Below are 110,809 nucleotides of genomic sequence, written 5' to 3'. Positions count from 1 at the left end.
GCGTCGATGTCACCGCGTTTCCACGCGGCGATGATCGCCGGCGGCGCGAGGTTGAGCACGGTGACTTTCGACGGGTCGATGTTCCAATGCTTCAGGGCGGCCAGCAGGCTGTAGTGGCCGGTGGAAACGAACGGCACGGCGATTTTCTTGCCCACCAGGTCCTGCGGTGTCTTGATGCCTGCGCCGTCGCGGGCGACCAGCGCTTCGGCGGCGCCGATCTGGGTGGCGATGAGGAATGTCTCCACCGGCACCTTGCGGGTGACCGCCGCGGTCAGCGGGCTTGAGCCGAGGTAGCCGATCTGCACGTCGCCGGAGGCGATGGCGGCGATGATGTCGGCGCCGTTGTCAAACTTGCGCCAGCTGATGTCGGCCTTGGTGGCCTTCTCGTAGGCGCCGTCGGCCTGGGCGACTTTCGCCGGGTCGACGGTGGTCTGGTAGGCGACGGTGAGGTCGGCGGCCTGGGCCAGGAAGCTTGCGGCGGCCAGGGTGGCCACCGCCAGCAGGCGAAGCGGGACATTCAGTTTCATGGGAGAGCTCCTTGTCAGGCCACCGGTCGTCGGCGTGAAAGGAGACTAAATGATCTAAGAATCTAAAAATAAATAACTTTTTAGAATTAACTTATGAGCGGAAAAATCTAAAGGGCCGCCAGGATTCCGCCACCGCGAGCAGGTGCGGCGGCATCACCGCCGTCACCTGTGGGAGCGAGCCTGCTCGCGACAGAATCCGCAGGATCCTCGCAGGCTAGTTGCTGATCGCCAGGATGCTCGCCTGGTAGGCCCCGACGAACACGTCGAAATCGCCGACCTCGTTCTGTTCCAGCTCCGCCTGCTGCTCCAGCGACGAGTGCGCCAGCGCTTCGAACCGGGCCTGCTCCTCGGCGGCAAGGGGCTCGCTGCGGAAGAAATCGGCATGGGCCTGGCTCTGGCGCAGGGAGAACTGCGCGAAGCTTTCCTTGTGCGCGGCCATCGCCGCCAGCACCTGGGCCGACGGCGTCAGCGACGGGTCGCTGACCTTGGCTCGCTGCGCGTCCAGCGCCTTGCCGTGGGCATCGCTGCCCTGGCTGCGGTCCAGCAGGGCCGCCAGCGGCGCGATGTGCTCCAGCAGTTCGCTCGCCCATTGCTTCATGTCCACCGGCTGTCCGTCACGCTGCAGCTGCAGGCCGGGACGGCGGCCTTCCTTGACCACGCTGAGGAAGTTCGACGTGGCGTTGCCGCAGCTGGTGCTGGTCAGCAGCGGGCTGTCGTTGAGCGCGCAGTACAGCAGGAACGCGTCGAGGAAACGCGCCTCGGTGACGTCGATGCCCATCGGCAGGAACGGGTTGATGTCCAGGCAGCGCACTTCGACGTACTGGATCCCGCGGGCCATCAGCGCCTGGATCGGCCGTTCGCCGGTGTAGGTCACGCGTTTGGGGCGGATGTTGGAGTAGTACTCGTTTTCGATCTGCAGGATGTTGGTGTTCAGCTGCACCCACTCGCCGTCCTGGTGCGTGCCGATCTCGACGTACGGCGCATACGGCGTGGCGACGGCCTTGCGCAGGCTGTCGGTGTAGCTGGACAGATCGTTGTAGCACGGCGTCAGGCCGGCCTGGGCATTGCTCTGGTAACCCAGGTCGCTCATGCGCAGGCTGGTGGCGTAGGGCAGGTACAGGGTGTCCGGATCGAGCTGTTCGAGCTGGTGCGGGCGGCCGCGCAGGAAGCCTGCGTCCAGCGCAGGCGAGGCGCCGAACAGGTACATCAGCAGCCAGCTGTAGCGGCGGAAATTGCGGATCAGGGCGATGTAGGACGCGGACTGGAAGTCGCGGTCGCTGCCTTCGAAGCCCTCGGTCTGCTTGAGCAGCGGCCAGAGCCCTTCCGGCAGGGAGAAGTTGTAGTGGATCCCGGCAATGCACTGCATGGTCTTGCCGTAGCGCAGCGCCAGGCCCTGACGGTAGACGTACTTGAGCCGACCGATGTTGGAGGTGCCGTAGTACGCGATCGGGATGTCTTCTTCGGCCGGCAGCGGGCACGGCATCGACGGGCTCCACAGGTACTCGTTGCCGAGCTTGCTGTAGGCGAAGCGGTGGATGCGCTCCAGGCTGGCCAGGGTGTCGGCCGGGTCGGGCAGGGCAGGCGTGATGAACTCCAGCAGCGACTCGGAATAGTCGGTGGTGATCTGTTCGTTGGTCAGCGCGGAACCCAGGGCCTCGGGATGCGGCGTCTGCGCCAGGCGGCCCTCGCCGGTCACGCGCAGGCATTCACGTTCGATGCCGTGCAGGCACTGCTCGAGCAGGGAGAGGTTGGCGCGCTCGCCGAGCAGGGCCAGGCGGCGGTTGAGAAGTTCGCTCAATTTGGATTCCTTCACGCGTCAGTCGCCCCAATATGGGGGTGGGCAGGACGGTCTACAAGGGTGAAGTTGAAACTGGCGTTTTCGCCTGGTTTTGGAGCGGCAGGCCGTTTGCCGGTCAGTCAAGAACTGCACATTCCCTGTGGGAGCGAGCCTGCTCGCGAAGGCGGTGTGTCAGCCAGCACTTTCGTTGCTGATGCACCCTCTTCGCGAGCAGGCTCGCTCCCACAGGTTTCGTTGCGCCGAAATTAACCCAAATCGGTGACGGCTAGCTACAGGACAGCGAACGTGCCTTGCGCTTTTGCGACCAGCTTGTCGCCCTGCATCACGTCGGCCTCGACCACCAGCGTGCGCCGGCCCGGGTGGATCACCCGGGCCGTGCACAGCACCTCGCCGTCGGACACGGCGCGGATGTAGTTGATCTTGCACTCGATGGTCGCGCTCTGCTGGTCGAAGCCGTGGGTGCTGGAGCAAGCCAGCCCCATGGCGATGTCGACCAGGCTGAACAGCGCGCCGCCGTGCAGCTTGCCGCCGCGGTTGCGCAGCGGCGGCTCCAGCGCCAGGGCGACTTGCGCCACCCCGGTCTCCAGGCTGTGCAGACGGCAGCCCAACAGCTTGAAGAACGCGCTCTCGACGAGCCCGGCGGGAATGTCCATCACTTCTTCTTCAACTGCTTGGCGTTGGCGAACAGGGACGCCATGGCGTTGTTGGCCGGTGCGGCGGTGGCGGTTTCCTTGCGCGGCGCGTTGTTCGAACCCTGGCGCGGCGCCGAGCCCGGACGCGAGCCGCGGGCGCCGTCGATCTTCTCGCCCGGCGTGTCGCTCATGCGCATCGACAGGCCGACGCGTTTGCGCGGGATGTCGACTTCCATGACCTTGACCTTCACCACGTCGCCGGCCTTCACCGCCTCGCGCGGATCCTTGATGAACTTCTCCGACAGGGCCGAGATGTGCACCAGGCCGTCCTGGTGCACGCCGATGTCGACGAACGCACCGAACGCCGTGACGTTGGTCACCACGCCTTCGAGGATCATCCCCGGCTGCAGGTCCTTGAGGTCTTCGACGCCTTCCTGGAACTCGGCGGTCTTGAACTCCGGACGCGGGTCGCGGCCCGGCTTGTCCAGTTCCTGGAGGATGTCGGTGACGGTCGGCAGGCCGAAGGTCTCGTCGGTGAATTTCTTCGGGTCCAGGCGCTTGAGGAACCCGGTGTCGCCGATCAGCGAGCGGATGTCGCGGTCGGTCTCGGCGGCGATGCGCTTGACCAGCGGATAGGCTTCCGGGTGCACGGCCGATGCGTCCAGCGGGTTGTCGCCGTTCATCACGCGCAGGAAGCCGGCGGCCTGTTCGAAGGTCTTCTCGCCCAGGCGCGCGACTTTCTTCAGCGCGGCGCGGGTCTTGAACGCGCCGTGCTCGTCACGGTGGGCGACGATGTTCTGCGCCAGGGTGGCGTTGAGGCCGGAGATCCGCGCCAGCAGGGCCACGGACGCGGTGTTCACGTCCACGCCCACGGCGTTCACGCAGTCCTCGACCACGGCGTCCAGGCTGCGCGCCAGCTTCAGCTGCGACACGTCGTGCTGGTACTGGCCGACGCCGATGGATTTCGGATCGATCTTCACCAGCTCCGCCAGCGGATCCTGCAGGCGGCGGGCGATGGACACCGCGCCGCGGATCGACACGTCCAGGTCCGGGAATTCCTTCGCGGCCAGTTCCGAGGCCGAGTACACCGACGCGCCGGCCTCGGACACCATGACCTTGGTCATTTTCATGGCCGGGTATTTCTTGATCAGCTCGATGGCCAGCTTGTCGGTCTCACGGCTGGCGGTGCCGTTGCCGATGGCGATCAGGTCGACCGAGTGCTTGGCACACAGGGCCGCCAGGATGGCCAGGGTCTGGTCCCACTTGTTGTGCGGCACGTGCGGGTAGACCGTGGCGTGATCCAGCAGCTTGCCGGTGGCGTCGACCACCGCGACCTTGCAGCCGGTGCGCAGGCCCGGGTCCAGGCCCAGGGTCGCGCGCGGGCCGGCCGGGGCGGCCAGCAGCAGGTCGTGCAGGTTGTGGGCGAATACGTTGATCGCTTCGGTCTCGGCGCCGTCGCGCAGTTCGCCGAGCAGGTCGGTCTCAAGGTGAGTGTAGAGCTTGACCTTCCAGGTCCAGCGCACCACCTCGCCCAGCCATTTGTCCGCGGGGCGGTTCTGGTTCTGGATGCCGACGTGCTGGCCGATCATGCCTTCGCACGGGTGCAGGGTGCCCGGCAGTTCCTCGCCGACCTTCAGGGCCGAGCTGAGGATGCCTTCGTTGCGGCCGCGGAAGATCGCCAGGGCGCGGTGCGACGGCATGCTCTTGAGCGGCTCGTCGTGTTCGAAGTAGTCGCGGAACTTGGCGCCTTCCTCTTCCTTGCCGGCGATCACGCGGGCGCTGATCGTGGCTTCCTGCTTGAGGAAGGAGCGCAGTTTCTCCAGCAGGCCCGCGTCTTCGGCGAAGCGTTCCATGAGGATGTACTTGGCGCCCTCCAGGGCGGCCTTGGCGTCGGCCACGCCTTTGTCGGCGTCGATGAAGCGGGCGGCTTCGACTTCCGGCGCCAGCGACGGGTCGTTGAACAGGCCGTCGGCCAGTTCGCCGAGGCCGGCTTCCAGGGCGATCTGGCCCTTGGTGCGGCGCTTCTGCTTGTACGGCAGGTACAGGTCTTCGAGGCGGGTCTTGGTGTCGGCGAGCTTGATGTCGCGTTCGAGTGCGGGGGTGAGCTTGCCCTGCTCCTGGATGCTGGCGAGGATGCTGACGCGCCGTTCGTCGAGTTCGCGCAGGTAGCGCAGGCGCTCTTCCAGATGACGCAGCTGAGTGTCATCGAGGCTGCCGGTCACTTCTTTCCGGTATCGGGCGATGAAGGGAACGGTAGAGCCTTCATCGAGTAGCGCGACGGCCGCTTCGACCTGTTGCGGGCGTACGCCGAGTTCCTCGGCGATGCGGCTGTTGATGCTGTCCATAAAACCACCTGACAAATTGTGAAAGCAGGTCCGCAGGCGCGAAGGATGAAGGCCCGGAACCTGGTTGTGCGGCCTGGCGCTTGCCGCTGCCTGGGCCAAGGGAGCAGACCATTGACCCGTGAAACCGAACGATTACTGCGGTGGACATGAAAAATAGGGCTTGGCCACCAACGGTAACGATTCAGACGTTGCCTGGCACAAAAGGCCGCGCATTATAACCGGCGTTCTGTCATTCGGGGGCGTCGGGCCGTGTAGGCACAAGCCCCGGTTTTCTGGCAGTGAAGGAAAAATCTGCTAACAATGCACACGGTGCGTATAACGGCAGCTACGCCATAATGCGCGCCGAGCTAAAAGGAGCATCCAATGAGCAGCACTGCACAAACTGCTGAAGGCGAAAAAATTCTCATCGTTGACGACGATCCGGGGCTGAGCAGCCTGCTGGAGCGCTTTTTCGTCAGCAAGGGCTACCGTGCCCGTGCCGTACCGAACACCGAGCAGATGGACCGTCTGCTGTCCCGCGAAGTGTTCAACCTGGTCGTCCTCGACCTGATGCTGCCAGGCGAAGACGGCTTGACCGCATGCCGCCGCCTGCGGGCCGCGAACAATCAGATTCCGATCATCATGCTCACCGCCAAGGGCGACGAGCTGAGCCGCATCAAGGGCCTGGAACTGGGCGCCGACGATTACCTGGCCAAGCCGTTCAACCCCGACGAGCTGATGGCCCGCGTCAAGGCCGTGCTGCGCCGTCAGGCTCCGGCCGTGCCGGGCGCACCGGGCAGCGAAGACGAAAACGTCACCTTCGGCGATTACGTGCTGTCCCTGGCCACCCGCGAACTCAAGCGCGGTGACGAAGTGCACATGCTGACCACCGGCGAATTCGCGGTGCTCAAGGCACTGGTGATGAACGCCCGCCAGCCGCTGACCCGAGACAAACTGATGAACCTGGCCCGTGGCCGGGAATGGGATGCGCTGGAGCGCTCCATCGACGTGCAGATTTCCCGTCTGCGCCGGATGATCGAACCCGATCCGTCCAAACCGCGCTACATCCAGACCGTCTGGGGCGTAGGCTATGTGTTCGTGCCGGACGGCAACTCCACCAAGTGACCGGTGATCTGCAGTAGCGGGTCTGGCGGATGTTCGCCGGCAGACTCGCCCTCCGCAATGTGCGAGCATGGCTCGCTCCTGCAAGCGTGTAGCGGCTATTCATGAAGACCCCCGTCTGGTTCCCCCAAAGTTTCTTTTCCCGCACCTTGTGGCTGGTGCTCATCGTCGTGCTGTTCTCCAAGGCCCTGACCCTGGTGTACCTGCTGATGAACGAGGACGTGCTGGTGGACCGCCAATACAGCCACGGCGTCGCCCTGACGCTGCGCGCCTATTGGGCGGCCGACGAAGAGAACCGCGCGAAGATCGCCGATGCCGCGACCCTGATCCGGGTGGTGGGCGCCGGGGTGCCGGAAGGCGAGCAGCATTGGCCGTACAGCGAGATCTACCAGCGGCAGATGCAGGCCGAACTCGGCGCCGACACCGAAGTGCGTCTGCGCATGCATTCGCCGCCGGCCTTGTGGGTGCGGGCGCCGAGCCTGGGCGACGGCTGGCTGAAGGTGCCGCTGTACCCGCACCCGTTGCGCGGGCAGAAGATCTGGAACGTGCTCGGCTGGTTCCTGGCCATCGGGCTGCTGTCCACCGCGTCGGCGTGGATCTTCGTCAGCCAGCTCAACCAGCCGCTCAAGCGCCTGGTCTATGCCGCCCGGCAACTCGGCCAGGGCCGCAGCGTGCGGCTGCCGATCAGCGACACCCCCAGCGAGATGACCGAGGTGTACCGCGCCTTCAACCAGATGGCCGAAGACGTGGAGCAGGCGGGCCGCGAGCGCGAACTGATGCTGGCCGGGGTTTCCCATGACCTGCGCACGCCGCTCACCCGGTTGCGGCTGTCGCTGGAACTGATGGGCGACCGCACCGACCTCACCAACGACATGGTGCGCGACATCGAAGACATGGACGCGATCCTCGACCAGTTCCTGGCCTTCATCCGTGACGGACGGGACGAGACGGTGGAGGAGGTGGACCTGAGCGACCTGGTGCGCGAGGTGGCGGCGCCCTACAACCAGAACGAAGAAAAGGTGCGCCTGCGCCTGGAGCCGATCCAGCCGTTCCCGCTGCGCCGGGTGTCGATGAAGCGCCTGCTCAATAACCTGATCGGCAACGCGCTGAACCATGCCGGCAGCGGCGTGGAGGTGGCGGCCTACGTGTCCGGCGACACCAGCGCTCCGTATGTGGTGCTGAGCGTGATGGACCGCGGGGCGGGGATCGACCCGGCGGAGCTGGAGGCGATCTTCAACCCGTTCACCCGCGGCGACCGCGCACGGGGCGGCAAGGGCACCGGGCTGGGCCTGGCGATCGTCAAGCGGATCGCTTCGATGCACGGCGGCAACGTGGAACTGCGCAACCGCTCCGGCGGCGGGCTGGAGGCGCGGGTGCGGTTGCCGTTGGGGTTGATGCTGCCGCGGGATGCGGTCTAGCGGGCCGGATCTTCCGTGGGACTGAGGGCCTCATCGCGAGCAGGCTCGCTCCCACATTGATCTGGGGCGTTCACAGCCGTCGTGAACGGCGCGGAATCTGTGGGAGCGAGCCTGCCCGCGATGGCGGCCTTGCGGCCGCCCCTTCTGTGAAGGTCAGCCTTTGCCCTTGGTGCGGGTCATGTTCGGCCCGCCGTTCTTCTCGAGGTGTTCGATGATGATCCCGGCCACGTTCTTGCCGGTGGTGGTCTCGATCCCTTCCAGACCGGGCGAGGAGTTCACCTCCATCACCAGCGGCCCGTGATTGGAGCGCAGGATGTCCACGCCGGCCACGGTCAGCCCCATCACCTTGGCGGCCCGCAGGGCGGTCATGCGTTCCTCGGGGGTGATCTTGATCAGGCTGGCGCTGCCGCCGCGGTGCAGGTTGGAGCGGAACTCCCCCGGCTTGGCCTGGCGCTTCATCGCCGCGATCACCTTGTCGCCGACCACGAAGCAGCGGATGTCCGCGCCGCCGGCTTCCTTGATGTATTCCTGCACCATGATGTTCTGCTTCAGGCCCATGAACGCCTCGATCACGGACTCGGCGGCGGTCGCGGTTTCGCACAGCACCACGCCGATGCCCTGGGTGCCTTCCAGCACCTTGATCACCAGGGGGGCGCCGTTGACCATGTCGATCAGGTCGGGAATGTCGTCCGGCGAGTGGGCGAAGCCGGTCACCGGCAGGCCGATGCCGCGGCGCGACAGCAGCTGCAGCGAACGCAGCTTGTCCCGCGAACGGGCGATGGCCACCGATTCGTTGAGCGGAAACACCCCCATCATCTCGAACTGACGCAACACCGCGCAGCCGTAGAACGTCACCGACGCGCCGATCCGCGGGATCACCGCGTCGAAGCCTTCCAGCGGCTTGCCGCGGTAGTGGATCTGCGGCTTGTGGCTGGCGATGTTCATGTAGGCGCGCAAGGTGTCGATCACCACCATTTCATGCCCGCGTTCGGTTCCGGCTTCGACCAGACGGCGGGTGGAATACAGACGCGGGTTCCGCGACAGCACAGCGATCTTCATGCAACACCTGTGGAGGAGGTAGATACCGGGAACACCGGCTTGTCTTGTACATACTTGACGCCCGGACTGACCACCAACTGACCGTCGATCAGGGCTTTGGAACCGAGCAGCAGGCGATAGCGCATGGACTTGCGGCAGGCGAGGGTGAATTCGACCGGCCAGACCCGGTCGCCCAGGGCCAGGGTGGTGCTGATCACGTAGCGCACCTGGGCCTGGCCGTTGGAGCTCTTGATGGTCTTTCGGGTGACCAGCGGTGCTTCGCAGCGCCGGTGGCGCAGTTGCACCACCGTGCCCAGGTGCGCGGTGAAGCGCACCCACTTCTCGCCGTCGCGCTCGAACGGCTCGATGTCGGTGGCGTGGAGGCTGGAGGTGCTGGCGCCGGTGTCGATCTTCGCCCGCAGGCCCGCCACTCCCAGATCCGGGAGCGCCACCCACTCGCGCAGACCGACGACGGTCAAATGGTCAAATGTCTTCAAAAAAATGCTCAGCCGGTGAGACCGTCCGGCCCGGGGGCCGCAATGGCGGTATTCACGCAGAATAAGGGTTAAAAGGCGACAGATATCTGCGGGCCGGATTGTAATCCGGGACGGCGCCGTTCATGGCACGACAGAAACGGTAGTACAGTTCACCAATATTTCAGAATGAGGAAAATCCATGGCACAAAAAAGCGAAGAGGACGACAAGGTCCGTCTCGACAAATGGCTGTGGGCGGCGCGGTTCTACAAAACCCGTGCGTTGGCCAAGGCGGCCATCGAGAGCGGCAAGGTGCATTGTCGGGGGGAGCGTTGCAAGCCTGGCAAAGAGCCACGCATCGGCGATGAATTCGAGATCCGCACCGGCTTCGATGAACGCACGGTGGTGGTTCAGGCCTTGTCGATCGTGCGCCGCGGCGCGCCCGAGGCGCAGACGCTGTATGCCGAGACCGACGCCAGCGTCGCCAAGCGCGAAGCGGCAGCGGCGATGCGCAAGGCCGGCGCGCTGGGGGTGAGCACCGACGGCAAGCCGAGCAAGAAACAGCGGCGGGATCTGTTCAAGTTTCGTGGGAGCAGCAGCGGCGAATAGCGCCGCTGTTTCGTTGGATTCAGGGCAGGCCCGGTCGAACGCTGTTCGACCAGTGCGGGAGCGAGCCTGCCCGCAACCGAGGCAGTATCAGACGCCGCGCACCACACTCATCCGCGACACCACCGGCAACTTGCCCAGCAGGGCGAAGACCGGCGCCGTCACCTTCAGCCAGAAGTTCGCGGCATGGTGCGCGAACGGCGTGTAGTAGCCCCAGCCCAGCGCCCACACGGCCAGCAGCAGACCGCCGATGTAGTCGTCCTGGCCCCAATGCGCGCCGGCCACCAGCCGCGGCAGCATGAACAGCAGCGCCAGGCCCCAGACCGTCAGGCGCTGGCCGGCGGTGCGGCTGAACACGCCCATGAACAGCGCCCAGATCAGCAGCACCGAAGCGTGGTCACCGGGGAAGCTCTGGCTCGAACGGTCCTTCAGCTCCCAGGTCTTTTCCAGGTGCGGGAAGAAATCGCTGATGTGCACCGCCCCCTCCAGCACCATCGACGGGCTGCTGTGCTGCCAGCCCATGTGGTCGGCGAACTTGGAGAACAGGGCGCGGATGACCACCATCAGCAGCAGGATCGAGAAGAAACCGAAGAAGGCGCGGCGCACGTCGGTGGCCTTGAAGACCCAGTCGCCCTTGATCAGCAGTGTCAGGAGGATCAGGCCGACCACGATGTCGAAAGGGCGCAGACTTGCAATTGCCCAGATGTGGAGCCATATGGGGTTGCTGGCCAATGGCGCGTTGAGTGAGCGGAACAGCCACTCGTCGAAAACCGAACACAGCATCTGGCCCGTAGGCCATAACCAGAAAGCCAGCAGTGCCAACGGCACCGCGTTGCACAGAACCAGCCGGCCGAGGTTCCACCTTGATTGGAACAAACCCGGATTGTTCATAAAATGCCTCCCGTGGCAGAACAGGCGCACCAAAAAGGGTGCCAAGAAGCGCAAATTTTCATCTTTTGTAACCATTTTGTCATCTTATTCAGATACCGAGCCCATGACCGATTTCCCGGATACCGACTACACCCAACGCTTCATCTTCGATGACAGCGACACCCGCGGCGAACTGGTGGCGCTGGAGCGCAGTTACGCCGAAGTCCTCGCCAAGCACCCCTATCCGGAGCCGGTGGCGCAGCTGCTGGGCGAGCTCATGGCGGCCGCCTCGCTGCTGGTGGGCACCCTCAAATTCGACGGTCTGCTGATCCTTCAGGCCCGCTCCGAAGGCCCGGTGCCGCTGCTTATGATCGAGTGCTCCAGCGAGCGCGAGATCCGTGGCCTGGCCCGCTACCACGCCGATCAGATCGCGCCGAACGCGTCCCTGGCCGACCTGATGCCCAACGGCGTGCTGGCCCTGACCGTCGACCCGACCGCCGGCCAGCGCTACCAGGGCATCGTCGACCTCGACGGCGAGACCCTGTCCGACTGCTTCACCAACTACTTCGTCATGTCCCAGCAGGTGGGCACCCGCTTCAAGCTGTACGCCGACGGCCGTCGCGCCCGTGGCCTGCTGCTGCAGCAACTGCCGGCCGACCGCCTGAAGGACGAAGAGGAGCGCGCCGCGAGCTGGCAGCACATCACTGCGCTGGCCAGCACCCTGACCGCCGACGAACTGCTGAGCCTGGACAACGAAACCGTGCTCCATCGCCTCTACCATGAAGAGCAGGTGCGCCTGTTCGATGTGCAGAAACTGCGTTTCCGCTGCAGCTGCTCCCGGGAGCGTTCGGGCAATGCGCTGGTCAGTCTGGGTCTTGAGGATGCGCAGCAGTTGGTGGCCGAACACGGCGGCCAGGTCGAGATCGATTGCCAGTTCTGCAACGAGCGCTACCTGTTCGACGCGGCGGACATCGCTCAATTGTTCGCCGGCGCGGGTGTCGAGACACCGTCAGATACCCGGCACTAAAACGTTTCAGCGCAGGTAAATTCACTGCCCGGCGACGGATTAACGCCGTTACGACGGGAGGGCCCTACTCTTTTTGGGCTTTTCTGGCATAATCCGGCGCACTTTTTTCGCGGTAGTAGTGCACGACTTTCTACTACAAAACGTTTGGAGCACACTCGGCCACTGGCCGACGGGGAAACTCATGACGCAAGCCAATAACGCCGTGTACACCGATCTGAGTGTTGATGATCTGGTAAAAGAAGCCCTGAAACGCGGTGAGGGCGAGCTTGCCGATACCGGCGCCCTGGTTGTCCGCACCGGTCACCGCACCGGCCGTTCGCCAGTCGACCGTTTCATCGTTGAAGAGCCTTCCACCCAGGCCGCCATCGCCTGGGGCCCGATCAACCGCAAGTTCCCGGCCGACAAGTTCGACGCGCTGTGGGCCCGGGTCGAAGCCTTCAACAATGCGCAAGAGCACTTCGTTTCCCACGTGCATGTAGGTGCGGCGGCCGAGCACTACCTGGCCGTGAAGATGACCACCCAGACCGCCTGGCAGAACCTGTTCGGCCGTTGCCTGTTCATCAACCCTGCGCAATACAACCCGGCCGGCCGCGACGAGTGGCAAGTGCTCAACGTCGCCAACTTCGAGTGCGTGCCGGAGCGTGACGGCACCAACTCCGACGGTTGCGTGATCATCAACTTCGCCCAGAAGAAAGTGCTGATCGCCGGCATGCGTTACGCCGGTGAAATGAAGAAAGCCATGTTCTCCGTGCAGAACTTCCTGCTGCCGGCCGCCGACGTGCTGCCGATGCACTGCGCCGCCAACATCGGCGAAGAAGGCGACGTGACCCTGTTCTTCGGTCTGTCCGGCACCGGCAAGACCACCCTGTCCGCCGACGAAAGCCGTTACCTGATCGGTGACGACGAACACGGCTGGGGCGAAGGCGTGGTGTTCAACATCGAAGGCGGTTGCTATGCCAAGTGCATCGACCTGTCCGAGAAGAACGAGCCGGTGATCTGGAAAGCCATCAAGCACGGCGCGGTGCTGGAGAACGTCGTCATCGACGACGCCAAGCACGCCGACTACGCCGATGTCAGCCTGACCCAGAACAGCCGCGCAGCCTACCCGCTGGAGCACGTCGCCAAGCGTTCCGAGAAGAACCTGGGCGGCGAGCCGAACGCCGTGATCTTCCTGACCTGCGACCTGACCGGCGTTCTGCCGCCGGTGTCTATCCTGAACAACGAGCAGGCGGCCTACCACTTCCTGTCCGGCTACACCGCTCTGGTGGGATCGACTGAAATGGGTTCGGGCAGCGGCATCAAGTCGACCTTCTCCACCTGCTTCGGCGCACCGTTCTTCCCGCGTCCGGCAGGCGAGTACGCCGAGCTGCTGATCAAGCGCATCAAGGGCTTCAACTCCAAGGTCTACCTGGTCAACACCGGCTGGACCGGCGGTGGCTACGGCGTCGGCAAACGCTTCAACATCCCGACCACCCGTGCGGTGATCGCAGCGATCCAGAGCGGCGCGCTGATCGGTGCCGAAACCGAGCACCTGGACACCATCAACCTGGACGTGCCGCTGGCCGTGCCGGGCGTCGAAACCAACCTGCTCAACCCGCGCAACACCTGGGCTGACAAGGCTGCCTACGACGAAGCCGCCAAAGCGTTGGCCGGTCTGTTCATCGAGAACTTCAAGAAGTTCGAAGTGAGCGACGCGATCAAGGCTGCCGGGCCGAAGCTGTAAGGTCTGGTTCTGCGCATGAAGAAGCCGCCCCTTGGGGCGGCTTTTTTGTGGGCGTCTTCCTTGCCGGATCCTGCCCGCGGCTCGGCGGGCACCGCTGCCCCGCGGGCGGGAAACGACTGTCCGGTGCTATGCACATCAACGGATGTGCCGGTACGCCTCCACATCCAGCACGCTGGTCGTCAGCCCGCTGCCCGGCGCGTAGATCCCGCCCTTTACCGCCGAGAACCTGACGCCGTTGCTGCCCAGCGAGACATAGCGCTCGCCTTCGTCCAGCTCGGTGAACCAGGTGTAGGAGCATTTCTCCATGAGCTTGTACTTGGCCGCGTCGCGCACCATCGCGTCGCCGTGGCCCTTGAGGGTGGCATCGCTCAGCTTGAGGGGCTTGCTCAACGGGGTGCCCCAGCGTTGCAGGCACACTTCGGCGAAGTGGCGAACCATTAGGCCTGGTTCGGGCAAGGCCTTGGGGCCGCTGACGCCGTCGGCGGACGCGTTGCCGACCAGGGTGGCGTGGCGGCCGGGCATCGGGTAGACATGGGTGCGGGTGCCGACGGCGGTTTGCGGGATCACGCAACTGAAGCCTTTGGAGCGTTCGTCCCGGGCGTAGAACCCGACATACTCTTTCACGTTGCGGTTGAGCTTGATGCGGTGTTCCTGAAAGTTGCCGATGCCCGGCACCGGATCAATGGCGAAGATGTTCACCGGAATGTGGGCAAGTTGCGCATCGTTGTACATCGCATTGGCCAGCATATGGCAACTGATGCCTCCCCGGCTCCAGCCCACGAGATTGACCTGGGTGGGAATGACGCCGTCCTTGCGGAAGGTCTTGATGATCTGTTCCTGAAGGGCTTGTTGGGTAATGCTGCGTTCGCCGTAGTTGTACTTTCGCCAGAACCAGGATCCTTCGGTCTTCACGTCTTCGATGGGAATGCCGGCCGCCTTGAGGCGGTTGTACTCGGCCTCCGTCAGCCGCTGGCGCTGCCAGGTGCATTTGCCCTTGATGACATTGATCGCATGCTGGACGTTCTCCTCCCAGCCTTTGCCGAACAGCGTGCCGCTGAGCCCGTAGTCCTTGTTCTGCACAAACAGTTCGTCGGCCTGCAGGTTGCCGGTGCCGGGGCCGTCGATCACGATCCACTCGGCGAACTCGCGGCCGGTGTGACGGGAGGCGAGGGAGGACACCAACTCGCCGTCCCAGTAGTTGGCATGGGTCGTGTCGAGCCGGGTCGAGCCTGTGCCGCAGAAGAAAATGGTCAAAGTTGTCATGACGTTGCTCTTGTTTGATGTAAGAGCAAGCAGGCTAGTGGTCACCGTTCTGCGGTTGAAGCGATGGATTATTGCCGGGTTTGTGCCGCCTATTGAGTTAGCCGGTATGCCTTAGTTGCTGTTTTGCGACTTCAAGTAGTTCACAACCGTCTTGCGTCAACAAATAAAGGGCATTGACGATGTTAGGGATGTCTTTGACATCCGCTTGCTTGAAACACATGCAGTAAAGGGTTTCCAGCAGATCGCTGGCGGCGCGGATGCGCTGTTGCGCCGCGTCGAGCAGATCGCCGTGGCGGGCCTCGGTGTCGATGACCAGTGTCGGGCTGTCGTTGTAACTGGTCTTGAGGGGACGATAGCGGTCGGGCATCGGGTTGAACGTGTTCATGGCTCGGAGGTGTCCTGTACGAAGTCACGCTTCAGTTGCGCCGGCCACTATAGGAGTGCGGGTGAAGGTGGGACAAGACAGCCGCAATGGACAGACTTTGTAAGGGTTTTACCGGGGATTGAGGATTTGCCCTACGCGTTTTCGCGGCTTTTCAGGGCTAAACCCTTAGCGGTCAAATTTCCTACCCGATTCTCAGGCGATTCTTGTGAAACCTCTGTATGGTGCGCGCCAGAATCCGTAGGGCGTTTCCGTGCGTCCGATACACGCTTAAAGGGAATTGGGTATGCAGTGGCTAAGAATGGCCTCGATCTTGTTGTTGTGGGTGGGCGCTTGCCGCCCGGGCATCGCTTCCGATGCGGGCAATGCGCTGGTGCTGACGAATCTTGAGCGCAGCGGCTGGCCGGACGCGCTGACCAGCCAGGCGAACGTCGATACGGCCTCCCGTGCCGAAGTGCTGATGTTCGCCAAGGCCTTGCTGGCCAGCGAGGCGCTGGACGAGCAGGGGCTGAAGCGGCGCCTGGAGGTGCCGCAGGTGCGCCTGGAGTCGATCCGCCGGGTGCGCGACGGCCTGTGGGAAGGCTTGCTGGGCACCTACCGCAACGCCAGCCTGAACTGCGACGGACAAGCGTTTTGCCCGCGGGTGCGCAATGTCGCCGACCTGCGCCAGTTGGCGGCGGCGTTCACCGGCGACATCAGCCCTGCCCATGCGCTGTGGGCCAGCCGCAGCCAAGGTCTGCATGAGCAGACGGTGAACGAGCAACTGCGGGTGGCCTCGCTGCGGCCCTGACGTGCGGCGGGGTCTACGCCGTGCCGGCGGATGCGGGGCCCGCGAGCCCGGCCTGGGGCTGGAAGTCCTCGGGGATCGGTACGCAGCCGTTCAGCAGCGGCGGTGCGATGAGCAAGGCGAGGGTCAAGGTCAGTCTGTGCAGCATGAACGATTCCTTTGCGGATGACGTGCGCACATCCGCCGTCATGGCGCGATGCAGGTAAACGCAGGTCAATGGGCGGCCACCCTAGCCTCCGTCCGGCGCGTCGGCGAGCGGCAAAGTGTGTCTTTTGATGCAGGCGCCGATGCCTTCGGCGGGGCTGTATCATTCCGTATCGATTTGCTTTGCGGGCTCCCTCGACTCGCTGCGGTCGTCCGCTAGGCTGTGGTCTCGTCAGCAGTCAAGGAGCGACAGCCCATGCACGACACCCTGAAGCGGGTCTTCGGTTATCCACAGTTCCGTCCCGGCCAGGAGGCCACGGTCACCGCGGTGCTGGCCGGGCGTCCGGCGGCGGCTATCTTCCCCACAGGCTCGGGCAAGTCGCTGTGCTACCAGTTGCCGGCATTGCTGCTGCCGCACCTCACCCTGGTGATTTCTCCGTTGCTGGCGCTGATGCAGGACCAGTTGGCGTTCCTCGCGCGCCACGGCATTGCGGCCGGCAGCATCGACTCGGCGCAAAGCCGTGACGAGGCCAATGCCGTGATGGCCCGTGCCCGCTCCGGCGAGCTGAAGATCCTGATGGTTTCGGTGGAGCGCCTGAAGAACGAGCGCTTTCGCCATTTCCTCCAGCAGGTGCCGATCTCGCTGCTGGTGGTGGACGAGGCCCATTGCATCTCGGAGTGGGGCCACAACTTCCGGCCCGACTACCTCAAGCTGCCGGACTACCAACGTCAGTTCGGCATTCCACAGGCCCTGTTGCTGACCGCCACGGCGACGCCGCAGGTCATCGCCGACATGCAGGCCAGGTTCGCCATCGCCGCCGGGGATGTGGTGACCACGGGCTTCTACCGGCCCAACCTCGACCTGCGGGTGGAACCGGTTCAGGGGCAGGACAAGCGCCGCCGGCTGGTGGAATGGATGGGCGAACGTGCGGGCCGGCCGGGTATCGTCTACGTCACCCTGCAAAAGACCGCCGAGCAGATCGCCGAGCATCTGGGCCGTCACGGGATTCCCGCCGAGGCCTATCACGCCGGCTTGCCGGGGGATCGGCGGGAGGCGGTGCAGAAGCGCTTCATGGCCGGGCAGACCCACTGCATCGTCGCCACCATCGCGTTCGGCATGGGCATCGACAAGCGGGACATCCGCCACGTGGTGCATCTCGACCTGCCCAAATCCATCGAGAACTACAGCCAGGAAATCGGCCGCGCCGGGCGTGACGGGCAACGTTCGGAGTGCCTGGTGCTGGCCAACCGCGACAGCCTGAACGTGCTGGAGAACTTTGTGTACGGCGACACGCCGGAACAGGACGGCATCCGTTGCGTGCTGGACGAAGTGCTGGCGGCCGGTCACGGTCAGTGGGAGTTCCTGCAGGGCCCGCTGGCGGATCGGAGCAATATCCGTGCGCTGCCGCTCAAGACACTGTTGGTGCAACTGGAACTTAAGGGGCTGATTGCGCCGCGCTACGCCTATTACGCCGAGTACCGCTTCAAGTACCTGCTGGAGCCGGAGGCGTTGCTGGAGCGTTTCGACGGCGAGCGCCGGGCCTTCGTCGCAGCGCTCATCCAGGCCTCGCCCCGCGCGCGCACCTGGGCCACGGTGGACTTCGACGCCTTGTCCCGACACTACGGCGCCGAGCGGGGCCGGGTGGTGAAGGCGCTGGATCACTTTCAGGAAAAGGGCTGGATCGAGCTGGAAAGCAAGCAGATGACCGAGGTCTACGGCGTGCTGGACAGCGGCTTCGACAGCCAGGCCTTGAGCCGCGAGTTGCATGGACATTTCTCCCGCCACGAGCGAACCGAAGTGGCGCGGATACACGCCATGCTCGAGCTGTTCGCCTCTGAACGCTGCCTGGGGCGCCGACTGGCCGAACACTTCGGCGACCATGACGCGCCGGTGCAGTGCGGGCACTGTTCGGTATGCAACGGCCAGGTCGCAACGCTCCCCTTGCCGCCGAAGCTGCCGGCGCTTGTGGATAAGTCGTTCGCGGCATTGTGCGGGGCTTTTATCCACAGGCACGGACAGCACACGGGCAACCCACCTTCGGCGCAGCGGCTGACCCGGTTTCTCTGCGGCATCGGCGCGCCGTTGTTCACCAAGCTCAAGGCGCGGACGATCGCCGGCCATGGGGCACTGGAAGCCTATCCCTATGCCGAGGTGCGCGCCTGGGTGGAGCGGCACCTGTCCGGTGGCTCCGACGCTGCGGTGATCGCAGGCTCCGCATTCACCCATGATCCCTGTGAGAGCCATCCGGCCGGCGAAGGCTTCAGCCCAGGCGCCGCACGGCTGAGTCAAGACGGTGGCGTGGCCGCATCCATCCGCTGAATGTCGATCATCACGGGAACGGGCTTCTAAAACGGCCGTCGGTTGACTAGGGTGAAACCTGTCTTCGGGTCGCCAACAAGAGAACCGCAATGAGCCAGACATCCTTCGAAATCCGCCAGGCTGCCGTGATCGGCGCCGGCACCATGGGCCGCGGCATCGTCATGTGCCTGGCCAATGCCGGCGTGGCGGTGCAGTGGGTCGACAACAATCCGCAGATGCTGGAGCAGGCGCTGGCCGCAGTGGCCGACACCTATGCCCACAACGTGCGCCAGGGGCGCATCGGGCAGGACGAGGCCGACGCCCGTGTCGCCCGCATCACCTCGGCGGCGGACTACATCGCGATCCGCAATGTCGATCTGGTGATCGAAGCGGTGTACGAAAACCTGGAGCTCAAGCAGAAGATCTTCCGCGAGCTCGACGGCCTGCTCAAGCCCGGGGCGCTGCTGGCCAGCAACACCTCGGCGCTGGACATCGATGCGATCGCCGCCGCGACGCGGCGGCCGGCCCAGGTGCTGGGCCTGCATTTCTTCAGCCCGGCGCACATCATGAAACTGCTGGAGATCGTGCGCGGCGCGCAGACCTCGCCGGCGGTGCTGGAGGCAGCGCTGGCGCTGGGGGCGCGCATGGGCAAGGTCAGTGTGGTCTCGGGCAATTGCCACGGTTTCATCGGCAACCGCATGCTGCACCCGTATGTGCTTGAAGCCCGCAAGATGCTGCTGGAGGGCGCTTATCCACAACAGGTCGACGCCGCCTTGCAGGGCTTCGGCTTCGCCATGGGCCCGTTTCGCATGTATGACGTGGTCGGCATCGACCTGGAGTGGCGGGCCCGGGAGTTGGCCGGCAAGGGACAGGACGCCCCGGAGATCCAGGTGGACAACCGCTTGTGCGAACTCGGGCGGTTCGGCCAGAAATCCGGCAGCGGCTACTACCGCTATGAGCCGGGCAGCCGGCAGGCCGAGCATGATCCGGAGGTGGACGCGCTGGTGCTGGAGGTCAGCGAACGGCTGGGCTTCCATCGTCGCGTGATCGGGCCTGAGGAGGTTCTGGAGCGGTGCTTGCTGGCGCTGGTCAACGAGGGGGCGAAGATCCTTCAGGAAGGCATTGCCCGCTGCGCCCATGACATCGATCTGGTGTACCTGAACGGCTACGGTTTCCCGGCGGACAAGGGCGGGCCGATGGCCTGGGCGGATTCCCAGGGGCTGGCGGACATCCACCAGCGCTTGCTGGCGTTGGAGACACGGCAGGGGGATCAGTGGAAGCCGGCGCGGTTGATCGGTGAGCTGGCGGCGCAGGGCAAGGGATTCGCCGATGACTGAGTCCCCGTCGCGAGCTTGCCGGCGATTGGGAACGGCACGGATTTGACCTTAGACTCACCACCCGACTTCAGGAACTGACACCGATGTCCAATCCGATGCCGCAACGCAGCGAATACCCGCACTTCCAGCCGATCACCACCCGCTGGCACGATAACGACGCTTACGGTCACGTCAACAACGTCACCTATTACAGCTTCTTCGATACGGCGGTGAACACGTACCTGATCCAGGTGGGCGGGTTGGATATCCATGACGGGGAGGTCGTGGGGTTCGTGGTCAGCTCGTCGTGCGACTACTTCGCTTCGATCGCGTTTCCGGACCTGATCGAAGTCGGTCTGCGGGTCGGCAAGCTGGGCAACAGTTCGGTGCAGTACGAACTGGCGGTGTTCAAGGCCGGCGAAAGCGAAGCCTGCGCCGCCGGACAGTTCGTCCATGTGTTCGTCGACCGGGCCAGCAACCGGCCTGCGCCGATTCCGCCGCAACTGCGGCAGGCACTGGAAGGCCTGGTGGTGTGACAGGCAAAAAAAAACGCAGCCTTCAGGCTGCGTTTCTCGGTTCACCGGGCAACGGGGCGCTGAGGCCTCAGTCGCGGTAGTAGCGGTGATGCTTGCGGTGGCCGTAGGCGTGGCCACGGCCAGGGTGATGGTCGCGGTAGTAGCGACGGTCATCGTGACGGCGGTCGTAACGACGGTCGTCGTCATCGCTCTTGTTGCCCATGTAGTTACCCAGCGCGCCGCCGGCGCCGCCGCCTGCCGCTGCGCCGATCAGGCTGCCGGTGGTGCCGCCCATGCTGCGGCCGACCACGTTGCCGCCGGCTGCGCCCAGCGCACCGCCGATGGCGGCTTCGCCGCGGCTGCGTTTGTCTGCGCCGACCGCACTGCCGCCTGCGCCGCCCAGGGCCGCGCCGATGGTGGAGCCGGTGCTGCCGCCCAAGGACTGGCCGACGACCGAACCAAGCACCCCGCCCAATGCGCCGCCCACGCCTGCTTCAGCGGTGCCTCCGGCAGAGGCGACGCCACTGACCAGGCCAAGGGACAACAAGAGAATCGAGGAGAACTTCATAGCGGAGCCTCAAAGGGATGACGGCGCGATCCTGAGGCTGTGGAATAGGCGTGACAATCGAAATCCGACGAGTAGCACGACTTGTGCACAATTCGCTAAGTTATTGTTTTTTGGTTGGAACTTAACCGATTTTCACCGGTCTTTAGCTACTTCGAAAAGGCCGCTTTCATGCAGAAGCGGCCTTTTTTGTGGGCGTTCGAAAATGCGCCGGGGCGAGGGAGCTTGACACCGAACGGGAGTCCTTCGGACTCCAGCGGGAGCGAGCGCCCTCATCACCATTACGCAGACTTGGACATGATCAGCCCGGTTTCGCTCGCAGCCTCCAGGCGGATCGCGATGAACTTCGAAGTCGGCGTATGGCTGCCGTCGCCGACGCTTTCCAGCGGCACCAGCGGGTTCACTTCCGGGTAGTAGGCCGCCGCCTGGCCGGCGGGAATGTCGAACGCCAAGAGGGTGAAGCCCTTCACCCGACGCTCGCGGCCGTCTTCCCACAGCGACACGATGTCGGCCTTCTGGCCCGGCTTGAAGCCCAGGCGGATGATGTCGGCTTCGTTGGCGAACAGCACGTCGCGCTGGCCCTTCACGCCGCGGTAGCGGTCGTCGAGGCCATAGATGGTGGTGTTGTACTGATCGTGGGAACGCATCGACTGCAGGATCAGGTCCGGCAGTTGCCCCGTGGCGCGGGTGCGTTCGTGGATCAGATCCTTGGGCAGGGCGTTGGCCTTGAAGTTGGCCCGGCCCGAGGCGGTGTTCCACTTGCGTGCGCCGGCGGTGTTGCCGAGGTAGAAGCCGCCCGGGTGCTTGACCTTCTCGTTGAAGTCCTTGAAGGCCGGAATGGTGTCGGCGATCAGGTCGCGGATGCGCCGGTAGTCGGCCACCAGCCAGTTCCAGTCCACGGGCTTGCTGCCCAGGGTCGCGGCGGCGATGCCGGCGATGATCGACGGTTCCGAACGCATCTGGTTCGACAGCGGCTGCAACTGGCCGTTGGAGGCGTGCACCATGCTGAAGGAGTCTTCCACGGTGACCGCTTGCGGGCCTTCGCCCTGCAGGTCGATGTCGGTGCGGCCCAGGCACGGCAGGATCAGCGCGTCCTTGCCGTGGGCCAGGTGGCTGCGGTTGAGCTTGGTGCTGATCTGCACGGTCAGGTCGCAGTTGCGCAGGGCCTGGAAGGTGCGCGGGCTGTCCGGGGTGGCCTGGGCGAAGTTGCCGCCCAGGCCGATGAACACCTTGGCGCGCCCTTCGGCCATGGCATGGATCGCCTCGACCACGTTGTGGCCGTTGTGGCGTGGCACCTTGAACTGGAAGCGCCGCTCCAGGGCGTCGAGGAACGCCGCCGGCGGACGTTCGTTGATGCCCATGGTGCGGTCGCCCTGCACATTGCTGTGGCCGCGCACCGGGCACAGGCCGGCGCCGGGCCTGCCGATGTTGCCGCGCAGCAGCATCAGGTTGGCGATTTCCTGGATGGTCGGCACCGAGTGGCGGTGCTGGGTGATGCCCATCGCCCAGCACATGATCACGTTCTTGCCCTTGGCGTACATCCGCGCGGCCCGTTCGATCTCCACCAGGGTCAGGCCCGATTGCGCAACGATCTGTTCCCACGGCGTGTCGTCGACGACGGCCAGGTAATCCAGCACGTTGACGCTGTGTTCATTGAGGAAGCCGTGGTCGAACACGGCGGGGGCACCGGCCTTCTGCGCATCGCGCTCCCATTGCAGCAGGAACTTGGCCATGCCGCGCAGCACCGCCATGTCGCCGCCCAGGGCCGGACGGAAATACGCGGTGTTGGTCGGCTTGTCGCCGTTGGTCAGCATCTCCAGCGGATGCTGCGGGTGCTGGAAGCGTTCCAGGCCACGTTCCTTCAACGGGTTGATGCACACCACCTGGGCGCCGCGCTTGACCGCCTCGCGCAGCGGTTCGAGCATCCGCGGGTGGTTGGTGCCGGGGTTCTGGCCCCAGACGAAAATCGCATCGGCATGCTCGAAGTCGTCGAAGGTCACGGTGCCCTTGCCGACGCCGACACTCTGCGCCAGCGCCACGCCGCTGGCCTCATGGCACATGTTCGAGCAGTCGGGGAAGTTGTTGGTGCCGTAGGCGCGTACGAACAGCTGATAGAGGTACGCCGCTTCGTTGCTGGCCCGGCCCGAGGTGTAGAACTCGGCCTGATCCGGGCTCGACAGGGCTTGCAGGTGCCTGCCGATCAACGCGAAGGCGTCGTCCCAGGCGATGGCCTTGTAGCGGTCGGTCTCGGCGTCGTACACCATCGGCTCGGTCAGGCGGCCCTGGTACTCCAGCCAGTAGTCGCTCTGCTCCAGCAGCGAGGTGACGCTGTGCTTGGCGAAGAACTTCGCGTCCACCCGGCGCTTGGTCGCTTCCCAGTTCACGGCCTTGGCGCCGTTCTCGCAGAACTTCACCATCCCGCTTTCCGGCGAATCGCCCCAGGCGCAGCCGGGGCAGTCGAAGCCGCCGTTCTGGTTGGTCTTGAGCATCATGCGCAGGTTCTTCAGCGCGTTGTCGCTGGTCAGCCAGGCCTGGGCCACGCTGATCAGGGCGCCCCAGCCGCCGGCCGGGCCTTTGTACGGCTTGTAGCGCGGGACGGGTTTCTGGTCGGCTTGATGATGTTGGCTCACAGGTGTTTCTCCCTTTCTGGGCTGTACACCCGCGGCGCGTTCTTCTGCGGCAGGTGGATGAGATTGAGGTTGTGCCGGCGGGCCCACTGCACCGCGAGGCCGGTGGGCGCCGACAGGCTGACGAGGGTCTGGATGCCGGCCCGCAGGACTTTCTGGATCAGTTCTAGGCTGCAGCGGCTGGTGACGATCGCCGCACCGCCGGCTGTGGAAATCTTTTGCCGCACCAGGCCGCCGATCAGCTTGTCGAGGGCGTTGTGCCGGCCGATGTCTTCGCGGCCCAGCAGCAGCTCGCCATTGGCGTTCATGAACACCGCCGCATGCACGGCGCCGCAGTGCTGGCCCAGCGGCTGGAACTCGCTGATGCGCTGGCGCAGGCCGTCGAGCCACTGCGGCGGCGGCAAGGGCGCGCCGGGCAGTTCGGCGAGTTCGGGCAGCGCCTGTTCCACCGCTTCCACGCCGCACAACCCGCAGCCGCTGGTGCCGGCCAGTTGCCGACGCTGTTGCTTGAGGTTCCAGAAAGCGCGGTTGGCGATGGTCACCTGCGCGTACTGCGCCTGGCCTGAGCCGGTCAGTTGCAGGTCATAGATGTCGGCGGCGTCTTCGATGATGCCGCTGCCCAGGCTGAAGCCGACGATGAAGTCTTCCAGGTCGGTCGGGCTCACCAGCATGACGGCCTGGCTGATGCCGTTGTAGGCGATCGCCAAGGCGACTTCCTCGGCCAGGGCGGTGGCGGCCGATTCGTTTTGGGGAAGGTCGCTGTAGCTGTAGGTGCGGCTCGCGGCGGGCGCGCCCGTTTCGACAGCAGGCGCCGCGCAGGCAGGGCGCTTGGCGTTCATGGCATCACCGACGGATTGATCAACGTTAAGCCTAGGCGCGTCAAGTTGTCGCGTCTAATCGCTAGTGTCGATCTTCCGATAGATGCCGTCGATCAAGCGGCTGCCGGCGATTTCCGGTACAGCGCGAAACAGGCCTCGGCCAACGCCGAGCGGGGTGCCCCGCGCCGCATGATCAGACCCAGCGGTGCGAGGGTGCGGGCGCTTTCGATCGGTTGCAGGCGCAGGTGATCGGTGAGGTTTTCCAGGCCGCCGTCCAGCGGCATCACGGCGCAGCACAGGCCGCCGTGCACGGCTTGCAGCAATTGATGGACAGCGTCGGTCTGCAGCAAGGGCTGCGGGGTCAGGCCGCGGCTGTGGAAGTTGTGGTCGATGGACTGGCGAAAGTGCATGCCGCTGGTGAGCATGCCCAGCGGCAGTTCGATCAGCGACTCCCAGCTCAGCGGCGCCTCGCCGAAGGTGAAGCAGCGCTGATCGTAGAGCAGGCCCATGCGGGTCTCGCTCAGTTCGAGGGACTCGAAGCGCTCGCTGTCCAGGCGGTCCAGGTAGGACACGCCCAGGTCGATGCGGTTGTTGGCCAGGTGTTCGAGTACCTGCTCGGAGCTGAGCGACGACAGCTCGAAGCGCAGGTTCGGGTGCTGCCCGTGCAGCTGGCGCATCAGCGGCACGGCGTCGAAACTCGACAACGGCACGACCCCCAGCCGCAATGTGCCGATCAGGTTGCCGCGGCAGGCCGCCGCTTCGGCCTGCAAGCCGTCGTAGGCCGCCAGCACCGTGCGCGCCCAGGCCAGCACCCGCTCCCCCGGCGCCGTGAAGCCTTCGAAGCGCTGGCCGCGGTTGACCAGCGGCAGGTCCAGCTCTTCTTCGAGGCTGCGCAGGCGCATCGACAGCGTCGGCTGAGTGACGTGGCAACGGGCCGCGGCCTGGCCGAAGTGACGGGTCTCGTCGAGGGCGATGAGGAATTTCAGCTGCTTGATGTCCATCTTCGCTCCGGGGCGCGGGTTGGGGGTGGGCGATTCTAACGCCTGTGCGGGGGCAGGGTCATTGGTCGGGCCGGAACCGGCTCCGCGCGGGGTGGTCTAGGCTTTGTCGACTGACCCTTGATTCCATGGAGAGAACACGATGAGCATTTTCAGTTTTGTGAAAGAGGCGGGCGAGAAACTGATCGATCTGCTGACGCCGGGCAACGCCAACGCCGGCGATCAGCTGAAGGATCACATCAGCAAGGTCGGCCTGGGCAACCCGAACGTCCAGGCGACCGTGGACGGGGACAAGGTCACGGTCACAGGCGAAGTGGCGAGCCAGGAGGAGAAGGAAAAGATCCTGTTGGCCCTGGGCAACATCGCCGGGGTCGGCAGTGTGGACGACCAGATCACCGTGACCGGGCCGGTCGCGACGGCAGCACGTTTCGTCACGGTGAAGAAGGGCGATACCCTCAGCGCGATCTCCAAGGCCGAATACGGCGACGCCAACAAGTACAACAAGATCTTCGAGGCCAACAAGCCGATGCTGTCGCATCCGGACAAGATCTATCCGGGCCAGGTGCTGCGCATCCCCGAATGACCTTGTGGCGAGGGAGCGTGCTCCCTCGCTGGTTGGGGCCCTAGAGGCCCTCAATCAGATCCCGGTAATCCCCCACCGCCGCAAATTCTGCTGTGTCCTTCGGCCCTTTGCGGCTGTCCGGCTCCTTCACCGCCAGCAGATGCGCCACGCCGAAACCCCGGGCGCTGCGCAGGATCGGCAAGGTGTCGTCGATGAACAGGCTGCGCGCCGGATCGAAGCGCAGATCCGCCTGCAACGCGTCCCAGAACTGCGGGTTTTCCTTGGGGAAACCGTAGTCATGTGAACTGATGAGCCGCTCGAAGTACGGCGCCAGTTCGATCCGCTCCAGTTTCAGCGACAGCGAATCACGGTGTGCGTTGGTGATCATCACCACCCGCTTGCCGGCCTGCCTGATCGCCGCCAGAAAGGTGTCGGCGTCCGGACGCAGGGCGATGAGGTGGGCGGTCTCCAGCTTCAGTTCGCGCACCGGCAGCTTCAGTTCGGCGCTCCAGAAATCCAGGCAGTACCACTGCAGCCGCCCCGCGTTGCGTTCGAACAGCGGCTGCAGTTCCATCTGCGCCATGGCCAGGCTCATGCCGTGCAGTTCGGCGTAGCGCCGGGGCAGGTGCTCCAGCCAGAAATGGTTGTCGAAGTGCAGGTCCAGCAGCGTGCCGTCCATGTCCAGCAGAACGGTATCGATGTCGGACCACGGTAATGAAGGCATGGCAACGTCTCGGGGGGTAGAAAGATATCCGACGCAAACAATCGGAAAAGCCGCGTTATAGTAGCGCGTTCACCCAAGGAGCTTCGCATGCGCCAGAAACCCACCGTCCTCGCCCGCGAGATTGTCGCCACCAGCCGGCTGTTCTGCGTCGAAGAACTGAAGCTGCGTTTTGCCAACGGCGCGGAGCGCACCTACGAGCGCCTGGTCGGCAAGGGCGCCGGGTACGGTGCCGTGATGATCGTGGCGATGCTCGATGCCGAGCACGCGGTGCTGGTCGAGGAATACTGCGGCGGCACCGACGAATACGAGCTGTCGCTGCCCAAGGGCCTGATCGAGCCCGGCGAGGATGTGCTGGCGGCGGCCGAGCGTGAGCTCAAGGAAGAGGCCGGCTACGGCGCGCGGCAGCTGGAACACCTGACCGAACTGTCGCTGTCTCCGGGCTACATGAGCCAGAAGATTCAGGTGGTGCTGGCCACTGATCTGTACGAAGAGCGCCTGGAAGGCGACGAACCTGAGCCGATGCGCGTGGACAAGGTCAACCTGCGCGAGCTGTCGGCCTTGGCGCAGACTCCGAACTTTTCCGAAGGCCGCGCGCTGGCGGCCCTGTACCTGACCCGTGATCTGCTGACCCAGCGCGGGTTCTTCAAGCCATGAGTGAGAGCCCGATGAATTTTCCCCATCCGATGATGGCGCCGGTGGTTGAACTGGCCTTGCGCGCAGGCCAGGCGATCCTGCCGTTCTGGCGCGCCGGGGTGGCGGTCACCGCCAAGTCCGACGATTCGCCGGTGACCGCTGCCGATCTGGCGGCGCACCACGTGATCGCAGCCGGTCTGGCGGCGTTGGCGCCGGACATTCCGGTGCTGTCCGAAGAGGACGCCGACATCCCGCAGGCCGTGCGCGCCGGGTGGCAGCGCTGGTGGCTGGTGGATCCGCTGGACGGCACCAAGGAGTTCATCAGCGGCAGCGAGGAGTTCACCGTCAACATTGCCCTGGTCGAGAACGGTCGGGTGGTGTTCGGTGTGGTGTCGATGCCGACCAGCGGGCGCTATTACGTCGGCGGCGCCGGGCTCGGCGCCTGGCGCGGCGACACGGGCGGCTCGCCGCAGGCGATCCGGGTGCGCGATGTGCCGGGGCCGGGCGAGGCGTTCACCGTGGTCGCCAGCCGCCGTCATTCCAGCCCGGAGCAGGAGCGGCTGCTGAACGGCTTGAGCGCCAGCCTCGGCGAGCTGCAACTGGCGAACATCGGCAGTTCGCTGAAGTTCTGCCTGCTGGCCGAAGGGGCGGCGGACTGCTACCCGCGCCTGGCGCCGACCTCGCAGTGGGACACGGCGGCGGCGCAAGGCGTGCTGGAAGGCGCCGGCGGCGAGGTGCTGGACCTGAACGGCGTGGCGTTCAGCTACCCGGCCCGGGAGTCGTTGCTCAACGGGTTCTTCCTGGCGTTGCCGGCGAAGGCGGCGTGGCGCTCGAAACTGCTGGAACTGGCCCGTACCTGACGCCTTCAGCGGTGCAGGACGTATTGGCCGGTGAAGGTCACCGCGTCCTCATCGCTCCCGGCGTTGACGACCCGCGTCTGCAGCGTCAGCCGCGCGCGCCCGTAACGCCGGTACATCGCCAGGAATTTCTTCCATACCGCTGCCTCCGGTTCCGGGCAAACGGCGACGGCATCGCCGGTCACCGGCAGGGGATAGAGGATCTGCCCTTCCTGAATGACGATGTGGCCGTCGGTGATGCCTTCCTCTTTCAGGCGCAGGTGCAGCCAGCCCCAGCCGGCCAGCACCGCGCCGCAGTACAGGCTGCCGCCGAACATGGTGCTCTTGTGGTTGACGTTGGCCTCCAGCGGCAGGTGCAGGCGCAGTTGCCGTTCGTGCCAGTCGAGCACCTTGAGGCCCATGTCCCGGGTCAGCGGGATGTCGTGGTGGAGGACGGATTCCAGGTAAAGGCTGTCGCGGCTCATGTCCGATCCTCTTGCGGCAACGGGTGTGCGTAGGGGCGAATCATTCGGATTCCTCGGACTGGCCGGCGCCGTCGGCGAAGTTCAGGCCGTGCTTGCGCAGTTTGTCGTGGAGGGTCTTGCGCGGAATGCCCAGGGCTTCGGCGAGGCTGCGCACCGAGCTGTGGGAGCGCGCCAGTTCGGCGGCGATCAGCGATTTCTCGAAGTTCTCCACTTGCTCGCTGAGGCCGGCGCCGACCGTTCCGGCGGTCGCACTGCCCTGGCCGCCGCTTTCGGTGTTGTCCAGCGCCAGTTCCAACCCGAGGGCGAAGCGCTCCGCCGCGTTCTGCAGCTCGCGCACATTGCCCGGCCACGGGTGGCGCAGCAGCAGGGCGCGCTGGGCCGGTTGCAGTTCGTGGGTGGGCAGGCCATGGCGGGCGCTGGCTTCGTCGGCGTAGTGCTGGAACAGCACCAGCACGTCTTCGCCCCGTTCGCGCAGCGGCGGGATGCGCAGCGGGGCGACGTTGAGGCGGTAGTAGAGGTCGGCGCGGAAACGCCCTTGATCGGCAGCCTGGCGCAAATCCTCCTTGGTCGCCGCGATGACGCGGATGTCCAGCGGGATCAATTGATTGCCGCCCAGCCGTTCGACCACCCGCTCCTGCAGCATGCGCAGCAGCTTGACCTGCACGTCCAGGCTCATGCTTTCGATCTCGTCGAGAAACAGCGTGCCGCCGTTGGCGAACTCGAACTTGCCGATCCGGCGCTTCTGCGCGCCGGTGAAGGCGCCGGGCTCATGGCCGAACAGTTCGCTTTCCACCACCGATTCGGCCAGGGCGCCGGCGTTGATCGCCACGAACGGCCCGTTGCGCCGGCTCGACAGGTCATGCAGGGCGCGGGCGACGACTTCCTTGCCGGCGCCGGTCTCGCCAAGGATCAGCACGTCGGCCTTGGTCGCGGCCAGGGCGCCGATCTGTTCGCGCAGGCGCAGCATGGGCGCCGAATGCCCCACCAGCCGCGCGCTCAGTTCGTTGCGGTCGCTGAGCGCCAGGCGCAGGCTGCGGTTGTCCAGCACCAGCCGCCGCAAGGCCAGGGCGCGGCGCACGCTGTCGAGCAGGGCGTCGCTGGCGAAGGGTTTCTCCAGAAAGTCATAGGCGCCGGCGCGCATGGCCTGCACCGCCAGCGGCACATCGCCGTGGCCGGTGATCAGCAGCACCGGCAGTTCCGGATCCAGGGCGTGCAGTTCGGTCAGCAGTTCCAGGCCGTCCATGCCGGGCATGCGGATGTCGCTGACCACCACGCCCGGCCAGTCTCGCTCCAGTTGCCCGGCCAGGCCGGTGGCCTCTGACAGCGACAGGACTTTCAGGCCGGCCAGGTCCAGGGTCTGGCCGAGGGCCTGGCGCAGGTGCGGATCGTCGTCGATCAGCAGCACCTGGATGCGGTTGTCGATGGTCATGCGCTTCGGTCCTCGGACGGTTGCAGACTGACGCCGGGCGCTCCGGCGCGCAGCCTCAGGGTGATCAGGGCGCCGCCTTGCTTGTGGTTGGCGAACGACAGTTCGCCGCCGAAGGCGCGCATCAGGGTCTCGCAGATCGCCAGCCCCAAGCCAAGGCCCTGGGTGCGGGTCTTGGTGGTGTAGAAGGGCTCGCTGGCGCGGCCGAGGGCCTCCATGCAGAAGCCGGGGCCGTTGTCGCGGATGTACAGGTTGACGCCGTCGCCGGTGGATTCGGCACTCAGCCACAGTTTGCGCGGCGGGCCTTTCTCGGTCAGGGCGTCGAGGGCATTGGCCAGCAGGTTGCCGAGCACCTGGCGCAGGCGGGTTTCCCCGGCCTCCACCCACAAGGTGGCGGCGGGCAGGTCGCGGATCAGCTCGACGTCCATGCTCCGCCGGCGCTTGGCCAACAGCGCCAGGGCGTCGTCCAGCGCCGGTTGCAGGGCGACGCTCTCGGGAGCGTGGCGGTCGCGGCGGGCGAAGGCGCGCAGGTGGGCGATGATCGAGGCCATGCGCCCGGTCAGTTCGCTGATCAGCTTGAGGTTGCCGCGGGCGTCGTCGGTGCGCTGATGGTCGAGCAGCACCTCGGCGTTTTCGGCGTAGCTGCGGATCGCCGCCAGCGGCTGGTTGAGCTCGTGGCTGATGCTCGCCGACATGGTGCCCAGCGCCGACAGCTTGCCCGCCTGCACCAGGTCGTCTTGGGCCCGCACCAGTTCCTGCTGGGCGTGCTCGCGCTCCAGCACTTCCTGCTTCAGCCGGCGGTTGAGCCCTTCGAGGTCGCTGGTGCGCTCGGCGACCCGACCCTCCAGCTCACGCCGGGCCTTGCCTTCGAAAGCGATCCGTTCCAGGTAGTGCCGGCGCCGCTGCATCATCAGCCCGAGCAGCAGCATCACCACCAGCAGCGTGGCGCCGCCGATCGCCACCACGGTGCGCACCGGACGGTCGATCAGGGTGCGCGGGGCGAGGATGCTCACGCTCCAGCCGGTTTCGGTGATTTCCCGGGTCTGGGTCAGCCACGCCGTGGGGCTGAGGTTCAGCGGGCGCGGATCGCGGGTCGGATAGGGCTGGATTGCGGTGATCGCCGTGCGCTCGCTGTCGCTCAAGGGCCGGGTCGAGCGGAAGCGCCATTCCGGGCGCGACGTGAGGATGACCACGCCGTTGTGGTCGGTCACCAGCAGTTGTTCGGGCGTCTTGCCCCACAGGCTTTCGGTGTGGTCCAGGTCGACCTTGATCACCAGCACGCCGATGGTCTTGTCGCCCGCGCGCACGGCGGCGGCGAAGAAGTAGCCGCGCTTGGCCGAGGTGGTGCCCAGGCCGAAGAAGCGCCCGAGGTGCCCGGCCATGGCTTCGCTGAAGTAGGGCCGGAAGGAGAAATTGCGCCCGACGAAGCTGTCGTGCTTGTCCCAGTTCGACGCGGCCAGGGTCTTGCCGGAGGTGTCCATCAGGTACATGACCTCGGCGCCGGTCTGGGCGGCGATGTTCTTGAGCAGGCGGTTGGCGTTGGCCTGGGTGTCGCCGTCGTCGGGGGCCGCGAGCATGGCGCGCAGGGCCGGCAGGTCGCCGAGGATCTGCGGCAGCACTTCGTAGCGGTGCAGGGTGCCCAGCAGGTTGGCGACGTACAGGTCCAGGGTCTGGCGGTTCTGGCCGGCCAGTTCGCTGCGGTAGTAGCGCTCGGCCAGATGCTCCAGCGGCCACAGCAACGGGGCCAGGCACAGGGCCAGCAGGGCGAGGCTGCGCCAGCGGGGCCGGCGGGGTAGGGTCGGGGTCATGAGCATCGTGCGCCTGTGGGGACAGACGCATTATGCCTAGCCTTGCGGCAGCAGTCTGCGCGCCGCTCGGCGGGGCACAGCGCCGCTGAAGATTCGCACGGCGAATCAGGAAAAGACGTCGGCGTCCTTGAAGGCGGTGCCCGCCTGGTCCTTGGCGGACAACTGAGGCGCCTCGTCCAGCTGCCAGTCGATGGCAAGGTCCGGGTCGTCCCAGCGAATGGTGCGTTCCGCCGAAGGCGTGTAGTAGTCGGTGGTCTTGTAGAGGAATTCGGCGAATTCGCTCAGCACCACGAAACCGTGGGCGAAACCTTCCGGGATCCAGAGCTGGCGGTGGTTGTCGGCGGACAGGCGCACCGCGACCCATTGGCCGAAGTGCGGCGAGCTGCGGCGGATGTCCACGGCGATGTCCAGCACCTCGCCGGCCGTGACGCGCACCAGCTTGCCCTGGGTGTTCTGCAGTTGGTAATGCAGGCCGCGCAGCACGCCTTTCTGCGAGCGGGAATGGTTGTCCTGGACGAACTGCACATCGAGGCCGGTCGCCTCCAGGAACGCCTTGCCGTTGAAGCTCTCGTAAAAGAAGCCGCGCTCGTCGCCAAACACCTTGGGTTCGATGATCAGGACACCGGGCAGGTCGGTGGGGATTACATTCATGGGGATTTTCGGTGGCCAATGTGAATGGTCGGTATTCTTGCGCAAAGTGCCGGCCTGCGCGAGTGTCGAAGCGGATGCAACGGTCAATCGACCTTGCCGACATTCCATCGTTCCGCTCGATGGGGTTGGCCGTCGCTGCTCTCGCTCCGTCCTGCAAGCGGTTCAGGGGGTTGCAGATCGCCCGAAGCAGTGGCGATATAGGCGCCTGACAAAACAATAGGGGTCGCTCCATGTCGTTCGCCACGTTGATTCATCGTGTCAGCCTACCCACCCCGCAGGTCTCTGCGGAGCAGGCCCTGCACCTTCTGAAGGAGCATTACGGGCTGAGCGGCGCGCTGCACCCCTTGGGCAGTCAGCAGGATCTCAACTTCCGGGTCGACAGCGAGCGCGGCCGCTTCGTGCTCAAGGTCTGCCGCGGCGACTATTCGCTGGTGGAACTGCAGGCCCAGCACGCCGGCCTCAAATACCTGGCCGAACATTGCGCCGTGCCGGTGCCCCGGGTGATTGCGGCCCGCAACGGTGAAGACCTGCTGACGCTGACCGTCGGCGGCGAGTCCGTGCATGTGCGGCTGCTGGACTACATCGAAGGCCAGTCCCTGACGGCGCTCGACCATCTGGGCCACGAAGTGGTGGCTGGGTTCGGCCGGCTCTGCGGCGAGATGGATCTGGCCTTGGCCGGGTTCGACCATCCGGGCCTTGAACGCACGTTGCAGTGGGACGCCCGGCACGCCGAGGCCCTGACCGAACATTTATTGCCGGTGATCGCGGACGACCGCCAGCGCGCGCTGATCGCCGACGCGGCGGCCCAGGCCCAACACCGGTTGCGGCCGTTGCTGGCGCGGTTGCCGGTGCAGGCGATCCACATGGACATCACTGACGACAACGTCGTCTGGCAGCGGGACGCCGGGCGCCACTGGCAGTTGCAGGGCGTCATCGATTTCGGCGACCTGGTGCGCACCTGGCGCATCACCGACCTGTCGGTGACCTGTGCGGCGCTGCTGCACCATGCCGAGGGTGATCCGTTCGTGATCCTGCCGGCGGTGCAGGCCTACCACGCGGTCAATCCGCTGCTGCCCGAAGAACTGCAGGCCCTGTGGCCGCTGATCGTGGCCCGGGCGGCGGTGCTGGTGCTCAGCGGCGAACAGCAGGTCAGCATCGACCCCGGCAACGCCTACAGCCGCAACAACCTGGCCCATGAGTGGGAGATTTTCCGGGTCGCCACTTCGGTGCCGTTCGCCCTGATGGAGGCGGCGATCCTGACGGCGGTCGGGCAGACGTTGCCGGCCCTGGGCAGCGAAGGCTTTGCGCCGCTGCTGCCGGGCCTGGTCGGGCGCGAGTTCGCGCTGATCGACCTCGGCGTGCTGAGCCCGCATTTCGAGGCCGGCAATTGGGAGCAGGCCGGCATCGACCAGCGCCTGCTGGATGAAGCCGCCGCTGTGCACGGCTTGGCGGCCAGCCGCTACGGGCAATACCGCTTGTCGCGCACCCGGCCGGACTCTGCCGATGAGCCGGACACCTTCCCGCTGCACGTCGAACTGCGGGTGCCGGAAGGCTCGGCGCTGGAGGCACCGTTTGCCGGTGTGCTCCACCTGGCGGCGGACGGTTCGCTGCGCCTGGACGGTGTGCAGTCGAGCGTGCGCCTGTGGGGGGTGACGACCTCGCTGCACAGCGGCGCGGCGCTGGTCAAAGGCCAGGTGCTGGGAACGGCGGGCGGCGCCCTGACCGTGCAGTTGCTGCGGGACGCGCAACTGGAGGCGCCGCTGTTCTGCACGCCTTCGCGGGCGCCGGCCTGGCAGGCCTTGTGCCCGTCGCCGGCTTCGCTGCTGGGGCTGGCCTGCGACGCCGAGCCGGAGCTGGACGGGAAAACCCTGCTCCAACGCCGCGACGCCAGTTTCGCCCGCACCCAGAAGCATTATTACGTCGACCCGCCGCGCATCGAGCGCGGCTGGCGCAACCACCTGATCGACATGCAGGGCCGTTCCTACCTCGACATGCTCAACAACGTCGCCGTGCTCGGCCACGGCCATCCGCGCATGGCGGAGGCCGCCCGCCGGCAATGGTCGTTGCTCAACACCAACTCGCGGTTCAACTATGCGGCGGTCGCCGAGTTTTCCGAGCGGCTGCTGAAACTGGCGCCGGAGGGCATGGACCGGGTGTTCCTGGTGAACAGCGGCAGCGAGGCCAACGACCTGGCGATCCGTCTGGCGTGGGCCTACAGCGGCGGTCGCGACCTGATCAGCGTGCTGGAGGCCTATCACGGCTGGACGGTGGGTGCGGATTCGGTCTCGACCTCCGTCGCCGACAACCCGCGCGCCCTCGAAAGCCGCCCGGACTGGGTGCATCCGGTGACGGCGCCGAACACCTACCGCGGCGAGTTCCGCGGGCCGGATTCGGCGCCGGACTACGTGCGCAGCGTCGAGCATCAATTGGCCCGCCTCGACGAACAGAAACGGCAACTGGCCGGCTTCATCTGCGAACCGGTCTACGGCAACGCCGGGGGCATCTCGCTGCCGCCGGGCTATCTGAAGACCGTCTACGGACTGGTGCGCGCCCGGGGCGGCGTGTGCATCGCCGACGAAGTGCAGGTCGGTTACGGGCGCATGGGCCATTTCTTCTGGGGCTTCGAAGAGCAGGGCGTGGTGCCGGACATCATCACCATGGCCAAGGGCATGGGCAACGGCCAGCCGTTGGGCGCGGTGATCACCCGGCGCGAGATCGCCGAGGCGCTGGAGAATGAAGGCTATTTCTTCTCGTCCGCCGGGGGCAGCCCGGTGAGCTGTCAGATCGGCATGGCGGTGCTGGACGTCCTTGAAGAAGAGGGACTGTGGGAAAACGCCCAGGTGGTCGGCGGGCATTTCAAGGCCCGTCTGCAAGCGTTGGTCGAGAAGTACCCGCTGGCAGGCGCGGTGCACGGTTCCGGCTTCTACCTGGGGCTGGAACTGGTGCGCGACCGCGAGACCCTGGAGCCGGCCACCGAGGAAACCATGCGCCTGTGCGACCGGCTGCGGGAACTGGGGATCTTCATGCAGCCCACCGGCGACGACCTGAACATCCTCAAGATCAAGCCGCCGATGGTCACCTCGCGCCGGAGCGTGGACTTCTTCGTCGACATGCTGGCGAAGGTGTTCGACGAGGGGCTGTGAAGCCCCGCCTCCTGTAGGAGCGAGCCTGCTCGCGATAGCGGACGATCATTCAAGCGCGATGTTGATCGATCCGCCGCCATCGCGAGCAGGCTCGCTCCTACAGGGTTTCAATCCGATTAATATCGATGAAATTTCATAGCCTTAAGCTTCACAGCATTCATTTGGCTTTTAATGCCGATTTTTATCGGTTATAAAGTCGCCAATGCTCCGGCGTAGGTCCGGTGCCCGTGTTTTCTCCCGAAGGTTTCCCGGAGTCCAGACCACCATGACCACACTGAAAAGCACACCCCGCGCCGACGGTTTCCACATGCCGGCCGAATGGGCGCCGCAAACCCAGACCTGGATGATCTGGCCGGAGCGTCCGGACAACTGGCGCCTGGGCGGCAAGCCCGCGCAGGCCGCGCACGCGGCGGTGGCCAAGGCCATCGCCCGTTTCGAGCCGGTGACCGTGGCGGTGTCCGCCGGCCAGTACGAGAACGCCCGCGCCCGCCTCGACGTGCCGAACATCCGCCTGGTCGAGATGTCCAGCGATGACGCCTGGGTGCGCGACAGCGGCCCGACCTTCGTCATCAACGGCAGCGGCGAAGTGCGCGGCGTGAACTGGGACTTCAACGCCTGGGGCGGCTTCGACGGCGGCCTGTACTCGCCGTGGAACCGTGATTCCCAGGTCGGCGGCAAGATCCTCGAGATCGAGCGCAGCCCGCGCTACCGCACCGAAGGCTTCGTCCTGGAGGGCGGTTCGATCCACGTCGACGGCGAAGGCACCGTGATCACCACCGAAGAGTGCCTGCTCAACCGCAACCGCAACCCCCACCTGGGCCGCGAAGAGATCGAAGCGGTGCTCAGCGCCCACCTGTCGGTGGACAAAGTCATCTGGTTGCCGGACGGCCTGTACAACGACGAGACCGACGGCCATGTGGACAACTTCTGCTGCTACGTGCGCCCGGGCGAAGTGCTGCTGGCCTGGACCGACGATCCGCAGGACCCTAACTACCCGCGCTGCCAGGCGGCGATGAAAGTGCTGCAGAGCAGCACCGACGCCAAGGGCCGCCCGTTCACGGTGCACAAGATGCCGATTCCGGGGCCGCTGTACGCGACCGAAGAGGAATGCGCCGGCGTCGATCCGGTGGACGGCACCCAGGAGCGCAACCCGAGCGTGCGCCTGGCCGGTTCCTACGTGAACTTCCTGATCGTCAACGGCGGCATCATCGCGCCGAGCTTCGACGACCCGATGGACGGCCCGGCCAAAGAGATCCTGCAGAACCTGTTCCCGCAGCACGAAGTGGTGATGGTGCCGGGCCGCGAACTGTTACTGGGAGGCGGTAACATTCACTGCCTTACCCAGCAGCAGCCTGCCCCGCACAAAGAGTGAGTGCGGATGTAACAGCTTGAGTTGATTGGAGAATCGCTCAGGCCAAAATCCGGCCTCGTCGCCCGAAGAGAAACCCGCAGCCCGTCAGGACCGCGGGTTTCTTTATGGCCGCCGGTCGGCGATTTTCCTAATTTGGCATAGCTCTTGTATCGCTCATGGCGCACTAGGGAGGGGGGAGAACTTCAACGGTTCTGTCATAAACCTTGGATAACTTAGCCGCTCACGAACGGGGAGAGAGCGCTGAAATGAACGCCGAAGTGAACGTAATCAGCGAGCGGACGTTGCATCCCATGGCTGTAAACACTGAGTCGCTCCAGATTGTCGCGCACTGGTTGAAGTCCAATGGAACGCGTCAGATCAGGGAACCTGATCCGCGCCGGATGATGATCGAGCGTTACCCCGCTGGCCTGTTCAGCGAGGCGGAACTGGAAGCGTTGTGGGATGTGATGGAAGGATAAAGAAGAACGACTAAGGACAGGTGAAAGCGCTGCCGGGAGGGCGGCGCTTTTTTTTGCCTGCGGGAAAGGCGGGGTTCCCCGGGGTGTCTGTGCCGCCGCCATCGCCAGCAGGCTGGCTCCCACATTGTTCAGCGGTGACCATGGATTTTGCGGTCACCCCGGAACCCTGTGGGAGCCAGCCTGCTGGCGATGGCGGCGGGTCAGCCGGAAATGCCCCGAAGGGCACACCGGCGACCCGATGCTCAGAAACTGTACGTGCCGGTGACCACCAGGCTGCGCGGCGCGCCCGGCTGGATCTGGAACGCACTGGTGGCCGACGAGTAGTACTCGCGGTCGGTGATGTTGTTCAGCGCGGCGCGCACGTCCCAGTCCTTGTGGCGGTAGCCGGCCAGGGCGTCCCAGCGGCCGTAGCCCGGCAGCACCGTGGTGTTGGCGTTGTCGGCGTAGCGCTGGCCGACCAGGGTCAGGCCGGTTTCGGCGTACCAGCCCAGCTCCGGTTTCCAGGTCAGGAACAGGCTGCCGTTGCGCTTGGCGACGTTGTTCACGCGGTTGCCTTCCAGGCCGTTGTTGTCCTTCTCGATGGTCGCGTCCTGCACGCCGACGCCGCCGCGCACGTACCAGTTGCCGGTGATCTTGCCGGTGCCGGTCAGCTCGATCCCGCGCGAGCGCTGCAGGCCGCTGAGCACGGTCAGGGTCGGGTCGTTCGGGTCGGTGGTGCGGCGGTTGTAGAGCTCAAGCTCGTAGACCGCCAGGGTGGTGCTCAGGCGGTCGTCGAGCCAATCGCTCTTGACCCCGATTTCCTTCTGCTTGGTCAGCTCCGGGCTCAGGTCGTTGCCGTTGCCCGACGCGCCCGGTGTGATGCCGATCAGGCCGCCGCCGACCGGCGAGAAGGTCTTGGTCCACGAGGCGTAGAACGAGTGGTTCTGCAAAGGCGTCCAGACCACGCCGAAACGCGGGCTGGTGCTGTGGCTGTCGCGGTCTTCGGAAATGTTGCGCAGCTTGTTGGTGGACTCGATGTCGAAGGTGTCGTAGCGCAGGCCGGCCAGCAGTTGCCATTGATCGTTCAGGTGCAACTGATCCTGCACGTACACGGCGCGGCTTTCGACTTCGGTGTGGCTGCTGCTCGAGACCTGCATGCGCCCGGTGTGGCGCAGGTCGCGGTCAGGGTTGTACAGGTCCAGGCCCGGCACCGGCGAACTGCCGCGCCCGGAAGTGGCGGCGTTGTACAGCGTCGGATCGCGGCGCTGGCTGCCGGTCTCGAGCCCGGTGAGCAGGCGGTGCTCGAGGCCGAACGTCTCGAAGCCGCCTTCCAGCTCAAGGTTGTTGTAGATGTTGCGGGTGGTCAGCTCCTGCTGCCAGTGCTGGCGAGTGACCTTGTTGGTCTTCTTGTCGAAGCCGGTGAGGTAGGTGTTGTCGAAGTCGCTGTCGAGCTTGAACACGCCGAGGGTGTGGCGCAGTTGCCAGTTGTCGCTCAGTTCGTAGCTCAGGCGCGAGCGCAAGGATTGCGTCTTGTCGTCGATGAAGTCGTGGTCGTTGCCGTAGGTGGTGTCCCGGCCGACGTCCGCCGGGCGCCCGTTGATGCCGGGGATGCCGCGGTCGGGGGTGCGGTTGTAGCGACTGTATTCGTACTGCACCAGCCAGTTCAGGTCCGGCGTCAGTTGCCAGCTCATCGACGGGGCGAACAGCTGGCGGTTGCCGCTGACGCCGTCGCGGAAGCTGTTTTCGTCCATGTTGCCCATGTTCAGGCGCAGGCTGATGTTCTCGCTCGGGTCGGTGCTGAGGTCGGCGTACAGGCTGCGCAGATCCTCGCTGCCGCCCTGGGCCTCGATGGTCGAGCGGCGGCCGGCTTCCGGCGCCTTGCTCACCCGGTTGACGATCCCGCCCTGGCTGCCGCGGCCGTAGAGCACGGCGGCCGGGCCCTTGAGCACTTCGACGCGTTCGATGTTGTGCAGGTCGCGCTTGTACTGGCTGTCGTCGCGGATGCCGTCCAGGTAGAAGTCGTTGCTGGCGTCGAAGCCGCGGATGCGCAGGCTGTCGAACCGGGTGTCGCCGCCGTTGCTGACGTTGGGGATGCCGCTCAGGGCGTCGCCCAGGTCGTTGGTGCCGTAGTCGGCGACGTTGGCGGTCTTGACCGAGTCGATCGCCTGGGGCACGTAGCGCACGGGCGTGGCGGTGCGGGTGGCGGTGCTGCTGACTTTCACGCGCGGGTCGTCGACTTGCGATTCGGCGCTGATCGACGTGGCGGGCAATTCGGTCGCGCAGTAGGCGAAACCGGAGGACAGGACGGCGGAAAGCCCGAGGGTGACGGGCGTGAGACGGAACGGGGCAGGCATTGAAAAGCGCATCCGAAAGGGTGGAGGAATCTGAGCGCGTGAATGGTAATGCTTTGCATTTGCCTCCGTTAATGATTCGTTAATAAGTTCCTTTGATTGATTGTTTCAATTTATTTCGGGATTGATACAAACCCGTTCCGCCCGCCATTCGACCGATTCAGGCAACAGACTGAACGCGATTCCGGCGTTTTTCGACAACCGCTGGAGTACTAATCTGCCGCCATCGATTTTTCCCACCTTTGATGCCGGAGTTTCCGATGATCCTTCACTACATTTACGACCCGCTCTGTGGCTGGTGCTACGGCGCCGAACCCCTGGTTCAGGCCGCGCAGCAGGTGCTGCCGGTGGTGCCCCACGGCGGCGGCATGATGACCGGCGCCAATCGCCAGAATGTTTCGCCGCAGCTGCGCAATTACGTCATGCCTCACGACCGGCGCATCGCCGAGTACACCGGCCAGCCGTTCGGCGAGGCGTATTTCGAGGGGCTGCTGCGCGATCACACGGCGGTCTTCGACTCCGCCCCGCCGATCGCCGCGGTGATGGCCGCCGAACAATTGGACGGGCGCGGGCTGACGCTGCTCGGCCGCCTGCAGACCGCCCATTACGTGGAAGGCCGGCGGATCGCCGATGAGGCCGTGCTGATGGAACTGGCGGCTGAGCTGGGTTACGACCCGGCCGCTTTCCGGGCGGCTTTCGCGTCCGCCGATACCGCGCGCCATATAAAGGAAAGCCGCGCACTGCTGGCGACGCTGCACGGCAACGGCTTCCCGACCTTCGCGCTGGAGCAGGACGGGCAGTTCACCCTGTTCGATATCGGCCCGTGGGTGGGCAAGCCGCAGGCCTTCGCCCAATGGCTGGTCGAGTGCCTGCCGAGTGCTGCACCTGCGCAGGCCTTGCCGGTCTGCGGGCTCGACGGCTGCGCTTGAGCGCATCAGGGAATCCCTGATCGCTGTCATTTCCGTGCACGCCGCTATCACAAAAATTACGTTTTTTAGACGATTTTTGCCTATTTACAGACGATTCTTGAAATTGACACATTGTTCAGGGCGCGGCTACGATTCGGCCCAACGCCTGTGGCCAACCGCCATGACTCAAGAACAATAAGAAGGCCCGCTACGGCTTTGCCGTGGGCGGGCCTTTTTGTTCCGGGATGAAAAAAGAGTGCGATAGCGCCGTTTCAGCCGTTCGACACAGCGCGTTTCAACCCGTAATAAGGAAAACAAAATGTTGAACAAGCGGATCAGTCTGATCGCATTGGGGATGTTGAGCGCCACTTCGGCCATGGCTAACGACCAGGCCGAGTCCAAGGGTTTTGTTGAAGACAGCAGCCTCAAAGTGCTGCTGCGCAATGCCTACATCAACCGTGACTACAAAGACGGCAACAAAGACAAGGCCGAGTGGGGCCAAGCGGCCATCGGCACGTTCTCGTCCGGCTTCACCCAAGGCACCATCGGTGTGGGTGTGGACGCCTTCGGTCTGTACGCGCTGCGTCTGGACGGCGGCAAGGGCCGCAGCGGCGCCGGCGGCATCGACTTCTTCAAGCAAGGCGACAGCGGCAACGCGGCCGACGACCTGTCCAAGGGCGGCGCGGCGGTGAAATTCCGTCTGTCCAACACCGTGCTGACCTACGGTGACCAGATGCCGGCCCTGCCGGTGCTGAACTACGATAACTCGCGCCTGCTGCCGGAAAGCTATACCGGCACCCTGATCACCTCCAAGGAGATCAAAGGCCTGGAACTGAACGCCGGCCGTTTCACCGCCGAATCGCGCAAGAGCGCCGAAGGCCGTGACAGCGGCGGCCTGAAGTCGATCAACGTGTTGGGCGGCAGCTACCAGTTCACCGAGCACTTCAAGGGTGCGCTGTACGCTTCCGACGTCGAAGACGTGCTGAAGAAGCAGTACATCAACGCCAACTACGTGCTGCCGATCGACAAGGATCAGTCCCTGACCTTCGACTTCAACGGCTACCGCACCAAGCTGGACGACTCCTACGTCCGCGAAAGCGGCGCGACCGGCGACGACAACAAGATCTGGAGCCTGGCGGCGACCTTCGCCACCGGTCCCCACTCGTTCACCGTGGCGCACCAGCGCTCCACCGGCGACAGCAACCTGGGCTACGCCTACGGCGGCTACCAGAAAGGCCAAGGCCGCGTCGGCGACGGCGGCAACACCATCTACCTGGCCAACTCCTACTGGTCGGACTTCAACGCTGAAGACGAACGCAGCTGGCAGCTGGGCTACGGCCTGGACTTCGGCGCCTTCGGCGTGCCGGGCCTGAGCTACAACTTCGCGTACGTGCGTGGCGACAACATCACCACCTCCACCAGCGAAGGCGGCACCGAGCGCGAAATCTTCAACCAGTTCAAGTACGTGGTGCAGAGCGGTCCGGCCAAGGACCTCAGCGTGAAACTGCGCAGCTCGATCCTGCGCGTGTCGCAGAAGTCCAGCGAGTACAACGTCAGCGGCAACGAAGTGCGTGTGTTCGTGGATTACCCGATCAACATCTTCTGATGATCGCTTAAGCTGCACACATGGAAAAAACCCCGACCGGTTCGGGGTTTTTTTTCGGCCCGTTTTTGATGAAAAAGGCGAAAAAGACGCTTTTCGACCCCTTCAAACTGCATTTGAAGGTGCTTCAAAAGCCGTTTCAAACAGGGCTTCAAATGCCTGAAATTCTTTCTCATGGACGCAAATTCTCCACCCTCTAGATTAGGGCGTTCAATGCAACGGAGAATTTGGTAATGATCGTTTTGAACAGAGAAGTGGGCGAATCGCTACGGCGCGACAAGTATGTCAACGTCCAGGGTGGTGACTTCAATCTCTACGGTCATTTCGCCGACTTCGTCAGACTGACCAAAAGTTGGGAAAACATGGAACCTGACAGTTATTACGGTCAGGCCGACGCCGGCATGCGCTACCGTCGCTACAGCGACTTCGAATACAACCCCAAGACCCGTGAACTGCGTCAGCTGGAACACCGCGCGTATGTGCAGTCCAAGGCCAACAACAGTTACGTGGGCGGCGTGGTGCGGCACTTCCAGGACTTCTCCGATGAAGTCATCACTTCGCCGGTGATGCGCAGCCTGATCGACACCGATTTCGAGGTGTACAAGAACGTGCTGCCGGAAGAGCTGCACGAGGAAATCTGGCAGTGCCAGATCCACCAGATCCGCATCGAGATCAAGCCCGGCAAGCAACTGGAGATCACGCCGGAAGGCATCCACTGCGACGGCTACCCGTTCAGCGGCGTGCACTTCTGGGGCCGCAACAACGTCGATGGCGCCGAAAGCCGTCTGTACGACATCCATGAGCATCAACTGGCGTCGACCACCTACCAGGAAATCCTCGACACCACGTACTTCCTCGACCGCGACATGCGCCACTACGTGACACCGGCGCGCAACACCCATTCGAGCGCCATGGCTTACCGGCAGATTCTGGCGATTTCCTTCTCGCGGCCCGGGACCGCTTTCGACATTGTTCGCTAATCAGATCACCCCAATCGACGGCGTCGAATGCTCGACGCCGGTGGTGCTGCGACGCGCCACCGCCAAGGATGCGCAGCGCATGGAGCGCTTCTTCCGCCAGTTCGACGAAGTGTCCTTCTGCGAGTGGCAGGACGCCAAGTGCCTGCGCGGCGTGCTGATCCAGAAGACCACCACGGCGTACCTGGCCTTCGACGTCGAAGGCGAGATCGTCGGCGCGGTGCTCGGCGGCATGCTCGGCAGCCGCGGCACCATCAACCACCTGGCGGTCAGCCTGCGCTACCGCAGCCAAGGCGTCGGCCAGCGGCTGGTGGAGGCGGCGTCGTCCGACATGAAGCGGGTCGGCGTGCTGCGGATGTTTCTGTTCGTCGACGATGCTAACCTCGCGGGCAAGCGTTTTTGGACGGCCCAGGGTTTTTGCGAACCTCACGGCGAACGGACTTACGAGAGGGATCTATGAATGAAACGTCCGGCAGTGCGCCGCTGATGGCCGACCGTCAGCCGTCGCGCACGTTCGCCGAAGCCAGCCCGGTGGTGGCCGGCTACTTCACGGTGTCGTTCGTGTTCGGGCTGATGGCAGTCAACGCCGGGCTGCCGCTGTGGCTGCCGGTAGCGATGTGCCTGTTCGTGTATGCCGGTGCTTCGCAATTCGCGGCGCTGGCGCTGATCAGCAGCGGGGCGTCGCTGACCACCATCGTGCTGACCACTTTCCTGATCAACGCGCGGCATATGCTGATGTCGGTGTACATGGCCAAGGCCTTGCGCGCGCTGGGCCTGAGCCGCATGGAGCGCTGGTGCTACGCCGGCGGGCTGACCGACGAATCGTTCGCCTTCCACAGCGTGAAACTGGGCAACGGCGCACCGGTGAACGTGCGTTACCTGATCGGCTTCAACCTGTTCTGCCACACCTCTTGGGTGCTCGGCGGGTTGCTCGGGGCGGTCTGCGCGCAATACGCGGCGCACCTGATCAAGTACCAGCTCGACTACGCCCTGACCGCGATGATGCTCTACGTGCTGGTCTCGCTGTGCAACACCCGGAAAAAACTCGTCGCCGCCCTGGCCGCCGTGCTGTGCATGGGTGCACTGAGCCTGGTGGGCACTTCGCCGTTCAACGTTTTCATCGCCACGTTTGTGGGTTGCGGGGTGGGTGTATGCCTGACCAAACGTTCCTGATGCTGGTGGTGGCGCTGATGATGGCCGTGACCTTCCTGCCGCGGGCGCTGCCGCTGCAGGTCAACACCGAGCACTGGCCGCCCTTCGTGGCGCGAGCGCTGGAGTACCTGCCGGTGGCGATCGTCGCTGCGATCAGCCTGACTCCCTTGTTGATCAAGGATCAGCGCATACAGCTCGACCGCCCGGAATTCTATGCCGCGATTCCGACGTTGTTATGTGCGTATTTCAGCAAAAACCTCTTTCTCAGTGTGGCGGTTGGGACGGCTGCGTACATTGCGCTCGGCTCGTTCATGTAGCGGCAGATCGACCACCTCGTTCAGCGCCTGGCCGGACAGGTTCGGGTTGTTCACCGCCAGGCGCACTTCGAGGAAATCCTCGAACCCGGGGAAAATCGTCAGGCCGTTCTTCTGCGCGGCCTCGCGCGAGACCATGCCGACGCCGTCCATCTGGGTGATCAGCGACAGGGTCAGGGTTTCGCTGCATGAATAGACCATGCGCTGGCCGTTCTCGTGATTGCCCAGCCCCGCGTCGAGAAAACGCAAGAAGCTGTGGGAATACGGACAATCTTCTGCGGGACGCACCTGAAACTTGTTGCCCAACAACGTCAGCGGATCATTCTCCTGCCCGCAATGGGCGCCGACCACCTGCACCTGCACGTCCGGCAGGACAAGGCTCGGCAGGCCCGGCCGCTGCGGGCCGATCAGCACCGCCAGGTCGAAGTCCTCGTTCTTCAGCTTGCTGAGGTTTTCCATCGACTCGGCGTAGCTGAATTCCATCTGGTAATCGGGAAACACCTCGATCAGGCGTCCGATCATCCGCCGGTTGAAGTCCGGCGCCAGCGTGTTGTTCAACGCCACCTTCAGGGTGCGCTGGCCCGGCGCCTTCAGCGTTTCGACTTTCTCTTCCATCTGGCGCGTGGCGATCAGCACCCGGTCCATGTAAGGCGTGAGCTCGGTGCCTTGCGGCGTCAGCGTCAGCCCTTTGTTGGATCGGCGAAACAAGCGGAAACCGAACTGTTCTTCGACCTTGTTCAACTGCGCGGCCAACGCCTGCACGGTCAGGCACGAATGCTCGGCTGCGGCCGACAACGAGCCGGTCTGCACGATGCGCATGAGGTTGCGTAAGGTTCTGCTATCCATGGGTAATGCCCTCTGATGTGGGCTGGGTATTGTTGTGTACGTTTCCGCCGGTCCGGCGCCATCTGCCGGCTATATTCCTGTACCTGAGCATAGTTGTCGCGCAATTAGTAGCGAATTGATGCCCCCGCCGATGGCTGGAGGCTGACAGAGGATCGGGGTTTTTGATGACGTGGGGGTGATTGGGGTCAAAAAAGTACCCGAATCAGTCATGGGAGAGTGGTTATTCTGAGAGAAGGGGATGAGAGGAGAGATTCTCCTTTACTTGCGATCATTACGGAAAATTCCTATGGAAAGCTGCAATTGCGCTGATGGCGTCGGTCTCTGTCAGCACCTCTAATAGGTTCCGTTCGTATCAGTAAATAGCAGATACAGGTGATTGCCTTGGATGTTCAGTTGAGATTCGCCGATTCGCGAAGCGGTATCGATAAGGATTTGGAGGCAGAAGCCAGCAAGGTTTTGGACGCTCACGGGCTTACCCTCGCAGATGCAGTTCGTTTGTTTCTCATTAAAGTCGTTACGACTCAGAACCTACCGTTCGAAACGCGAAAACCTTCCCCGAAGGCCGCCCGGGCCATACGGGAAGCTAGAGAGATAGGTCGACGTTTCGACTCCATGGATGAAGGGCAAAGAAAGCAGGGCCGACGAAAACGCACTAAGTAGCGGCATGAAGAAGGCTTGGCGGTTTGCGCCGAATTGATTACACCACCTCACAAATGAAGTACCCCATCCCTACTTTTTCCCCTCCCGCCGCACGCCTAAATTGAGCTCCAACACCTGACCCCATCCCGAGGCCAGGTCACTGGGAGAGTCGTCATGCCATTCGTCAGCGTCCGCATCACCCGCGACGGCGTCACCGCCGAACAGAAGGCCCAGGTGATCGCCGAAATCACGGAAACCCTGGAACGCGTCCTCAACAAACGCCCGGATCTGACCCACATCGTGATCGAGGAAGTCGACACCGATAACTGGGGCTACGCCGGCATCACCACCACCGAGTACCGCCGACAGCTGGCGGAACGGGGCCAGTCATGACCCCGACCGTGACCATCGATTTCGTCTCCGACGTGGTGTGCCCGTGGTGCGCCCTCGGGGCGACGGCGCTGGAGCAGGCCATCGCCAACCTGGCCGGTGAAGTCTTGGTGGAGCTGACCTACAAGCCCTTCGAACTGAACCCGGACATGCCCGCCGAAGGCGAACCGGCAGAGCAGCACCTGATGCGCAAGTACGGGCGCAGCGCCGCCGACATCGCCGCCGGCAAACGGATGCAGATCGAACGCGGCCAGGCCATCGGCTTCGAGTTCGACCTGGAGAAGCGCACGCACTTCTACAACACCTTCGACGCCCACCGCCTGCTGATGTGGGCGGCGCAGGAAGGGCGGCAGATCGCGCTGAAGAAGATCCTGCTGCGCGCCTACTTCCGCGACGGTGCCGACCCGAGCGACCGGCCGACCCTGGTGCAACTGGCCGCCGAAGCGGGACTGGATGCGGCCCGGGCCCGCAAGGTGCTGGCCAACGACGAGTTCGCCAGCGAAGTGCGCCAGCTCGAAACGTTTTACCGGCAACACGGCATCAACTCGGTGCCGGCGCTGATTCTGAACGGCACGCACCTGGTGTCCGGTTCGCAATCGGTCGAGTACTACGAACAGATGCTTAAACAACTGGCCAAGGCCTGATTGAACACCGTCTTTATCATTGAGGAATCCATCATGAGCAGCTCGAAAAAAACCGTCGTCATCACCGGTGCATCCCAAGGTCTGGGCGAAGGCATGGTCAAGGCCTTCCGCGAACTGGGCTACAACATCGTCGCCACCTCGCGCTCGATCAAACCGTCGAACGACCCGCAGATCCTGACCATCGCCGGCGACATCGGTGACCCCGCCACCGCCCAGCGCGTGATCAGCGAAGGCGTGGCCCGCTTCAGCCGCATCGACACCCTGGTCAACAACGCCGGCATCTTCGTCGCCAAACCGTTCACCGCCTACACCCCGGAAGACTACGCGGCGGTGCTGTCGGTCAACCTCAACGGCTTCTTCTACATCACCCAACTGGCCATCGCCGAAATGGAAAAACAGGGCAAGGGCCACGTGGTCAACATCACCACCAGCCTCGTCGACCACGCCATCGACGGCGTCCCTTCGGTTCTCGCCTCACTGACCAAGGGCGGCCTCAACGCCGCGACCAAATCCCTGGCCATCGAATACGCCAAACGCGGCATCCGCGTGAACGCCGTATCGCCAGGCATCATCAAGACCCCGATGCACGGCGAAGAAACCCACGCGGCGCTGGGCAGCCTGCACCCGGTCGGGCAAATGGGCGAAATCGAGGACATCGCGCAGGCGGTGGTGTACCTCGACAACGCGGGGTTCGTCACCGGCGAGATTCTGCATGTGGATGGCGGGCAGAGCGCTGGGCACTGAGTGCGGTTGAAACACAAAGCCCTCGCAGAGATGCGAGGGCTTTTTTATGGACGCGGTTCAGGGTTTGGGCTTCGGCGAATCCAGGACTTTCACTGCGTCGTCGATCAAGGCCTTGCTCAACTCCTGCAAATACTGCGAAGCACAGGTGCGCAGGTCGGGATCACGCGCGGCGGAGGTGTCCGCAATCAACAATCGGGATATGTGGAGGAGCTGCGAGGCATGGGAGAGGGCGGTAGTGACCGGGACGCCGGCGTTGGTGCGGAACAGCGCGTGGTTCGAGTGGAAGGAAAAGTGGGTGAGGCCGAGGGTTTTCAGGTCTTGAGGGTGGGTCATTGGGCTTCACCTACCGTTTGCTGCGCGGTGGAGAGGGATGACCGGTGTGTGGAGCTTGGGCGGATCGATGGCATTCATTTGTGAAACTCCCTGTATCAAATGAGGGCTGCCAATTCGTTATCAGGCGAATGGGTGGCAGCTATGCGTAGGCTGATAAACCGGAGATACAGGAACCCGGCAGACCCGAAGGTCTCCCACGCACAGCCGCCATTACACGGAGTTGCGGGCATGAAAAAGCGCCGGCAAACGTGGGTTGGGGGCGCTGGTGCGCCTGCATCTTACTCGGGTTATCAGGCCCGGTCGCTGGATTGGTGGCGACGGGGTTGACGGTAGCTTGGGGGAAGGGGGGAGTGCAATCGTGGCTAGGTGGTGGCGGGGCACGGCAGTCGCAGAAGGGAAGTACGCGTGTTTTGAAGATTGTAGAAGTAAGACAGAGTGGTAAAAAATTTATCTAGTAGGATCTATCAATAGTCAGTATTTATTGAAAGTTGGGTTGGCATTTTTATCTGAAAAGACTGCCAGGAGAGTGGGGCGCAGCTATAACCATATGAATTTACTGTTTTTTTAGTTTTTTCTAGGTTGTCGTTATCTATTTATTGTGCTGTTAATAGTATTTTCTATCGCTAGGTTTACATTGTGTGTTTATGTTCTATATTCAAAGTGGATGTTTTGAGGTGTCCTCCATTGAAGAGTTTGACCAACGCGAGTGTTAAGGACTGATATGGCGCGAACGAAGAATGACTCCTACAAAGGAGCAATGTCGTCAAAAGGACAAAGAGTTAAATCCGGTGCTGACCTAAAAGAAACTTCTTTATTGACCCCGTACCCTTATCCAGAGTTGGTTTTTGGCTTGGTCGGGCCAATAGGCGTGAGCCTTGATCCAGTAATTTCTGTTCTGAAAAGCAAACTAAGGACGCTTGAATACAGTTCTGATGTGATTAGGTTGAGTGAGTGCATTGAGCTTTTTTTTAGCTCTGATTACAGCAGTAAGCCAGAACATAAGCGAATAAAGTGTTTGATGGATGAGGGAACTAAACTTCGTGTCGAAAGCGAACGCGGAGATGCAGTTGCATTGTTAGCAATTGCTGCGATAGAAAATTCTAGATCCTCAAGTAGTAAGAAAAAATCCCGGCGCGCCTTCATTTTAAGATCGCTTAAGCATCCGCATGAAGTTGAAACCCTTAGAACGGTGTATGGAAAGGGGTTTTTTCTAATTTCTGTCTATTCTCCAAGAGATGTTCGGGTTGCGGCGTTATCTGAACGGATAAGTAAGTCGCAGTTTGGTAAGGCGAATAATGCTCGAGCTAAAGCTGAGCGATTGGTAGAAAGGGATGAGGTCGAAGAAAATATTGCATTGGGACAGGATGTGAAAGATGCATTCCCGATGGCTGATTTATTTATAGATGGACGTGATAGAGCGTCTTTTGAGACTCAAATTAATAGATTTATTGAATTGTTGTTTGGTAATGTTTTTCTCACTCCAACTCGTGATGAGCATGGTATGTATCATGCGCGTTCGGCGGCGTTAAGGTCTTCTGACTTGAATCGGCAGGTTGGAGCCGCGATCTTGCGTTCTGAAGGTGATTTAATTGCTGTTGGGTGTAATGACGTTCCTAAAGCTGGTGGTGACTTGTACTGGACTGGAGATAAAGGAGATGCCAGGGATTTTCTCCGTGGTATCGACTCAATGGCTGATGAACGAGTTCAGGTTTTAGGTGAGCTGTTAGAAAGATTGAAAAATGGTGGATTACTTAACGTAGATAACAAGTCTTCTGATTTTAGTAAATTGGTTCACGATTTAATTTCAGGTAGCCAGAAACTTGTTTTGAAGGGCAGTCGTGTAATGAATCTCTTAGAATTCGGACGAAGTGTTCATGCGGAAATGGCTGGTTTAATGACCGCTGCGCGTTTGGGGGTTTCGGTTCAAGGGGCAACACTTTATTGCACAACTTTTCCTTGTCATATGTGCGCAAGACATATAGTCGCGAGTGGTATCAAACGTGTTGTATATATTGAGCCATACCCAAAAAGCAAGGCGAAACAGCTTCATCAAGATGCGATTGTTGTGGATCCTGTTACATCCTCCGATAGTCGTGTGAATTTTGAACCGTTCGAAGGTGTTGCTCCTAGACAGTATCAGGAGATTTTCGACCCTAGAGACACTCGGAAAGATCCTCAAGGGAAGACCTCCGATTGGCAAGCAAACGCAAGGCCAAGATTTTTAAGGTTTGCTACCGTTTATCGGGAGGTCGAAACGGCAATTATCGCAAATGAGATACCACGCCTTGCCAAAAAGCTAGGAGTTAAACTATCCTAATTTATAGCAATCCTGAGTAGAGAAATCATGAAAAAATCGAGCAGCCTAGCAGAACAAGTATTGAAAGCTCAAAGAGCCGTAGATGGTTGGCCTGAGTCAATAAAATCTAGTATGCGACTAGAAGGGGCCGATAATTTCCTTAAGACTTTCTCTAAGGATTCAAAGCTTACTGATCTTCAGGAAGTGAAAAAGAAAAAATAAAGTTTGTTCGTAAACAGTGCACTTAATAAGATCTTGTGTGGCAATGCAAGGTCTTTTATTTTGTTCTTTTGATGGTGAATTTGATTTGATAAACTTTGTTTTCTGAAAAATATCCCCATGTGAACTCTCGAAAGATCTCATGTTTATAATTACGAGACTCTTTGCACAAATTTCCAGTTGTTAGAATTGAAGCGATAGGTGCCAGCTATGGATGCAAATGTACTATGGCAAGTCTATATGTTCACGTTGAGGATATTTTAAAAGGGTTCAGGAACTCTAAGATTTCTCCAATTCTATGGTTGGCCTTTAGTTTGCTTTGAATCGTTACTCTGAATTCGCTGTCGAGCTATTCAGCTTATAGATAGTTAGCGACGTGCCACTTTGCATCAGATGAGCGTGCTGAAAATAGATCTGTCCCCATTCCCCTTGGGTGACTTGGCGTATGGGTACTTCTGGCAGTTTGAGGAGCCGCAGCCAGTCTAAATCGAGCGTGGGGATACGTCATGTTGATGAGATTCGGTCTCAGGCACGGGGTGGGCTTTTCAAAGAGAGTAATAAAGGTAATACGGCGAGAAAACTGCTCTGAACCCCCCCGTTTTATTGAGGTGTCAATATCACACGGAAAAGTAATATGAAGTGATATGAAAAGTGATATTTCCGCAAGATCCCCGGTTTCATTGGGTTTCGTGGTTTTTGAATATCACCTTATAAAAGAGTAATACGATTACTTCTATATCACTCAAATATCACCTTCTCAGAAAATCGCTAAAAGCCTTGTAGGACGTGTTTTTCAGCGATTTTTTGACAGGCATATCACCTTTATTACTCTTTTTTGTATGGGCCAAATATTTTAGGTCGGAGCCATGCGCTCGGTGTGCGACAGGTTTCTGTTCAAGTGTGCTTGTGCAAGCTGAGCAGTCGAACGAGATCGTGATTGCATTACATGCGATCTCTTCGTGAGGCGGCGTAATCCCCGTAGACCTTGGACGAAATTTTATAGCTTGAATGGAAATTTAAAGCCGCCGGCGGAGATTTTGAGTAGCAGGCGGTTTCTTATGAAAACTGCAGCTAAAGCCGATACAAAAGTGCTTGCCATCAAAATGACGAAGCTGAGGGACTTGTTCCACTCCAAGATGTCCGTAAAGTAGAGTAGTGTGAATTTTAGTGACGATATTGCCACCAGGTAGTGCACTACGGCGAACGTAAGGAAAACTGCTCGAGCTCCCCAATTTTGTTTTTGTTTGGCACTGGTGACCGACAGTAATGAACCAATCAGCATTAGATGAGTTAAAAGAAAAACTAGCCAGCCGGGTATCGTACTTATTGGTTGCGTTACAGGTTTTCCGAAATCTGAGGGGGACGCAATGGTAATATCGAAGCCAGTGCGTTTCTCTGGTTTTACCTGGGTGATTTTAGATAGGCCGACGACTCGGGTGGTAACGTCTGAGATTTCCAATGGGACACGCGAGAAAATTTCAATAACGAACCTATCGCCGGGATTCAAAAGAAGTGGTGCAGCTGCTAAGCCTTCTTTTGAACGGGTCAGTGTTACGTCTAGATTGGAGGGGGACGCGAAAGCAGATTGAAAGGATATTATCGAATCTTTTGCGGGTATATGTATAAGGATTGGGCTATCAAAATCTTCCCGTTTGATGGGAAGTTTTCCCGTATTAGTAATTGCAAGTGTTAAAAATGAGCCAGTACTGACGTCTATGCCTTGGTAAGAAATCTGAATCCCAGGCCAAGACTTCTCAGCAGATTCAATGTTGGCTAATTGACGCTGCAATAAGACTTCATAGCTTAACTCCTTCTTGTCTGAGAAGTAAGCGCTCCAATAAGGACTTATGAGAAATAGTGCTATAGGCAGTACGATGGTAGCAAAGAAGCCAATCATTTTACCTTTCATGAATATGACTCCTTCACATCACTTGGCAGATTGGAATTATCGAATCGACTCGCTACCAACCGTTATCCAAGCCCTGGGAGGGCGAGAGAGATTAGCGCATATTTTTGGAGGGGATGAGCGTTCCTGAGATTTACTCAAGGCTCTGCGACCCTCACTTAAAACACAACACCTGGTCTGCTTGTTACGTGGCTTGTTACGTTTGACGCAAAAACAAAAGGCTTGCATCGCTGCAAGCCCTCGTTTTGTATGGTGCCGGCACCAGGAATCGAACCCGGGACCTACTGATTACAAGTCAGTTGCTCTACCAACTGAGCTATACCGGCGTGTGGGCGACGATTATAGCGGTTGGGTGGGTTCTGTAAACCCCTGAATTCTGACTATTTTTGCGCGGGCGGCGGATCAGGCTCGGCGCAGGAGGTTGCGCAGTTTTTGTACAGTGCGCCAGGTGCGGCTGCTCTGCAGGGCGTGCAGTTGGGCTTCGGCGTGTTCGGCGCGTTGCAGGGCGGTTTCCAGGTCGGTGTTGAGCGGGTGGGCGAGTTTGTGGCCCTTGCAGAGGCGGAATCCGTCGAGGTTGCAGGGCGGGAGGTCGAAGGCGGGTTTGAGGGGCAGGTGTTCGTTGGCCAGGAAGTAGCTGTTGAGGCCGTCGAACAGCACGTTCTGGTAGCCTGCGCCGGTCACCAGGTGTTCCCAGGTGTGGTCGCGTTCCCATGGGGTTTCGATGAGGATGACCATGGGGCGGAAGCGGGTGAAGTCCATGCCGCGCAGGACGGTTTCTTCGTGGCCTTCGACGTCGATCTTCAGGAAGTGGATCGGTCGGTCGGCGGCGTGTTCTTCGCAGATCGACGTCAGGGTGCGGGCGTTGACGCTGAGTGTCCGCACGTCCATGCCGAGGTCTTTGCGCGCCTGGGCGACGGCGGGGTCGGCGGTGGAGAGGCCGGTGTCGGGGATGCTGTAGAAGGTCAGTTCGCCCGGCTGGTCGGTGGCCACGCATTGCAGGTTGATGTCTCGCGGGCGGTGTTGGCGCAGGGCGTCGTAGTAGTCCTGCACCGGCTCGATGTTGATGCCTTGCCAGCCGTGGTCGTAGAAGGATTTGGTGACGGAATCCTGGATCGGGTCATTGGCGCCGACGTCGATGTAGAAGCCGGTTTCGCAATGCTTGAGGGCCCGCCACAGGCGAACGTCTTCGAAATTCTCGGCGTAGGAAATGAACGTCAAAGTCGATTCCTTTCTGTCAGGTTTTTCTTATTGGTCTGTGCGCCACCGGAACGGAGTGACCTTGTATAGCAAGGGTGCCCGGCCGGTGCAATTGCCTGTTCCGGGCGTCCGGGATTCGGCGTTTATGTCCTTTTGATTGGGGGCTTATGCACAACGCGGCAGAGAGGGCGTGCGTTCAGGCGGGGTTTTGTGGACGGGTTCTCATTTGGGTCGCAAATCCCTGTTTTACAGGTTTTTTATTCATGTGAACAAAAAATGACCAGTGCTGTTTCGCCCCTGAAACAGGCGTGGATATTGGATCCACGGTCAATTCATCAACAGAGTTATCCACAGGCTGTGTAGCTTCAGGAGCGTTCGGCCAGCAGCAGGAAGTTGCGGGGCGTGAGCGGGGTGTCGCAGAAGGTGCCGAGGCGCACGGCGTAACCCTGCTCGCCGAGGAAAAGTGCTCGGTCCAGGTTCAGCCAAAGCTCCAGCGGCCGTCGGAACAGTCCGCGCAGCAGTTCCAGGTTGCGAACTTCGGCCAACCGCTGCCATCCCGCCGCTTCCAGGGCCGGCCAGTCCGGCTCGCCGCTTGTGGATAACTCTTTGAGCGCTGCGAGGTCGCGGCAGTAGTCGGCGAAGGGTTTGTCCAGCCAGGCGCTGGGCAGGGACGGGGTGGGCAGGTATTCATCGACGCCGCGCAGTTGCCGTTGCCACAGGTCGAACCCCAGGCGCCGGGCCATGGAGGTGTCGCGCTGACGGCGGACGCGTGCGCCAGCGGTGACGGTTTCGCTCATGGGCAGCGCCAGGTCTTCCAGCGACAGTTGCAGGACGGATCGCAGACCCGGCGAGGACAACGCCTGATACTCGGTCAGACGGATCCGGTTGTAGCAGCACGGCGCAATGGCCATGTTTTTGCAGCCGGCGGCGCTGGCCAGTTGCATCAGCCGCACATGCAGATCGCCGCAGGCGTGCAGGGCCACCGGGGTGTGGCGGGCGTCGAGGACGGTTGCGGCGTCGGCGGCCAGCACGTCCTGTTCGACGTGCAAGGCGTGCAGATGATGACGCTGGCTCAGTGCCTGGCCGCTGGCGACCAACAGCGGATCAAACTCCACGCAGGTGAGTTGCTGCTCGGCCCCCAGCAGGCGCCGCCCCAAATGCCCTTTGCCGGCACACCAGTCCAGCCAATGCACGGGCCTGGAGGCAAACGACAAGCGACTGGCGAAAGCCTCGATCTGCTGCCACTTGCGCCCCGGCACATCGACGTTGAGCCGATGGCCCGCCGCCTCCAGCGCATGCCCCGGCAATTCGCCCACCGCGCTCAGCTCAAGCGACAGCGCGGCCAGGGAGGCGAACGGCTCCGGCGCATTCAGCAGATCGGCAGGGTGGTTGTGGGCGTTTTCCGCATCGTCCAGCGACCGGCCGCGTAGCCAGGTGGCCAGTTCCGGGTGGGAGGTTTCCCAGGGAAGGTGCAGATGGGTGAACGGGCGGGGTTTCCACAGCGCCTGATGGGCGGTGAGAAAGGCATCCAGCGCCGTGAACCGGGCGAGGAGGGCCTCGCCCGTCAGCACGTGGGCAGCGTCAGCGCCCTTGGCAGGCATCGACGCGTAGCCAGCGTTCCAGCAGCTTGAAGCCGCGGACCAGCACGTAGGCCATGACCAGGTAGAACACGCCGGCGGCGAAGAAGATCTCCACCGGCAGGTAGGTGCGGGCGATGATCGTACGGGCCATGCCGGTCAGTTCCAGCAGGGTCACGGTGCTGGCCAGGGCGCTGGCCTTGAGCATCAGGATCACTTCGTTGCTGTAGGCCGGCAGGCCGATGCGCGCGGCGCGCGGCAGGATGATGTAGAACAGCGCCTTGGGCTTGGACATGCCCAGGGCCCGCGCCGCCTCGATCTCGCCCGGCGGGATCGCCTGGATCGCGCCGCGCAGGATCTCGGCGATGTACGCGGCGGTGTGCAGGGTCATGGTGGCGGTGGCGCACCAGAACGGATCGCGCAGGTACGGCCACATCGAGCTGTTGCGGATCACGTCGAACTGCGCCAGGCCGTAGTAGACCAGGAACAGCTGAACCAGAAGCGGCGTGCCGCGGAAAAAGAAGATGTAGGCGTAGGGCAAAGCGCGCACGTACCACAGCTTCGACGAGCGGGCGATGCCCAGCGGAATCGCCAGCAGCAGCCCGGCGATCACGGCGATGGCCACCAGCTCCAGGGTCAGGGTCGCGCCCTGGGCCAGTTTCGGCAGCCACTTGATGATGACGTCCCAGTTCATTGAGCGCTCCTCGCGAAGCCGCGTGCGGCGCGTTTTTCCAGGAAATGCATGCCGATCATCGCCAGCACCGTCAGGCCCAGGTACATGAACGCGGCCACCATGTAGAAGGTGAACGGCTGTTTGGAGACGGTCACGCCGATCTGCGCGTGACGCATGATTTCTTCCAGGCCGATCACCGACACCAGCGCGGTGTCCTTCATCAGGATCATGAACAGGTTGCCCAGGCCCGGCAGGGCGATGCGCCACATCTGCGGCATGATCAGCTTGGTGAAGATCCGCCATTTCGACAGGCCCAGGGCCACGCCGGCCTCACGGTGGCCCTTGGGGATGGCGAGGATCGCGCCGCGGAACACTTCCGTGGCGTAGGCGCCGAAGCACAGGCCCAGGGCGATGACGCCGGCGGCGAAGGCGCTGAGTTCAAGCTCCGGATTGCCGAAGTATTCGCCCAGGGCACGCATGGCGTTGACGGTGCCGAAGTAGATCAGCAGCACCCAGAGCAGTTCCGGGACGCCGCGCACCAGGGTCGAGTAGGTGCTGCCCAGCCATTGCAGGGGCTTGTACGGGGACGTCTTGGCCAAGGCGCCGAGCAGGCCGAGCACCAGCCCCAGGCACAGGGCCGAGAGCGCCAATTTGACGGTCATCAGCGCACCAGCGGCAAGCGCCGGGCCGAATCCGTAGAGGTCGATAATCATGGAATTCTTTTCAAATCGCGGCAGGCAAGGCCGGGGATCGGCGCCGCTCGCAGGCGGCGCCGATCCGGCCGGTCAGGATCAGTAGATGCTGAACGGGAAGTACTTGTCGTTGATCTTCTTGTAGGTGCCGTCAGCGACGATTTCCTTCAGCGCGGCGTTCAGCTTCTCGCGGATCGGATCGTTCTTGCGCACGGCGATGCCGATCTTGTCGCTTTCTTCCACCGGGTCGCCCTTGAATTCATAGGCCTTGCCGGCGTCGCTCTTGAGCCACTCGTAGTTGACGTACTTGTCGGCGAGGATGCCGTCCAGGCGACCGGAAGTCAGGTCCAGGTAGGCGTTTTCCTGGGTGTCGTACAGCTTGACCTCGACGCCCGGCATGTTGTCTTCCATATAGGTGCCGGCCAGGGTCGCGCGCTGGGCGCCGATCACTTTGCCTTTGAGGGAGTCCTTGTCGGTCTTGAACTCTTTGTCCTTCGGCGCGATGAACTGCAGCTTGTTGGAGTAGTACGGATCGGTGAAGTCCACCGCCTGCTTGCGTTCGTCGGTGATCGACATCGACGAGATCAGGAAGTCGAACTTCTTGGCGTTCAGGGCCGGGATGATGCCGTCCCAGTCGGAGGTGACCACGCTGCACTCGACCTTCATCTTGGCGCAGAGGGCGTCGCCGATGTCCTTGTCGAAGCCGACCACGTTACCGCTGGCGTCCTTGTTGTTGAACGGCGGGTAAGCCGCCTCGATGCCCATCTTCAGGGTCTCGGCCATGGCACCGGCGCTGAAGGCCAGGGTGACGGCGGCGGCCAGGAAGACCTTTTTGTAGTTCTGCATGCGGGTAGCTCCGTTAGCGGTTGCTGGACATGAATTGTTTGCAGCGCGCCGAAAGCGGGTTCTCGAACACCTGCTGCGGCGATCCTTGCTCCTCTACCAGGCCCTGGTGGAGGAACACCACTTCGCTGGAGACCTGACGGGCGAAGCCCATCTCATGGGTGACGAGCAGCATGGTGCGGCCTTCCTCGGCCAGTGCGCGGATGACATTAAGTACTTCCTGGACCATTTCCGGGTCAAGGGCGGAGGTGGGCTCGTCGAACAGGATCACCTTGGGCTGCATCGCCAGCGTGCGGGCGATGGCCGCGCGCTGTTGCTGGCCGCCGGACAGCTGCGCAGGGTAGGCGTGGCGCTTGTCGGCGATGCCGACCTTGGCCAGCAGGGCTTCGGCCACTTCGATGGCTTCGGCCTTGCTCTGGCCGAGCACGCGGCGCGGGGCTTCGATGATGTTGTCGAGCACGCTCATGTGCGGCCACAGATTAAAGTTTTGAAACACAAAACCAATCTCGGAGCGCAGGCGGTTGATCTGCTTGCCGTCGGCGGCAACCAGTTCGCCGTTCTTGGCGGGCTTGAGCTTGAGTTCTTCCCCGGCGACCAGGATCTGGCCCTGGTGCGGGTTTTCCAACAGGTTGATGCAGCGCAGGAACGTGGACTTGCCGGAACCGGAAGAACCCAGGATCGAGATCACGTCGCCGTCACGGGCGGTCAGCGAGATGCCTTTGAGCACCTCAAGCTGTCCGTAGCGTTTGTGCAAGTTGCGGATTTCAAGCGCGGGCGTGGCCTCAGCCATGTGCGTTCCTCATATGTGTTGCGCTCCAGCTGTCTGTGGCCTTCCTGGCGAGGCGGCCAAGCTAGCATAGCGTTTCAATGGCAGCCAACAGCGCTTCGGGCGGTAAACGGATGGCGTGTGGCAGGTTGTCGCATCGGCACAGCAGACTGTCGCCCCATCAACAACCGAACGGGTGTTTGAACGCGGATTCCCGTGGGTGTCGCGTAAAAAAAGGCGCGATGTTGCCACCTTTGGCGGGGTGTTGGAAGCGCTAACCGGCCGAACGTTGCGGATTCGCCCTTTTATTGTGCAACACACACTTTTTCAGTGTGTTTCTGGTGCGCCCGATCGTTTGAAAAGTGAGTCGCAGGGTAACGCTCTGGCGAAAGGCCAGTCATCTCAAGGTGTTGCGATGACTGTCCGGTCAGCCTGGAAACCGCAGGCCAGAAGCTTTTGAAACATTTTGGCGCAATATTTGCGTGCAGAATCTGGAACGGCCCGTTGGATTCTTTTTACGAGAAGGAGCGCCAGACGGGACGGACTGAATCGCTTTCCTCGCAAAGGTAGTTTCAATGAGCAGTACCCATAGCTCCAATGGCCTCGAACAGGGGCTCAAACCGCGTCATGTGACCATGCTGTCGATCGCCGGTGTGATCGGTGCAGGTCTGTTTGTCGGCTCCGGCCACGCCATCGCCGCCGCCGGTCCTGCCGTGCTGCTGGCCTACGCCGCCGCCGGCCTGCTGGTTGTGCTGGTGATGCGCATGCTCGGCGAAATGGCTGTGGCCTCGCCGGACACCGGTTCGTTCTCGACCTACGCCGACCGCGCCATCGGCCATTGGGCCGGTTTCACCATCGGCTGGCTGTACTGGTGGTTCTGGGTACTGGTGATCCCGCTGGAAGCCAACGCCGCCGCCACCATCTTGCACGCGTGGTTCCCGGGCGTCGGGATCTGGGCGTTCGCGCTGATCATCACCTTCCTGCTGACCGTGACCAACCTGTTCAGCGTGAAGAACTACGGTGAGTTCGAATTCTGGTTCGCCCTGCTCAAGGTGGTAGCGATCATCGGTTTCATCATCGTCGGCATCATGGCCATCTTCGGCTTGCTGCCGAACAGCCAGGTCAGCGGCGTGTCGCACATCTTCGACACCCAGGGCTTCCTGCCCAACGGCATGGGCGCGGTGCTGGGCGCCATCCTGACCACCATGTTCTCCTTCATGGGCACCGAGATCGTGACCATCGCGGCCGCGGAATCGAAGAACCCGGGCAAGCAGATCTCCAAGGCCACCAACTCGGTGATCTGGCGGATCGGCCTGTTCTACCTCGTATCGATCTTCATCGTCGTGGCCCTGGTGCCGTGGAATGACCCGTCGCTGGCCAACCTGGGCTCCTACCAGACCGTGCTTGAGCGCATGGGCATCCCGAACGCGAAGATGATCGTCGACATCGTGGTGCTGGTCGCCGTGACCAGCTGCCTGAACTCGGCGCTGTACACCTCTTCGCGCATGCTGTTCTCCCTGGGCAAGCGCGGCGACGCCCCGGCCATGGCCACCCGCACCAACAACAGCGGCACGCCTTACTGGGCGGTGATGCTGTCCACCGGCGCGGCGTTCCTGTGCACCTTCGCCAACTACGTGGCCCCGGCTGCGGTGTTCGAGTTCCTGCTGGCCAGCTCCGGCGCCATCGCGCTGCTGGTGTACCTGGTGATCGCGTTCTCGCAACTGCGCATGCGCAAGCAGCGCATGGCGCGCGGCGAGAAGATCTCCTTCAGCATGTGGCTGTTCCCGGGCCTGACCTACGCGGTGATCGCCTTCATCATCGCGGCCCTGACCATCATGCTGTTCCAGGACGCCCACCGCGTGGAAATCCTCGCGACCGGCTTGCTGAGCCTGCTGGTGGTCGCCGCCGGCCTGCTGGTGGCCCGCCGCCGCAAGCTGGAGAAGGGCGGTGCGGCCGTCCTGAGCTGATCCGCAGCGCCTGATGCAAAAACGGCCGCCCGTCAGTGATGACGGGCGGCCGTTTTCGTTGGCGGGCGTTGAGTCAGCGAGGATTGACCCAGTCTTCCACGCGTAACCCCGGAACACGCTCAAACTCCCGGACGTTGTTGGTGATCACGATGTAACCCCGCGAGCGCGCATGCCCTGCAATCATGTGGTCGTAGGGGCCGATCGGCGTGCCTGCCTTGGCCAATTCGGATCGGATCATGCCGGTGTGGGCGGCGGCTTCGTCATCAAAGGGCAAGACCTCAAGGCGGGCGGCAAAGCCTTCGATGACCGCGAGATTCCTTTCTGGCGCTGCGGATTTTTCTGCGCCGTAAATCAGCTCCATCAAGGTGACCGTGCTGATGCACAGTTGGCCGTGGTGACGGGTGAAGGCCTCGCGCACGATCTGTGGTTTGTTTTTGATCGTGAAGATGCAGATGTTTGTATCGAGCATGAACTTGATCATCAGAACGATTCACGCTCCTGGTCGGCGGGTTGTCCGCGGTCGGTCATGAAGTCCGCGGTCACGTCGTCCCCGTCAAACCAACTGTCCCAGCTTTCGCCGGCAGGCGTGATGATGCGTGTCCTGCCGATGGCGACAACGTCCACCCGTTTGACGTCCACAGGCATCGCGACAGCCTTGGGAAGGCGAACGGCCTGGCTTCTGTTGTTCATGAAGATCGTTGTCTGCTCCATGATGTTCTCCTGTTCTTTGTGCATCTGTGGCTTCAAAGGATAGAGGCGGGAAGGGATATGTCAACGGGATATGCTTGAGCTCCGACCAAGGGATGCGCCAACGAAAACGGCCACCCGTCAGTGATGACGGGCGGCCGTTTTCGTTGGCGGGCGAGGGATTACTCGCTCTTCTCATCCTGCGCTTGCTGCGACTGCCCGTAGGCGTCCAGCGCAATGCCGAAGTCGGTGATGAACTGCGGCTCGCTCAGCCAGGCCTGGGCGGCCTCGATGTCCATGCCGTCGGCCCACATGCGGTAGTCGATCAGCATGTCGGCGGCCAGGTGGGTGGCGGCCATGCCTTCGTCGTCGGCGTTTTCCATGTCCAGCAGTTCAGGGTGGTCGACGATGATGAACGCCAGCTCCCTTAGCAGCGTCAGCAGCATGTCGTTGCGGCTGACGGCTTCGGCTTCGCGCATTTTGCTGAACATCGCCAGGGTGTATTCCGGGATCGGCTCGGCCAGGTGGCCGAGGTCGTCGTCCTGGGCCAGCGGTTTGCGGCCGACCATGCGGATCTGCTTGGCTTTGGCCTTGGCGCGTTTGGCGCGTTTCTGTTGCTTGTTCAGGGATGCCATGGGAACTCAGTCTTTCTGTTGGGATTGCGCGGCGATCGCGTCGGACGCCGCCACATAGTCGGCCTGGAAGGCCGGGGATTCGATCCACGCCAGGGCGCCGGCCTCGTCGGTCTCGGTGGCCCACTGGCGGTACTCGAGCAGGGCCGCGAGGATGAAGTCCATCGCGCCTTCCTCGCCTTCCTGCTCGTACACGATCTCCAGCAGCGGGTCTTCGAGGAACGCCGTGCACATGGCCTGCTGGCTGATCTTTTCGGCGTCGATCATTTTCTTGAACAGTTCGGTCAGGTCCACCGACTCGAAGTCGATGCGGTCGTCGTTCGGATCCAGCTCGACCGGCGCCTCGGCGCGCTTGGTGCGGTTCTGCTTGGCCTTGGCTTTGGCCCGGGAGGCGCGTTTCTGCTGCTTGTTGGCGGAGGCCATGGGTGTGTTCCGTGATGCGTTAAAGGGGTTGGCTGCGCGGTATCTGCCGCCCCGGCGTGCCGGGGGCCAGTTCGCCGCTCTGCAGCCAGGTCAGGGCGATGGGCCATAGTGTGGCTTGGTATGCGCTGCGAAAAAAGGCGAAATGTCCGACTTCCTGTTCGCCGATGTCCTGCGGCTCGATGCGCAGGTGGGTCTTTTCGGCCTGGCTGAAGTAGCCGAGCAGGCGTTCCGTGGCCGCCACCGTGCCGTAGGGATCGTCGCCGATGCTGATCGCCAGCGCCTTCGCGCGTACGTCGGCGAAGGGCAGCCGGCCGTTTTCCGCCAGCAGCCTGCGGCCGCTCGGGCGCCCTTCGTAGCGGGGCGTGGGCGTGCTCCAGTCGCGCACCACGCCAGCGGGGGTGTCTTCCAGCCAGCCGAGGCGCTTGCCGGGGAAATAGCCGCAGAACAGCGTCAGCAGCGGCATCAGCACGTGCCATTTGCCGAGCATCCTCAAGCGGTGCGCCGGCGCGTAATCGCGCCAGTAGGCGAACTGCGCGCCGACGGTGACCAATCGTCGGATCGCCTCCCCGGAGGCGCCCAAGCCTGCCGCGCAGCCGCCGAAACTGTGGCCGACCACGTCGATGGGCTGGCCGGGAAATTCCCGTTGCGCCCGCTTGAGCATCGCTTCGAAATCCAGCGCGCCCCAATCCGTCCACGACGCTTCCAGGCCCTTCATGACGGACGGCCGCGATTCGCCGATGCCCCGGTAGTCGTAGGTCATCACATCGAAGCCGTTGGCGAACAGGTAGGCGGCGAAGCGCGAGTAGTGACGGCAGCGCACCGAAGTGGCGGCGTTGATGATTACCACCGGGCGCCGCGCATCGGGCAGCGCGTGGCGCCAGGTGAAGCCGCCCAAGGGATAGCCGTCGGCGGCGGGCTCATGGAACGGCACGCTTTCCTTGTCGGGCGTTTGGGCACGTGTCGGCGATGCGCTGGGTAGGGTCATGGCGGTCGTGACTGGCGTTGGATAGGCGAGCATGAACGTTCCCCGGAAGGTTTTGCAATGCGCTCGAACCGGTGGCCGGCAACGTCGTAGTCCGTTTAGTACCCGACCCAACTCCCAAACAATCTAAAACCCGACCCGCCCCGCAAAATCTAAAGAGATGTAACGAAGGGGTTCTGAACGAACCCGGGAGTCGCATCATGAAACGCGTGATTGCATGCATGCTGCCCGTCGCCGCCGTGGTTGCGCTGTTGTTTCCGGTGATGGTGCAGGCCACCAGCCTGGAGCCGATCGACAGCGCCGGCGTGCAAGTCCAGCAACAGCAGCAGAACGGCATCAACTACCTGTCCGGCGGGATCGGCCTGGACGAATCGCGGGCCATTCAGCAGTCCGCCGGCTACAACCTGCACATGACCTTCGCCGTCGGCGTGCAGAACCTGTACACCTCGGATGTCGATGTGGTCATCCAGAAAGCGACCGGGCAACCGGTGCTCAGCCTCAACCAGATCGGGCCGCTGCTCTACGCGCAGTTGCCTCCGGGCAAATACACCGTGGTCGCCACCCGCAATGGCGAAGTGCGGCGCGACATGGCTGACATCGGCAACGGGCCTGCACGCAACCTGGTGTTCCACTGGAACTGGGAGCCGACCCAATAGCGGCGTTCTGCGGGGCGGGAGTTTGCGCACCGATGCGGATAAAATCCCGCCCCTCCTGTTTTTGTGGATGCAAGGATGTCGGTTTTGAAAGGGATGTTGCGTGTGGGTTTGATGGCGGGTCTGGTGGTGTTGCAGACCGCGTGCGGCACCATGATCGGGCGGGTCAGTACAGGCATGTCCGACGTGGATTACTACAAGGGCGTCGACGGGGATCTGCAACTGCTCGGCGTGACCGGCAATGACGGCAAGCCGGCGGCGATCATTTGCTACTTCATGATCGTCTGTCCGCTGGTCACCGTCGTATCGATGCCGGTGGACGCTGCGCTGGACACCGTCCTGCTTCCCGTGGATTACGTGAACACCCTGTAGGGTCATCGCCTGGTGCGCTTGCTCCGCGCACCGCGCGGGCGCGTCTTGCGCCGTATCCAAAGCCCGAACGACACGATGCCCAGCAGCATCAACGTGAAGACGCCTTGCCACACGATCTCGAACCAGTACCTGCCGGGCTGCGACGCCAAGGTGTAGGTCTGGCGCGGGCCGGTGCGGTTCATCGTGGTGACCGAGCCGCTGATGAGGCTATCGGCGATCAGGTAGAGGGACGCGCCGATGGCGAAGGCCAGCATCACGCCGACGAGTACGGTCAGCCAGAACGAGACCCGGCTTTCGCGGTAGGGCGGCGGATGGGGCAGGGGGATGCGGGTGCGTTTCTGGTTCATCGGGCAGGCAACCCTCTTCCGTAAGGGGCGGCCAAAGTACCGCGATTGATGCGGCTTAAACCAGCCTTCAGCAAATCACGGGCATAAAAAAAACCCTGAATCTTTCGATTCAGGGTTTTCGGTATGTGGTGCCCAGAGACGGAATCGAACCGCCGACACGGGGATTTTCAATCCCCTGCTCTACCGACTGAGCTATCTGGGCAACGGGGCGCATTAAACGGGTTTTTCAGGGGGGCGTCAAGCAAGTTTTCAAAAAAATTTTAAATTATTCCGTCGCTTACGTTCCGGCCCCCGTTGCGGCGGGTTATTCGGCAGGCGGAACGTAACCTTCGGCCTGGGCGTATTCCTCGCCGGAGAAGTACTTGTCCATTTCGCCCTGGATGAATTTGCGGTCTTCGGCGTTCATCATGTTCAGGCGCTTTTCGTTGATCAGCAGGGTCTGGTGCTTCTGCCAGTCGGCCCAGGCCTTGGCCGAGACGTGCTCGAAGATGTCCTGGCCCTTGGGGCCCGGGTACGGAGGACGCTCCAGGCCTTCGAGCTGTTCTTTGTATTTGCGGCACATTACGGTACGGGTCATGGCGACACTCCTGCATTCAATACGGCGGCCGCGCGTTCGAGCAAGGTCTTGACCGGGGCGGCGAGGCCCAGGCGCGGCGGGGTGGCGAGGTTATACCAGAGCCAGTCGGCCTCGGCCACGTGATGGCCGGTCTCTTGGACCTGCACCAGCCAGGGTTCGATGGACAGCTGAAAGTGGCTGAAGGTGTGGACGAGGCCGGGCAGCGCCTGCTGTTCGCCGAGCGCCAGCGAATGCTGGTCGGCCAGGTGCTGCAGGTCGTCGAGGCCGTCGAGCTCCGGCAGGCTCCACAGGCCGCCCCACAGCCCGGTGGACGGACGGCGGTAAAGCAGAATCGCGCCCTCGCCGTTGCTCAGCATCGGCATCAGCGTGCGCTTCTGCGGGATCGCCTTGCGCGGCTTGGGGATCGGGTAGCGGGTCTCAAGGCCCAGCATGTGCGCTTCGCAGCCTTTCTCCAGCGGACACAGCAGGCAGCTCGGCTTGCTGCGGGTGCACAGGGTGGCGCCCAGGTCCATCATCGCCTGGGTGTAGGCGTTGACCCGATCCTGGGGCGTGAAGCGCTCGGCGGCGGCCCACAGCTGTTTGGCCACCTTCGGCTCGCCCGGATAGCCTTCCTGGGCGGTGAAGCGCGCCAGCACCCGTTTGACGTTGCCGTCGAGGATCGGCGCGCGCAGGCCCATGCTGATGCTGGCGATCGCCCCGGCGGTGGACAGGCCGATGCCCGGCAGCTCCGTGAGCTTCTCCACATCCCGCGGGAATTCGCCGCCGTATTGGCTGACGACGATCTTCGCGGTCTTCTGCAGGTTGCGGGCGCGGGTGTAGTAGCCCAGGCCCGTCCACAGGTGCAGCACTTCGTCCTCCGGCGCCTCGGCCAGCGCCTGCACCGTGGGCAGCGCGGCCATGAAGCGGTCGAAGTAGTTGAGCACGGTGCTGACCTGGGTCTGCTGCAGCATGATTTCCGACACCCATACCCGGTACGGGTTGATGCCCTGCTGCCAAGGCAGGTCGTGGCGGCCGTGGCGGTCGTACCAGTCCAGCACCGCCGTTGAAAACTGCTCCGCTCTCATCGCTTGAACAGCCCCTTCAATGCGTTCTTCAGTTCAGGGCTGACCTTGTCGCCCAGTTTTTCGTCGATCTTCTCGCTGATCCGGTCGCCGGCCAGTTTGCTGGCGACCTGGCCCAGCCGTTCGTTGTCCACCCGGCAAGCCTTGGCGCCCAGCTCCAGCGGCCCGCGGCAACGCAGCGGCCATTCGACGCCGACGAACTTCTCGCCGACCTGGCAGGCCGGATCCGGCATGGCGCTGGTGTCGCCCTCGACGATGATGCCCACGCGGTAGTCCATGCCCAGCACCCGCAGATCCACGTCGCCGTCACCGTTGACGGTCATGCCGGGGATGCGCACCTTCAGGTCCGGGTTGCTGGCCAGACCGTTACGGAAGGTCAGGTTGCCCTTGAGCTCCTGGAACGGGGTGTCCTTGCCCCGCGGCTCGCCGCTGAGGGTCTTGCGGTTGAGGGTGGCGATGCCCTTGCACAGTTGCTGTTCCAGGTTGGCGTTGAGCAGCACGCCGTTGTTGATCACGAACCCGGCGTTGCCGTTGAGGGTCTCGACCAGCGCCTGCTGACTGTTGCCGCTGGCGGTGAAATTGCCGGTGAGGTTGACCAGCCCTTTGACCGGCGGGTTCTTGCCCTGGCTTTCGAGGATCTTCTCCACCGGGACGCGGTTGATCCGGGTCTGCAGGTTCAGCACCGGCGCGCTCGGGCGCACGTCGAGGGTGCCCTTGGCTTCGAAGTCGCCGTTGAACAGCTCGCCGCGCAGGTTCTCCAGGGTGAGCAGGCCGCCCTGGCCGGTGGCCTTGAGCGCGGCGTTCTGGATCGGCAGCTTGTCCAGGGTCAGTTGGCCGAAGGTCAGGTCGGCGTCCACGTCGAGCTTGCCCAGGCGCTCAACCGGGAACAGGCGCTCGGTGCTCCAGGCGCTCTTGCTCGGTTTTTCCGGCAGCGGCGTGGAGCCGGCGCCGGCCATGGCGTCGGCCTCGGTGCTGGCGACTTCGGCCTGGCGCACTTGGGCGGCGCTGCTGGCCTGGGCGGACTTGGGCGGCAGGTAGCGGTCGACGTTGAATGTGTCGGCCTTGAGGATCGCCCGCAGCGATTGCTTGGCGAAATCCTCGACGGCGATGCGGCCGCTGAAGCTGCTGTCGTCGAGCTTCAGGTTGATGTTGTCGAACGCCGCGCTGGTCGGCGTGGCCGAGACGCGGCTGACCAGCTCGACCTTGCTCAGGCTGCCTTCGGCCATGGCCGGCAGGGTTTGGCCGATGCTGTCGACGAACTTCGCCAGGTCGAACTGGGCGATGGAGATGCCGCCGCTGATCTGCGGCGTCTTGTCGAGGTCGTTGGCTTTGAGCTCGCCCAAGGCGCGCAACTGGTTCACGGAGATCTTGATGCCGGTCCATTCGGCGACGTTCGCGGCCTTGTCCAGCAGCATCTGGCCTTGGGCGGCGAAGGTGACGGTCTTGCCCTGCAGCGGGTCGCCGGCCAGCTCACCGCTCAGCTTCAGGTCTTCGAACTTGTAGCGTTGCAGCGCGCGCTCGAAGCGCAGTTCGCCGTTGAGTTCGGTGCGCACGCGCAGCACCGGCTGGTTGGTGCCGAGGAACGCGGTGGCCTTCACCGGAATGTTGGTCGAATCGTGCACTGCGCCGGTGCTCAACTGGATGCTTTCGGCGCTGAACTGCTTGCCGGTCTGCTCGTCGTTGTATTCGACGCGGGCGTTGTTGACGGTGAGGCTGTCGATGTCGAGGCGGATCGGCTGCGCCGGCTTTTCCGGCTGGGCCGGCGCTTCGGCGGCGGTCGTGCCTGGCGCAGGCGGCGGGGTGCTGCCGGCGGGCGCCGGCACCTTACCGATGTCTTCCCAGTTGCCGTGGCCGGTCTTGTCGCGGCTCAGGCGCAGGTTCAGGCCTTCGACGCGCACGTCGCTCATCTGCACCTCGCGGCGCAGCAGCGGCAGCACGCGCACGGACAGGCCGAGCATCTGCAGGTCGGCGAACGGTTCGGCAGGCTTGGCCAGGGTCGCGACGCTGGCCTCGTGCAGTTCCAGGCCGAGCCACGGGAACAGGCTCCAGCCGATGTCGCCGTTGAGCGTCAGCTCGATGTGGGCCTTGTCGCGGGCAATCTGGCGGATTTCGTCCTTGTAGTCGTTGGGATCGAAGAAGTGGGTCAGGGCAAAGCCTGCCGCCACGATGATCAGCAACAGACCCAGAAGCACCAGACCCAGGATTTTGCCGAACGCTTTCATGGGCGAGTCCTTGTGTTAGTCGAATTCGTAATTTAGCCGGGGAGTATAGCGCCGCATGCCCTCCGGCTGGTGTGGCTTCACGCGGGCAGCACGTCCAGCGGCAGGTGCAGCTTGGCCGCCAGCGCCTGGGCCTCGAGATGGCCGGCCGGGGCCTGCAGGCGCAATTGGGCCCCCGCTTGCGACGCCATTTTCCGCGCTTCGTTCACCAACCGCTCGGCAACGCCACGACGGCGGGTGACTTTTCTGACGCACAAATGGGACAAGTACCAGACGCTGCCCTGGGGTCGCAGACGTGCCGCGCCCAGCAGGCGGTCATTGAAGCGCCCGGCGATGAGCGTGCCGTCGGCCAGGGCCTCTTCGGTCAATTGCAAAGCGCCGGAAAACGGCGCGAACAGCCACGGCGGCGCATCGCGGTAGATCTTCTCTAAATCCTCCCGATCGCGGGAATCGGCGGCGTTCAGCGCTTGGACAATGATCGGCATGGGGTTTTCCTGAGTGATACGAGATCAGATGACGTGAAAAAGGTGATGTCAGTTTGGTTTTTCTGTCACCTGCAAATGGTAACCTTCGCCCGTTCGTCCGTCCTTCTGCGACTTAACGTCGCGCCATCAAGGAGCTTCACCCCAAAACAACGGTCATGCCTGCGTGCATCAAGGCCGAGGGTGAGCAGTGGCTGGCGAACCATTCTAATAATTGGGGGATACACAATGAGCACGAGCATCACGGCGGACGGCCTTCGCGCCGCCGAGCCCGCGTTCCTGTCCAAGGAACGCATCATCGCCAAGCCCGGCTTCAACCGCTGGCTGGTTCCACCGGCCGCGCTGGCCATCCACCTGTGCATCGGCATGGCCTACGGTTTCTCGGTGTTCTGGCTGCCGCTGTCCAAGGCGCTGGGCATCACCGCGCCGGTGGCCTGCGCACCGGACATGAGCTTCATCGCACAGGTCTTCTCTTCGCAATGCGACTGGCCGATCTCCATGCTCGGCTGGATCTACACCCTGTTCTTCATCTTCCTCGGCTGCTCGGCGGCGATCTGGGGCGGCTGGCTCGAACACGCAGGCCCCCGCAAGGCCGGCGTGGTGTCGGCGCTGTGCTGGTGCGGCGGTCTGCTGATCTCTGCGCTGGGCATCTACACCCACCAGATCTGGCTGATGTGGATCGGTTCGGGCGTGATCGGCGGCATCGGTCTGGGCCTGGGCTATATCTCGCCCGTCTCGACCCTGATCAAGTGGTTCCCGGACAAGCGCGGCATGGCCACCGGCATGGCGATCATGGGCTTCGGCGGCGGCGCGATGGTCGGCGCTCCGCTGGCGACCGCGCTGATGAGCCACTTCGCTTCGCCGCAAGGCGTGGGCGTCTGGCAGAGCTTCGTGGCAATGGCCGCGATCTACTTCGTGTTCATGATCGGCGGTGCCCTGGCCTACCGCGTTCCGCCGACCGGCTGGAAGCCTGAAGGCTGGACCGCGCCGGCGAAGAAAGCGTCGAACGCGATGATCACCCACCGTCACGTGCACGTGAACGTGGCCTGGAAAACCCCGCAGTTCCGCCTGGTGTGGCTGGTGCTGTGCCTGAACGTCTCCGCCGGCATCGGCATCCTCGGCATGGCTTCGCCGCTGCTGCAGGAAGTGTTCGGCGGCAAGCTTTTGGGCAACGACCTGCCGTTCGGCCAGCTCGACGCTTCGCAACTGGCTTCGATCGCCGCGATCGCCGCCGGCTTCACCGGGCTGCTGAGCCTGTTCAACATCGGTGGCCGGTTCTTCTGGGCCTCGTTCTCGGACTACCTGGGCCGCAAGAACACCTATTTCGTGTTCTTCGCCCTGGGCTTTGCCCTGTACGCGTTGATCCCGAACCTCGGCCACCTGGGCAACGTCGCGCTGTTCGTGGCGGCGTTCTGCATCATCCTGTCGATGTACGGCGGCGGCTTCGCCACCGTTCCGGCCTACCTGGCCGACCTGTTCGGCACGCAGATGGTCGGCGCGATCCACGGTCGCCTGTTGACCGCCTGGGCCGCTGCCGGCGTGCTCGGCCCGGTGCTGGTGAACTATCTGCGCGAGTACCAGCTGAGCATCGGCGTCGAGCGCGCCGCCGCCTACGACATCACCCTGTACATCCTCGCCGGCCTGCTGGTGCTGGGGTTCCTGTGCAACCTGCTGGTGCGTCCGGTGGCCGACAAGTACTTCATGACCGACGCCGAACTGGCCGCCGAACAGGCGCTGGGCCACGACAAGGGCGCCGACGCCACCACCGTGCTTGAGTGGAAAGCCGCGCCGGGCAGCAAGCCGCTGGCGATCGCCGCGTGGCTGGCGGTGGGCATTCCGCTGGCGTGGGGTGTGTGGGTGACCCTGCAGAAGACGGCGGTGCTGTTCCACTAAGCGCCGTATCCACCGGGCGGGCGCGGGCTCTTGTGACGAAGAGTCCGCGTCCGCTTCGGCCGCAGACCGTTTGGGGCCGCTGCGCACCCCGGCGGGAGCAAGCTCCCTCGCTACGCCGACCTGTCCCGCATCCGCAATGGCTTGTATGGACATGTCTACCCGCGACAGCCGGGCGTCCTGTCCGTCAGTCATCTCACCTCCTGTGTTTCTGTTTCCCGCCCGCGCCCCTATAATGGCTGCCTTTTTCGCCCAATGATTTTGCGGAGCTGGTGATGGCCGAACGTAAGGCGTCTGTCGAGCGCGACACTCTGGAAACCCAGATCAAAGCCTCGATCAACCTTGATGGCACCGGAAAGGCCCGATTCGATATCGGCGTGCCTTTTCTTGAGCACATGCTGGATCAGATCGCCCGTCACGGGTTGATCGACCTCGACATCGAGTGCAAGGGCGACCTGCATATCGACGACCACCACACCGTCGAAGACGTCGGCATCACCCTCGGCCAGGCGTTCACCCAGGCCATCGGCGACAAGAAAGGCATCCGCCGCTACGGCCACGCCTACGTGCCGCTCGACGAAGCGCTGTCGCGCGTGGTGATCGACTTCTCCGGCCGTCCGGGCCTGCAGATGCACGTGCCGTACACCCGCGCCACCGTCGGCGGCTTCGACGTCGACCTGTTCCAGGAATTCTTCCAGGGCTTCGTCAACCACGCCAACGTCACCCTGCACATCGACAACCTGCGCGGGCACAACACCCACCACCAGATCGAGACCGTGTTCAAGGCCTTCGGCCGCGCGCTGCGCATGGCCGTGGAACTGGACGACCGCATGGCCGGGCAGATGCCATCGACCAAGGGCGTGCTGTAATGCAGACAGTGGCGGTTATCGATTACGGCATGGGCAACCTGCACTCGGTGGCCAAGGCCCTCGAGCACGTCGGCGCCGGCAAGGTGCTGATCACCAGCGACGCGGACGTGATCCGCGAAGCCGACCGGGTGGTGTTTCCCGGCGTCGGCGCGATCCGCGACTGCATGGCGGAGATCCGTCGCCTGGGGTTCGATTCGCTGGTGCGCGAGGTCAGCCAGGACCGTCCGTTCCTCGGCATCTGCGTCGGCATGCAGGCCTTGCTCGACACGAGCGAAGAGAACGACGGCGTCGACTGCATCGGCCTGTTCCCGGGCGCGGTGAAGTTCTTCGGCAAGGACCTGCATGAGGACGGCGAGCACCTGAAGGTGCCGCACATGGGCTGGAACGAAGTGAAGCAGTCGGTGGATCACCCGCTGTGGCACAACATTCCGGACCTGGCGCGGTTCTACTTCGTGCACAGCTACTACATCGCCGCCGGCAACGCGCGGCAGGTGGTGGGCAGCGGCCATTACGGCGTCGATTTCGCGGCGGCGCTGGCCGAAGGCTCGCGCTTCGCCGTGCAGTTCCACCCCGAGAAGAGCCATACCCACGGCCTGCAATTGCTGCAGAACTTCGCGGCGTGGGACGGTCGCTGGTAAATGGCCGTCAAGAAGAAACCGCCGATCCTGACCCTCACGCCCGAACAGGAGAGTGAGGCCAGCCGCAAGATCCAGCGGTTCATGGAGGACCGTTTCGAACTGGACCTGGGTTCGTTCGAGGCGGCGGAGATTCTTGACCTGTTTACCCGTGAAATCGCACCGCACTATTACAACAGGGCGATCTTCGATGTGCAGACCCACCTCAAGGAGCGGTTTGAAAGCATCGAAAGCGACCTGTGGGCGCTCGAGAAAAACTGATTCCCGAGCCAAGCTGAACATTCAAATCTGAAGGTTTGCCAGATGCTGATTATTCCCGCTATCGATCTTAAAGACGGTGCCTGCGTACGTCTGCGCCAGGGCCGCATGGAAGATTCCACGGTGTTCTCCGATGACCCGGTGAGCATGGCTGCCAAGTGGGTGGAGGGCGGCTGCCGCCGTCTGCATCTGGTCGACCTGAACGGCGCCTTCGAAGGCCAGCCGGTCAACGGCGAAGTGGTCACCGCCATCGCCAAACGCTACCCGAACCTGCCGATCCAGATCGGCGGCGGCATCCGCTCCCTGGAAACCATCGAGCACTACGTCAAGGCCGGCGTGAGCTACGTGATCATCGGCACCAAGGCCGTGAAGGAGCCTGAGTTCGTCGCCGAGGCCTGCCGTGCGTTTCCGGGCAAGGTGATCGTCGGCCTCGACGCCAAGGACGGCTTCGTCGCCACCGACGGCTGGGCCGAAGTCAGCAGCGTGCAGGTGATCGACCTGGCCAAGCGTTTCGAAGCCGACGGCGTGTCCGCCATCGTCTACACCGACATCGCCAAAGACGGCATGATGCAGGGCTGCAACGTGCCGTTCACCGCCGCCTTGGCAGCAGCCACGAAGATCCCGGTGATCGCCTCCGGCGGCATCCACAACCTGGGTGACATCAAGTCGCTGCTCGACGCGAAAGCGCCGGGCATCATCGGCGCCATCACCGGCCGGGCGATCTACGAAGGCACCCTCGACGTCGCAGAGGCCCAGGCCTTCTGCGATTCGTACAAAGGCTGAGGACTGACCATGGCGCTGGCCAAACGCATCATCCCTTGCCTGGACGTGGACAACGGCCGGGTGGTCAAGGGCGTGAAGTTCGAAAACATCCGTGACGCCGGCGACCCGGTGGAGATCGCCCGCCGCTACGACGAGCAGGGCGCGGACGAGATCACCTTCCTCGACATCACCGCCAGCGTCGACGGCCGTGACACCACGCTGCACACCGTCGAGCGCATGGCCAGCCAGGTGTTCATCCCGCTGACCGTGGGCGGCGGCGTGCGCACCGTGCAGGACATCCGCAACCTGCTCAACGCCGGCGCCGACAAGGTGTCGATCAACACCGCGGCGGTGTTCAACCCGGAATTCGTCGGCGAAGCGGCCGAGCACTTCGGCTCGCAGTGCATCGTCGTCGCCATCGACGCCAAGAAGGTGTCCGGCCCGGGCGAGGCCCCGCGCTGGGAGATCTTCACCCACGGCGGCCGCAAGCCGACCGGCCTCGACGCGGTCGAGTGGGCGAAGAAGATGGAAGGCCTGGGGGCCGGCGAGATCCTGCTGACCAGCATGGACCAGGACGGCATGAAGAACGGCTTCGACCTGGGCGTGACCCGTGCCATCAGCGATGCCCTGAACATCCCGGTGATCGCCTCCGGCGGCGTCGGCAACCTGCAGCACCTGGCCGACGGCATCCTCGAAGGCCACGCCAGCGCGGTGCTGGCGGCGAGCATCTTCCACTTCGGCGAATACACCGTGCAGGAAGCCAAGGCCTACATGGCCCATCGCGGCATCGTGATGCGCTAAGCCGTACAGGCCAGTGGACAGCATGGCGTGCTCAGGGCACTCTTGAACACGCCATGGATTCCGGTAGCCCGACATGATCAAACGCCTGCTTCTCGTCCTCGCCAGCGCTTCGGTGTTGCTGTTCAACACGGCCCGGGCCGAGGACAGTCCCGACACCGGTCTGGTGCTCCTCACCGAAAACTTCCCGCCGTACAACATGGCGAAGAACGGCAAGAACTTCGCCCAGGACGAGAACATCGACGGCATCGCCACGGACATCGTGCGCGAGATGTTCAGGCGGGCCGGCCTCACCTACAGCCTGACCCTGCGCTTCCCCTGGGAGCGGGTCTACAAGCTGGCGCTGGAGAATCCCGGTTACGGTGCGTTCGTGATGGCGCGGCTGCCTGACCGCGAACGGCTGTTCAAATGGGTCGGCCCCATCGGCCCGGACGACTGGATCATGCTGGCCCGGGCTGACAGCAAGATCACCCTCGAAACCCTGAACGACGCGCGCAAGTACAAGATCGGCGCCTACAAAGGCGATGCGATCGCGGAGACCCTGACCAAGCAAGGCCTGAAGCCGACCGTGGTGCTGCGCGATCAGGACAACGCGAAGAAACTGGTGAACGGCCAGATCGACCTGTGGGCCACCGGCGACCCTGCCGGGCGCTACCTGGCCCGCCAGGACGGCGTGACCGGCCTCAAGACCGTGCTGCGCTTCAACAGCGCCCAGCTGTACCTGGCGCTGAACAAGGAAGTGCCGGACGAAACGGTCGCCCGGCTCCAGGCCGCCCTGGATCAGATGCGCAAGGACGGTGTGGTCGACGAGATCATGGGACGGTATCTGTAACGTCCGTCACGTCCGTAACATCTGCCGGCGAGGGCTGTTCGTTGGCCGGCTTGTCCGCCGGAGCAGGAGCCGGCGCAGGAACCGGCGACGGGATCGGAGGGCAGACGAACACCGTCTCTCGCGGTGAGTGTTCGCAGAGGTGCAAGCGGTTGCCATCGGTGTAGCTGACGGTGTCGGTCACCGGCGTGCCGTCTTCGCGCAACAGCGTGAAGTTGCTCTGCACCAGGTAGACCGCGATGGATTTCTGCCCGGCGGCGAGCGTGATGACATCAAGGGGACGGTCATTGGGCCACTCGTTCGCTTGCGCGCCGCACTGGACGAAGTCTTCGTCCAGCCTCGCCGAAAACCGCAAAGGTGCCGGCTCCGCCGTCGGCCATTGGCGGCCGAACTCAACCGTCGTCAGTTCCGCGAATGCTCGCAGGTGCTCGGCCCTTTGCGCGCGGGGCGCGGTCCATCTGAACGTCCTGCCTTGGCTTTCCGTGTTGTGGCCATAGCCGATGAGCATGTACTGGTCCGTCCTTTCCAGTCGGTAGCTTGGCGAGCGGCGCAGCTGTTCGAGGGGCGACAGCAAGGGATCCTTGACCGTGAACCAGGGCAGCCTGGCCGTGTGGGTGAGCTTGGCCGGCTCCACCGGCGGGGCCGGCGGCTCTCCGGTCAGTTGGGGCGCTGTCGGCTGGGGGCTGACCTGAAGCGGAACCGGCAGGCGCAACGAATAGGCCACGCTGCCCAGCTCCGGCCGGTCGTAGCTGCCGTCGGCGGCAAAGGTGCCGGGCGCCAGGTGGATCTCCCCGGACGGGGCATGGGGCGGCGTGATGCGCCAGGCGCTGAATTTGTGCCTGGAGCCGCTGCCCTTGTCGTTCCAGATCAGCTCGTCGACCCGCGATGCGATCACCAGGTCGGCCCGCACGCAGCGGACGGCGTTGAGCGAAGGCTTTTCGTGATCGTTGGTGCACACCGATCCCAGCGCGACGTAGCCTTGCGCAGGAATCGGGCGCCACAGCGCGCCGTCGATCTTCGATTTCGTGCCCTTGTCGTTCCAGATCAGCTCGTAGTCCACAGGCTGGCTCAGTGCGTTGGCTTGAGCCGGATCCTTGGTGTGCGCATCCGCTTCGCAGACCACGGCCACTACGCGTTTGCCGTTGATGTTGTCGAAGTCAGTGGCGACCACATCGCCCAGCGGAAAATAGCCGGGCAGCAGGTCCGGGGCCGGCGCAGGGCGCCAGAAGGCGGCGGGTTTGGCCCGTGAGCCCCGGGTGTCCCAGACCCGGTAGAACTCGGTCGCGAAGTTGATCAGCAGGTTGTCGAATCGCAGGGGTTGCATTGGCCGGGTCGGCAATGCGGTGTCTTCGTGTGTGTTCATGAAAGGTCCTGATGGTGAAAGGCGACCCAAGGGGGCCGCGGCCTGTTGCAGGCTTCACTATCGGGAATCGCGGGGGACGTCTGGCGGTAGCCGGGTATCGCGCGGGCAAGACGGTTCAGCGGTAGACGCCGTCCTTGCCGTGGGCCGCCGTGGCGCGGTTGCCGCGCACGCTGATCATCTGGCGGATGTCGATCCACTCGATGCCCTGGGCTTTGAGCTTGGGCAGTTCGCGCTCCAGCACGGCCAGGGTCTGGGGATACGGATGGCCGATCATCACCGCCGAGCCCTGTTTGCGCGCCAGGCTGATCGCCGTCTGCAACTGGGTGAAGATGGCGGCCTCGGTGCGTTCGTCATCGAGGAACACATCCCGCGAGACGCTGGCCAGGCCGATCTTCTGCGCCTGCTGCGCCGCCACGGTCTGGGCGCTGGTGCGGCTGTCGACGAAGAACTTGTGGCGGCGCTGCAATTCCTCCATCAGCCACGCCATGGCCGCCGGCTGCGCGGTCATGCGGCTGCCCATGTGGTTGTTGATGCCGGCGGTGTAGGGCACCTGCCGGAAGGCGGCGTCGAGGCGCCGGGCCAGTTCTTCGACAGGCAGTTCGGGGTGCCAGGCGAACGGCCCGGTGGCCGGATCCATGGGCATGTGCAGGATCACCGTCTTGCCGGCGCGGTGGGCTTCGCGGGCGAATTCGGTGGCGTGCGGGGTGTCCGGCATGATCGCCGCCGTCACGGGGCCGGGCAGGGCGAGGACGCGGCGATCCCGGGGCAGGCTCTGCCCCAGGTCGTCGATGATCAGGCTCAGGTAGGCCTTGTGGGGCACCGGTCCGGCAGACTCCGCGTGAGCGGCGCCCGCCAGGCAGCACAACAGGACGAGGATGAAGCGCAGACCCATCCTCAACGGCCGGAGGTGATGCTCAGCCCTTTGAGCAGGCTCAGGGCCTGGGCCAACTGGTAATCGTCATCCTGCGGCATCGCCTTGGCCTTGCCGCCGGAACCGCTCGGACGGTCGGCGCCGCCGTTGCCGTTGCCCAAGTGGCCCTGCAGGTCGGCTTCCTTGAAGTAGTCGCCGTCGGCCTCGTTGGTGATCTTGGCCTTGCGCACTTCGATGTCCGGCACGATGCCCTGGGCCTGGATCGAGCGGCCGTTGGGGGTGAAGTACAGCGCGGTGGTGATCTTCAGCGCCCGGTCGTTGTTCAGCGGCAGCACGGTCTGCACCGAGCCCTTGCCGAAACTGGTGGTGCCCATGACCACGGCGCGCTTCTGGTCCTGCAGGGCGCCGGCGACGATCTCCGAGGCCGAGGCGCTGCCGCCGTTGATCAGCACCACCATCGGCACCGCTTCGCTTTCGTCCTTGCCGGTGGCGGAGAAGCGCAGCTCGGAGTTGGCGATCCGGCCCTTGGTGTAGACGATCAGGCCCTTGGTGATGAAGTGGTCGACCACTTCCACCGCCGCCTGCAGCACGCCGCCCGGGTTGTTGCGCAGGTCGAGGACGATGCCGTTGAGCTTCTTGCCGTTGTCCTTGCGCAGCTTGGCCAGGGCCTTGGAGACTTCCTCGCCGGTCTTGACCTGGAACTGGGTGATGCGGATGAGGCCGTAGCCGGATTCGAGCAGCTGCGCCTTGACGCTCTTGACCTGGATGACCGCGCGGGCCAGGGTCACGTCGAACGGCGTGCCGCCGTCGCGCACCAGGGTCAGGGTGATCTTCTGGCCGATCTTGCCGCGCATCTTGTCCACGGCTTCGGTCATGCTCTGGCCGCGGGTCGGCTGGCCGTTGATCTTGACGATGAAGTCGCCGGCCTGGATGCCGGCCTTGGACGCCGGGGTGTCGTCGATCGGCGACACGACCTTGATGAAGCCGTCTTCGGCGCCGACCTCGATGCCCAGGCCGCCGAATTCGCCGCTGGTGCTTTCCTGCAGTTCGGCGAAGTCTTCAGGCCCCAGGTAGGCGGAGTGCGGGTCGAGGTTGCTGAGCATGCCCTTGATCGCGTTCTCCAGCAGGGTCTTGTCGTCCACCGGCTCGACATAGGCGGCCTTGATCCGGTCCATGACCTCGGCGAAGGTGCGCAGCTCCTCCAGCGGCAGCGGTGCCTTGGCGGTGGCGGCGGTGCCTGCCGGAGCGACGGCCGGGGCCGGCTGGGCGGCGAACGCCAGGGGCGCGCCGATCACCAGGGCGATCGTCAGGGCCAGCGAGGTAAGGCGGGACAGATGCAGCATGTCGAACGGACTCCTGAATTAGGCGGCGCGCTTATCCTTGCGCGCGGCACCATTGCGCCGGATCACTGGGGTGACCCTGCTGACGAATTGCGAAATACAGCGCCGGCGTGTCCTGGCCGCCACTGTTGCCCACAGTGGAGATGGACTCGCCGGCCTTGACCACATCGCCCGCCGACTTGAGCAGCGTCTGGTTGTGGCCGTAAAGGCTCAGAAAACCGTTGCCGTGATCGAGGATCACCAGCAGGCCCGCGCCCCGCAGCCAGTCGGCGAACACCACGCGTCCGCCGTGCACGGCATGCACCTGGCTGCCGGCGGAGGCGCTGATCATCACGCCGTCCCACTTGGTGCGGGCGTCGTCGCCGCGGGTTTCGCCGAAGCGCGCCAACAGTCGACCATCGACCGGCCACGGAAGTTTTCCCCGGGTGGCGGCAAACGGGCCGCCGAAGGTTTCGCCGCTGCTGGAGACCAACGCGCCGGGCGTCGGCCGGGCCGGCTTGCGCGGGGCATCGCTGTCGTCCGCCGCTGCCTGGGCCTCACGCAACCGCTTTTTTTCGGCTTCCTGCTGGGCGATCAGCGCTTTCTGCCGCGCTTCTTCTGCCTCACGGGCCTGGCGGGCCAGGGTTTCCTCAATGGTTTTAAGGACTTTAGACAGGTCTGCCTGATCCTGCTCGCGGGCCGCGAGCTTCTGGTCCCGGGCCTTCACGTCGTCGTTGAGCTTGGCCAGGACCTGCTGGCGTTCCTTGCGCACCTTGTCGAGCTCGTCGCGCCGGGTGTCCAGGTCGCTCTTCTGCACCAGCAGCTGCGCTTGCTGCAGGCCGATGTCCTTTTCGACGTTGGCCAGCTGGCGCAGGGTTTCGTTGAAATTCTTCAGCTGCTCCAGGCGGGCCTGGCTCAGGTAGTCGTAATAGGTGAGGGTGCGGGCGAACTTTTCGGGGTTCTGCTGGTTGAGCAGCAGCTTGAGGTACTCCTGACGGCCGTTCTGGTAGGCCGCCCGGGCCTGGATGGCGATCAGTCGCTGCTGTTCAGTGCGCGCGCTCTGGAGTTTTTTTTTCTCCGCATCGAGCCGTTGCAGCTCGGATTCGCTTTTCTTCAGCTCTTTCTGCAGGGCGTCGACTTCTTTTTCGAGCTTGCCCATCTCGGTCTCGGTGCCCTTGAGCTCTTTCTGCACGCCGGACTTCTCTTCCTGGAGCTTGCCCAGCATTTTCTTCAGCTCGGCGATGTCCTGACGCGTGGCGTCCAACTGCTGTTGGGTTTGCGCGCGCTCGTCAGCGAAGGCCGGTTGGAGCAGGCAGGTCAGAGCGAGGGCGATCAGGAGGCGAAGCATAGGGGCGGGCGGCACCAGGGAAAGGGACGGCCTAGTATGCCCGCCCGACGCTGCAAAAAAAACGCCCAAATGGGGTTGTGTGATAACTGGAGCGGGCGTCCGGGCCGAATCCATTTCGAAAACTCCATGAACGGCTGTGGGAGCGGGCCGGCCCGCGATGGCGTCCGATCATTCAACATAGCTGTTGGCTGTCAGGTCGCCATTGCGGGCCAGCGCGCTCCCACAGGGTCTTGCGGTGTTCCGTGGCCGGGGTCAGACCAGGATCGAGGTGCCGGTCATTTCCGCCGGCTTCTCCAGGTTCAGCAGCTTGAGCATGGTCGGCGCCACGTCCGCCAGCACGCCGCCTTCGCGCACCTTGAGGTCACGCTTGCCGACATAGATGAACGGCACCGGCTCGGTGGTGTGGGCGGTGTGGGCCTGGCCGGTGGATTCGTCGGCCATCTGCTCGACGTTGCCGTGGTCGGCGGTGATCAGCGCCTCGCCGCCGACCTTCTCCAGGGCGTCGACGATGCGGCCGACGCAGGTGTCCAGGCATTCCACGGCCTTGACCGCCGCCTCGAACACGCCGCTGTGGCCGACCATGTCGCCGTTGGCGTAGTTGACCACGATCACGTCGTAGCGCTGCTGCTCGATGGCCTCGACGATGCGGTCGGTGACCTCCGGCGCGCTCATCTCAGGCTGCAGGTCGTAGGTGGCGACCTTCGGCGACGGGATCAGGATGCGTTCTTCGCCGGGGAACGGCTCTTCGCGGCCGCCGGAGAAGAAGAACGTCACGTGGGCGTACTTCTCGGTTTCGGCGATGCGCAGTTGGGTCTTGCCGTTTTTCGCCAGGTAGTCGCCCAGCACGTTGTCCAGGCTGCCGGGGGCGAAGGCCGACGGCGCAGGGATGCTGGCGGCGTATTGGGTCAACATCACGTAGCCGGCCAGTTTCGGCTGGCGGGCGCGGTCGAATTCCTTGAAGCCGTCTTCGACGAACACCCGGGACAGCTCGCGGGCGCGGTCGGCGCGGAAGTTCATGAACACCACGGCGTCGCCGTCCTCGACCTTCACCGGCTCGCCGATGGTGGTGGCCTTGACGAACTCGTCGCTCTCGCCGCGCTCGTAGGCGGCCTGCAGGCCTTCCTGGGCGGTGGCGGCGTGGAATTCGGCCTGGCCGTCGACGATCAGGTTGTAGGCGGCGGCCACGCGATCCCAGCGGTTGTCGCGGTCCATCGCGTAGTAGCGGCCGACGAGGCTGGCGATGCGGCCCTTGCCGAGGGCCTGGAAGGTCGCGTCGAGCAGTTCGATGGACGACTGGGCGCTCTTGGGCGGGGTGTCGCGGCCGTCGAGGAAGGCGTGCAGGTAGATCTTTTCGGCGCCGCGCTTGAAGGCAAGCTCAGCCATCGCCACCAGGTGGTCCTGATGGCTGTGCACGCCGCCGTCGGACAGCAGGCCCATGAAGTGCACGGCCTTGCCGGCGGCCACGGCCTTGTCCACGGCGGCGCAGATGACCGGGTTCTCGAAGAACTCGCCGTCGCGGATCGCCTTGGTCACACGGGTGAAGTCCTGGTACACCACGCGGCCGGCGCCCAGGTTCATGTGGCCGACTTCGGAGTTGCCCATCTGGCCGTCCGGCAGGCCGACGTCCATGCCGCTGCCCGAGATCAAGCCGTTCGGCACCGTGGCCCACAGGCGATCCAGCACAGGCTTCCTGGCCGCGTAGACGGCGTTGGACTCGGGGCTGTCGCTGTGACCGAAGCCGTCGAGAATCATCAGGACCAAAGGTTTGGGCGTGGTAGTCATGGAATCCACTCTGGCGAAAGTTAGAGGAAGCGATGAAAAAGGGAGTAGGAGTTTAAAGCCAAGTTCCGCCGGCGTCACCGCCGGACGGGGTTTGGCCCACCATACCGGCTGTGTATACTGGCCGACATTTTAATGCCCTGGAACCTCCTTCGATGGTTGCTCACCTGATTGAATTTGCCACTAACCACTACATTCTTGTCGGTATCTTCGTCGTACTGCTGGCATTGCTGATCGCCCACACGATGCAGGGCGGCGGCAAGAGCCTGAGCACCGGCGAGCTGACCGCGCTGGTCAACAAGGAAGCGGGCGTGGTGGTGGATATCCGTCCGAGCAAGGAATACGCCGCCGGCCACATCGTCGGTGCCGTGAACATCCCCCAGGACAAGCTGGCCGCCCGCGTCGGCGAGCTGGAGAAGCACAAGGCCAAGACCATCATCCTGGTCGATGCCCTGGGCCAGACCGCCGGCACCCACGCCCGCGAACTGATGAAGGCCGGCTTCACCGCCGCCAAGCTGTCCGGCGGCATCTCCAGCTGGAAAGGCGACAACCTGCCGCTGGTGAAGTGACATGAGCGACGTCGTCGTCTATTCCAGCGATTACTGCCCCTACTGCTCGCGGGCCAAGCATTTGCTGGCGAGCAAAGGCGTGGCCTTCGATGAGATCAAGGTGGATGGCAAACCGCAGGTGCGCGCCGAGATGGCCCAGAAGGCGGGGCGCACGTCCGTGCCGCAGATCTGGATCGGCGGCAAGCACGTCGGCGGTTGCGACGATTTGTACGCCCTGGAGCGCGCCGGCAAGCTCGACGCGCTGCTCAAGGCCTGAACTGCTGCACGCTTCGCCGAAACAAGAACCCTAAAAGACCCGAGATCAGAAAGGATCTGAGATGACTGACCAACAGAACACTGCAGCCAGCGAAGAAGAAACCGCACCGCAATTCTCCCTGCAGCGCATCTATGTGCGCGACCTGTCCTTCGAGGCCCCGAAAAGCCCGGCGATCTTCCGCCAGCAGTGGGACCCGAGCGTCGCGCTGGATCTGAACACCCGCCAGAAGGCCCTGGAAGGCGACTTCTACGAAGTCGTGCTGACCCTGTCGGTGACCGTGAAGAACGGTGAGGAAGTGGCGTTCATCGCCGAAGTGCAGCAGGCCGGCATCTTCCTGATCAAGAACCTGGATGCGGGTTCGATGAGCCACACCCTGGGCGCGTTCTGCCCGAACATCCTGTTCCCGTACGCCCGCGAAGCCCTGGACAGCCTGGTGACCCGCGGTTCGTTCCCGGCCCTGATGCTGGCTCCGGTGAACTTCGACGCCCTGTACGCGCAGGAAGTGCAGCGCATGCAAGAAGCCGGCGAGGCTCCGACCGTTCAGTAAGCGGTCACGCAACACCCCTGTGGGAGCGGGCTTGCCTGCGAACGCGGTCTGTCAGAGGACATCGATGTCGCCTGACACGGCGCATTCACGGGCAAGCCCGCTCCCACAATCGTTTTGAGGTGGACACAGAGGCTGTGTTCAGCCGAGCCCCTGTGGGAGCCAGCCTGCTGGCGATGGCGTCAGTGTCAGTTGAAGCCGTTCTGCCGCCACGCTTCGTAGACGGCCACCGCCACGGTGTTGGACAGGTTCAGGCTGCGGCAGCCTTCGCGCATCGGCAGGCGCAGGCGATGGCCGGCGGGCAGCGCGTCCAGCACTTCCGGCGGCAGGCCCCGGCTTTCCGGGCCGAACAGGAACGCGTCGCCCGGGGCGAACGCCACGTCGTGAAACGGCTGCGATCCCTTGGTGGTGAATGCGAACAGGCGGGGCTGGCCCAGGCTTTCCAGGCAACTGGCCAGGTCGGCATGGCGCTGCAGGGTGGCATACTCGTGGTAGTCGAGACCGGCGCGGCGCAGGCGCTTGTCGTCCATCTCGAAGCCCAGCGGTTCGATCAGATGCAGGTGGCAGCCGCTGTTGGCGCACAGCCTGATAACGTTGCCGGTGTTCGGCGGAATTTCCGGTTGGAAAAGGATGACGTGAAACATGCACGGCTCCGAAGGTAAAGATGACGCGCATTCTACGCCGCAAGCGGATCCGCGTTCGAAACTATTCCCGCGGGTGATGGGGTCGCTGGCGATCTTCGGCGTGATGGTCGGCCTGATGATCGGTCGCCTGACCACGCCGGACCCCAGCGTGCTGCAGCAGGTGGACGTGATCGACGGCGGTCTGGTGGTGTGGTTCAACAACGAGCCGAAACTGCACGGCGAAGTCGTCGATGGTTCGCTGGCGCTGCTGTTTGGCGCCGAGGGCAAACCGCAGAAGGGGCAACTCAAGCTCAACGGCAAGGACGTGAACTGGCGAACGCGCCTGAGCGACGGCGGCCTGCTGCTGACCTTGGTGGCGGCCCGGCCGCTGCAGGGCGACTGGGCCGCCAGCGAGGTCGATGACCGCTGGCGGCTGGAGATCCACTTGCGAGAGCAATAAAAGAGGGAATCCCCGGCCTGCCTGTACCAAGGTTCCCGAAAGGGGCGGGCCGGTCGCAAGGGCGACGGGCCCGGCGTAAAGAAGGAACCCCTGACCTGCCTGTATCAAGGGCCCCAAAGCGGCAGGATCCGACGCATGGGCGGTGCGGATCCGGATTAAAGAGGGGAATCCCCGGCCTGCCTGTACCAAGGTCCCCGAAACCGGGTGGGTGAATCGAATCACCTGAGAGGGTTAATGCAGGGCGCGTGCCAGGTTTTCTTCTCTTGAAACAAAATAATTGCGACAGAAGCTGAAAGCCCCGGAATCCGGGGCTTTTGCGTTTTCGGGGATGGAATTCCGGAGGTTGCCCGGCGCAAGGCAAGCGATTGGCCCTGCGCGGTTGCGGGTCAGGATGCATCGTTGCGGTGCACGCCGGGCTGAAAAGCATCGCGGGCAGTCTCGCTCCACAGGCGCATGCATTTCACCTGTGGGAGCGAGTCTGCCCGCGATTGGAGTGATCGTGCAGCGAAGATCGTGAGGCTCGATCAGCCCTCATCCCCCTCGTCTTCATCCCCGCCGTCGACCTTCATCCCCAGCTCCTTGATCTTGCGCGTCAGGGTGTTGCGCCCCCAGCCCAGCAGGACGGCGGCATCGCGGCGGCGGCCGGCGGTGTGCTTGAGCGCGGTCTCGATCATGATCCGCTCGAACGCCGGCACGGCGCTGTCGAGCAGGCTCGACTGGCCCCGGGCCAGGGCCTGGTCCGCCCACTGGCGCAGGGCCTGCTCCCAGTTGGTCACCGGCGCCGAGTCCTGCGGCAGGCTCAGCAGTTCCGGCGGCAAGTCGCTGATGTGCACCTCGCGTCCGGAGGCCATCACGGTGATCCAGCGGCAGGTGTTCTCCAGTTGGCGCACGTTACCCGGCCACGGCAGGTTCTTGAGGTATTCCTCGGTTTCGTTCTTGAGCAGCTTCGGCTCCACCGCCAGTTCCTGCGCGGCGCGGCTGAGGAAGTGCCGGGCCAGGGTCGGGATGTCTTCGCGACGGTCCGACAGGCGCGGAATGTGGATGCGGATCACGTTGAGGCGGTGGAACAGGTCTTCGCGGAACTTGCCGGCGTGCACCAGGGTTTCCAGGTTCTGGTGGGTAGCGGCGATGATCCGCACGTCGACCTTGACCGGCACGTGGCCGCCGACACGGTAGAACTCGCCGTCGGCCAGCACCCGCAGCAGGCGCGTCTGGGTGTCGGCCGGCATGTCACCGATCTCGTCGAGGAACAGCGTGCCGCCGTCGGCCTGCTCGAAGCGCCCGCGGCGCAGGTTGGCCGCGCCGGTGAACGCGCCTTTCTCGTGGCCGAACAGTTCGGATTCCATCAGGTCCTTGGGGATCGCCGCCATGTTCAGGGCGATGAACGGCGCGGTCGCGCGCGGGCTGTGGCGGTGCAGCGCGTGGGCCACCAGCTCCTTGCCGGTGCCGGATTCGCCGTTGATCAGCACGGTGATGTTGGAGTGGCTCAGGCGGCCGATGGCGCGGAACACCTCCTGCATCGCCGGCGCTTCGCCGATGATCTCCGGGGTGCGGGCCAGCGACGGCGCCGCTTCCAGGCCTTGCTGCTCCTGGGCGTGCTGGTTGGCGCGCTTGACCAGCGACACCGCTTCATCGACGTCGAACGGCTTGGGCAGGTATTCGAACGCGCCGCCCTGATAGGAGGCGACGGCGCTGTCCAGGTCCGAGTGGGCGGTCATGATGATGACCGGCAGGCGCGGGTGCTGCTCGCGGATCCGCGCCAGCAGGTCCAGGCCGCTGGCGCCGGGCATGCGGATGTCGGAAATGATCACGTCCGGCTGCTGGCGGGCCAGGCGGCTCATCACGCCGTCGGCGCTGTCGAAGCTCTGGGTGGTCATGCCTTCCTGTTGCAGGGCTTTTTCGAGGACCCAGCGGATAGAACGGTCGTCATCGACGATCCACACGGTTTCACTACGGCTCATGTCGATGTGGCTCCTTGTTCCAGTGGCAGAAAGATCGAGAACGTGGTGTGGCCGGGGTGGCTGTCGCACTCGATCAGGCCCTGGTGCTGGCTGATGATGTTCTGGGTGATGGCCAGGCCCAGCCCGGTGCCGTCCGGGCGGCCGCTGACCATGGGAAAGAAAAGGGTTTCCTGGAGTTCCGCCGGGATGCCGGGGCCGTTGTCGATGATCTCGATCTTGGTCACCAGGCGGTGGCGCACGTGGCCGATGGTGAACTGGCGCATGGTGCGGGTGCGCAGGGTGATGCGGCCCAGGCGCAGTTCGTTCTGGCTGCCGATGGCCTGCATGGCGTTGCGCACGATGTTCAGCACGGCCTGGATCATCTGTTCGCGGTCGATCAGGACGTCGGGAATGCTCGGGTCGTAGTCGCGCACCAGCGTGATGCAGCCCTGGCTTTCGGCCTCGACCAGTTGGCTGACCCGCTCCAGCACTTCGTGGACGTTGCACAGCGCCAGCGACGGCAGCTTGTTGGAGCCGAGCATGCGGTCCACCAGATTGCGCAGGCGGTCAGCCTCTTCGATGATCACGTTGGTGTAGTCGCGCAGGCTGTCTTCCGGCAGTTCGCGGGCCAGCAACTGGGCGGCGCCGCGGATGCCGCCGAGGGGGTTCTTGATCTCGTGGGCCAGGCCGCGCACCAGCATCTTGCTGGTTTCCTGCTTGGACAGCTGGGCCTCTTCCTTGGTGATCCGCAGCAGGCGGTCGCGGGGATGGACCTCCAGCAACAGCAGGGTCGTGCCGTTGCTCAGGATCGGCGTCACCGCGTAATCCACCGTCAGGGTCTGGCCGGTGAGGGCTGTGAGCATCGCTTCGCGCTTGGTGAACGGATGCGCCTGCTCCACCGCCTGGCGCAGCGAGTTGAGCGCCTCGGTGGACTCGGTGAACAGCTCGCTGATGAACTGGCCATGGCTGCGCTGGCCGCTGGTGGCCAGCAGCATCTCCGCCGCCGGGTTCATGTACTCGAGGCGCAGTTCGTCGTCGAGCAGCAGCGTGGCGGTGGTCAGGTTGTCGAGCAACAAGCGATGCAGTGCGTCACTGATGGTCATGAGGACCTCTTTTGGAGCATGGCGCGCGCAGGGATAAAGCGCTGATGCGGGGAAAATGCAAAAACCAAACCAAGGCTCCGAAAAGAAGCGTCCGACGCCTGAAACGGGCGTTTGACGCTCGCTTGCGTGGCATTCCCTGCGCGTTGACGGGAAGAATCGAACCAAAATGGGTTGGAATGTGAGTAAGGTGCAGACTGTTGCACCAATATAGTGCGCAATGCGCGAGGGCGTTAGAAGAACCGCAGGAAAGGGTTTTTCGGTTCGGGGGGCTTGTCCTTGAGCGGGCACTCGGGGCGCACGCCGTAGTCGTCCTTCGCGCAGGGTTTGACCTGGCGCTTCTGCGCCAGGGATATCCGCTGCATGTGGAACGGCTGGTTGGCGGTGCGCTCGACGGTGCGTCCCTGGCCGTCGAGGATTTCCACCGACAGGTTGTGGCTGCCGCGGTCGATGTCGCTCAGCGGGAACACCGGACTGGGGCCGGGTTCGCCGGTGGCCTGGCCGTCCAGCAGCAGGCGGTAGCGGTGGCCCGGTTGCAGGCCGGGCTCGCTGGTGACGCTGACGATCAGCTCGCCGGCGCTGCTGCGGATGGTCGCGTCCGGCTCGGGGATCAGCACCCGCAGCATGTCGTAGCGGAACGCCGGCGGCTCCGGCACCGTGTTTTTCGGACCGCTGGATGGGGTGCCGACGGATGTGGCCGGCATGCGGTTGCTGGTGGTCAATTGAACCCGCTTGGCGTTGCCCCGCGGCTGATCGGTGTAGACCCGGTTGCCCTGGGCATCGGTGTAGGTGAACACCTCGGCCGATGCGCCGAACGCGATCAGCGTCAGGCAGAGGGCGAGCAGCGGGCGGATCATGGCTTGTGCACCCGCTGCACGGTGAAGGTCACCGGCGGGCTCTGCTGGATCACCGACTGGCCGTCGATCACCTGCACCGCGAGGCGGTGCTCGCCCCTATCCACATTCACCAACTGCAGGGTCGGCAGGTTGCTGGGCTGGCCATAGGGTTCGTCATCGAGCAGCAGCCGCAACTGATGCGGCGGCCTCAGGCGCGGCTTGATCAGCACGCCGACGGTGAAGGTGCCGTTGTTGGCGCGCAGGGCCTCTTCGTTGGGCAGGCCGGTCAGCTCCAGGGTTTCATACGCGCTGCGGGCGGGTTCGCGCGTGGCCGCATCCGCGGGCGGTGCGGCGGGCGGTTGGGCTCCGACCTGGTTGAGCGGCGGCAGCTCCACCGGCTGCGACGGCACGCCCTGCGGGGAATGGTCGCTGTAGACCGTGTGGCCGTTGGCGTCGGTGTACTTGTAGATCTGCGCGGCGGCGGGCAGGGCGATCAGCAGCAGGAGACAAAGGAAGGTGCGACCCATGGCATCGACCGGATTCGAAAGCGATGGGGTGCAGCATAGGTCAGTCGCGGCGGTTGGCCCAATCCGGGACATGTCCTGGCGCAATTCCCTGTGGGAGCGAGCCTGCTGGAGGGTGTCGTCGGGGCAACAAAAAAGGCCTCCCGAAGGAGGCCTCTCTTGTGTCGCGCCGCGCGGGGCGGCGCCACCGGATCAGCAGCTGTAGTACAGCTCATATTCCAGTGGGTGCACGAAGGTGCGGACCTTGATTTCCTCTTCGGACTTCAGCGCGATGTAGGCGTCGATGAAGTCGTCGGAGAACACGCCGCCCTTGGTCAGGAACGCGCGGCCCTTGTCCAGCTCTTCCAGGGCTTCCTTCAGGCTGCCGCACACCTGCGGGATCTCTTTCGCCTCTTCAGGCGGCAGGTCGTACAGGTTCTTGTCGGCGGCGTCGCCTGGGTGGATCTTGTTCTGGATGCCGTCGAGGCCAGCCATCAGCAGCGCTGCGAAGGCCAGGTACGGGTTGGCGGCCGGATCCGGGAAACGGGCTTCGATACGACGGCCGCGAGGGCTGTTGACGTAAGGAATGCGGATCGAGGCGGAACGGTTGCGGGCCGAGTAGGCCAGCATCACCGGGGCTTCGAAGCCTGGCACCAGACGCTTGTAGGAGTTGGTGGCCGGGTTGGTGAAGCCGTTCAGGGCCTTACCGTGCTTGATGATGCCGCCGATGAAGTACAGGGCGGTGTCGGACAGGCCGGCATAGCCTTCGCCGGCGAAGGTGTTCTTGCCGTCTTTGGCGATGGACATGTGCACGTGCATGCCCGAGCCGTTGTCGCCGTACAGCGGCTTCGGCATGAAGGTCGCGGTGCGGCCGTAGGCGTCGGCAACGTTGTGCACGACGTATTTCAGGGTCTGAACTTCGTCAGCTTTTTTCACCAGGGTGTTGAACTTGACACCGATTTCGTTCTGGCCGGCGGTCGCCACTTCGTGGTGGTGGACTTCGACGGTCTGGCCCATTTCTTCCAGGGCGTTGCACATTGCGGTGCGGATTTCGTGGTCGTGGTCGAACGGCGGAACCGGGAAGTAGCCGCCCTTGATGCCTGGACGGTGGCCTTTGTTGCCGCCTTCCACGTCCTGGTCGGACATCCACGAGCCTTGCTCGGAGTAAATCTTGAACATCGAGCCGGAGATGTCGGACTTGAACTTCACTTCGTCGAAGATGAAGAACTCGGGCTCTGGACCTGCGAACACGGTGTCGCCGATGCCGGTGGACTTCAGGTATTCCTCGGCGCGGCGGGCGATGGCGCGCGGGTCGCGGTCGTAGCCCTGCATGGTCGAAGGTTCGATGATGTCGCACACCAGGATCAGGGTCGGCTCTTCGGTGAACGGATCCAGGACGGCGGTTTCGTCGTCCGGCATCAGGATCATGTCGGAGGCTTCGATGCCTTTCCAGCCAGCGATGGAGGAACCGTCGAACATCTTGCCGACTTCGAAGAAGTCATCTTCCAGCGCATCGCGAGCCGGCATGGTCACGTGGTGCTGAGTGCCTTTGGTGTCCGTGAAGCGCAGATCAATCCACTTGACGTCATGATCTTTGATGAGTTGAACCGACTTCGACATAGTGTCCTCCGGGTGGCTTAGGGCGGTAATGGATGCCCTTCTGTATTGGTGATGCCGGCGCGAATACTCTGCCAAGGCAACCTGCCTCACAAGGGAGCAAATTGCATGCCAGTGCCCCAGCATGGGTTTTTTGCCCCAAATTCACGCTTATAAAGGTGCAGGGCGCCGAAACGGCGAAAATCCCGCCCTCTAATGTAGCGTTGGAATCCGAAAACGACCCGTTTTGGTGCACGCAAAACCTTCTGCACATTAACTGGTTAAACCTTGAGCAATTTCCGCTATAATCCGCGCCCCACTTTTTCAGGCTGGCGTTGCGCGCGCAGTTTTCATGAAACTAATCGTAAAAGTCTTCCCCGAGATCACCATCAAGAGCCGCCCTGTCCGGATGCGTTTCATCCGCCAGCTGGCCAAGAACATCCGTGCCGTGCTCCGCGATCTGGATCCGGCCGTGGTGGTGAACGGCGTGTGGGACAACCTCGAGCTGGAAACCCGCGTCACCGATCCCAAGGCCCTGAAGGAGATGGGCGAGCGCCTGAGCTGCATGCCGGGCATCGCGCATTTCCTGCAGATCGACGAGTACCCGCTGGGCGACTTCGACGACATCGTCGAGAAGTGCAAGCAGCACTACGGCGACGCGCTGGCCGGCAAGATCTTTTCGGTGCGCTGCAAGCGCGCGGGCAAGCACCCGTTCAGCTCGATCGACGTCGAGAAGTACGTCGGCAGCCAGCTGCGCCGTCAGTGCGGCGCCGCCGGGATCGACCTGAAGAAGCCTGAAGTCGAAGTGCGCATCGAAGTGCGCGACCAACGGTTGTTCGTCATCCACGGCCAGCACAACGGCATCGGCGGCTACCCGCTCGGCGCCCTGGAGCAGACCCTGGTGCTGATGTCCGGCGGCTTCGACTCCACCGTGGCGGCCTACCAGATCATGCGCCGCGGCCTGATGGGGCACTTCTGCTTCTTCAACCTGGGCGGCCGTGCCCACGAATTGGGCGTGATGGAAGTCGCGCATTTCATCTGGAAGAAGTACGGCAGCTCGCAACGCGTGTTATTTGTCAGTGTGCCGTTCGAGGAAGTGCTGGGCGAGATCCTCGGCAAGGTCGACGACAGCCACATGGGCGTGGTGCTCAAGCGCATGATGGTGCGGGCCGCGTCGAGCATCGCCGACCGCCTGCACATCGACGCGCTGGTCACCGGCGAGGCGATCTCCCAGGTGTCGAGCCAGACCCTGCCGAACCTGTCGGTGATCGACTGCGTCACCGAGAAACTGATCCTGCGTCCGCTGATCGCCAGCCACAAGCAGGACATCATCGACACGGCCGACGCCATCGGCACCGGCGACTTCGCCCGGCACATGCCGGAGTACTGCGGGGTCATTTCGGTCAACCCGAAGACCGCCGCCAAGCGTTACCGGGTCGAGCACGAAGAGAAAGAATTCGACATGGCGGTGCTCGAGCGTGCGCTCGAGAACGCCAGGCTGGTGCCGATCGATCGGGTGATCGACGAATTGGGCCAGGACTTGCAGATCGAAGAAGTCGGCGAAGCGCTGGCCGGCCAGATCGTCCTCGACATCCGTCACCCGGATGCCGCCGAGGACGAGCCGCTGGAGCTTCCCGGCGTAGAGGTACAGACGATGCCGTTCTATGCAGTGAACGCTCGTTTCAAGGAACTGGACCCAACCCGCCAGTACCTGCTGTATTGCGACAAAGGCGTGATGAGTCGCCTGCATGCCCACCATCTGCTCAGTGAGGGGCATGCCAATGTGCGCGTTTATCGACCGAGCTAAGTGCCCGGGGCTGTTTGCCTGTGGCCTGCGTCACCGGCCCCCCGACACCGCCGTCAAGCTGTAACGGCCATGCCGGACACTACTGTCAATCGCTGCCATGACTTGTCAGCACACCGAATCCTCTGATCGAGATACACACGTGATCGAAAATCTACGCAACATCGCCATCATCGCCCACGTTGACCACGGTAAAACCACCCTGGTCGACAAACTGCTGCGCCAATCCGGCACCCTGGAGCGCAACGAGCTCAACGACGAGCGCGTGATGGACTCCAACGACCAGGAAAAAGAGCGCGGCATCACCATTCTGGCGAAGAACACCGCCATCAACTGGAACGGCTACCACATCAACATCGTGGACACCCCGGGCCACGCCGACTTCGGCGGCGAAGTAGAGCGCGTGATGTCCATGGTCGACTCCGTGCTGCTGCTGGTCGACGCCCAGGACGGCCCTATGCCGCAAACCCGCTTCGTGACCAAGAAGGCCTTCGAAGCCGGTCTGAAGCCGATCGTCGTGATCAACAAGGTCGACCGTCCGGGCGCGCGTCCTGACTGGGTCCTGGACCAGATCTTCGACCTGTTCGACAACCTCGGCGCCACCGACGAACAGCTGGACTTCAAAGTCGTCTACGCCTCGGCCCTGAACGGCATCGCCGGTCTGGACCACACCGAGATGGCCGAAGACATGACCCCGCTGTACCAGTCGATCGTCGACAACGTTCCGGCTCCGGCCGTTGACCGTGACGGTCCGTTCCAGATGCAGATCTCCGCTCTGGACTACAACAGCTTCCTGGGCGTGATCGGCGTGGGCCGCATCGCCCGTGGCCGCGTCAAGCCGAACACCCCGGTCGTCGCCATCGACACCGAAGGCAAGAAGCGCAACGGCCGCATCCTGAAGCTGATGGGTCACCACGGCCTGCACCGCGTTGACGTCGAAGAAGCCGCTGCCGGCGACATCGTCTGCATCAGCGGTTTCGACGAGCTGTTCATCTCCGACACCCTGTGCGACATGAACAACGTCGAAGCGATGAAGCCGCTGACGGTCGACGAGCCGACCGTTTCCATGACCTTCCAGGTGAACGACTCCCCGTTCTGCGGTAAAGAAGGCAAGTTCGTGACCTCCCGCAACATCAAGGAGCGTCTGGACAAAGAGCTGCTGTACAACGTTGCCCTGCGCGTTGAAGAAGGCGACTCGGCCGACAAGTTCAAGGTCTCCGGCCGTGGTGAGCTGCACCTGTCGGTTCTGATCGAAACCATGCGCCGCGAAGGCTTCGAGATGGCTGTGGGCCGTCCTGAAGTGATCATCCGCGAAGTCAACGGCACCAAGCAGGAGCCGTTCGAGAACGTGACCATCGACATCCCTGAGGAATCCCAGGGCAAGGTGATGGAAGAGATGGGCCTGCGTAAGGGCGACCTGACCAACATGGCGCCGGACGGCAAGGGCCGTGTGCGCCTGGAGTACAACATCCCGGCTCGCGGTCTGATCGGTTTCCGTAACCAGTTCCTGACCCTGACCAACGGTGCAGGCATCCTGACCTCGATCTTCGACCGCTACGACACCATGAAGTCCGGCCACATGTCCGGCCGTCTGAACGGCGTTCTGGTGTCGGTCGAGACCGGCAAGGCGCTGACCTACTCCCTGGAAACCCTGCAGGCGCGCGGCAAGCTGTTCGTCGAGCACGGCCAGGAGATCTACAACGGTCAGATCGTCGGCCTGAACAGCCGCGACAACGACCTGGGCGTCAACCCTACCAAGGGCAAGAAGCTCGACAACATGCGTGCTTCGGGCAAGGACGAAACCATCGCCCTGGTTCCGCCGGTCCGCTTCACCCTGGAACAGGCCCTGGAGTTCATCCAGGATGACGAGCTGTGCGAAGTCACGCCGAAGTCCATCCGTCTTCGCAAGAAGATCCTGGACGAAGGCGAGCGTACCCGCGCTGCCAAGAAAGCCAAGGCTTGATCATCTAGCCTGAGCTGAAACGAAAACGCCCCCGGTCGAAAGGCCGGGGGCGTTTTTGTTTGTTCGCAATTTGTGCGGTGTCTGTGTCGGCCCCATCGCTGGCAAGCCAGCTCCCACAGGGTTCGGCGGTGTTCGCGGAAATGGCAGGCCACCGCAAATCCTGTGGGAGCCAGCCTGCTGGCGATAGCGGCCGATCAGTCGCTACAGAAATCAGAACCGCTCGATGTTGCGCGACTGCCGCTCGCGCTCCACTTCCTTGGGCTTGTACGCGCAGTAGCCCGGGCGCGGGCCGATCTTGGGGTGGTTGCGGCAGGTGTCCGGGCGCTTGTCATAAATGGTGCACAGCCGGCTCTTACGATCCAGGTAATAGCAGTCGTTGTTGCTCATGCGCTGGAGAGTGAAGATCCCCGACTTCTGGTTGAAGCGCTCGACCAGCCCTTCCTTCTGCAGACGCTTGGCGATGTTCTTCGGCGGCTCGCCCAGCTCGAACTCGTCGACCACGCCGATGCGCACCAGATCCTTGATCTTGACCTCGACCGGCAGCGTGCAGCAGCTCGACACGCAGGAGCCGCACATCGGCGCCGAATATTTGGCCCAGGTCTCGAGACGGTCGATCTCGGCGGCGGCGATCAGGTTGGGCTTCATCATCGGTGTTTACCAGGCGTAGGCATCAGGGCGCGCGATCATACCGGGAGCGGTGGATTTTTGAACAACCTTTCGCCGGTTTTTTATCGGGCAGCGCCGTTGCCGCAGCGGTTCGGCACGGCCCCTGCATCGGATGCGTCGCGCGTTCGACGATTGCCAGCACCGGAAAAACAGCCGAACCAGAGCCGCCGCCGTCGGTCAGACCGACTAGGCTCTGACCATTCCCCGCTCGCCCGAGGTCCTATCGATGACTCAAGAACCGCTAGTTCGCGAAGCTGAAGTGGCCGCATTCCGCGACGCCGTCCTGACCAAGCTCACCTATGCGGTGGGCAAAGACCCGGATCACGCCTTCGACCACGACTGGTTCGAAGCCATCGCCCTGGCGGCGCGCGATCACATGGTCGAGCACTGGATGGACCACACCCGGCAGATCTACCGCAAGGGCCAGAAGCGGGTGTACTACCTCTCGCTGGAATTCCTCATCGGCCGCCTGCTGTACGACAGCCTGAGCAACCTCGGCCTGCTCGACGTGGCCCGCGAGGCGCTGACGGAACTGGGCGTGGACCTGGAGCGCATCCGTATCCTGGAGCCCGACGCGGCGCTGGGCAACGGCGGCCTCGGGCGGCTGGCGGCGTGTTTCATGGAGAGCATGTCGACCCTGGGCATCGCCGGCCACGGCTACGGCATCCGCTACGAGCACGGCCTGTTCCGCCAGGCCATCGTCGACGGCTGGCAGCAGGAGCAGACCGAGCATTGGCTGGACTTCGGCAACCCGTGGGAGTTCGAGCGGCCGGAAGTAGTCTATTCCATCGGCTTCGGCGGCAGCGTGGCCACGGTCACCGACGCGAGCGGCAAGGCCAAGCAGGTCTGGTCGCCGTCGGAGACCGTGCGGGCCATCGCCTACGACACCCCGGTGGTCGGCTGGCGCGGGGCCAGCGTCAACACCCTGCGCCTGTGGCGGGCGCGAGCCATGGAAGACCTGCACCTGGAGCGCTTCAACGCCGGCGACCACCTGGGCGCGGTGGCCGAAGTGGCCCGGGCCGAAAGCATCTCCCGGGTGCTTTACCCGGCCGACAGCACCGAAGCGGGGCAGGAACTGCGCCTGCGCCAGGAATACTTTTTCGTCACCGCCTCGCTGCAGGACCTGCTGCGGCGTCACCGCAACATGCACACCTCGGTGCTGACGCTCGGCGATCACGCCTCGATCCAGCTCAACGACACCCACCCCTCGATCGCCGTCGCCGAACTGATGCGCCTGCTGGTGGACGTCTATGACGTGGCGTGGGATGCGGCGTGGCAAGTCACGGTCGAGACCCTGTCGTACACCAACCACACGCTGCTGCCCGAAGCGCTGGAGACCTGGCCGGTGGGCCTGATGGAGCGCATGCTGCCCCGGCACATGCAGATCATCTACCTGATCAACGCCCAGCACATCGATTCGATCCGGGCCAAGGGCATCCACGACTTCGACGTGCTGCGGGCGGTGTCGCTGATCGAGGAGGACAACGGCCGGCGGGTGCGCATGGGCAACCTGGCGTTCCTCGGCTCCCACAGCGTCAACGGCGTGTCCGGGCTGCACACCCAACTGATGCGCAAGACGGTGTTCGCCGAGCTGCACAAGCTGTATCCGCAACGGATCAACAACAAGACCAACGGCATTACCTTCCGCCGCTGGCTGTACCAGGCCAACCCGGAGCTGACCTCGATGCTGGTCGACGCCCTCGGCCCGCAGGTGCTGGACAACCCCGAGGAGCGCCTGCTCGACCTTGAGCCGTTCGCCGAGAAGGCTGCGTTCCGCAAGGCCTTCGCCGAGCAGCGGCTGCACAGCAAGAAAGCCCTGGCCTACCTGATTCACGAACGGCTGGGGGTCGCGGTGAACCCGGCGGCGATGTTCGACGTGCAGGTCAAGCGGATCCACGAGTACAAGCGCCAGTTGCTTAACCTGATGCACACCGTCGCGCTGTACCAGGCGATCCGCGCCGAACCTGAGGTCGACTGGGTGCCGCGGGTGAAGATCTTCGCCGGCAAGGCCGCGGCGAGCTACCACCAGGCCAAGCTGATCATCAAGCTGACTAACGACATCGCCCGGGTGGTGAACAACGACCCGACTGTGCGTGGCCTGCTGAAAGTGGTGTTCCTGCCCAACTACAACGTCAGCCTGGCGGAAAGCATCATCCCGGCGGCGGACCTGTCGGAGCAGATCTCCACCGCCGGCTTCGAGGCCTCGGGCACCAGCAACATGAAGTTCGGCCTCAACGGCGCGCTGACCATCGGCACCCTGGACGGCGCCAACGTGGAGATGTGCGAACGCATCGGCGCCGAGCACATGTTCATCTTCGGCCTGAGCGCCCAGCAGGTCGAGGCGCGCAAGCAGAACCACGAGTTCAGCGCCGTGCCGGACATCGCCGCGTCCCACCGCCTGAACGACGTGCTGCAGGCGATCCGCGGGGGGGTGTTCTCGCCGGACGACACCTCGCGCTACACCGGGCTGATCGACTCGCTGGTGGACTACGACCGCTTCCTGGTCTGCGCCGACTTCGATGCGTACTGGGAAGCCCAGCGGCGGGTCGAGGCGCTCTGGCACGACGCCGACAACTGGTGGCGCTCGGCGGTGCTGAACACGGCGCGGATGGGCTGGTTCTCGTCCGACCGCACCATCCGCGAATACGCCACGGACATCTGGAAAGCGCTGGAATAGCTTTTCGCGGGAATTGTGCGCAAGGCCCGGCGTTCGCCGGGCCGGGTCGATATACTGGGCGCCGTTTCAAAGGCAGTCCCGGGTCTTGCGGTTTCCCCTGCGGGAGTGAATTGCTGCCTAGACTGACTGGACTGCCGCATTCGCCCCGTGCCGGGGCCGCTTAGGGATATCGACCATGCAATGGATGTTCATGTTGATCGGGCTGGTGCTCGGCTGGCTGGCCGACGAGTCGTTCAGCGACGCGCTGCTGGGCGCGCTGCTGGGGCTGGGGATCGGCCAGGCGATCCGCATCGCCCGGCTCGGCGCGCAGGCGGCGCAGCAGCAACGGCAACTTGAACAGGCCAACGCGGCGCTGCAGGCCGTGGAGCAGCGGCTGTTCCGGCTGGAGGGGGCTCCGGCCCAGACCGCGCCCCCATTCAGCGAAGCCCCGGCCGATGAGGCCGCTGCGCAACCGGTCGACGGGGCGCAGGCCGCGTCAGAACGTCAACCAGAGCCTCAACCTGAGCCCCGGCCGGTGCCCGAACTGGTCTGGGAACTGCCGCCTGAGCTTGAGCCCGTTCCTGTCGTCAGCCCAACGCTGGCGCAGGACGCCTGGCGCGCCGAAGCCGCCCCGTCCGAACCGCCAGCCCCTGCCGAGCCCCGTGGGCCGAACCTGATCGAGCGCGCCATCGGCGCTGCCCGCAACTGGCTGTTCGGCGGCAACACCGTACTGCGGGTCGGCGTGGTGCTGCTGTTCTTCGGCCTGGCGTTCCTGTTGCGCTACGCCACCGAAGGCGTGGTGGTGCCGGTGGAGTTGCGTTACGCCGGGGTCGCGGCGTCGGCCTTGGGCCTGCTGGCGCTGGGCTGGTGGCTGCGGCGGCGCAACAGCGGCTATGCGCTGATGCTGCAAGGCACCGGGATCGCGGTGCTGTACCTGACGGTGTTCGCGGCGATGCGCCTGCATCCGTTGCTCGATCCGTCCGCGGCACTGGGCCTGCTGGTGGCGGTCACGGTGTTTTCCGCGATCCTGGCGATCACCCAGGATGCGCTGGCCCTGGCCGCCGTGGCGGCGCTCGGCGGTTTCGCCGCGCCGATCCTCACTTCCACCGGCGCCGGCAACCACGTCGCGCTGTTCAGCTATTTCGCCCTGCTCAACGCCGGCATCCTCGCCATCGCCTGGTTCAAGGCCTGGCGCCTGCTCAACCTGATCGGCTTCGTCGGCACCTTCGGCATTGGTTTCGCCTGGGGCGCCCGTTCATACACGCCGGAACTGCTGTGGAGCACCGAGCCGTTCCTGGTGCTGTTCTTCCTGATGTACCTGGCCATCGGCCTGCTGTTCGCCCGGCGCAAATTGCTGGACCTGCCGGACGCTCCGGCGGACGGCGACCGTGCGGCGCTGCTGCACTGGTCGGCGCGCAAGGGCGACTACGTCGACGGCACGATGCTGTTCGGCCCGCCCCTGGTGGGCTTCGGGCTGCAGCTGGCGCTGGTGCAGCACCTGGAGTTCGCCGCCGCGTTCAGCGCCCTGGCGCTGGGGCTGATCTACCTGCTGCTGGCCCGTGCACTGATGGGCGGCCGGGCGCTGCTGCTCGGGGAAACCTGCCTGGCGCTGGGCGTGATCTTCGCCAGCCTGGCGATTCCGCTGGGGCTGGATGCGCGCTGGACGTCCGCCGCCTGGGCGGTGGAAGGCGCGGGGATCTTCTGGCTGGGCCTGCGCCAGCAGCGGTTGCTGGCGCGGGGCTTTGCGCTGTTGCTGCAATTGGGTTCGGCGCTGGCGTTCCTCAGCGGGCTGCGCGCCGGTGAAGCCAGCCTGATCGACGGCGCGCCGCTGGGGGCGTTGATGCTCGGCCTGGCGCTGCTGTTCAGTTTCCATCAATTGCGCCAGGCCCCGGCGCCACAGACGCAGCCGTGGGAACGCTACGGCTTGCCGGTGCTGGCGTGCCTGGGCCTGACGTTCCTTTATCTGTTGGCGCCGCTGTTCTTCTTCGCCCACGGCACCGCGATCAGCTGGGCGCTGGCCGGGCTGGCGACGCTGTTCGTCGGCCTGCGCCTGCAATCGCGCACCTTCCTGTTCACCGCGTTCGCCGTGCAGCTGCTGGGCGGCGCACTGTTCCTGCTGCGCCTGCAAGGGGCCGGGGAAGACTCGGCGGCGGTGTTCAGCGCCGGCTGGAGCGGGCTGCTCGGCGCCTCGCTGATCGGGCTGGCGCTGATCGCCGGCATGCTGCTGGCGGCCCGGGACGACATGGTGCGCAGTGACGTGCGTCTGCTCCAGGGGCTGTCGGTGGTGCTGCTGGCGGGGCTGGTGCTGATCAACCTGGCGGTGCTGTTCGTCCTGCCGTGGCAGACGGCGAGCGCGGTGTGGGCGGCCAGCGGCCTGCTGATCATCTGGCTGAGCCTGTACCTGCGCCAGCCGGTGAGTTTCGTGTTCGGCCTTCTGTTGCAGGTGATCGGCGGGGCGGCGTTCCTGCTGGCCGGTCCCCAGTGGCTCGGGCCGCTGTCCGGCGAGGGCCTCAAGCCGCTGGCCCATGGCGGGTTCTGGACGCCGCTGGTGCTGGGCGTGGCCGCGCTGGTCGGCGCCTGGCGCCTGCAACTGGGCAATCACGCCTCGGCGTTCGACCGCTTGAGCCTGCATCGTCTGTCCGAGGTGTTGCTGGTGTGGGGCGCCGCCTGGTGGGCATTGGCTTGGGTCAGCGAAGTGCTGCGCTTTGCGCCGTTGCCTCTGCAGGCGACGCTGTTGCTGGCGGTGGCGGCGTTGAGCGTCGGGGTGTGGACGCTGCTGGCCGTGCGGTTGAAATGGCCGGCGCTGGGGCTGGTCTGCACCTTGCTGACGCCGGCGGCGGGCCTGGTGCTGCTCGCGGCCTGGCATTCGCGCTACCACCCGGCAGCGGAGTTCGGCTGGCTGGCCTGGGCGCTGGTGTTCGCCGTGCATTTCTTCAGCCTGCGGCGCCTGGCGCCGAGCCTGCCGGCCCGGGCCCTGAGCACGGCCCACGTGCTCGGTTGCTGGCTGTTGATCGGCGTGCTGGCGTTGGAGCTGCGCTACGGCCTGCTGCTGTTGTCCGAGCAGTACAACGCCTGGCGCTGGCTGGGCTGGGCGATCCTGCCGAGCCTGTACTTGCTGCTGATGGCGGCTCCGCGCGACTGGCCGTGGCCGGTGGCGGCGTTCCCCCGCGAGTACCGCGTGTACGCGGCGGCGCCGCTGGCGGCGCTGATGCTCGGCTGGTTCTGGCTGGCCAACGGGGTGAGCGACGGCAACGCCGAACCGCTGCCTTACGTGCCGCTGCTCAACCCGCTGGAGCTGGGCCTGCTGTTTGCGCTGTTCGGCGTCTACGTCTGGTCGCGCAGCGCCGTCGAGCGTCTGGCGATCCGCAAGGACTACGCCAGCCTCGCCGCGCAGGCGGTCGCCGGGGTGTCGCTGTTCGCCTTCGGCACGGCGCTGGTGACCCGCGCCGCCCACCATTGGGCCAGGATCCCTTTCGAGCTGGATCTGCTGCTCGAATCGATGCTGGTGCAGGCAGGCCTGTCCATCGTCTGGACGCTGATGGCGCTGGCTCTGATGATCGGCGGGCACCTGCGCCATCGCCGCGAGGTGTGGCTGATCGGCGCGGCGCTGATCGCGCTGGTGGTGGCCAAACTGATTTTCGTCGAATTGAGCAACCGTGGCGGACTGGCCCGGATCGTCTCGTTCATTGGCGTCGGCGTGTTGCTGCTGGTGGTGGGCTATTTCGCCCCGTTGCCGCCCAAGCGCGCCGAGGCCGCACCGGCGGCGGACAAGCCTGCGCCGGAAACCGAAGGAGTGTCGTCTTGAGTCGCAAGCTAAATCTGGGGTGGCTGGTGCTGGGCGTGGCCATGACGGTCGGCGCCCAGGAAAAACCGGCGGACTTCGCCGTGCAGATCCCGTTGGCGGTCACCGGCGACGGCCCGTGGTATCGCCTCGAGTTGCCGTTGAGCGCGCAATTGCAGGCGCGCCAGACCGACCTCAGCGATCTGCGGGTGTTCAACGCCGCCGGCGAGCCGCAGGCCTACGCCCTGGCCCGTGAATCGGCGCAGACCCGTGACGACGGCCAGTTGCACGACGTGAAGTGGTTCCCGCTGTACGACGCCGCCGACGCCCAGGAACGCGCGCCGAACGTGCGCATCCAGTCCACCACCAGCGGCACGCTGGTCGAGGTGCAGCCGTCCAGCCATCTGGAGGCGGGCGAGGAAACCCTGCGCGGCTGGTTGCTCGACGCCAGCGCGGTCAAGGCGCCGCTGCAGCAGCTGATCCTCGACTGGAGCAGCGAGCGGGACGGCTTCCAGCGCTTTTCCATCGAGGCCAGCGACGATCTGCAGCACTGGCGCCCATGGGGCGAAGGGCAGGTGGCGCGGCTGACCTTTGCCGACGAGCAGGTCGAACAGCACGAAGTGGCCCTGCCGGGCCAGAACGCCCGTTACCTGCGCCTGCTGTGGGACTCGCCGGCGTCGGCGCCGGCCCTCACGGCGGCCCAGCTCAAGAGCAGCGACCCGCGCCAGGTGCCGCTGCCGTTGGTCTGGTCGCAGGCGCTGGCCGGCACCCGCGGCAAGGCCGGCGAGTACACCTGGCAGTTGCCGATGGGGCTGAACGTCGAGCGGGTGCAGGTCGAACTCAAACAGGCCAACAGCCTGGCGCCGGTGACGCTGGCCGGGCGCCGCGAAACCAGCCTGCCGTGGCAGACGCTGACCGGCGGTTTGCTCTACCGCCTGACCCAGAACGGCCAGGACGTGGTGCAGAACGAATTGCAGCTGTACGGGCAGACCGTCCAGCAACTCAGGCTGACGGTCGACGAGCGCGGCGGCGGTCTGGGTGAGCAGGCGCCGAGCCTCAAGTACGCGGTGCGCGCCACCCAAGTGATCTTCCTGGCCCGGGGCGAAGGCCCCTACAGCCTGGCGCTGGGCAATGCCGGCGTGAAGACCGCGAACCTGCCGCTGTCCACGCTGATCCCTGATTTCACTCCGGCGAAACTGGCGGCGCTGGGCAAGGCCACGGTGCAGGGCGAGGCGCTCGCGACCCGGACATCGACCGCCACCACCGCGGCGACGGCGGACACCAACTGGAAAAAGTTCGGGCTGTGGGCGGTGCTGCTGCTCAGCGTGCTGTTCCTGGGGGCGATGGCGTTCAGCCTGTTGCGCAAGCCGCCGGCCAAGTCCTGAGGTTGGCCGGTGCTGGGCGCCGGATCGCGGGCAAGCCCGCTCCCACAGGAAGCGGCGGTGTTCACTGGATTTGTGTCCACCGAAGATCCCTTGTGGGAGCGAGCCTGCTCGCGATGACGGCGGTATGGCCGACAGGAATCTCGGCCCGGTCGCGAAAACCGAGCCGCCGCCCGTCCCGTTTTCAATCTACGCTCAACCTCGTGCCTGAACTCTGTCCCGCCAATCCCGTCAGATGGCAGGAATTGCCCCGACGCACGTTTACGGGCGTCACCGCTCGCTAGGTTTCCAGACTCCCTGTAAACTGCGCGGGTTTTTCAGCCCCCCATTCCACCGGAGCCGTCCATGTCCCGCGTTACCCTGAGTCGCTATTTGATTGAGCAGACCCGCAGCAACAATACCCCTGCCGATCTGCGCTTCCTGATCGAAGTGGTGGCGCGTGCCTGCAAGGAAATCAGCCACGCCGTGTCCAAAGGCGCCCTCGGCGGCGTGCTGGGCAGCATGGGCACCGAGAACGTCCAGGGCGAAGTGCAGAAGAAGCTGGACGTGCTGTCCAACGAAATCCTGCTCGAAGCCAACGAGTGGGGCGGCCACCTGGCCGGCATGGCGTCCGAAGAGATGGACAATGCCTACCAGATCCCGGGCAAGTACCCTAAAGGCGCCTACCTGCTGGTGTTCGACCCGCTGGACGGTTCGTCGAACATCGACATCAACGCCCCGGTCGGCACCATCTTCTCGGTGCTGCGCTGCCCGAACGAATACCTGAGCCAGAACGAAAGCCTGAACGAGAAGGCCTTCCTGCAGCCGGGCACCCAACAGGTGGCTGCCGGCTACGCGATCTACGGCCCGCAGACCATGCTGGTGCTGACCCTGGGCGACGGCGTCAAGGGCTTTACCCTGGACCGTGAGATGGGCAGCTTCGTGCTGACCCACGAAAACATCACTATCCCTGAAAGCACTCAGGAATTCGCCATCAACATGTCCAACCAGCGTCACTGGGAAGCTCCGGTGCAGCGCTACGTTGAGGAACTGCTGGCCGGCGAAGAAGGCCCGCTGAAGAAGAACTACAACATGCGCTGGGTGGCAGCGATGGTCGCCGACGTGCACCGCATCCTGACCCGCGGCGGCCTGTTCATGTACCCGCGCGACAGCCGCGAGCCGTCCAAGCCGGGCAAGCTGCGCCTGATGTACGAAGCCAACCCGATGTCGTTCCTGGTGGAACAGGCGGGCGGCGCGTCCACCGACGGCCATCAGCGCATCCTCGACATTCAGCCTGAAGGCCTGCACCAGCGCGTGGCGGTGTTCCTCGGCTCGAAGGAAGAAGTCGAACGCGCCACGGCCTACCACAAGGCCTGACCCATGGACGCGCCCTGGCAGCCGTTGCTCGATTGGTGGTTCGGCCATGCCGGATCGGCGAGCGCAACATCGGCGCAAAAGGGCGCGTTGTGGTTCGGCAAACGCGACAGCCAAGACCTCGAAGCGCGAGAGCGTTTCGGGGTCTTTGTCGATCAGGCCCTGGCCGGCGGCTTGACCGGGTGGACGCAATGTCCCGAAGGTTGGCTGGCCGTGGTGCTGCTGCTCGATCAGTTGCCGCGCATGATCTATCGCGACACGCCCCAAGCGTTCTCCGGCGATGCCCGCGCTCAGAAGTTGGTTGCCCAGGGCATTACGGCGGATTTCGACCGGCAACTGAAGCCGATCCAGCGGGTGTTCATCTACCTGGTGTTCGAGCACTGCGAGAACCTTGCGGTGCAGAACGAGGCCGTCTCAAGGTTCATGGCGCTGACGGACGAACAGCCGCAGGCCGAGCGTGCGGTGTTTGCCGACAATCTGGACTATGCCGAACGGCACCGGAAGGTCATCGCCCGGTTCGGGCGGTTCCCGCACCGCAATGCGGTGTTGGGGCGGGAGTCGACGGCTGAGGAGTTGGCGTTTCTTTCGACGCCGGGTTCAAGCTTCTGAATCCGCTTCAAGGCCTCTGACGCTATCGTCGGATCGACGCCCGGAGCCAGGCCGCTCCCACAGGTTCCTGGGATGAACACTCATTGTGTATGCACCCGATAAACCGGTGGGAGCTGGCTTGCCGGCGATGGCGGTGGCGCCGCGCCTCAGATGCGGAAACTGCCCACCAGATGCTTCAAGCGCGCCGCCTGTTGCTCAAGATCGGAGCACGCGCGCAACGTCGCTTGCAGGTTCTCCACCCCTTCCTGGTTCAGCATGTTGATCTCGCTGATGTCGACGTTGATCGACTCCACCACGGCGGTCTGCTCTTCGGTGGCGGTGGCCACCGACTGGTTCATGCCGTCGATCTCGCCGATGCGCTGGGTCACGCTGCCCAGGCGCTCGCCGGCCTGGTTGGCGATGCCGACGCTGCTTTCGCTCTGGCGCTGGCTGTCGGTCATGATGGTGACCGCCTGACGGGCGCCGATCTGCAGCTCTTCGATCATCTTCTGCACTTGCTGCGCCGAGTCCTGGGTGCGGTGCGCCAGGTTGCGCACTTCGTCGGCCACCACGGCGAAACCGCGGCCCGCTTCGCCGGCCCGGGCGGCTTCGATGGCGGCGTTGAGGGCCAGCAGGTTGGTCTGCTGGGAGATGCTGGTGATCACTTCCAGGATCTGGCCGATGTTCACCGTGTGGCTGTTCAGGGTCTCGATGTTGCCGCAGGAATCGCTGATCTGCGCCGACAGCTGCTGCATCGCGTGGATGGTCTTGTCCACCACTTGCTGGCCGTCTTCGGCCTGGCTGCGCGCTTCGCTGGAGTGCTGCGAGGCGAGGGCGGCGTTCTGGGCGATCTCCTGGGCGGCGGCGCCCAGTTGGTTGATCGCCGCGGCCACGCTGTTGGTGCGCGAGGCCTGCTGGTCGGAGTTGTGCATCGACGAGTTGGAGGCCGCGACCACCCGCAGGGCGACTTCGTTGACTTGGCCGGTGGCCGAGGACACTTCACGGATCGAGGTGTGGATGCGCTCCACGAAACGGTTGAACGACAGGCCCAGGGCGCCGAACTCGTCGTGGCCGTGGATGGTCAGGCGCTTGGTCAGGTCGCCTTCGCCTTCGGCGATGTCGTGCATGGCGCGGCCCATGGTCAGCAGCGGCTGCATCAGGACGCGGATCAGCATGCCGAGCAGGGCGATGATGATCACCACCGCGATCACCATGGCGATCAGCGCCGAGGTGCGGAATTCGCTGAGCATCGAGAACGCGGTGTCCTTGTCCAGCACCAGCGCCACGTACCAGTCGGCCGACGGCACGCCGTTGACGTGGGTGAACGAGATCAGCTGGGTCTTGCCGTCGGCCTCGACTTCCTTCAGGCCGGGGCTGACGCTCGGCGCGCCGTCGGGATAGGCGTCGGACAGGCTCTTGAGCACCAGTTTGCTGTCCGGGTGGATCAGGATCTTGCCTTCGCGGCTGACGATGAACGCGTGGCCGTGGCCGCCGAAGTTCAGCGAGTTGATGATCGCGCTGATGCTGGACAGGTCGATGTCGGCGCCGGCCACACCGATCATCTGGCCCTGGCGCTGCACCGGGGTGGCGACGGTGATCACCAGCTTGCCCGACGAGGCGGCGATGTAGGGTTCGGTGACGATGGTCTGCTGGGCGGCGTTGGCCGCCTTGTACCAGCCGCGGGCGCGGGGGTCGTAGTCCGGTGCGCGGTTGCCGGCGGGCACCGAGAACATCACGCCGTCGGCGCCGCCGAAGTAGCTGAGCTGGAAATTGCCGGTGTAGGCGGGCAGGTCGATGATGCGCTTGAGGCTGGCCGGGGCGTTGCCGTCGGCGACGATCTGCTGGGACAGCGATTGCAGCAGCTGGATGCGGCTCTCCAGCCAGGTCTGGATGTTGCTGGTGGTCAGGCTGCCCAGTTCCTGCATCGACGCTTCGGTGCTGCTGCGCAGGGTTTCGCGCTGGCGATAGTCGTTGAACAAAATGAAACAGGCGAACGCAACGGCCACCACGAGGGCGGCAGCCAACAAGATCTTGTGGCTGAATTTCATGTTTCTGGTCATTAAATGAGCTACCGCGGAGGGCTGGTCAAGAAGGGGCGGCAATTTGCCACAGTCTCGGGCTTTGCGCTGCTCTTATTTCGACTGCTGCGCGTCAAAGATTAGGCCGTTTTGGCGAAAGGCGACGAAAGGCCCAATGGCCTTACAAAGTGTCTGATTTATCGGCAAAAGGCAGACGGGCGGGGCAACAAATAGCCTGTCCGGGAGGGAACCCGACAGGGGTTTTCTCTTCTAAGCTTCTGGTTGGCGCCAGGCCATCCCCCTTCCGCTCCAGGAGTTACACATGTCGCTGCGTTCTATCGCCTTGCTGTCGTTTTGCGTGCTGTTGGCCGCCTGCAGCAAGATCAATCAGGAAAACTACTCGAAGCTTTCGACCGGGATGGCCAAGGCCGAGGTGGAGACCCTGCTCGGCAAACCCACCGATTGCGCGGGTGCGCTCGGCATGTCCAGTTGCACCTGGGGCGACGAAAAGAGCTTTATCAGCGTGCAGTACGCCGGTGACAAAGTGTTGATGTTTTCCGGCCAAGGCCTGAAGTGAACCGGGGCCGCGCGCCCACGGGAGAAAAACAATGAAGCGGTTATTGCTTGTCCTTTTCGCCGGCCTGGTATTGGCCGGCTGCGCCACCACCGGTGAAGATCCGCTGGCGCCCAAGACAGTCCACAGCGTCAACCTCAAGCGCTACCAGGGCACCTGGTACGAGCTGGCGCGTCTGCCGATGTACTTCCAGCGCAACTGCGCGCAGTCCGAAGCCCATTACACCCTCCAGCCCGACGGCAACCTCGCGGTGCTCAACCGCTGCCTGACGGAAGACTGGCAGTGGGAAGAGGCCAAGGGCACGGCCTATCCCCAGGTGCCGGGCAAGACCGACAAGCTGTGGGTCGAGTTCGATACGTGGTTCTCGCGGCTGATCCCGGGCACCGCCAAGGGCCAGTACTGGGTGCTGTACGTCAGCGATGACTACAAGACCGCCATCGTCGGCGACCCGAGCCGGCGTTACCTGTGGCTGCTGTCCCGCACGCCGACGGTCAACGGTGTGGTGCGCGAAGAGTTGCTGAGCAAGGCGCGCCAGCAGGGTTACGACACCACAAGGCTGATCTGGCGCACCTCGGACCGGCAGATGGCCAAGACTTCCAACTGACCGTCACCGCAAAACCGTTGTGGGAGCCAGCTTGCTGGCTCCCACAATTTTGATCGGCGTCAGCCCAGGAGCTCGCGCAGCACCTGGGTGAACGCCCGGGCGCTGTCCTCTTCTGCGGCATGCCGCCCGCCGCGAACCACCCACTGGCCGTTCACCATGACGTCGCGCACCTGACGGTCGCCGCCGGCGAACAGCCAACGGTTGAGGATGCCGTCGCCCTGGGCGGTCGCCAGATACGGATCGTTGCCGTCGAGGGTGATCCAGTCGGCGCGCTTGCCGACCTCCAGCGCGCCGATCGGCTGGCCCAGCGCCTGGGCGCCGCCGTCCAGCGCCGCGTCGTACAGGGTGTGGCCGACCATCGGCTGATCCGCGCCGTACAGGCGGTTGCGCCGCTGGTCGCGCAGGCGCTGGCCGTATTCCAGCCAACGCAGCTCTTCCACCACGCTCAACGACACATGGCTGTCGGAACCGATGCCCATGCGCCCGCCCTGGGCGAGGAAGTCCACCGCCGGGAAGATCCCGTCGCCGAGGTTGGCTTCGGTGGTCAGGCACAGGCCGGCGATGGCGCGGCTCTTGGCCATCAGCGTGACTTCGTCCGGATCGGCATGGGTCGCATGCACCAGGCACCAGCGCGAATCGACCTCGACGTTCTCGTACAGCCACTGCAACGGGCGGCGGCCGCTCCAGCTCAGGCAGTCGTCGACTTCCTTCTGCTGTTCGGCGATGTGGATGTGCACCGGACACTGTTTGTCGCTGGCCGCCAGCACGTCGCTGATCTGCTGCGGGGTGACCGCGCGCAACGAGTGGAAACACAGGCCCAGCGACTGCGCCTTCTGCTGGGCCAGCACCGGTTGCAGGCGCGCCTGCAGGTCGAGGTAGGCGTCGGTGCCGTTGATGAAGCGGCGCTGGCCGTCGTTCGGGGCCTGGCCGCCGAAGCCGGAATGGCTGTAGAGCACCGGCAGCAGGGTCAGGCCGATGCCGGCGGCGCCGGCGGCCTGGCTGATGCGCAAGGCCAGTTCGGCCGGGTCGGCGTAAGGCCGGCCGCTGGTGTCGTGGTGCACGTAATGGAATTCGGCCACCGAGGTGTAGCCGGCCTTGAGCATTTCGATGTACAGCTGGCGGGCGATGACGCCGAGTTGCTCCGGCGTGATTTTTCCGACGAGCCGGTACATCAGGTCGCGCCAGGTCCAGAAACTGTCGTTCGGATTGCCGGCCACTTCCGCCAGGCCGGCCATCGCCCGCTGGAAGGCGTGGGAGTGCAGGTTCGGCATGCCCGGCAGCAGCGGACCGCCCAGCCGTTCGGCGCCGTCTGCGGTGGAATCGGCCTGGACACTGGTCAGCACGCCATCGGCGTTGACCTCAAGACGTACATTGTTGGCCCATCCACTAGGCAGCAGCGCGCGTTCGGCAAAGAAGGCGGACATGGTTCAGCACCCCATCGTGTGTTATTTGTATATACATATACAGACGTTTGCCTGCCCGGTAAACTCCGGCAAGCTAGCAACTTTCACCAGACGAACAGGGATCCACCGTGCCGACTCCGCCACCCGTCTCTCCGTTGGCCGCGAACATGGGCGACAGTCCGGCGCCCTTGTACGCCCGCGTCAAACAGATGATCACCCAGCAGATCGACAGCGGTAACTGGCCGCCGCACTACCGCGTGCCGTCGGAAAGCGAGCTGGTCAGCCAGCTGGGCTTCAGCCGCATGACCATCAACCGCGCCTTGCGCGAGATGACCGCCGACGGCCTGCTGGTGCGCATGCAAGGCGTCGGCACGTTCGTCGCCGAGCCCAAGAGTCAGTCCGCGCTGTTCGAAGTGCACAACATCGCCGACGAGATCGCGTCCCGCGGCCACCGCCACACGTGCCAGGTCATCGTCCTCGAAGAGGAGGCCGCCGGCTCCGAGCGGGCGCTGGCCCTGGACATGCGCGAAGGGCAGAAGGTGTTCCACTCGCTGATCGTGCATTACGAAAACGACATTCCGGTGCAGATCGAGGACCGTTTCGTCAACGCGCTGGTGGCGCCGGAGTACCTCAAGCAGGACTTCACCCAGCAGACGCCTTACGCCTACCTGAACCAGGTTGCGCCGCTGACCGAAGGCGAGCACGTGGTCGAGGCGATCCTGGCCGAGCCGTCCGAATGCAAGCTGCTGCAGATCGAGAAGGGCGAACCCTGCCTGCTGATCCGCCGCCGCACCTGGTCGGGCCGTCAGCCGGTGACGGCGGCGCGCCTGATCCATCCCGGTTCCCGTCACAGTCTGGAAGGTCGGTTCCACAAATGAGTCAGATCAAGGTTTTACGTGCCGAAGGCTATCCGCGCATGCCCTGGAAGAACGGCGGCGGCAGCACCGAGGAAATCACCCGCGACGCCGGCGCCGGCCTCGACGGCTTCGGCTGGCGCCTGTCGATCGCCGACATCGCCGAGTCGGGCGGTTTCTCCACCTTCGCCGGCTACCAGCGGGTGATCACCGTGCTGCAGGGCGACGGCATGACCCTGTGCGTCGACGGTGACGACACCCGCCCGCTGCGACCCCTCGATCCGTTCGCCTTCAGCGGCGAGAGCCAGGTGTCCTGCACCCTGCTCGGCGGGGCGATCCGCGACTTCAACCTGATCTACGCGCCGCAGCGCTACAGCGCACGCCTGCAATGGCTGGACGGCGAGCAACGCTTCTTCAGCTCGGCGGGCACGGTGCTGGTGTTCAGCGTCAGCGAGCTTTTGCAGGTGCAGGTCGATGGCCGCACCGAGCAACTGGGTCGGCACGATTGCCTGCAGCTGGACGGTAACGCCGGGCTGGCGGAAGTCAGCGTCAATGCCGCGTGCTGCGTGATTGAACTGACCGCACGTTGATCCTTTAACAACGGTGGCGAGGGAGCTTGCTCCCGCTGGTCCGCGAAGCGTTTCCCGAATCGGTCGGGAACCCTTCGGCCTCCAGCGGGAGCCGGCTCCCTCGCCATTTTTGTTTCGGTGTTCCTGTTTCCTGCGGCGCACCCATTTGTTACCGAACGCCCCAGCGTGGCGCAATGCCCCGCTCACGTAACAGCCTCCGACCTGCACGCAAACCCCACTCCCGAAAAAATTCATTCACGCCGCAGCCCTTGATCCAGGCGCTCTCCAGCTCTGCGCGAAGGTTTTCTTGAACGTCCCTTCAACAAGTTGGCCGCTTGATTGCATATGCTTGTATGTACAAGTAAAGACGTATGCGTATGAGTTGAAGGAAACTCTCCGCAGCGTCCACTGATTCGCTTGTCGTGCAGTGAAGCGCACAGGCCCGCTTGCCCACCGCCAGGGTTGGTTTGAATTGAATGCTGAGGAGTGTTTTTCGTGACTGACAAAAAGCCTACCAAGTTCCGCGACGTCGAAATCCGCGCCCCCCGCGGCAACCAGCTGACCGCCAAGAGCTGGCTGACCGAAGCGCCGCTGCGCATGCTGATGAACAACCTCGACCCGCAA

At 63.8% G+C, this 110,809-nt stretch carries 106 protein-coding genes, 2 tRNA genes and 2 pseudogenes (1 of these 110 cut by a window edge); 54 read left to right on the top strand and 56 right to left on the bottom strand.

The annotated features are described in order from the left end of the window. From tauA to CAG33_RS16510, 4 genes are all read right to left on the bottom strand, one after another. Positions 1–527, bottom strand: partial view of a taurine ABC transporter substrate-binding protein gene (gene tauA, locus CAG33_RS16525; RefSeq protein ID WP_085581976.1) — the 5' portion only. It extends 451 nt beyond the left edge of the window; 527 of the gene's 978 nt are visible here — the first part of the coding sequence; the start codon lies at positions 525–527; its stop codon lies off the left edge, out of view. A gap of 214 nt (positions 528–741) precedes the next feature. Then, positions 742–2,325, bottom strand: a complete 1,584-nt coding sequence (gene gshA, locus CAG33_RS16520) for a glutamate--cysteine ligase (protein ID WP_085581974.1) — start codon at positions 2,323–2,325, stop codon at positions 742–744. Between the two features lie 269 nt (positions 2,326–2,594). Continuing rightward, positions 2,595–2,978, bottom strand: coding sequence for a PaaI family thioesterase (locus CAG33_RS16515; protein WP_085581972.1), 384 nt, complete (start codon positions 2,976–2,978; stop codon positions 2,595–2,597). Continuing rightward, the gene (locus CAG33_RS16510; protein WP_085631901.1) at positions 2,978–5,302 is read right to left on the bottom strand and encodes a Tex family protein; all 2,325 of its coding nucleotides are present in this window, start codon (positions 5,300–5,302) and stop codon (positions 2,978–2,980) included. Before CAG33_RS16510 ends, CAG33_RS16515 begins: the two co-directional genes overlap by 1 nt. A gap of 363 nt (positions 5,303–5,665) precedes the next feature. Here CAG33_RS16510 and ompR point away from each other — a divergent pair, with 363 nt between their 5' ends. Together ompR and CAG33_RS16500 are read left to right on the top strand one after the other, a co-directional pair. Further along, on the top strand, positions 5,666–6,406 hold the full coding sequence (gene ompR, locus CAG33_RS16505) for a two-component system response regulator OmpR (protein ID WP_085581968.1): 741 nt from the start codon (positions 5,666–5,668) through the stop codon (positions 6,404–6,406). Between the two features lie 101 nt (positions 6,407–6,507). Beyond that, positions 6,508–7,821 (top strand): ATP-binding protein, encoded by a 1,314-nt coding sequence (locus CAG33_RS16500; RefSeq protein WP_085581966.1) that lies wholly within the window; start codon positions 6,508–6,510, stop codon positions 7,819–7,821. 153 nt (positions 7,822–7,974) lie between these two features. Here the strand turns inward: CAG33_RS16500 and rimK are convergent, their stop codons facing one another. Together rimK and CAG33_RS16490 are read right to left on the bottom strand one after the other, a co-directional pair. Further along, positions 7,975–8,880, bottom strand: coding sequence for a 30S ribosomal protein S6--L-glutamate ligase (gene rimK / locus CAG33_RS16495; protein ID WP_065257794.1), 906 nt, complete (start codon positions 8,878–8,880; stop codon positions 7,975–7,977). Next, positions 8,877–9,323 carry an ATP-dependent zinc protease gene (locus tag CAG33_RS16490; protein ID WP_170930020.1) on the bottom strand — a complete coding sequence of 149 codons (447 nt, stop codon included), beginning with the start codon at positions 9,321–9,323 and terminating at the stop codon, positions 8,877–8,879. Before CAG33_RS16490 ends, rimK begins: the two co-directional genes overlap by 4 nt. A gap of 211 nt (positions 9,324–9,534) precedes the next feature. Here CAG33_RS16490 and CAG33_RS16485 point away from each other — a divergent pair, with 211 nt between their 5' ends. After that, complete coding sequence (locus CAG33_RS16485) at positions 9,535–9,942, top strand: RNA-binding S4 domain-containing protein (protein ID WP_085581962.1); 408 nt, start codon at positions 9,535–9,537, stop codon at positions 9,940–9,942. 87 nt (positions 9,943–10,029) lie between these two features. Here CAG33_RS16485 and CAG33_RS16480 read toward each other — a convergent pair whose 3' ends face one another. After that, positions 10,030–10,830: a phosphatase PAP2 family protein gene (locus CAG33_RS16480; RefSeq protein ID WP_085581960.1), complete on the bottom strand. Its 801-nt coding sequence runs from the start codon at positions 10,828–10,830 to the stop codon at positions 10,030–10,032. Between the two features lie 103 nt (positions 10,831–10,933). Here CAG33_RS16480 and hslO point away from each other — a divergent pair, with 103 nt between their 5' ends. After that, positions 10,934–11,836, top strand: coding sequence for an Hsp33 family molecular chaperone HslO (hslO, locus tag CAG33_RS16475; RefSeq protein WP_085581958.1), 903 nt, complete (start codon positions 10,934–10,936; stop codon positions 11,834–11,836). 181 nt (positions 11,837–12,017) lie between these two features. Then, the gene (locus CAG33_RS16470; RefSeq protein WP_085581956.1) at positions 12,018–13,559 is read left to right on the top strand and encodes a phosphoenolpyruvate carboxykinase; all 1,542 of its coding nucleotides are present in this window, start codon (positions 12,018–12,020) and stop codon (positions 13,557–13,559) included. Positions 13,560–13,694: 135 nt separating this feature from the next. Here CAG33_RS16470 and CAG33_RS16465 read toward each other — a convergent pair whose 3' ends face one another. Beyond that, on the bottom strand, positions 13,695–14,822 hold the full coding sequence (locus tag CAG33_RS16465; RefSeq protein WP_085631907.1) for a hypothetical protein: 1,128 nt from the start codon (positions 14,820–14,822) through the stop codon (positions 13,695–13,697). A 97-nt stretch (positions 14,823–14,919) separates the two neighbouring features. Continuing rightward, a complete protein-coding gene (locus tag CAG33_RS16460) occupies positions 14,920–15,207 on the bottom strand; it encodes a hypothetical protein (protein WP_170930018.1) in 288 nt (95 codons plus the stop codon). 283 nt (positions 15,208–15,490) lie between these two features. Between CAG33_RS16460 and CAG33_RS16455 the strand changes: the two genes are divergently transcribed. Then, a complete protein-coding gene (locus tag CAG33_RS16455; RefSeq protein ID WP_085639440.1) occupies positions 15,491–15,994 on the top strand; it encodes a polysaccharide deacetylase in 504 nt (167 codons plus the stop codon). 13 nt (positions 15,995–16,007) lie between these two features. Here CAG33_RS16455 and CAG33_RS28780 read toward each other — a convergent pair whose 3' ends face one another. Beyond that, on the bottom strand, positions 16,008–16,139 hold the full coding sequence (locus tag CAG33_RS28780) for a hypothetical protein (protein WP_256576451.1): 132 nt from the start codon (positions 16,137–16,139) through the stop codon (positions 16,008–16,010). Positions 16,140–16,391: 252 nt separating this feature from the next. Here CAG33_RS28780 and CAG33_RS16450 point away from each other — a divergent pair. The 3 genes and pseudogenes from CAG33_RS16450 to CAG33_RS16440 form a co-directional block, all read left to right on the top strand. Next, positions 16,392–18,314 (top strand): annotated as a pseudogene (locus CAG33_RS16450) (ATP-dependent DNA helicase RecQ); the annotation flags it as partial. A gap of 230 nt (positions 18,315–18,544) precedes the next feature. Continuing rightward, the gene (locus CAG33_RS16445) at positions 18,545–19,771 is read left to right on the top strand and encodes a 3-hydroxyacyl-CoA dehydrogenase (protein WP_085639434.1); all 1,227 of its coding nucleotides are present in this window, start codon (positions 18,545–18,547) and stop codon (positions 19,769–19,771) included. A gap of 83 nt (positions 19,772–19,854) precedes the next feature. Continuing rightward, on the top strand, positions 19,855–20,286 hold the full coding sequence (locus CAG33_RS16440; protein WP_085639431.1) for a thioesterase family protein: 432 nt from the start codon (positions 19,855–19,857) through the stop codon (positions 20,284–20,286). Between the two features lie 67 nt (positions 20,287–20,353). Here the strand turns inward: CAG33_RS16440 and CAG33_RS16435 are convergent, their stop codons facing one another. The 4 genes from CAG33_RS16435 to CAG33_RS16420 form a co-directional block, all read right to left on the bottom strand. Continuing rightward, on the bottom strand, positions 20,354–20,833 hold the full coding sequence (locus CAG33_RS16435; RefSeq protein WP_085581944.1) for a YMGG-like glycine zipper-containing protein: 480 nt from the start codon (positions 20,831–20,833) through the stop codon (positions 20,354–20,356). 278 nt (positions 20,834–21,111) lie between these two features. Next, complete coding sequence (locus CAG33_RS16430; RefSeq protein WP_085581941.1) at positions 21,112–23,460, bottom strand: FdhF/YdeP family oxidoreductase; 2,349 nt, start codon at positions 23,458–23,460, stop codon at positions 21,112–21,114. After that, entirely contained in the window at positions 23,457–24,296 is an 840-nt protein-coding gene (gene fdhD / locus CAG33_RS16425; RefSeq protein WP_085581939.1) for a formate dehydrogenase accessory sulfurtransferase FdhD, read from the bottom strand. Before fdhD ends, CAG33_RS16430 begins: the two co-directional genes overlap by 4 nt. Positions 24,297–24,388: 92 nt before the next feature. After that, positions 24,389–25,276, bottom strand: a complete 888-nt coding sequence (locus CAG33_RS16420; RefSeq protein ID WP_085631914.1) for a LysR family transcriptional regulator — start codon at positions 25,274–25,276, stop codon at positions 24,389–24,391. Between the two features lie 139 nt (positions 25,277–25,415). On the opposite strand from CAG33_RS16420, the gene lysM reads away from it, so the two are divergent. Then, positions 25,416–25,856, top strand: coding sequence for a peptidoglycan-binding protein LysM (gene lysM, locus CAG33_RS16415; protein ID WP_085581934.1), 441 nt, complete (start codon positions 25,416–25,418; stop codon positions 25,854–25,856). A 40-nt stretch (positions 25,857–25,896) separates the two neighbouring features. On the opposite strand, the gene yrfG is transcribed toward lysM, so the two are convergent. After that, the gene (gene yrfG, locus CAG33_RS16410) at positions 25,897–26,559 is read right to left on the bottom strand and encodes a GMP/IMP nucleotidase (RefSeq protein WP_085581932.1); all 663 of its coding nucleotides are present in this window, start codon (positions 26,557–26,559) and stop codon (positions 25,897–25,899) included. Positions 26,560–26,646: 87 nt separating this feature from the next. On the opposite strand from yrfG, the gene nudE reads away from it, so the two are divergent. Together nudE and cysQ are read left to right on the top strand one after the other, a co-directional pair. Beyond that, positions 26,647–27,213: an ADP compounds hydrolase NudE gene (nudE, locus tag CAG33_RS16405; RefSeq protein ID WP_085581930.1), complete on the top strand. Its 567-nt coding sequence runs from the start codon at positions 26,647–26,649 to the stop codon at positions 27,211–27,213. A gap of 11 nt (positions 27,214–27,224) precedes the next feature. Continuing rightward, entirely contained in the window at positions 27,225–28,052 is an 828-nt protein-coding gene (cysQ, locus tag CAG33_RS16400) for a 3'(2'),5'-bisphosphate nucleotidase CysQ (RefSeq protein WP_085631918.1), read from the top strand. A 5-nt stretch (positions 28,053–28,057) separates the two neighbouring features. Here the strand turns inward: cysQ and CAG33_RS16395 are convergent, their stop codons facing one another. The 4 genes from CAG33_RS16395 to rfbC form a co-directional block, all read right to left on the bottom strand. Next, positions 28,058–28,513, bottom strand: coding sequence for a YiiD C-terminal domain-containing protein (locus tag CAG33_RS16395; protein WP_085581926.1), 456 nt, complete (start codon positions 28,511–28,513; stop codon positions 28,058–28,060). 40 nt (positions 28,514–28,553) lie between these two features. Next, positions 28,554–29,942: a sigma-54 dependent transcriptional regulator gene (locus CAG33_RS16390; protein WP_085581924.1), complete on the bottom strand. Its 1,389-nt coding sequence runs from the start codon at positions 29,940–29,942 to the stop codon at positions 28,554–28,556. Further along, a complete protein-coding gene (locus tag CAG33_RS16385) occupies positions 29,939–31,747 on the bottom strand; it encodes an ATP-binding protein (protein ID WP_085581922.1) in 1,809 nt (602 codons plus the stop codon). Before CAG33_RS16385 ends, CAG33_RS16390 begins: the two co-directional genes overlap by 4 nt. Positions 31,748–31,852: 105 nt before the next feature. Beyond that, the gene (gene rfbC / locus CAG33_RS16380) at positions 31,853–32,398 is read right to left on the bottom strand and encodes a dTDP-4-dehydrorhamnose 3,5-epimerase (protein WP_085581920.1); all 546 of its coding nucleotides are present in this window, start codon (positions 32,396–32,398) and stop codon (positions 31,853–31,855) included. A 230-nt stretch (positions 32,399–32,628) separates the two neighbouring features. Between rfbC and CAG33_RS16375 the strand changes: the two genes are divergently transcribed. The 3 genes from CAG33_RS16375 to CAG33_RS16365 all read left to right on the top strand — a co-directional run bounded on the left by CAG33_RS16375 (position 32,629) and on the right by CAG33_RS16365 (position 37,371). Further along, complete coding sequence (locus CAG33_RS16375) at positions 32,629–35,541, top strand: aminotransferase (RefSeq protein WP_085639428.1); 2,913 nt, start codon at positions 32,629–32,631, stop codon at positions 35,539–35,541. Positions 35,542–35,806: 265 nt separating this feature from the next. Continuing rightward, a complete protein-coding gene (gene aguA, locus CAG33_RS16370; protein WP_085581916.1) occupies positions 35,807–36,913 on the top strand; it encodes an agmatine deiminase in 1,107 nt (368 codons plus the stop codon). A gap of 245 nt (positions 36,914–37,158) precedes the next feature. Then, positions 37,159–37,371, top strand: a complete 213-nt coding sequence (locus CAG33_RS16365; RefSeq protein WP_085581914.1) for a hypothetical protein — start codon at positions 37,159–37,161, stop codon at positions 37,369–37,371. Between the two features lie 242 nt (positions 37,372–37,613). On the opposite strand, the gene CAG33_RS16360 is transcribed toward CAG33_RS16365, so the two are convergent. Beyond that, positions 37,614–39,704, bottom strand: coding sequence for a TonB-dependent siderophore receptor (locus tag CAG33_RS16360; protein ID WP_085639426.1), 2,091 nt, complete (start codon positions 39,702–39,704; stop codon positions 37,614–37,616). Positions 39,705–39,961: 257 nt separating this feature from the next. Here CAG33_RS16360 and CAG33_RS16355 point away from each other — a divergent pair, with 257 nt between their 5' ends. The 7 genes from CAG33_RS16355 to CAG33_RS16330 all read left to right on the top strand — a co-directional run bounded on the left by CAG33_RS16355 (position 39,962) and on the right by CAG33_RS16330 (position 44,658). Then, complete coding sequence (locus tag CAG33_RS16355) at positions 39,962–40,630, top strand: DsbA family protein (protein WP_085639423.1); 669 nt, start codon at positions 39,962–39,964, stop codon at positions 40,628–40,630. A gap of 298 nt (positions 40,631–40,928) precedes the next feature. Next, positions 40,929–42,215: an OprD family porin gene (locus tag CAG33_RS16350; RefSeq protein WP_085581908.1), complete on the top strand. Its 1,287-nt coding sequence runs from the start codon at positions 40,929–40,931 to the stop codon at positions 42,213–42,215. 20 nt (positions 42,216–42,235) lie between these two features. Beyond that, complete coding sequence (locus CAG33_RS28525; protein ID WP_170930017.1) at positions 42,236–42,412, top strand: hypothetical protein; 177 nt, start codon at positions 42,236–42,238, stop codon at positions 42,410–42,412. A 33-nt stretch (positions 42,413–42,445) separates the two neighbouring features. Beyond that, entirely contained in the window at positions 42,446–43,192 is a 747-nt protein-coding gene (locus CAG33_RS16345; RefSeq protein ID WP_085581906.1) for a 2OG-Fe dioxygenase family protein, read from the top strand. Positions 43,193–43,271: 79 nt separating this feature from the next. Next, positions 43,272–43,649 (top strand): GNAT family N-acetyltransferase, encoded by a 378-nt coding sequence (locus CAG33_RS16340; RefSeq protein WP_085582221.1) that lies wholly within the window; start codon positions 43,272–43,274, stop codon positions 43,647–43,649. After that, positions 43,646–44,362: an AzlC family ABC transporter permease gene (locus CAG33_RS16335; RefSeq protein WP_085581903.1), complete on the top strand. Its 717-nt coding sequence runs from the start codon at positions 43,646–43,648 to the stop codon at positions 44,360–44,362. The genes CAG33_RS16340 and CAG33_RS16335 overlap by 4 nt, the downstream gene beginning before the upstream one ends. Further along, entirely contained in the window at positions 44,341–44,658 is a 318-nt protein-coding gene (locus tag CAG33_RS16330; RefSeq protein WP_085581901.1) for an AzlD domain-containing protein, read from the top strand. The genes CAG33_RS16335 and CAG33_RS16330 overlap by 22 nt, the downstream gene beginning before the upstream one ends. On the opposite strand, the gene CAG33_RS16325 is transcribed toward CAG33_RS16330, so the two are convergent. Further along, positions 44,575–45,501: a LysR family transcriptional regulator gene (locus tag CAG33_RS16325; protein WP_085639420.1), complete on the bottom strand. Its 927-nt coding sequence runs from the start codon at positions 45,499–45,501 to the stop codon at positions 44,575–44,577. The two genes, CAG33_RS16330 and CAG33_RS16325, sit on opposite strands and share 84 nt — an antisense overlap. A gap of 372 nt (positions 45,502–45,873) precedes the next feature. On the opposite strand from CAG33_RS16325, the gene CAG33_RS16320 reads away from it, so the two are divergent. From CAG33_RS16320 to CAG33_RS16305, 4 genes are all read left to right on the top strand, one after another. After that, a complete protein-coding gene (locus CAG33_RS16320; protein WP_256575722.1) occupies positions 45,874–46,161 on the top strand; it encodes a type II toxin-antitoxin system RelB/DinJ family antitoxin in 288 nt (95 codons plus the stop codon). Positions 46,162–46,314: 153 nt separating this feature from the next. Next, a complete protein-coding gene (locus CAG33_RS16315; RefSeq protein WP_085581897.1) occupies positions 46,315–46,533 on the top strand; it encodes a 4-oxalocrotonate tautomerase family protein in 219 nt (72 codons plus the stop codon). After that, the gene (locus tag CAG33_RS16310; RefSeq protein ID WP_085639417.1) at positions 46,530–47,174 is read left to right on the top strand and encodes a DsbA family oxidoreductase; all 645 of its coding nucleotides are present in this window, start codon (positions 46,530–46,532) and stop codon (positions 47,172–47,174) included. Before CAG33_RS16315 ends, CAG33_RS16310 begins: the two co-directional genes overlap by 4 nt. 33 nt (positions 47,175–47,207) lie before the next feature. After that, a complete protein-coding gene (locus CAG33_RS16305) occupies positions 47,208–47,918 on the top strand; it encodes an SDR family NAD(P)-dependent oxidoreductase (protein ID WP_085639414.1) in 711 nt (236 codons plus the stop codon). A gap of 57 nt (positions 47,919–47,975) precedes the next feature. Here the strand turns inward: CAG33_RS16305 and CAG33_RS16300 are convergent, their stop codons facing one another. Beyond that, positions 47,976–48,251 (bottom strand): DUF3077 domain-containing protein, encoded by a 276-nt coding sequence (locus CAG33_RS16300; protein WP_085639411.1) that lies wholly within the window; start codon positions 48,249–48,251, stop codon positions 47,976–47,978. A 721-nt stretch (positions 48,252–48,972) separates the two neighbouring features. On the opposite strand from CAG33_RS16300, the gene CAG33_RS16295 reads away from it, so the two are divergent. Beyond that, the gene (locus CAG33_RS16295) at positions 48,973–50,568 is read left to right on the top strand and encodes an anti-phage dCTP deaminase (protein ID WP_085639408.1); all 1,596 of its coding nucleotides are present in this window, start codon (positions 48,973–48,975) and stop codon (positions 50,566–50,568) included. 27 nt (positions 50,569–50,595) lie between these two features. After that, the gene (locus CAG33_RS28520) at positions 50,596–50,769 is read left to right on the top strand and encodes a hypothetical protein (RefSeq protein ID WP_170930016.1); all 174 of its coding nucleotides are present in this window, start codon (positions 50,596–50,598) and stop codon (positions 50,767–50,769) included. Positions 50,770–51,763: 994 nt separating this feature from the next. Here the strand turns inward: CAG33_RS28520 and CAG33_RS28305 are convergent. The 8 genes from CAG33_RS28305 to CAG33_RS16260 form a co-directional block, all read right to left on the bottom strand. After that, the gene (locus CAG33_RS28305) at positions 51,764–52,675 is read right to left on the bottom strand and encodes a hypothetical protein (protein ID WP_139833019.1); all 912 of its coding nucleotides are present in this window, start codon (positions 52,673–52,675) and stop codon (positions 51,764–51,766) included. Between the two features lie 247 nt (positions 52,676–52,922). Next, positions 52,923–52,998, bottom strand: a tRNA-Thr gene (locus tag CAG33_RS16290). 76 nt (positions 52,999–53,074) lie between these two features. Further along, a complete protein-coding gene (locus tag CAG33_RS16285; RefSeq protein WP_085639405.1) occupies positions 53,075–53,890 on the bottom strand; it encodes an FkbM family methyltransferase in 816 nt (271 codons plus the stop codon). 344 nt (positions 53,891–54,234) lie between these two features. Next, positions 54,235–55,470 (bottom strand): methyltransferase, encoded by a 1,236-nt coding sequence (locus CAG33_RS16280; protein WP_085639403.1) that lies wholly within the window; start codon positions 55,468–55,470, stop codon positions 54,235–54,237. Further along, complete coding sequence (locus CAG33_RS16275) at positions 55,451–56,140, bottom strand: ABC transporter permease (RefSeq protein WP_085581876.1); 690 nt, start codon at positions 56,138–56,140, stop codon at positions 55,451–55,453. The genes CAG33_RS16280 and CAG33_RS16275 overlap by 20 nt, the downstream gene beginning before the upstream one ends. Continuing rightward, entirely contained in the window at positions 56,137–56,832 is a 696-nt protein-coding gene (locus CAG33_RS16270) for an ABC transporter permease (protein WP_085581874.1), read from the bottom strand. Before CAG33_RS16270 ends, CAG33_RS16275 begins: the two co-directional genes overlap by 4 nt. Positions 56,833–56,910: 78 nt before the next feature. Further along, the gene (locus CAG33_RS16265; protein WP_085639400.1) at positions 56,911–57,657 is read right to left on the bottom strand and encodes an ABC transporter substrate-binding protein; all 747 of its coding nucleotides are present in this window, start codon (positions 57,655–57,657) and stop codon (positions 56,911–56,913) included. 13 nt (positions 57,658–57,670) lie between these two features. Beyond that, complete coding sequence (locus CAG33_RS16260) at positions 57,671–58,444, bottom strand: ABC transporter ATP-binding protein (protein ID WP_007939465.1); 774 nt, start codon at positions 58,442–58,444, stop codon at positions 57,671–57,673. Positions 58,445–58,995: 551 nt separating this feature from the next. Between CAG33_RS16260 and gabP the strand changes: the two genes are divergently transcribed. After that, positions 58,996–60,387 (top strand): GABA permease, encoded by a 1,392-nt coding sequence (gene gabP / locus CAG33_RS16255; protein ID WP_085639397.1) that lies wholly within the window; start codon positions 58,996–58,998, stop codon positions 60,385–60,387. A gap of 73 nt (positions 60,388–60,460) precedes the next feature. Here the strand turns inward: gabP and vapC are convergent, their stop codons facing one another. From vapC to CAG33_RS16230, 5 genes are all read right to left on the bottom strand, one after another. Then, positions 60,461–60,868 carry a tRNA(fMet)-specific endonuclease VapC gene (gene vapC / locus CAG33_RS16250; protein WP_085631961.1) on the bottom strand — a complete coding sequence of 136 codons (408 nt, stop codon included), beginning with the start codon at positions 60,866–60,868 and terminating at the stop codon, positions 60,461–60,463. After that, positions 60,868–61,098 carry a type II toxin-antitoxin system VapB family antitoxin gene (gene vapB, locus CAG33_RS16245; protein ID WP_085582217.1) on the bottom strand — a complete coding sequence of 77 codons (231 nt, stop codon included), beginning with the start codon at positions 61,096–61,098 and terminating at the stop codon, positions 60,868–60,870. Before vapB ends, vapC begins: the two co-directional genes overlap by 1 nt. Before the next feature lie 158 nt (positions 61,099–61,256). Next, positions 61,257–61,709, bottom strand: a complete 453-nt coding sequence (locus CAG33_RS16240) for a hypothetical protein (protein WP_085631963.1) — start codon at positions 61,707–61,709, stop codon at positions 61,257–61,259. Positions 61,710–61,715: 6 nt separating this feature from the next. Beyond that, positions 61,716–62,129 carry a hypothetical protein gene (locus tag CAG33_RS16235; protein WP_085581864.1) on the bottom strand — a complete coding sequence of 138 codons (414 nt, stop codon included), beginning with the start codon at positions 62,127–62,129 and terminating at the stop codon, positions 61,716–61,718. Positions 62,130–62,148: 19 nt separating this feature from the next. Then, positions 62,149–63,114 carry an alpha/beta fold hydrolase gene (locus CAG33_RS16230; RefSeq protein ID WP_139833020.1) on the bottom strand — a complete coding sequence of 322 codons (966 nt, stop codon included), beginning with the start codon at positions 63,112–63,114 and terminating at the stop codon, positions 62,149–62,151. Between the two features lie 197 nt (positions 63,115–63,311). On the opposite strand from CAG33_RS16230, the gene CAG33_RS16225 reads away from it, so the two are divergent. Next, positions 63,312–63,767, top strand: coding sequence for a hypothetical protein (locus tag CAG33_RS16225; protein ID WP_085631967.1), 456 nt, complete (start codon positions 63,312–63,314; stop codon positions 63,765–63,767). Between the two features lie 93 nt (positions 63,768–63,860). Continuing rightward, complete coding sequence (locus tag CAG33_RS16220; RefSeq protein WP_170930019.1) at positions 63,861–64,136, top strand: YceK/YidQ family lipoprotein; 276 nt, start codon at positions 63,861–63,863, stop codon at positions 64,134–64,136. A gap of 2 nt (positions 64,137–64,138) precedes the next feature. Here CAG33_RS16220 and CAG33_RS16215 read toward each other — a convergent pair whose 3' ends face one another. The 6 genes from CAG33_RS16215 to CAG33_RS16190 form a co-directional block, all read right to left on the bottom strand. After that, positions 64,139–64,483, bottom strand: coding sequence for a hypothetical protein (locus CAG33_RS16215; protein WP_085581856.1), 345 nt, complete (start codon positions 64,481–64,483; stop codon positions 64,139–64,141). A gap of 126 nt (positions 64,484–64,609) precedes the next feature. Continuing rightward, positions 64,610–64,685: transfer RNA gene (locus CAG33_RS16210), tRNA-Phe, on the bottom strand. A gap of 102 nt (positions 64,686–64,787) precedes the next feature. Next, positions 64,788–65,060 carry an oxidative damage protection protein gene (locus CAG33_RS16205; RefSeq protein ID WP_085639391.1) on the bottom strand — a complete coding sequence of 91 codons (273 nt, stop codon included), beginning with the start codon at positions 65,058–65,060 and terminating at the stop codon, positions 64,788–64,790. Next, positions 65,057–66,124, bottom strand: a complete 1,068-nt coding sequence (gene mutY / locus CAG33_RS16200) for an A/G-specific adenine glycosylase (protein ID WP_085581852.1) — start codon at positions 66,122–66,124, stop codon at positions 65,057–65,059. The genes CAG33_RS16205 and mutY overlap by 4 nt, the downstream gene beginning before the upstream one ends. Next, a complete protein-coding gene (locus CAG33_RS16195; protein WP_085631975.1) occupies positions 66,121–68,343 on the bottom strand; it encodes an AsmA family protein in 2,223 nt (740 codons plus the stop codon). The genes mutY and CAG33_RS16195 overlap by 4 nt, the downstream gene beginning before the upstream one ends. A gap of 77 nt (positions 68,344–68,420) precedes the next feature. Beyond that, on the bottom strand, positions 68,421–68,825 hold the full coding sequence (locus tag CAG33_RS16190; protein WP_085581849.1) for an acetyl-CoA sensor PanZ family protein: 405 nt from the start codon (positions 68,823–68,825) through the stop codon (positions 68,421–68,423). A gap of 225 nt (positions 68,826–69,050) precedes the next feature. Between CAG33_RS16190 and CAG33_RS16185 the strand changes: the two genes are divergently transcribed. The 7 genes from CAG33_RS16185 (at position 69,051) to CAG33_RS16155 (ending at position 74,866) form a co-directional block, all read left to right on the top strand. Continuing rightward, positions 69,051–70,715: an OFA family MFS transporter gene (locus CAG33_RS16185; RefSeq protein ID WP_085581848.1), complete on the top strand. Its 1,665-nt coding sequence runs from the start codon at positions 69,051–69,053 to the stop codon at positions 70,713–70,715. 272 nt (positions 70,716–70,987) lie between these two features. Continuing rightward, the gene (gene hisB, locus CAG33_RS16180; RefSeq protein ID WP_085581847.1) at positions 70,988–71,581 is read left to right on the top strand and encodes an imidazoleglycerol-phosphate dehydratase HisB; all 594 of its coding nucleotides are present in this window, start codon (positions 70,988–70,990) and stop codon (positions 71,579–71,581) included. Continuing rightward, entirely contained in the window at positions 71,581–72,219 is a 639-nt protein-coding gene (gene hisH / locus CAG33_RS16175) for an imidazole glycerol phosphate synthase subunit HisH (protein WP_085581846.1), read from the top strand. The genes hisB and hisH overlap by 1 nt, the downstream gene beginning before the upstream one ends. Then, positions 72,220–72,477, top strand: coding sequence for a DUF2164 domain-containing protein (locus CAG33_RS16170; RefSeq protein ID WP_085581832.1), 258 nt, complete (start codon positions 72,220–72,222; stop codon positions 72,475–72,477). It abuts the gene before it with no gap. A gap of 42 nt (positions 72,478–72,519) precedes the next feature. Beyond that, complete coding sequence (hisA, locus tag CAG33_RS16165) at positions 72,520–73,257, top strand: 1-(5-phosphoribosyl)-5-[(5-phosphoribosylamino)methylideneamino]imidazole-4-carboxamide isomerase (protein ID WP_085581830.1); 738 nt, start codon at positions 72,520–72,522, stop codon at positions 73,255–73,257. A 9-nt stretch (positions 73,258–73,266) separates the two neighbouring features. Beyond that, positions 73,267–74,037 carry an imidazole glycerol phosphate synthase subunit HisF gene (gene hisF, locus CAG33_RS16160; protein ID WP_085581828.1) on the top strand — a complete coding sequence of 257 codons (771 nt, stop codon included), beginning with the start codon at positions 73,267–73,269 and terminating at the stop codon, positions 74,035–74,037. A 73-nt stretch (positions 74,038–74,110) separates the two neighbouring features. Beyond that, positions 74,111–74,866 (top strand): ABC transporter substrate-binding protein, encoded by a 756-nt coding sequence (locus tag CAG33_RS16155; protein WP_085639388.1) that lies wholly within the window; start codon positions 74,111–74,113, stop codon positions 74,864–74,866. On the opposite strand, the gene CAG33_RS16150 is transcribed toward CAG33_RS16155, so the two are convergent. The 5 genes from CAG33_RS16150 to gpmI all read right to left on the bottom strand — a co-directional run bounded on the left by CAG33_RS16150 (position 74,847) and on the right by gpmI (position 81,546). Further along, a complete protein-coding gene (locus tag CAG33_RS16150; protein ID WP_085639385.1) occupies positions 74,847–76,226 on the bottom strand; it encodes a Vps62-related protein in 1,380 nt (459 codons plus the stop codon). The genes CAG33_RS16155 and CAG33_RS16150 overlap by 20 nt on opposite strands. A gap of 115 nt (positions 76,227–76,341) precedes the next feature. Further along, positions 76,342–77,118, bottom strand: coding sequence for a divergent polysaccharide deacetylase family protein (locus tag CAG33_RS16145; protein ID WP_085581822.1), 777 nt, complete (start codon positions 77,116–77,118; stop codon positions 76,342–76,344). 2 nt (positions 77,119–77,120) lie between these two features. Further along, a complete protein-coding gene (locus CAG33_RS16140; protein WP_085581819.1) occupies positions 77,121–78,440 on the bottom strand; it encodes a S41 family peptidase in 1,320 nt (439 codons plus the stop codon). 31 nt (positions 78,441–78,471) lie between these two features. Next, entirely contained in the window at positions 78,472–79,764 is a 1,293-nt protein-coding gene (locus CAG33_RS16135; protein ID WP_085581817.1) for a murein hydrolase activator EnvC, read from the bottom strand. Positions 79,765–80,016: 252 nt separating this feature from the next. Next, a complete protein-coding gene (gene gpmI / locus CAG33_RS16130) occupies positions 80,017–81,546 on the bottom strand; it encodes a 2,3-bisphosphoglycerate-independent phosphoglycerate mutase (protein ID WP_085581815.1) in 1,530 nt (509 codons plus the stop codon). A 152-nt stretch (positions 81,547–81,698) separates the two neighbouring features. Here gpmI and CAG33_RS16125 point away from each other — a divergent pair, with 152 nt between their 5' ends. The 3 genes from CAG33_RS16125 to secB all read left to right on the top strand — a co-directional run bounded on the left by CAG33_RS16125 (position 81,699) and on the right by secB (position 82,915). Next, positions 81,699–82,112 carry a rhodanese-like domain-containing protein gene (locus tag CAG33_RS16125; RefSeq protein ID WP_085631986.1) on the top strand — a complete coding sequence of 138 codons (414 nt, stop codon included), beginning with the start codon at positions 81,699–81,701 and terminating at the stop codon, positions 82,110–82,112. 1 nt (position 82,113) lies between these two features. Further along, positions 82,114–82,368 (top strand): glutaredoxin 3, encoded by a 255-nt coding sequence (gene grxC, locus CAG33_RS16120; protein WP_085581811.1) that lies wholly within the window; start codon positions 82,114–82,116, stop codon positions 82,366–82,368. Positions 82,369–82,429: 61 nt separating this feature from the next. Next, positions 82,430–82,915 carry a protein-export chaperone SecB gene (gene secB, locus CAG33_RS16115; RefSeq protein ID WP_085581809.1) on the top strand — a complete coding sequence of 162 codons (486 nt, stop codon included), beginning with the start codon at positions 82,430–82,432 and terminating at the stop codon, positions 82,913–82,915. 185 nt (positions 82,916–83,100) lie between these two features. Here the strand turns inward: secB and CAG33_RS16110 are convergent, their stop codons facing one another. After that, positions 83,101–83,556: a tRNA (cytidine(34)-2'-O)-methyltransferase gene (locus tag CAG33_RS16110; protein WP_085581807.1), complete on the bottom strand. Its 456-nt coding sequence runs from the start codon at positions 83,554–83,556 to the stop codon at positions 83,101–83,103. On the opposite strand from CAG33_RS16110, the gene CAG33_RS16105 reads away from it, so the two are divergent. Further along, a complete protein-coding gene (locus CAG33_RS16105; protein WP_085581805.1) occupies positions 83,555–83,995 on the top strand; it encodes a hypothetical protein in 441 nt (146 codons plus the stop codon). The two genes, CAG33_RS16110 and CAG33_RS16105, sit on opposite strands and share 2 nt — an antisense overlap. A 524-nt stretch (positions 83,996–84,519) precedes the next feature. Here the strand turns inward: CAG33_RS16105 and ntrC are convergent. The 5 genes from ntrC to glnA all read right to left on the bottom strand — a co-directional run bounded on the left by ntrC (position 84,520) and on the right by glnA (position 89,994). After that, the gene (gene ntrC, locus CAG33_RS16095; protein WP_085581804.1) at positions 84,520–85,956 is read right to left on the bottom strand and encodes a nitrogen regulation protein NR(I); all 1,437 of its coding nucleotides are present in this window, start codon (positions 85,954–85,956) and stop codon (positions 84,520–84,522) included. Next, positions 85,953–87,038 (bottom strand): nitrogen regulation protein NR(II), encoded by a 1,086-nt coding sequence (glnL, locus tag CAG33_RS16090; protein ID WP_085581802.1) that lies wholly within the window; start codon positions 87,036–87,038, stop codon positions 85,953–85,955. The genes ntrC and glnL overlap by 4 nt, the downstream gene beginning before the upstream one ends. A gap of 230 nt (positions 87,039–87,268) precedes the next feature. Further along, complete coding sequence (locus tag CAG33_RS16085) at positions 87,269–87,892, bottom strand: DUF4124 domain-containing protein (protein ID WP_085639382.1); 624 nt, start codon at positions 87,890–87,892, stop codon at positions 87,269–87,271. Further along, positions 87,889–88,398 (bottom strand): DUF4124 domain-containing protein, encoded by a 510-nt coding sequence (locus CAG33_RS16080; RefSeq protein ID WP_085639379.1) that lies wholly within the window; start codon positions 88,396–88,398, stop codon positions 87,889–87,891. The genes CAG33_RS16085 and CAG33_RS16080 overlap by 4 nt, the downstream gene beginning before the upstream one ends. A 189-nt stretch (positions 88,399–88,587) precedes the next feature. Continuing rightward, on the bottom strand, positions 88,588–89,994 hold the full coding sequence (gene glnA / locus CAG33_RS16075) for a glutamate--ammonia ligase (protein WP_085581796.1): 1,407 nt from the start codon (positions 89,992–89,994) through the stop codon (positions 88,588–88,590). 328 nt (positions 89,995–90,322) lie between these two features. Here glnA and thiI point away from each other — a divergent pair, with 328 nt between their 5' ends. Together thiI and typA are read left to right on the top strand one after the other, a co-directional pair. Next, a complete protein-coding gene (gene thiI, locus CAG33_RS16065; RefSeq protein WP_085581792.1) occupies positions 90,323–91,777 on the top strand; it encodes a tRNA uracil 4-sulfurtransferase ThiI in 1,455 nt (484 codons plus the stop codon). Between the two features lie 139 nt (positions 91,778–91,916). Further along, positions 91,917–93,737, top strand: coding sequence for a translational GTPase TypA (typA, locus tag CAG33_RS16060; protein WP_085581790.1), 1,821 nt, complete (start codon positions 91,917–91,919; stop codon positions 93,735–93,737). A gap of 210 nt (positions 93,738–93,947) precedes the next feature. On the opposite strand, the gene CAG33_RS16055 is transcribed toward typA, so the two are convergent. Further along, on the bottom strand, positions 93,948–94,385 hold the full coding sequence (locus tag CAG33_RS16055; protein WP_085581788.1) for a YkgJ family cysteine cluster protein: 438 nt from the start codon (positions 94,383–94,385) through the stop codon (positions 93,948–93,950). 244 nt (positions 94,386–94,629) lie between these two features. On the opposite strand from CAG33_RS16055, the gene CAG33_RS16050 reads away from it, so the two are divergent. The 5 genes from CAG33_RS16050 to CAG33_RS16030 all read left to right on the top strand — a co-directional run bounded on the left by CAG33_RS16050 (position 94,630) and on the right by CAG33_RS16030 (position 104,184). Further along, positions 94,630–97,080 carry a glycogen/starch/alpha-glucan phosphorylase gene (locus CAG33_RS16050; protein WP_085581786.1) on the top strand — a complete coding sequence of 817 codons (2,451 nt, stop codon included), beginning with the start codon at positions 94,630–94,632 and terminating at the stop codon, positions 97,078–97,080. A 175-nt stretch (positions 97,081–97,255) separates the two neighbouring features. Next, the gene (locus CAG33_RS16045) at positions 97,256–100,864 is read left to right on the top strand and encodes a DUF2339 domain-containing protein (protein ID WP_085639375.1); all 3,609 of its coding nucleotides are present in this window, start codon (positions 97,256–97,258) and stop codon (positions 100,862–100,864) included. Then, complete coding sequence (locus tag CAG33_RS16040; protein WP_085639372.1) at positions 100,861–102,225, top strand: DUF3999 domain-containing protein; 1,365 nt, start codon at positions 100,861–100,863, stop codon at positions 102,223–102,225. Before CAG33_RS16045 ends, CAG33_RS16040 begins: the two co-directional genes overlap by 4 nt. A 342-nt stretch (positions 102,226–102,567) precedes the next feature. After that, positions 102,568–103,578, top strand: coding sequence for a class 1 fructose-bisphosphatase (locus CAG33_RS16035; RefSeq protein WP_085581780.1), 1,011 nt, complete (start codon positions 102,568–102,570; stop codon positions 103,576–103,578). A 3-nt stretch (positions 103,579–103,581) separates the two neighbouring features. Next, positions 103,582–104,184 (top strand): DUF924 family protein, encoded by a 603-nt coding sequence (locus tag CAG33_RS16030; RefSeq protein WP_085581778.1) that lies wholly within the window; start codon positions 103,582–103,584, stop codon positions 104,182–104,184. A 146-nt stretch (positions 104,185–104,330) separates the two neighbouring features. On the opposite strand, the gene CAG33_RS29070 is transcribed toward CAG33_RS16030, so the two are convergent. Both CAG33_RS29070 and CAG33_RS29065 read right to left on the bottom strand, forming a co-directional pair. Beyond that, positions 104,331–105,095 carry a methyl-accepting chemotaxis protein gene (locus CAG33_RS29070; protein ID WP_371857686.1) on the bottom strand — a complete coding sequence of 255 codons (765 nt, stop codon included), beginning with the start codon at positions 105,093–105,095 and terminating at the stop codon, positions 104,331–104,333. 93 nt (positions 105,096–105,188) lie between these two features. Then, positions 105,189–106,211 (bottom strand): annotated as a pseudogene (locus tag CAG33_RS29065) (cache domain-containing protein); the annotation flags it as partial. A 292-nt stretch (positions 106,212–106,503) separates the two neighbouring features. On the opposite strand from CAG33_RS29065, the gene CAG33_RS16020 reads away from it, so the two are divergent. Next, positions 106,504–106,758, top strand: a complete 255-nt coding sequence (locus CAG33_RS16020; RefSeq protein WP_085581774.1) for a hypothetical protein — start codon at positions 106,504–106,506, stop codon at positions 106,756–106,758. A gap of 31 nt (positions 106,759–106,789) precedes the next feature. Next, the gene (locus CAG33_RS16015) at positions 106,790–107,359 is read left to right on the top strand and encodes a lipocalin family protein (protein ID WP_085631998.1); all 570 of its coding nucleotides are present in this window, start codon (positions 106,790–106,792) and stop codon (positions 107,357–107,359) included. Positions 107,360–107,418: 59 nt separating this feature from the next. Here the strand turns inward: CAG33_RS16015 and CAG33_RS16010 are convergent, their stop codons facing one another. Beyond that, positions 107,419–108,783, bottom strand: a complete 1,365-nt coding sequence (locus tag CAG33_RS16010) for a formimidoylglutamate deiminase (RefSeq protein WP_085639366.1) — start codon at positions 108,781–108,783, stop codon at positions 107,419–107,421. Positions 108,784–108,929: 146 nt separating this feature from the next. Between CAG33_RS16010 and hutC the strand changes: the two genes are divergently transcribed. The 3 genes from hutC to CAG33_RS28300 form a co-directional block, all read left to right on the top strand. Further along, positions 108,930–109,640, top strand: coding sequence for a histidine utilization repressor (gene hutC / locus CAG33_RS16005; protein WP_170930015.1), 711 nt, complete (start codon positions 108,930–108,932; stop codon positions 109,638–109,640). Continuing rightward, positions 109,637–110,206: a HutD family protein gene (locus CAG33_RS16000; protein WP_085581766.1), complete on the top strand. Its 570-nt coding sequence runs from the start codon at positions 109,637–109,639 to the stop codon at positions 110,204–110,206. The genes hutC and CAG33_RS16000 overlap by 4 nt, the downstream gene beginning before the upstream one ends. Positions 110,207–110,680: 474 nt before the next feature. Then, a partial coding sequence (locus CAG33_RS28300; RefSeq protein ID WP_139833018.1) for a hypothetical protein occupies positions 110,681–110,809 on the top strand: 129 nt, incomplete at its 3' end.

Origin of the sequence: Pseudomonas sp. B3(2017) (assembly GCF_002113595.1) — a bacterium.
Lineage (GTDB): Bacteria > Pseudomonadota > Gammaproteobacteria > Pseudomonadales > Pseudomonadaceae > Aquipseudomonas > Aquipseudomonas ekonensis.
The sequence above is the reverse complement of the archived record's forward strand: the minus strand, read 5'-3'. Positions and strand labels throughout refer to the sequence as shown.

What these genes read in the sequence shown, in the direction of transcription:
- CAG33_RS16515 (WP_085581972.1), bottom strand. Translation starts at nt 2,978, where the DNA reads ATGGACATTCCCGCCGGGCTCGTCGAGAGCGCGTTCTTCAAGCTGTTG.
- CAG33_RS16510 (WP_085631901.1), bottom strand. Translation starts at nt 5,302, where the DNA reads ATGGACAGCATCAACAGCCGCATCGCCGAGGAACTCGGCGTACGCCCG.
- ompR (WP_085581968.1), top strand. Translation starts at nt 5,666, where the DNA reads ATGAGCAGCACTGCACAAACTGCTGAAGGCGAAAAAATTCTCATCGTT.
- CAG33_RS16500 (WP_085581966.1), top strand. Translation starts at nt 6,508, where the DNA reads ATGAAGACCCCCGTCTGGTTCCCCCAAAGTTTCTTTTCCCGCACCTTG.
- rimK (WP_065257794.1), bottom strand. Translation starts at nt 8,880, where the DNA reads ATGAAGATCGCTGTGCTGTCGCGGAACCCGCGTCTGTATTCCACCCGC.
- CAG33_RS16485 (WP_085581962.1), top strand. Translation starts at nt 9,535, where the DNA reads ATGGCACAAAAAAGCGAAGAGGACGACAAGGTCCGTCTCGACAAATGG.
- CAG33_RS16480 (WP_085581960.1), bottom strand. Translation starts at nt 10,830, where the DNA reads ATGAACAATCCGGGTTTGTTCCAATCAAGGTGGAACCTCGGCCGGCTG.
- hslO (WP_085581958.1), top strand. Translation starts at nt 10,934, where the DNA reads ATGACCGATTTCCCGGATACCGACTACACCCAACGCTTCATCTTCGAT.
- CAG33_RS16470 (WP_085581956.1), top strand. Translation starts at nt 12,018, where the DNA reads ATGACGCAAGCCAATAACGCCGTGTACACCGATCTGAGTGTTGATGAT.
- CAG33_RS16465 (WP_085631907.1), bottom strand. Translation starts at nt 14,822, where the DNA reads ATGACAACTTTGACCATTTTCTTCTGCGGCACAGGCTCGACCCGGCTC.
- CAG33_RS16460 (WP_170930018.1), bottom strand. Translation starts at nt 15,207, where the DNA reads ATGAACACGTTCAACCCGATGCCCGACCGCTATCGTCCCCTCAAGACC.
- CAG33_RS16455 (WP_085639440.1), top strand. Translation starts at nt 15,491, where the DNA reads ATGCAGTGGCTAAGAATGGCCTCGATCTTGTTGTTGTGGGTGGGCGCT.
- CAG33_RS28780 (WP_256576451.1), bottom strand. Translation starts at nt 16,139, where the DNA reads ATGCTGCACAGACTGACCTTGACCCTCGCCTTGCTCATCGCACCGCCG.
- CAG33_RS16445 (WP_085639434.1), top strand. Translation starts at nt 18,545, where the DNA reads ATGAGCCAGACATCCTTCGAAATCCGCCAGGCTGCCGTGATCGGCGCC.
- CAG33_RS16440 (WP_085639431.1), top strand. Translation starts at nt 19,855, where the DNA reads ATGTCCAATCCGATGCCGCAACGCAGCGAATACCCGCACTTCCAGCCG.
- CAG33_RS16435 (WP_085581944.1), bottom strand. Translation starts at nt 20,833, where the DNA reads ATGAAGTTCTCCTCGATTCTCTTGTTGTCCCTTGGCCTGGTCAGTGGC.
- fdhD (WP_085581939.1), bottom strand. Translation starts at nt 24,296, where the DNA reads ATGAACGCCAAGCGCCCTGCCTGCGCGGCGCCTGCTGTCGAAACGGGC.
- CAG33_RS16420 (WP_085631914.1), bottom strand. Translation starts at nt 25,276, where the DNA reads ATGGACATCAAGCAGCTGAAATTCCTCATCGCCCTCGACGAGACCCGT.
- lysM (WP_085581934.1), top strand. Translation starts at nt 25,416, where the DNA reads ATGAGCATTTTCAGTTTTGTGAAAGAGGCGGGCGAGAAACTGATCGAT.
- yrfG (WP_085581932.1), bottom strand. Translation starts at nt 26,559, where the DNA reads ATGCCTTCATTACCGTGGTCCGACATCGATACCGTTCTGCTGGACATG.
- nudE (WP_085581930.1), top strand. Translation starts at nt 26,647, where the DNA reads ATGCGCCAGAAACCCACCGTCCTCGCCCGCGAGATTGTCGCCACCAGC.
- cysQ (WP_085631918.1), top strand. Translation starts at nt 27,225, where the DNA reads ATGAATTTTCCCCATCCGATGATGGCGCCGGTGGTTGAACTGGCCTTG.
- CAG33_RS16395 (WP_085581926.1), bottom strand. Translation starts at nt 28,513, where the DNA reads ATGAGCCGCGACAGCCTTTACCTGGAATCCGTCCTCCACCACGACATC.
- CAG33_RS16390 (WP_085581924.1), bottom strand. Translation starts at nt 29,942, where the DNA reads ATGACCATCGACAACCGCATCCAGGTGCTGCTGATCGACGACGATCCG.
- CAG33_RS16385 (WP_085581922.1), bottom strand. Translation starts at nt 31,747, where the DNA reads ATGACCCCGACCCTACCCCGCCGGCCCCGCTGGCGCAGCCTCGCCCTG.
- rfbC (WP_085581920.1), bottom strand. Translation starts at nt 32,398, where the DNA reads ATGAATGTAATCCCCACCGACCTGCCCGGTGTCCTGATCATCGAACCC.
- CAG33_RS16375 (WP_085639428.1), top strand. Translation starts at nt 32,629, where the DNA reads ATGTCGTTCGCCACGTTGATTCATCGTGTCAGCCTACCCACCCCGCAG.
- aguA (WP_085581916.1), top strand. Translation starts at nt 35,807, where the DNA reads ATGACCACACTGAAAAGCACACCCCGCGCCGACGGTTTCCACATGCCG.
- CAG33_RS16365 (WP_085581914.1), top strand. Translation starts at nt 37,159, where the DNA reads ATGAACGCCGAAGTGAACGTAATCAGCGAGCGGACGTTGCATCCCATG.
- CAG33_RS16360 (WP_085639426.1), bottom strand. Translation starts at nt 39,704, where the DNA reads ATGCCTGCCCCGTTCCGTCTCACGCCCGTCACCCTCGGGCTTTCCGCC.
- CAG33_RS16355 (WP_085639423.1), top strand. Translation starts at nt 39,962, where the DNA reads ATGATCCTTCACTACATTTACGACCCGCTCTGTGGCTGGTGCTACGGC.
- CAG33_RS16350 (WP_085581908.1), top strand. Translation starts at nt 40,929, where the DNA reads ATGTTGAACAAGCGGATCAGTCTGATCGCATTGGGGATGTTGAGCGCC.
- CAG33_RS28525 (WP_170930017.1), top strand. Translation starts at nt 42,236, where the DNA reads ATGGAAAAAACCCCGACCGGTTCGGGGTTTTTTTTCGGCCCGTTTTTG.
- CAG33_RS16345 (WP_085581906.1), top strand. Translation starts at nt 42,446, where the DNA reads ATGATCGTTTTGAACAGAGAAGTGGGCGAATCGCTACGGCGCGACAAG.
- CAG33_RS16340 (WP_085582221.1), top strand. Translation starts at nt 43,272, where the DNA reads ATGGAGCGCTTCTTCCGCCAGTTCGACGAAGTGTCCTTCTGCGAGTGG.
- CAG33_RS16335 (WP_085581903.1), top strand. Translation starts at nt 43,646, where the DNA reads ATGAATGAAACGTCCGGCAGTGCGCCGCTGATGGCCGACCGTCAGCCG.
- CAG33_RS16330 (WP_085581901.1), top strand. Translation starts at nt 44,341, where the DNA reads ATGCCTGACCAAACGTTCCTGATGCTGGTGGTGGCGCTGATGATGGCC.
- CAG33_RS16325 (WP_085639420.1), bottom strand. Translation starts at nt 45,501, where the DNA reads ATGGATAGCAGAACCTTACGCAACCTCATGCGCATCGTGCAGACCGGC.
- CAG33_RS16315 (WP_085581897.1), top strand. Translation starts at nt 46,315, where the DNA reads ATGCCATTCGTCAGCGTCCGCATCACCCGCGACGGCGTCACCGCCGAA.
- CAG33_RS16310 (WP_085639417.1), top strand. Translation starts at nt 46,530, where the DNA reads ATGACCCCGACCGTGACCATCGATTTCGTCTCCGACGTGGTGTGCCCG.
- CAG33_RS16305 (WP_085639414.1), top strand. Translation starts at nt 47,208, where the DNA reads ATGAGCAGCTCGAAAAAAACCGTCGTCATCACCGGTGCATCCCAAGGT.
- CAG33_RS16300 (WP_085639411.1), bottom strand. Translation starts at nt 48,251, where the DNA reads ATGACCCACCCTCAAGACCTGAAAACCCTCGGCCTCACCCACTTTTCC.
- CAG33_RS16295 (WP_085639408.1), top strand. Translation starts at nt 48,973, where the DNA reads ATGGCGCGAACGAAGAATGACTCCTACAAAGGAGCAATGTCGTCAAAA.
- CAG33_RS28520 (WP_170930016.1), top strand. Translation starts at nt 50,596, where the DNA reads ATGAAAAAATCGAGCAGCCTAGCAGAACAAGTATTGAAAGCTCAAAGA.
- CAG33_RS28305 (WP_139833019.1), bottom strand. Translation starts at nt 52,675, where the DNA reads ATGAAAGGTAAAATGATTGGCTTCTTTGCTACCATCGTACTGCCTATA.
- CAG33_RS16280 (WP_085639403.1), bottom strand. Translation starts at nt 55,470, where the DNA reads ATGCCTGCCAAGGGCGCTGACGCTGCCCACGTGCTGACGGGCGAGGCC.
- CAG33_RS16275 (WP_085581876.1), bottom strand. Translation starts at nt 56,140, where the DNA reads ATGAACTGGGACGTCATCATCAAGTGGCTGCCGAAACTGGCCCAGGGC.
- CAG33_RS16270 (WP_085581874.1), bottom strand. Translation starts at nt 56,832, where the DNA reads ATGATTATCGACCTCTACGGATTCGGCCCGGCGCTTGCCGCTGGTGCG.
- CAG33_RS16265 (WP_085639400.1), bottom strand. Translation starts at nt 57,657, where the DNA reads ATGCAGAACTACAAAAAGGTCTTCCTGGCCGCCGCCGTCACCCTGGCC.
- CAG33_RS16260 (WP_007939465.1), bottom strand. Translation starts at nt 58,444, where the DNA reads ATGGCTGAGGCCACGCCCGCGCTTGAAATCCGCAACTTGCACAAACGC.
- gabP (WP_085639397.1), top strand. Translation starts at nt 58,996, where the DNA reads ATGAGCAGTACCCATAGCTCCAATGGCCTCGAACAGGGGCTCAAACCG.
- vapC (WP_085631961.1), bottom strand. Translation starts at nt 60,868, where the DNA reads ATGATCAAGTTCATGCTCGATACAAACATCTGCATCTTCACGATCAAA.
- vapB (WP_085582217.1), bottom strand. Translation starts at nt 61,098, where the DNA reads ATGGAGCAGACAACGATCTTCATGAACAACAGAAGCCAGGCCGTTCGC.
- CAG33_RS16240 (WP_085631963.1), bottom strand. Translation starts at nt 61,709, where the DNA reads ATGGCATCCCTGAACAAGCAACAGAAACGCGCCAAACGCGCCAAGGCC.
- CAG33_RS16235 (WP_085581864.1), bottom strand. Translation starts at nt 62,129, where the DNA reads ATGGCCTCCGCCAACAAGCAGCAGAAACGCGCCTCCCGGGCCAAAGCC.
- CAG33_RS16230 (WP_139833020.1), bottom strand. Translation starts at nt 63,114, where the DNA reads ATGACCCTACCCAGCGCATCGCCGACACGTGCCCAAACGCCCGACAAG.
- CAG33_RS16225 (WP_085631967.1), top strand. Translation starts at nt 63,312, where the DNA reads ATGAAACGCGTGATTGCATGCATGCTGCCCGTCGCCGCCGTGGTTGCG.
- CAG33_RS16220 (WP_170930019.1), top strand. Translation starts at nt 63,861, where the DNA reads ATGTTGCGTGTGGGTTTGATGGCGGGTCTGGTGGTGTTGCAGACCGCG.
- CAG33_RS16215 (WP_085581856.1), bottom strand. Translation starts at nt 64,483, where the DNA reads ATGAACCAGAAACGCACCCGCATCCCCCTGCCCCATCCGCCGCCCTAC.
- CAG33_RS16205 (WP_085639391.1), bottom strand. Translation starts at nt 65,060, where the DNA reads ATGACCCGTACCGTAATGTGCCGCAAATACAAAGAACAGCTCGAAGGC.
- mutY (WP_085581852.1), bottom strand. Translation starts at nt 66,124, where the DNA reads ATGAGAGCGGAGCAGTTTTCAACGGCGGTGCTGGACTGGTACGACCGC.
- CAG33_RS16195 (WP_085631975.1), bottom strand. Translation starts at nt 68,343, where the DNA reads ATGAAAGCGTTCGGCAAAATCCTGGGTCTGGTGCTTCTGGGTCTGTTG.
- CAG33_RS16190 (WP_085581849.1), bottom strand. Translation starts at nt 68,825, where the DNA reads ATGCCGATCATTGTCCAAGCGCTGAACGCCGCCGATTCCCGCGATCGG.
- CAG33_RS16185 (WP_085581848.1), top strand. Translation starts at nt 69,051, where the DNA reads ATGAGCACGAGCATCACGGCGGACGGCCTTCGCGCCGCCGAGCCCGCG.
- hisB (WP_085581847.1), top strand. Translation starts at nt 70,988, where the DNA reads ATGGCCGAACGTAAGGCGTCTGTCGAGCGCGACACTCTGGAAACCCAG.
- hisH (WP_085581846.1), top strand. Translation starts at nt 71,581, where the DNA reads ATGCAGACAGTGGCGGTTATCGATTACGGCATGGGCAACCTGCACTCG.
- CAG33_RS16170 (WP_085581832.1), top strand. Translation starts at nt 72,220, where the DNA reads ATGGCCGTCAAGAAGAAACCGCCGATCCTGACCCTCACGCCCGAACAG.
- hisA (WP_085581830.1), top strand. Translation starts at nt 72,520, where the DNA reads ATGCTGATTATTCCCGCTATCGATCTTAAAGACGGTGCCTGCGTACGT.
- hisF (WP_085581828.1), top strand. Translation starts at nt 73,267, where the DNA reads ATGGCGCTGGCCAAACGCATCATCCCTTGCCTGGACGTGGACAACGGC.
- CAG33_RS16155 (WP_085639388.1), top strand. Translation starts at nt 74,111, where the DNA reads ATGATCAAACGCCTGCTTCTCGTCCTCGCCAGCGCTTCGGTGTTGCTG.
- CAG33_RS16150 (WP_085639385.1), bottom strand. Translation starts at nt 76,226, where the DNA reads ATGAACACACACGAAGACACCGCATTGCCGACCCGGCCAATGCAACCC.
- CAG33_RS16145 (WP_085581822.1), bottom strand. Translation starts at nt 77,118, where the DNA reads ATGGGTCTGCGCTTCATCCTCGTCCTGTTGTGCTGCCTGGCGGGCGCC.
- CAG33_RS16140 (WP_085581819.1), bottom strand. Translation starts at nt 78,440, where the DNA reads ATGCTGCATCTGTCCCGCCTTACCTCGCTGGCCCTGACGATCGCCCTG.
- CAG33_RS16135 (WP_085581817.1), bottom strand. Translation starts at nt 79,764, where the DNA reads ATGCTTCGCCTCCTGATCGCCCTCGCTCTGACCTGCCTGCTCCAACCG.
- gpmI (WP_085581815.1), bottom strand. Translation starts at nt 81,546, where the DNA reads ATGACTACCACGCCCAAACCTTTGGTCCTGATGATTCTCGACGGCTTC.
- CAG33_RS16125 (WP_085631986.1), top strand. Translation starts at nt 81,699, where the DNA reads ATGGTTGCTCACCTGATTGAATTTGCCACTAACCACTACATTCTTGTC.
- grxC (WP_085581811.1), top strand. Translation starts at nt 82,114, where the DNA reads ATGAGCGACGTCGTCGTCTATTCCAGCGATTACTGCCCCTACTGCTCG.
- secB (WP_085581809.1), top strand. Translation starts at nt 82,430, where the DNA reads ATGACTGACCAACAGAACACTGCAGCCAGCGAAGAAGAAACCGCACCG.
- CAG33_RS16105 (WP_085581805.1), top strand. Translation starts at nt 83,555, where the DNA reads ATGCACGGCTCCGAAGGTAAAGATGACGCGCATTCTACGCCGCAAGCG.
- CAG33_RS16110 (WP_085581807.1), bottom strand. Translation starts at nt 83,556, where the DNA reads ATGTTTCACGTCATCCTTTTCCAACCGGAAATTCCGCCGAACACCGGC.
- ntrC (WP_085581804.1), bottom strand. Translation starts at nt 85,956, where the DNA reads ATGAGCCGTAGTGAAACCGTGTGGATCGTCGATGACGACCGTTCTATC.
- glnL (WP_085581802.1), bottom strand. Translation starts at nt 87,038, where the DNA reads ATGACCATCAGTGACGCACTGCATCGCTTGTTGCTCGACAACCTGACC.
- CAG33_RS16085 (WP_085639382.1), bottom strand. Translation starts at nt 87,892, where the DNA reads ATGATCCGCCCGCTGCTCGCCCTCTGCCTGACGCTGATCGCGTTCGGC.
- CAG33_RS16080 (WP_085639379.1), bottom strand. Translation starts at nt 88,398, where the DNA reads ATGGGTCGCACCTTCCTTTGTCTCCTGCTGCTGATCGCCCTGCCCGCC.
- glnA (WP_085581796.1), bottom strand. Translation starts at nt 89,994, where the DNA reads ATGTCGAAGTCGGTTCAACTCATCAAAGATCATGACGTCAAGTGGATT.
- thiI (WP_085581792.1), top strand. Translation starts at nt 90,323, where the DNA reads ATGAAACTAATCGTAAAAGTCTTCCCCGAGATCACCATCAAGAGCCGC.
- CAG33_RS16055 (WP_085581788.1), bottom strand. Translation starts at nt 94,385, where the DNA reads ATGATGAAGCCCAACCTGATCGCCGCCGCCGAGATCGACCGTCTCGAG.
- CAG33_RS16050 (WP_085581786.1), top strand. Translation starts at nt 94,630, where the DNA reads ATGACTCAAGAACCGCTAGTTCGCGAAGCTGAAGTGGCCGCATTCCGC.
- CAG33_RS16045 (WP_085639375.1), top strand. Translation starts at nt 97,256, where the DNA reads ATGCAATGGATGTTCATGTTGATCGGGCTGGTGCTCGGCTGGCTGGCC.
- CAG33_RS16035 (WP_085581780.1), top strand. Translation starts at nt 102,568, where the DNA reads ATGTCCCGCGTTACCCTGAGTCGCTATTTGATTGAGCAGACCCGCAGC.
- CAG33_RS16030 (WP_085581778.1), top strand. Translation starts at nt 103,582, where the DNA reads ATGGACGCGCCCTGGCAGCCGTTGCTCGATTGGTGGTTCGGCCATGCC.
- CAG33_RS29070 (WP_371857686.1), bottom strand. Translation starts at nt 105,095, where the DNA reads ATGCACAACTCCGACCAGCAGGCCTCGCGCACCAACAGCGTGGCCGCG.
- CAG33_RS16020 (WP_085581774.1), top strand. Translation starts at nt 106,504, where the DNA reads ATGTCGCTGCGTTCTATCGCCTTGCTGTCGTTTTGCGTGCTGTTGGCC.
- CAG33_RS16015 (WP_085631998.1), top strand. Translation starts at nt 106,790, where the DNA reads ATGAAGCGGTTATTGCTTGTCCTTTTCGCCGGCCTGGTATTGGCCGGC.
- CAG33_RS16010 (WP_085639366.1), bottom strand. Translation starts at nt 108,783, where the DNA reads ATGTCCGCCTTCTTTGCCGAACGCGCGCTGCTGCCTAGTGGATGGGCC.
- hutC (WP_170930015.1), top strand. Translation starts at nt 108,930, where the DNA reads ATGGGCGACAGTCCGGCGCCCTTGTACGCCCGCGTCAAACAGATGATC.
- CAG33_RS16000 (WP_085581766.1), top strand. Translation starts at nt 109,637, where the DNA reads ATGAGTCAGATCAAGGTTTTACGTGCCGAAGGCTATCCGCGCATGCCC.